Genomic DNA, 115,343 nt, shown 5'->3' on the forward strand with positions numbered 1-115,343 from the left:
TACCTATTTTAAGGGGAGCAGTATCGCAGGTAAACTGCGGGATATAGACGGCTGGTTGCGTAACCGCCTGCGCTACTGCATCTGGACGGACTGGAAGAAACCCGAACGTAAACGGAAAAACCTGATACGATTAGGGGTAGATGCCGACCACGCCTATGCATGGAGCAGGACAAGAAAAGGAGGCTGGCGCATAGCGCAGAGCCCGATTCTTAACACTACCATAACTATCAAAAGGCTAAAGCAGAAAGGCTACATTCCAATGCTTGAAATCTACACAAAACTCAACCCATCAGTTTACGAACCGCCGTATACGAGACCCGTACGTACGGTGGTGTGAGAGGCGCACTCTGTCAGGTTTCTGGCAGAGCCGTCTACTCGATTGTGTGAAGCTTTTTCACCAGACTTTCCACCATTTTTTTTTCTCGTCTGTTTCGTCGTTATTATTTTTGTTGTAAAAAATACAAATTTGGTCTGTCAAATAATCATAAACATCGTCTTCTAAATAAGGCTTTTTCGGGTTCATCATCTTTTTAATTTCATTTGTTATTTTTTTAACATCATCGCTACTTGTCTTGTTAAATGTAGTCAGCGTTTTCAAAATGAATTCTGCAAAGTCTTTGTGTGCTTTTGCATAATTCACGTTCCCGTTTCTATACGCTTCGTCTTGTAAAATGTCCAATCCACGTAGCATTTCTCCTTCTAATGTTTCAGCTTCGCCTCTTGCTGGAATTAAGTTTGTACGAATATGTTTAACAAGTTCGGGATATTTATAGTTTGTTGGAAATTCGGGTTGATTTGTATTGACTGGCTTATAAATTGGGTTTAATTTTTCACATTTTTCAGCAAGTTGTTGAACGTCCTCGCTTGTACGTTCTAACCATTTTCTTGGTGTTACTCCAAACTTGTTTGCATAGTCAATATTTGCTCCCAACATAAATATTTTTTCAAGAACGTTTAAATGAATTTGCCTTTGTTCTCCCTCACTTCTCCACGGAAAGCTTTGAATTGCCCAATAGGCAATCGTTGCCCCATTTTTGTCTGTGGAATTTACATCTCCTCCAAAGTCTAAAAAAAGGTCTAATGCTTTAATTAACTTTTCTTGCTGTACTGCAATGTGTAAAGAGTTGTATCCTGATTTGCAATTTAAGTTTGGGTCAGCCCCATTCTCCAAAAAGTAACGAAGTAATTTCAATCGTTCGTTTTCGTCCTTTATTCCAAAAGAAGTGAGAACTTCCATTAAAATCGGCGAATAGGAATAATCGTCATAAACGTTTAGGTCCATTTTATTTTGTTCAATAATAATTTTAATATTGTCAAAATCTCCTTTTGCAATTGCAGATAATAATGGTCGTTTATATTGGTCTGGGATTATTTTAATCATACTCATTCGGTCTTGATACACGGTTGGTTAAAGTTGCACACAACTTACATATATGTGCAACCCAATTGCACAAACACGACAAACGGATGCTGTATATGTGCAACTTTTATATGCATATGTTTTTCTAAAAATAGCTAAAATTTTGAATGAATACAGCTATCGAATCAATCCTATAACTTAATTAAATAACCCTACCTCAATCAAATATCCTACTCAAACCACCCAGCATACATCACATAATTGTGAGGTAATTTCTTTAACATCTCTCTTTGCTCATCAGTAAGTGGCTTTATCTTTTTAGCAGGTACGCCGGCATACAAATAGCCGCTTTCGCAGATTGTATTTTCTAAAATTACAGCTCCCGCAGCAATAATTACAAACTCTTCCACAACTGCGTGATCCATTACAATAGCGCCCATCCCAATCAAAATATGATTCTGTAAAGTACAGCCATGCACCAAAGCATTGTGTCCAACAGAAACGTAACTGCCAATTGTGGTTGCCGCCTTTAGGTAGGTGGCGTGGATCACCGTTCCGTCTTGTATGTTGGTATAATCACCAATAGTAATGCTGTTTACGTCGCCTCTAATCACGGTATTAAACCAAACCGAACAATGATGCCCCATAACCACATCGCCAACGATAGTAGCATTATCTGCAATAAAACAATCGTTGCCCCAAATGGGTAATTTATCTTTAACTGGAAGTATTAATGGCATATTAAAGTATGGTATCTTTTAATTCGGGTAAATGATCTGGATAATCGGTTGTATAATGCAGTCCACGACTTTCTTTTCTTTCGCTAGCCGACTTAATAACCACGTAAGAGACCTCAATCAAGTTCCTCAATTCGCAAAGCTTAACAGATAACTTGGTTTTTCTATAAAAATCTTCCGTTTCCTCATACAACAACCGTAATCTACGCATCGCTCGTTCCAACCTAAAATCAGAACGCACAATACCAACATAATCACTCATCATTTTCTGCATTTCACGAATGTTATGCGTAACCAAGATATCTTCGTTGGAAAGCTGGGTATCTTTATCGTTCCAGTCTGGAATTCCTTCTGGAATGTGTAAATCTTTCAATTTTTCTTTCGATGATAAATAGCTACGGTGAGCAAAAACCGCCGCTTCCAATAATGAGTTAGATGCCAAACGGTTAGCGCCATGTAAACCAGTTGATGAAACTTCGCCACAAGCATACAAACCTTCTAACGATGATTGTCCGTTTTCATCAACCATTACGCCACCGCACATATAATGACAAGCGGGTGTAACCGGGATCATATCCTTTGTCATATCCAAACCGATAGACAAACATTTAGCGTATATATTAGGAAAATGGTTTAAGATATCTGCTTTTTTACGATGCCTAATATCGAGGTAAACATAATCGACTCCCGATTTCTTCATTTCATTATCAATTGCCCTGGCTACAATATCACGCGGTGCTAAAGAACCTCTTTCATCATACTCGTACATAAACTCCTCGCCGGTAATTCTTTTTAATACACCGCCAAAACCCCGTACCGCTTCAGAAATTAAAAATGATGGATACTCTCCAGGATTGTACAACGCTGTTGGGTGGAACTGCATAAATTCCATATTTCTAATTCTGGCTTTAGCCCGATAAGCCATTGCAACACCATCACCAGTTGCAATAACCGGGTTTGTAGTAGAACTATAAATATGACCTGCACCACCAGCCGCCAATAAGGTAATCTTTGCTAAAAACTTCTCAACCTTATGTGTTTTGGTATCAAAAGCATAAGCTCCAAAACACTTGATATTCTCCGAATGACGCGTAACATACTCTCCTAAATGATGTTGCGTAATCAAATCAACAACAAAATAATGCGTTAAAATTTCAATGTTCGGGTTTTCATGAATCTCATGCAACAAAGCCCGTTCAATTTCAAAACCGGTTACATCTTTATAATGTAATACCCTATTTTCAGAATGCCCACCTTCCCTACCTAAATCATAAACACCGCCTTCATCTTTGTCAAATTTGGTTCCGTACTGGATAATTTCATTAATTCTATCCGGTCCTTCTTTAACAACAATCTCCACAATATCTTTATGGCACAGGCCGTCGCCAGCAATTAACGTATCAGAAATGTGTTTTTCAAAAGAATCTCCAACTTTATCAACAACTACGGCAACACCACCTTGGGCATACTTAGTGTTAGATTCATCTTCGTTAGACTTGGTAACTATCAGAACTTTACCATGTTTGGCTGCCTTAAGTGCAAAACTTAGTCCTGCAATACCAGATCCTATTACTAAGTAATCAACATTTTTCATCGGTGAAAACAATATATAATGAGTAATTAATATTAAATGTGAATAAACTATATAAAGGTGTTAATTTTGTGTAAACAAATAGTGAAAAGTTTTAATTAATGTGGATAACCTCCATCTTTATTAAAAATCAATAAATATTTATCCTTTTACTCTACACAAAACATCCAAATAACTAACGTTTTTATTTTATAAACGATTAACGGTAAAAAATTAAAAAATATAAATAGGTAAATTTAAAATAGCTATAAATCAACTCAATACAAGTACTTAAATGTTAACAAACTGTTAACATGTTTTTATTAATCATATATCAAAAAAAAACTGCTTCAACTTATACACCAAACTAACACACTAATAAGTAATAGCTTTCTCTTATATATAAAAATTGTTTGTTATTAGGAAAGTGGAAAAAGGCAAATTTTGATTTTATACATTTGAACATCGAAATGAATATTGCAGAGGAAATAAATTTAAAAGGTTTTATTGACGAACCTATTGACCCAAGCTTGGATCTGTTTGCCGAGATTGAAAGGTTAAAGAAAGAAAAGAACGCGGTTATATTAGCGCATTATTATCAAGAACCTGATATACAGGATGTTGCAGATTATATTGGTGATAGTTTAGGCTTATCACAAGAAGCTGCTAAAACGGATGCTAGTGTAATTGTTTTTGCTGGTGTACATTTTATGGCAGAAACTGCTAAGATATTGTCTCCAAATAAAAAGGTTTTATTGCCTGATGCCAAAGCTGGTTGTTCATTATCTGATAGCTGTCCGCCACATTTATTTAAAAAGTTTAAAGAGAAATATCCAGATCATTTGGTAATTACTTATGTAAACTGTACGGCAGAGTTAAAAGCATTGAGCGATATTGTTTGTACATCAAGTAATGCAGTGCAAATTGTAAACAGCTTACCGGCAGATCAAAAAATAATATTCGGCCCGGATAAAAATTTGGGTGCTTATGTTATCAAAAAAACTGGCCGTGATATGGTTTTGTGGAATGGCGCTTGTATGGTGCATGAGATTTTTGCGAGGGAGAAAATTACCAAATTAAAGCAACGCCATCCCGAAGCAAAATTTATAGCTCACCCAGAGTGTGAGGAAGCTGTTTTAGAAATGGCAGATTATGTAGGTTCTACCACAGGTTTGTTGAATTATACTATCAATAACCCAGCAACAACGTTTATAGTGGCTACAGAAGCAGGAATTATCCATCAGATGGAGAAATCTAATCCTGATAAAACTTTCATTCCTGCGCCACCAAATAACGCTTGTGCCTGTAATGATTGTCCGCATATGAAACGGAATACTTTGGAAAAATTATATTTATGTTTAAAAAACGAGCAACCAGAAATAGATGTTCCACGTGAAATTATAGAAAGAGCAAGATTACCTATAGAGCGAATGTTGAAGATTTCTGCGGAATTGGGTTTGTAGAAAATTGATGGCCGAACCCCGAAAAAAAATCGCGGTTCGGCTTTACACTACAATCTTTTATTTTTAATGTGATTTATAGGCTAGAAACAAAAATGATTTCCATTTAAATCCCTGATAAAGTCATTTTTATACAGTTAAAACTCATCGTATATACTAACGATGGGTTGTTTTATAGTAATTTGAAATAGTTAGGAAAGCTATAAACCTAGTTAAGAAAAATTGTAAATCACATACAGTGCAGCTCCAGAAACTAAAACCCAAAGTACCAAACCTTGCAATAAAGGCTTAAACCCCACAGATTTTAATACCGCTTTAGATAAACCTGTTCCGATTAAAAATAGGGTTAAAGTAAGTGCCAGTTTAGAGATAGCTACAATGTAAGGAGCAATCATTTTAACAGGTTCAAAAAAAGTACTGGCTAACATTGCCAATAGAAACAATCCAATAAAATAAGGAATTTTAATTTTTTTAGATGGATTTTTAAAGATGAAAGCACTAGCCAAAGCGATTGGAATGATCCATAAAGCCCGCATTAATTTTACGGTTGTGGCAACCTGTAATGCTTCTGCACCGTACTTATTCGCCGCTCCAACTACAGAACTGGTATCATGAATGGCAATGGCACACCACAAGCCAAACTGACTTTGTGATAAATTAAAGTAATGACCCACCACAGGGAAAACAAAGAGTGCCACCGCGTTTAAAATGAAAATAATTCCTAAAGCTATAGAAGTTTCTTTTTCTTTGGTTCGTAAAACTGGGGCTAATGCAGCAATGGCGCTTCCTCCACAAATAGCGGTTCCAGCTGAGATTAAAAAAGAGGTTTTCTTTTCTGTTTTCAATATTTTTCCAAATAGCAATCCTAAGAATATGGTTCCGAAAATAGATGCCACGGTATAAATAAAACCACTTTTTCCGCTTTGTATTGCCATGGTCAAGTTCATCCCGAAACCTAAACCAACAACAGCAAACTGCAACAAAAAAGCAACCGTCGTATGACTTTGTTTTTTAAAAGGATGATCAAAAAACTGAACCAGGATAATCCCTCCTAATAAAGCTACTAGCGGGCTAACCCATGGCGTTAAGCAAAGTAAGGCACAAATAATATAAATTATTTTTTCTTTGGAAAAGTAAGCTGATATGCTGTGTGTATGTTCCATCTTTCTGAATGTTTTGTGTTAAACAACAGTACAAAGATGGGGAGGATTACAGGCGTTTTTATATCGTATAAAATGATGCGCTATTACTTTAAGTTATACTTAGATGCAAACTTGATAAAAACTTCTGGGAGTTTTGCCACATCACCCTGTTTTTGGACAAAGAAAAGCGGACGTTCAATACTGAAGTTATTTACATCTACAATCCTTAATTTATGGTGTTTTAGCTCTTTTAAAACCGCATGAATAGAGATAAAAGCTAAGCAATCGCTATTTTGCAAATAAGCTTTAATGCTTTCTATATTGCCCAATTGCATTTCAATTTGTAAATCGCTTATTTTTATACCTGCTTCTTTTAAAGCATGGGCAACTACTTCTAAAGATCCAGAACCGGGTTCGCGTAGCAAAAACTGATAGGTCTTTAAGGCCTCAATACTGGTATTTCCCTTCACTTTCTGGTTTTCGTTATTGCAAACCAACACCAGTTCATCATCTAAAAAATGGGTATAGCTGATTTGCGGACTTTTTGACCGGCCTTCTATCAAACCTAAATCAATTTCTCTATTCAATAAAGCTTGTTCAATATGTTCTGTATTGCCACTAATCAGCTGAATTTTAACATCCGTAAACTGCTGATGAAATTTTGCCAGAATCTCCGGTAAAACGTATTGTGCAATGGTTGAGCTTGCGCCGATTTTTAAAACTCCTTTATGTTCGTCATTCAAGGTGTTCATATCAAATTCCAAGTCTTTGTAAAAGGCAATCAGCTTTTCAGTGTGTTTTAAAAGTAATTTTCCGGCATCTGTTAAGGCTATTTTACTCCCGTTACGGTCAAACAGTTTCAGTTTAAAATGGTTTTCTAATTCGTGGATATGCTTAGTTACCGCGGGTTGCGTGATGAAAAGCTCTGCCGCAGCTTTGGTAAAATTCAATCGCTTGGCAGTGGTATAAAAAACCTGAAGACGGAAATTGAGCATTCGCTAATTTATAAATGTTTTTACATATTAGTTGGCAGAGAATTTGGGCTAACTCATAAAATTTAAAAATTATGCAAAATTTAAAAGATAAAGTAGCGCTGATTACTGGCGCCACAAAAGGAATTGGTTACGGTGTTGCCGAAGCATTGTTAAAACTAGGCGTAAAGGTGGTTGTCACCAGCAGAAGTCAGGAAAGTGCAGATGAAGCTGCTAAGAAATTGGGAGCTGGTGCTTTAGGAATTGCTGCGGATGTAAAAGATTTTACATCGCAGCAAGCGGCGGTGGCTAAAACGATCGACAAATTCGGGAGTTTAGATTTTCTGATTGCCAACGCAGGTGTCGGTCATTTTGCTAATATTGAAGATTTAACTATTGAAGATTGGCAAGAAACCATCGACACCAATTTAACAGGCGTTTTTTACAGCGTAAAAGCTTCGCTTGATGCGATAAAGAAAGCGAAAGGTTATATCATCACCATATCCAGCTTGGCGGGTACAAACTTTTTTGAAAACGGCTCTGCTTATAATGCTAGTAAATTTGGTTTAACAGGTTTTACACAATCTATGATGTTGGATTTACGCAATCAAGACGTAAAAGTAAGTACCATTATGCCGGGTTCGGTGGCTACACACTTTGCAGAGCATACCCCAGATCAGGAGAAAGACGCATGGAAAATACAGCCGGAAGACATTGGTCAGTTAGTGGTGGATTTATTGAATATGCACCCAAGAACTTTGCCGAGTAAAATTGAGGTAAGGCCAACTAAGACGGCTAATTAAATTTCAATAAAAAAGATTGGTGCGTTTCCCGCCAGCTGGCGGGTCGGGCTATTCGTTCCAATCTTTTTTATGAAGAAGAAAAAAGGATTTCCACTACTATCCCTAACGCAGAAAAGGCATTCCTATGTTAATGTAGCTCCTCCCCGTTGAATGTTTCTAAAAGCTTTCAATTCATAATAACACGAATGTTGATCAACTGATGAAACCTTTGTGATATCAATTTTAACTAAATTTTGTACCTTTCGCTCTAATTTTAGAGGAGAATAAAATGAGTTTAAAGCAGACAGTAAGTATAGATGAATTTGACGGAAAAAGCTATCAAATCAGACTTATTGAAGGCGTGGAGGATAAAGCCGTTTTAACCCATTACTTACATAATTACAGTAATAGCATAAAAAAGCATTACGAAAAAGATGCAATCTCAACTTTAAAAAACTTTGTAGAGTACAGACAAATAGAGACTCAATTGCCTATTGTTGCTGAAGATGCTTTGCAACAACTTCTTTATGAAGTTGAAAACGTACCCTTTCCAACTCCGAAAAACCATACTTTTAAATTTATAGATCTTTTTGCTGGAATTGGTGGTTTCAGGCTGGCAATGCAAAATGTAGGAGGGAAATGTGTTTTTACAAGCGAATGGGAAACAAGTGCACAAAAAACTTATAGACAAAATTTTGGAGAAGTTCCATTTGGTGATATTACAAAACAAAGTATTAAAAACTATATTCCACAGGAATTTGAGGTTTTGTGCGCCGGCTTTCCTTGTCAAGCGTTTTCAATTGCAGGAAATAGAAAAGGTTTTGCTGACACGAGAGGTACATTGTTTTTTGATATCGAGCAGATTATAGTAAAGCACAAACCAAAAGTTGTCTTTTTAGAAAATGTAAAAAATTTAGTTTCTCATGATAGTGGAAACACCTTTAAAACAATCATTTCAGTTTTAGAAAACAAGTTAGGATACAGAGTTTTTACTAAAGTTTTGAATTCTATGACACATGCAAATATTCCACAAAATCGGGAAAGAATTTTTATAGTTGCATTTGACCCAAATCAAGTAGAAAGATACGATGAGTTTAAGTTTCCGTTGGAGATTAAATTAACGAAAACAATTCATGATATTTTAGAACAAGGTAAACAGGAAGAAAATTTTTATTATAAAAAGACCCATCAATATTATCCGGAATTGGAAAAGGCGATGACTTCAAAAAACACAGTTTACCAATGGCGTAGAGTTTACGCAAGAGAAAATAAAAGTAATGTTTGCCCAACTTTAACGGCAAATATGGGAACAGGCGGACACAATGTGCCACTTATTAAAGACGATTTTGGAATTAGAAAGTTAACTCCAAAAGAATGTTTCCTATTTCAAGGTTATCCAGAAAATTATATTTTGCCCAAATTAGCGAATAGTAAATTATATATGCAAGCGGGTAATTCTGTAACCACAACTTTAATAGAACGGATTAGTAATGAGATAATTAAAATTTTGTAAATTATGGAAACAGCACAAATTTTATCTTTAAATTTTTCATTAGAAAAAATCAAAAAAACTTGCCTGCAAACCTCTATGCTTTAAGGTTGTTAAATATAAAAACAAATGAAGTAATAGATATTGCAATTGAACACAACGGGTTTTGCCCTGCAATTTCTTCTGAAAGAGAACAGTCAAATTATAATGATTATTTATCAAATTTGGAGTACGGGCGTTATAAATGAATTTCGTAAGGCAAGAAAATCCACAGATGAGTTTTCTTGCATCAGAGAAGTTATGACAAATGAAAATCTATATCACTACTCAAAATCCACCATTTAATGAAGTCTTTCGCAGAGATTGACATAGAACAAAAAGGAACTTATCTAAAACTGCTTTCAGCTGTTTCAAAACTTTCCGGTCTTTTTAGTGATAAAGCAGTCCCTTTTATAAATTATCGCGTTGCTGAAAATATATTTTGTAGAAGTTTTGAGGCAGGAAATCTTTCTCGTTCAGACACAGCTTTTGACGCAAATTATAATTCAGTTGGTATAGGCTTAAAGACTTTTGTTTGTAACGGAAATTCAAGCTATGAAAAAGTAGCAGAATTCAATTCTTTAGCTAGAATTTTAAAAGATTTTAAAGGTAAGGAACTTGCTTTAAAACTTGGGGAATTTAGAAATGATAGAATAAATTTAGCAAATCGTATTTATGATATTGAAAATTCTCTTTATCATATAGTTGCTCGTAGGGAAAAAGAATTATTGCTTTATGAAACAGATTATAACATTATTGATGTTGCAAATATCCATTCAGTTAAAGAGAATAAAGCCGGTTTGCAATTTGAAGACGGAAATAACTTATATTCATTCAATTATTCAAAAAGTACACTTTTTAGAAAATTTATCATCCCTCAAAGTGCTTTTCACCTACCCATTGACATAATTGAGGATCCTTACTCTTTACTTCTTGAATTGTTTGAGGAGAATAAGGATTTAAAAAAGGCAAAGGATAAACTTATAAAAGGAGAAAATTATGTGGTTTTACCACTTTACAGCATTCGCAAAAAAGAGAAGTTTATTTTTGAACGTAGCGGTTTAAATCAATGGTATGCAAACGGAAGAAAAAGAGATTTTGGAGAAATTTACATTCCAATCCCTGCGGAATTGCATAGAAAATATCCGGATTTCTTTCCAAAGCGAGACCAAGATTTTAACTTACAAATTCCTACGGGAGAAATATTTAGTGCAAAAGTTTGCCAAGAGAACTCAAAAGCATTAATGACAAACCCGAATAAAGCTTTATCTGATTGGTTGTTACGTAGAGTTTTACAGCTCAAAGAAGGCGAGCTGGCAACAATAGAGAAACTTGATAAGTTAGGTTTTGATAGTGTGATAATTTTGAGAGACGGAAACGGCAACTTCAAAATTGACATCATGAAAACAGATAGTTACGCAGAATTCAATAACGAACTTGGGTAAAAGCAATAAACCCCGTTGACTAAAATGAGCTTACAATTTTAAAAAAAGCACCTATCAAAATAATAAATCAACACTAATTCTTATTTTAGTTTTTTAATCTAAACTAAAAAACATGTTAAAAAAATCACAAGCCACTAAATACCTGGCTTTGTTTGTTTTATCAGTCGCAATTTCTGGCTGTGTCGCAAAAAAACCAAATAAAAAAAGTGCGGTATCCTCCACAGTAAAACCCGCTGCGCCAGCAAAAAAAGATGGAATAAAACCATATAAAGAAGTTATTACAGGCAAGGCGAAATCCGACGAAGGCTTATTTACGGTTCATAAAGTGGACGATAAGTATTATTACGAAATCCCTGATTCTTTATTTGGCAGAGAGATGCTTGCAGTAACCCGATATGTAAGAACCCCCGCAGTTGATGGCACTTACGGTGGCGAAGAAATTAACGAGCAGGTTTGGAAATGGGAGAAACGCGATAAGCAGGTGATGATTCGCGTTCCGTCTTATATAAATATTGCGGCAGATAGTTCAGATATGCATGAATCTGTACGCAACTCTAACCTAGCTCCTATCCTTGCAACCTTTGATATCAAAGCTCTGAGTAAAGACTCTAGCGGTGTGGTGATTGATGTTACAGATTTGTTTAGCAAAGATGTTTCGGCTTTAGGTTTATCATCAGAAACCAAAACGAAGTATAAAGTTACCCGTTTGGATGAGAGCAGATCGTACATAGATACCATCAAATCTTTCCCGACGAATATTGAGGTGCGGACGATGAAGACATACATCGCCAATGCGCCACCGGTTGATAATTCATTGGGGTCTATTACTGCCGAGCTGGGTACCTCCATGGTGTTGTTGCCGAAGGTTCCAATGAAGCCGAGGTTATACGACCAAAGGGTTGGTTTCTTTTCTAAAAGACAAACAGATTATGGTTTAGATGCCCAGAAAGCAACCGTTACGCGTTATGTTGCCCGTTGGCGATTAGAACCCAAAGACAGCGCAGCTTATGCCCGTGGCGAATTGGTTGAGCCTAAAAAGCAGATTGTTTATTATATAGATCCGGCAACGCCAAAAAAATGGAGACCTTATTTAATTGAAGGGGTAAAAGATTGGAACGTAGCTTTTGAAGCAGCGGGTTTTAAAAATGCAATTACTTGTTTAGAAGCACCAACAGACGATCCGGATTGGTCGCCAGAGGATGCCCGTTACTCGGTAATCCGTTATTTTGCATCTAATATTGCAAATGCCTACGGTCCGCATATTTCTGACCCACGTTCGGGCGAGATTATGGAATCTGACATTGGTTGGTACCATAACGTGATGAACTTAGTACGTAACTGGTTCTTTGTTCAAACCGCGGCGGTAAACCCGGCTGTTAGAACGCCTAAGTTTAGCGACGATGTAATGGGTCAGTTGATCCGTTTTGTTTCCTCACACGAGGTTGGGCATACCTTAGGTTTGGCGCATAACTTCGGTTCTAGTGTTGCTTACCCGGTAGATTCGTTGCGTTCGGCTTCTTTTACCCAAAAAATGGGTGGCACTGCACCGTCTATTATGGATTACGCTCGTTTTAATTATGTTGCGCAACCGCAGGATAAAGGTGTTTTACTGTATCCCGGAATTGGACCCTACGATAAGTGGGCGCTTAAATGGGGTTATACCTATTTTAACGATAAGTCGGTAGATGAGGAATCGGATATTTTGAACAATTGGACCGTAGAAAGGGCAGGTGATCCAATTTACTTTTACGGCAGGCAAACTGGAAATCCGGTTGATCCGAGGTCACAATCTGAAGATTTAGGTGACGACGCGATGAAAGCTTCAGCCTACGGGATAGAAAACCTTAAAAAGATAGTCCCAAATATTGAAAAGTGGACTTACGAAAAAGGCAAACCTTATGAGGATTTACAGGAGCTTTACGGAGAAGTGCTTAGTCAGTTTAGCCGTTATATGGGGCATGTGAAATCTAATATTGGCGGTATTTACGAAAACTTTAAAACCTATGACCAAACGGGTGCAGTTTATACACATGTTGAGAAAGCAAAACAGCAAGAAGCTTTAAAGTTTATTGTTGATCAGGCTTTTAAAACGCCAAAATGGCTATTAACGAGCCAATCAATAGCGAAGTTCGACAATGCTTTAATGATTGCCAGAATCGGCAGAATGCAAACCGGAGCCTTAAATAGTATTTTGGAATTCTCGCGTTTGGCGAGGGTAATTGACAATAGCGCAAAGAACGGCAACAATGCTTATGCAATTGATGCGCTTTTCAGCGATTTGCAAAATGGTATTTTTACCGAGTTAGCAAGCGGAGCAAATATTGACGTGTACCGTAGAAATTTGCAAAGGGCCTATATTGAAAGACTACAATATTTATTAACCCAAGAACAAACAGGCTCTAATGAGCCAACAAAGGTTGATGTATCGCAGTCAGATATTCGCCCACTAGCTCGGATGGCTTTGTTAGATCTTCAATCGGAAATCAGAAGAGCCTTGCCACGTTATGGAAACGTAATTTTGAAAGCCCATTTAACAGATGCTTTAGCAAGAATAGAGCTGATTTTAAAACCAAAAGGTTAGATTCAATAACTTAGATAATCAGTATCAGATTAATTGCTGGTACTGATTTTTTTTTGTTTCAAGTTTTTCGGGATTTCTTAATAGCCGTCATCTCGACTTTAGGAGAGATCTCTAAGTTTTTTAGCACTAACTCAGTTCTGAACAGGTTATTCTTTTCCCCTATTCATCTAAAATAGCTTTCCTGTGTTAGCTTTTAGCTTTATGCCTTCCGCTTTAAGCATTTTTACGCAAAACACAATTCCTCAAACAAACCTGCATAAGCTGGATACTGAATTACCAAATCTGCTTTCTTTGCCATTTCAAAATCGGTAAAATCAAATCCAGGGGCAACGGTACAACTTACCAAAACAAAACCTTTTTTGTTTTTTACCTCAGAGGCAAACCAACAATTAGCAGGGATGATAGCTTGTAACACTTCCCCTTTTTCTAAATCTTTGCCCAAGTGGATTACCTCAATTTTGCCATCAACAATAACAGTAATGGCTAAAGTTTCTCCATCATGGTGAAACCAAAGTTCATCAGATTTGATACGGTGGAAATGTGATTTTTGGGTATCGCTCAATAAAAAATAAATGGCAGTGCTAATGTTCCGCTGGTTACCATCGCTGTTTTGGATTATATTTTTACTGCGATAAGTTTCGGCATAAAAGCCTCCCTCTGGGTGAGCGATTAAACTAAGCTTATTTACATAGTATTGAGCGTCCTTTTGCATCCGTAAAATTAAGCGTTTACTGTTTTGCCTCTTCTTTAGCTTTCTTTTTAAAGAAACCTCTCAACAAAAAGTTGTGCTGTAGCGCCTCCATATTGTCATCGAGTTTTTTACTACTGGTTTCCAGGTTATTCATCAAAGTTTTAACCTGTTCGGCTGTTTTTGGGTCATTTAATAAAATCCCAACCGCATTGTCGCTTTTTGTAAGCTGACCAGAGGCATGGTCAAGATTCGCGGTCATTTTTGCAGTAGAAGCAGCGGTTTTTTGTAACTCATCTACAGATGATCTTAACCTCGCAAAAACTACGGTATCTGTTAATAACTCATCAGCCAAGCCACCTTTGGTATTTAATTTAGTGCTAAAACTGTTTAATTGCATGGCCATACGATTGGTAGATGCCGTGGTAGTTTCTAAGTTTTTAACAATAGCCTTAAAATTATCTGCAACTTGTTGATCGGTTAACAAAGCACCCAATGTGCCTTTTCCTTCCACCAAATTACTGGCTAAAAGTTTGAAATCTCTCGTAATGTCGTTCAGGTTTTTGTTGTTCACCTGTAAGGTTTTCATAATATCATCCGTAGATAAAGTGGTGTTAACCGCTAGTTTATCGCCATCTTCCACAAAAGGGAACTTTGGCGAGCCACCATCTATAACTACAATTTTATTACCGATTAAACCGTCAGAGCTGATGCTTGCTTTAGCATCCTTATGGATGTATTTATGCGCTTCTTCTTCTACATTTAAAGTTACTTTTACCTGTGAAGTACCGTAAAATTCTATCTTTTTAATCAGCCCTACTTTAACGCCCGAAAACCAAACATTGTTTCCTACTTTCAACCCTTGGATATCGTCAAAAACTACGTTTAATTGAAAACTTTTCACAAAGGTTTTTCTTTGGCCACCTAGGGTAAAAACCCCGAGTAAAAAAATAGCTATTCCTATAAATAAGAATATGCCTACCGTTATTGCCTTTTTATTTTCTTTATTTGGGCTCATTTTTTATTGAATAAAATTGTAATCGTAAAAGGGTGTAACTCGCTCATCATCTGTAGCAAACACCTCATCAAAAGTTCCCACACGTTGAAAATGTCCGTCAAGCAACATGGCAATTCTATTGCCAACCGCTTTTGCACAGGTTAAGTCGTGGGTAATAATAATAGAACTTGTTTTAAAGCGCTGTTGCACTTCGTTAATCAAGTTGTTAATCTCTATACAGGTTATTGGATCTAATCCGGCCGTAGGTTCATCGTATAACATCACCTCTGGACGCAGAATAAGTGTACGGGCAATTCCAATCCTTTTTCTTTGTCCGCCAGATAATTCCGATGGCATTTGGTTAATCGTTTGTGATAAGCCTACCGCATCTAACACCGTTTCAACCGACTTGGTTATTTCGCCTTTGGTCAGTTTTTTCTTGTTTCTCACTAAAGGGAACTCCAAATTCTCCCTTACTGTCATACTGTCGTACAAAGCACTGTTTTGGAAAGAAAAACCGATTCTCAAGCGTAGCGCCATCAGCTCTTTAGAACTAAGGGTAGCAACTTTGCTCCCCAAAACTTCAACAGTGCCACTATCTTGTTGCAATAAGCCACAGATAATCTTTATTAATACAGATTTACCCGTTCCAGACCTTCCTAAAACCACCAAATTTTCCCCTTCATAAAGGTCTAAATCTGCACTTTTAAGTACCTGATAATCTCCAAAAGACTTTTCGATGCCTCTGATGGTAATTACCGCTTTTTTATTTTCTGTTTTCGCTTTCTGTAACATTAGGTTCTAAATAAGAAAGTGATTTGGGTAGCAATTACCTCTTCAATAAACACCAAAAACATGCCCACAACTACCGCCGAGTTTGCTGCTTTACCTACGCCCTCTGTCCCTTTTGACGAATTATAGCCTTGGTAGCAGCCAACCATCCCAATGGTGAAACCAAAAACAAGTGCTTTTATAGTGGATGCGATGATATCTAAGAAAGTGATAGATTCTAAAAAAGCCTGTACAAAAGCACTAAAACTAGTGCTTTCTGACATGGAAACGTTTACGTAAGCGCCTAATAGTGCAACCAGTGCCGTATAAAAAGTTAAAATTGGAATGGTTATGCTGGTGGCTAAAACGCGGGTAACTACCAAATAACTGAAAGGGTTGGTTGCGGAAACCTCCATTGCATCGATCTGTTCCGTTACTTTCATAGAGCCTAATTCGGCACCAATGCTTGAACCTACTTTTCCCGCAGAAATTAAAGATGTTAATAAGGGGGCAAGTGTGCGGAGCATGGCGATACCTACTAAAGACGGTAGCCAAGAAGTTGCGCCAAATTCGGCTAATGATGGTCTTGACTGCTTGGTAAACACAATTCCGGTGATGAAACCGGTTAAAGAAATTAAAGCGAGAGATTTATAGCCAACTTGATAGCACTGCTTTAAAATTTCTTTGCCTTCGTAAGGAGGTGAAACCGCCTCTCGAAAAAATTTCATTATAAATAAATGAACCCGGTATAATTCCAGGAACATATTATTAAACTTTAAGGATATACTCGAAACAACTTTCTTCAAAATTTTATCATTTTGTGCCGTCGGGATAGCAACAATTATTCCATTACAAATTATTTTGTAAAAATACCAAAATTTAATACCCAGAAGCGTTATCTAATTAAATAATACGTTTGTTTTAAGTCAAAAAATCAACGCAGGTCAAATCCAGCAAAATCAACATTTACGTTATAAGGACTAATAGACGTGTCTAATAAACATGCTAATTCGCGTTTATTCACTAATTTATCTTTGTTATAAGCTGCTTTAAAATTATAAAAAGCTTTCCACCTGGTTTCTACTTCTTGCTGTATGGAAACAGGGTCTCGTCCGCTTACAAAGCTTAATAAAGAGATTACGTTTTCAACAGAAAGTTCATTTATATTTTTGTTTTCAATAAACCAAATTCTAGAGCGTGGGTAAAGTTGGGCCATTACATCTTTGATATCTTTAGTCAAAACTTCATCATCTGGGTTAAATTTCCCCGTCTTAAAATCAAAACTTAAAACACCGCTTGCAATTATTTTTTGAATCGGATACCAAGCTAAATCATCTCCTTTAACATCTAAAACAGGAAATAAAAAGCTTTTATAATCAATCATTTCGTTTTGCGTAATACGGATGCTTGCTTTTTTAGGACTAACGTTAAAGAAAGGTCCGTAAGCGGCTAAGGCACCTGCCGCTTGGCCCATATTTGTCCAAAGGGCAATGTTTCTTAAATCTTCCGTTTCTAAATCTTTAAAACAGGACATGGAGACAACCAAAAGGTTATCCACTTCTTTTGGAATAAAAACACCTAACGGAATAAAATGTAACGAACTATCTTTTCCAAAACCAGCTGCGGCACTTGTTTTGTAAAGTTTTTGAACCTGCTGGTAAGGCTGTTCCCTTTGTTGTTTTGAGTAGTTTACCAAGGCTTCAAATTTCCCTAAGCTATCCAACTTTAGAATATTGTTTTTTACCAAGAGCGAGTTTTTACTGTTTGTAGTGGCGTCTACTAACACCTTACATTTAATTTTCTCTAACTTTCCATCAATAAAAACTTTCACAATCCATCCGCCATTTTTCTGTTCTATTTCTTGAATGGGCGTTCCTTTTAAAAACTGCAGTTTCTTTGTGTTTTTAACGATATGCTCTAACGCCAACTGCGGACTGGTATTTGTACTGTCTTTCGCTTTTTTATAGGCATCTCGCCAAGTTTTCCAAATGCCATGGTCAAAACTTGGGATGTTCATATCCGGTTCAGCATCTCCAATTAAATTATCACTAGGCTCAATAAGTAACGCTTTTACACCACTGGTTGCTGCTTGTATCGCCACAGCAGTTCCGGCGGCGCTTCCGCCAATAACGATAATATCTGGTTTGTACTGTGCAAAAGTTGTTAAGCTCAGCAACAGAAAAAATAAAGAGGTAATATGCTTGATCATAATTGTAAATTAACGATTTAATAAGGAGTTTAATTTTTAAGATTTTAAAATTTAACTTTTCTTAACTCAAGTATTTAAAAACTGCGACCAATAACTCATAATTGTACTAAGCAATTAACTTTGTATCGCTTAACTTTTTTAGATGATAAACGTTCAATATCCGTTCTTGGATTTAACACAGGCTTTACTTGCATTACTAAAAACCCTAAAACCAACAGATTGGGCTAAAACCACACTTTTTAAAAATTACAAAATTAACGGACTTGCAAAAGACCTTGTTCAAATCCATGTAAATATATTAACAAAACAACTTAATGCTTTTACGTTGAATATAGGGGAGATTGATACAGTTGCAGATTCAGCATCGATAAAAGAAAGCTGTGAGTCGCTAGCTCATCTATTAGAAAACAACAATATTGTTTTTGAACTTGATGAAAAGGAATATGCTTATTGTTGGCTTTTACAACAATATATCCGGCAGGCGCTAAATAATCAAGACCTTCTGGTAAAAGCATTTTACTTCCCTTTTTTAAATACAGTTATGCAAAATTTTGCAGGTCATTATCAGCGGGTTGAGGCTAATGAGGATGTAATAGTTAAAGTAGAAATTGTGGGAGAGGCTGGCGGAATTTGGTCGATTGAAAAAAGCGCCGCTGGTTGGACAAGTGTTACCGAGCATAAGCCGGCAACTGTAACCATTTATCTTGATCAGCAGATTGCTTGGTTATTATTTACTAACGCACTCCATGTAAGCGAAATAGGTCAGTTTTACCAGCTTATTGGAAATAAACAATTAGGCAGTTATTTTTTAAACATGCGGACTAATATTGCTGTTTCATAATACGTGTTATCGATAAATACTTTTCATCATCACAAGGGTTTAAAAGGTTGATGAGCAGATTTTTATTGTAAGATTTTGAATTTTAGAAGTATCAATAATTTGTTTGGCAAGGTATTGGTATTGCTTAAATCGAACAATTAAAATTTAAAAATCATGGAAAGTAAAACAAAATCAAAAGTAGCATTAGGCCTAATTTTAGGAGTTGCAGCAGGAGCCGCAGTTTACTATTTTATGACCAACGAAGACGGAAAGCAACAGTTAAGCAATGTAATTGATGCAGTAAAAGACTTTAGCGATAAAGCAAAAACCGCAGCGGTAGAACAATCAAGTAAATTAGCAGATAAAGCCTCAGATCTAGCCTCAACTTATGCAAGTAAAGCCTCAGATTTAGCTTCAGAATATATATCAAAAGCATCAGATGCAACTTCTAAATTAGCAGAAGATGCTCAAAAACAAGCACAGCGAGTAGGTTAATCCCTACTTGCTTTTTACTTTGTGCCAATAAGGTTCAAAACAACAACAGAACTATGTGTATAACCTAGCGTATTGCCGGGTTTTGTTGTTACCAGCTTGCCGAAATAAATGTCTAAAATACCTTGCAAAACTTTACGGCGGTTTTCCCTGTAATCATCAGTTGCGTTAAAGCGGTAAACATGTAGTTTTCCATTTTGATCAACAATTGCCGAGATGGTATAGGCGAAATCTTTGTATGCGGGCTTTATTTTAGCTGTATATTCGGGGTACAAATAATCGTAAGAAGCACTTTTGCCCTCTAACTTATTAACCGAAGATAGTTTTTCGATTTTAATAATATTGCTTTTTGTGGTGAACTCCACTGGATTTCGAGCTGCAAAAAATAAACTGCTATCTGCTAACGATTGGTTTGCTAAATCCGCTCGATGTTTTACAAATACCGAATCTTGTTTGCGTGGCTTTCTTAAATCTTCAACTTTTTGGTTTATCTTTTTAAGGTAAGCTTCGGAGTAGAATGTCATATAAACTTCTGATCTCACGTCTTTTGCAATCTGCTTGGCATTAACCTCCAATCGCTGCAAAAGCAAGCTGTCTTTACTCACATTTTTAACCCTAAACCATTCCCGAGCAAAATTATATACGCCATCATGACTAAAAATCAGATCGAAATCTAGCATTTTATCTTTGGTTGGGCTATATGCTTGTACTGTGGTGTCAGATAAAAAGCGGATTGCCCATTCTGGCGTTTGCTGAAAACCGAGTTCATTAAAAACCAATCCATTTGCAAAAGTCCGCCTAACCTCATAGTATTTTATCCCTTTAATAGGTTCAAACTTAAACTCACGTTGCGATGGATCATTTTTAGGCGATGACCGCTGGCAGGAACTCGTTAATATAAAAAGAAGAAATACTAAAAACAGGTAACGCATAGTTATAATGAATGCGAAAATAGCAGAAATGTTGTACCTGTTTTGAATTTAATAAAAAAACACGCAATTAATTTTAACCCTAAATAAGGTTTATCCTTATCTTTAAGCCCGAATGCAAGGATTAGTAATAAAGTCTACAGGAAGCTGGTACACCGTTGAACACGAACAAGGGAAAAGGTACGAGTGTAGAATAAAAGGTAGGTTAAGGATGAAGGGTTTGGTGAGCACAAACCCAGTTGCAGTTGGCGATATCGTAGATTTTGAGCCAGAACCAGATTTAGAAACAGCCGTGATTTCCAAAGTTCACGACCGTAAAAACTACATCATCCGTAAATCCATCAATCTTTCTAAACAGGTTCAGGTTATTGCAGCAAACTTAGATTTGGCTTGTTTGGTGGTTACTTTGGCCGCCCCACGTACCTCGCTTGGCTTTATCGATCGTTTTTTGGTTACTGCCGAAGCCTATGGCGTACCCGCTTTGCTTATTTTCAACAAACTGGATTTATTTAGTGCCGAAGGTTTAGAGATATTAGAAAATTACATCGACTTATACCAAGGAATCGGCTACGCTTGCTATTCCGTTTCTGCCACAAAAGGCTTAAACATTGGCGAACTAGAAAGTGTTTTAAAAGATAAGATTTCGTTATTCTCAGGTCATTCGGGCGTAGGGAAATCTAGTTTGATCAATCGTTTAATTCCCGGTAAAGAACTTAGAACAGGTGAAATATCAGATTGGAGCGAGATGGGAAAACATACCACCACCTTTGCCGAGCTTTTTGATTTGCCTTTCGGCGGAAAGCTGATTGACACACCCGGAATTAGAGAATTAGGAATTGCCGATATTGAAAAACACGAATTAGGGCACTTTTTTCCTGAAATGAGAGCGCTGATGCATAGCTGTAAGTTTAACAATTGTGTACATATTAACGAACCTGGTTGTGCCGTTTTAAAAGCATTGGAAGCAGGAGATATAGAACCTACCCGTTACGATAGCTACCAGAGTATTTATTTCGGAAACGATACGAGACATTGATTTTTTATGATGGCTTATAAGATATTTAACCACATAGAAACATAGGGGTGTATTATTCAAAGAGAGATTCTGGGCATTTTAACACGCTTTGCACTCATACGCCACAGGCATTATTCACAGGCCGGTATCCGCTTCAATCGTTAATGCGCTTGAAACGTGGAAATAATGTTTTTAAAAAGATTCTTGTCAACCATCAATTACCCCACACCTGTCCGGCGTGTTCAGTGTAAGCGCCACTCCGGATTGTTTAATGGAAAAGAGTTTTCAAACTCGATAACTGGAACCAAGATTAAATTTGGTTTTCAATAAAACATTTAAGTGATCTTTCAGAACAATAAACAAGGGTGGCCAATTTACCGTTGGAACGGATTTATGAAATAAAATATCTCTCCTAAGGATAATTTAAACACTATACGAATAAGATATTTTTGAAAGAGTAATCTCAATTCTAAAATGCTCATAATTTCGAATCCCTAAACCTGTGATTTGAAACCAATTCTTAGCTGCATTGTACTACTTGCCCTTGTGGGCAGCTTGTTAGTCAGCGATTATTTTTATTATCCCCTACAAACCTCATTTTTCTTCTATCTCTCTTTTGCAGCGATTATTTTTTTTATAACGGCGCTGGTTTTTGTAACAACAAAAAACCTGATAAATAGTGGCTTATCACTGCCAATTCTTGTGTTGTTAATCTGGTTTGTCTATATCATATTACAACAGCTAGCTGCCGCTGGCCTTGGATTTAACGGTTATCACGCTATTGCAAATCTCCTGCTACTAGGGTCACTTCTATTTCTATTTCGTACCGAAAAAATATCGTTTCAGTTTATCAGTGCAGGTGTTTTTATTATAGCCTTTATCCAATCATCAATATGTGTTTTACAGTGGATTGGCTTATTAAAATCTCCTAGTGATTATTTTCAAGTAACAGGAAGCTTAACCAATCCCAATGTTACTGCAATGTTTTTAGCAATGGTGTGTCCGTTAACACTCTATTTGTGGCGCTTCCCTAAGTATCGTAGTTACATTGCATTCGCATCCAGTATTATGCTTTTAAGCTTAATATTACTGAACTGCCGTACCGCTTACATTGGGCTCGGTTCTATTTTTTTATTGGCCATTCATTTCAAATTCAAGGTGTTTAGTCATCTTGGGCTTAACAAAAGAACTGGATTAATTTTTTTATTATTCAGTTTCTCTTTGGGCTTGGTTATCCCGGTTGTTTCAAAAATTTATCATGCAAAAAAAGATTCTGCAGATGGGCGCATATTGATCTACAAGCTCAGTGCTTCCATGGCAAAAAATGCTCCTTTTTTTGGAATTGGCTACGGAAATTTTGAACGAGACTACAATATTTATCAAGCAGATTATTTAAGTAAAAATCCAAAAGCCGAAGGCTTTGCCCAGGCAGGACATGTAAAGATGGCTTATAATGACTATCTCCAGAATACCATTGAAGGAGGCTTGGTTGGTCTGGTATTGTTTGCCGGCAGCATTATTTTGCTCTTAAATTCCAAGAAAAAGGAAGTTAAATCATCCGATAAAGAGTCGACTTTCGATGCTTTTGCCATCGGTAAATTAGGTGTGCTTGCTTTTGCAATAATGGCAATGGTAAATTTTACTATAGAAGCCGTACCTGTAATGTTCCTGTTCATTGTTTATGCGGCGCTTATCGTTAAACAAACCAAAAGCTTTTGCACTTTAAAAAACATCTCCGCAAATTACTTTCAAGTTTCTGCCACAATTGTAGCCATATACATTTGTTACCTCACCTTTAATTTTATTAGTGCAAACCGAAAAAATGCAATTGCAAAAGCACTCGCCCGCTCCAATCAGACTGAAAAAGCAATTGTACTGTTAAATTCTTTGAAAGAACCGCTAAGAAACCTGGAGAGCTATCACAGTAATTTCGCCTATGTTTTGTACCTCAATAACAATTCTGAGAATACCCTAAAGGAAATATTACTTACAAAAAAACACACTTCAGATCCAAAGCTTTTTCGCTTGGCGGGGCAGTGTTACCTAAAACTGGGTCAGTTGGAGTTGGCAGCTAAAGAATTTGAGACAGAAAGCAAGCTTACCCCAACTGTTTTTGCTCCCCGTTATTACCTTATGCAGACTGCATTAAAAGCACACAATATGCCTTTAGCTATAAATACGGCCCAGGGTATTGTGGATTTAAAACCGAAAATAAAATCCAACAAAGTATTCTTCTACAAAAATCAAGCTTCGATTTTGCTTAAAAACACTGGCCTCAAGCGTTCGGTAAATCTCACCAAAAAGAAATTAACAAATCCGCTTAAAAACTGGCAATCGGCAGATTTTTCCAAGACAAATGAAACCTCACAACCGCAACAGAAATGGTAAACAAGCTAACTATCCTGAATATAAAATACGTGATGATGTTTCTTTTTGGTCTTCACGCTTCCACAAATGCAGTAGCACAGGTAAAATACCCTTTAGCCGTTGAAAAGGTTTTAAAGCTTACGCCCAAGAACAGACATCAGCTGGAAAAAGTAATCGCACATTATCAAAAAACGGGAGAAACACTTAAGCTGAAAGCCACTTATTTCCTCATCAGTAATATGGATATCCATAGCTCTTACGATATCATTTGGGTAGATGCCAATCAGCAAAAAGTACCGTTTAACGAACTCGATTATCCCAATATGGAAGCGGCAACAGCCACTTTTGAAAAACTGAAGAAACAATTTAAAGGTGTGCACCCAAAGCAGATCATTTACCGCGACATTGATAGAATCACAGCTAATTATTTGATTGATAATATTGATAAAGCATTTATCGCTTGGAAAAGTCCGTACGCTAAAAATTTGAATTTCAGTGATTTCTGTGAATACCTTTTGCCTTACCGCATCAGTGTTGAACCCTTACAAAATTGGCGTGGCAGATACCAAAACGAGTTCAAAGATTTTTTAAATGGCGAAAAGGGTAAACCCTTAGAAAGCTTATTGACGGATCTGGCTATAAAAAGACCAGAGTTATTTTACAACAGCTTTGGCGATGAACAAGTGCGGCGGAAAGAGCCTCTACCTCGGTTAGGTGCGCTCAATTTATTGCTCCGTAAAAATGGTTCATGTGAAGATATGGCGGGTTTAGCCGTGTTCTCCTTAAGGGCGATGGGCGTTGCTTCCAGTATAGATTATGTTCCGTATTGGGCAACTTCTGCATACAGTCATTTTTTCAATGTGGCTTTTAAACCAAACAAAACCGTGGTGCCCTTTGAAATGGGTAACGCAAATAATCCCTTACAGGTAATCCCTTTACGTCGAGAGCCTTCAAAAGTGATCCGCACCACTTATAGTAAGCAAGCGGGTACACTAGCTTCTTTCACAGCTTTGGAAGAAATCCCTTCGGGTTTTTTGCGCTCACAAAATTATTTAGACGTAACCAGCGACTATTGGGAAACGGCCGATTTACCTGTAAGGCTACAGTCTGGAATTCCAAATGGTAAAATTGTTTATGCCTGCGTATTTAACAATGGGCAGTTTAAGGCTACTTGGTGGGCTAAAGCAAGCGCAGGCATAGCAAATTTTGAAAAAATGCCCAAAGGGGTAGTTTATTTACCTATGGTTTACCAAAACAAAAAAACTGTTGTTTGTGGTAACCCTGTGGCTTTGGGCTACCATAACAAACTAGAGCTAAATGCAGACTTAAGCAAGCCCCGAAGCATTGTTGTAAAGCAACAGGACAATTACCTGCTATTTAAGTCCGGCAAAAAGTATCGTCTTTATTATTGGAAAAATGGCTGGAAATTGAGCTCCGCCCAAACTGCAATGACCAATGAAGGGCAATTGATTTTTACCAATGTTCCAAATAATGCCCTCCTCATTTTAATACCAGAGTACTCGAAACACAAAGAACGACCATTCATCATCACCGATAAAGGAGAGCGAGTTTGGTTTTAAAGAGCTGATTTGAAATTTAAACCACATAAACTATTTAAACAAAAACCATAATAACCATGAAAAAAACAAAGACAATGATGATCACGCTTACTGTGGCACTGTTAGCTGGGTCGGTATTTGCACAGCAGAATGCCAGCCATGCGCTTAGCCCGGGCACCTCCAACAATTATCCTGCTCCTGTGATTAAGGAGTTGAAACAAGTCTTAGAAAAAATCCCTTTAAACACGCAGAAGCAAGAGGCAATGGCTAATTATCTCTTGAAGAAAGGAAACCGTTTAAAAGAAATAGCCAATCAGTCCCCAGAACAGCAAACTGCATTAAAAGACAGTTTGCAAAGGGTTTTTGTGAGCATGCTGAGTAACGAGGATCTGAAAAACTACTATACAGCGGTAGTGAATGCTAAAAATAAGACTAAAAAAGAAGCTGAAAAAATATTACTAAAATCAACAGATCAAGACACCTTAAATGCAATTGCTTTAGAGAGGGATGTACAGATAGCGATGTTGAAGGACGCTGAAAACGATGTTGAAAAGTTTAAAAAGCTAAAAAGTGGCATTGCCAGTAGTTACAAAAAAGATATTGATAAATTCCTCTTGGATAAAGGCTATAAAAAGAATGGCTACGAAGAATTTGCCGAGGGCGTTCTGCAAACCTATGTTACCAAATACCAACTCAACAATAAAGAGAAGGACGCTTTACGGCCTTTAATTGTTAAAAAATATCGGGAACTATCCACGGTAAAGTCAAAAGATATTCCTCAAAATGCCAAAGACAGCGTAGTAAACACCATCGAGGAACAGGCCAGTAAAAATTTGGATAAGTTTATCGCTTTTTATCACAAGGCTCCTAAGAGCGCTAAATTATTGCAGATCATCTCCAAAAAATCGTATTTCCAACTCACTGAACCCCAAATAGAAAGTTTTATTGATTTTTTAGCGATAACCAGAAAAAACGGAGCAGTAAAAGAGAACAATAAAGAGGGTGTTGTTGGTCCAGACGTTTTCATAGCTAAAACCTTAAATAAAGAGCAATACCTTAAGTATTTAGCTTTAGAGAACAAGGACAAAGCCTCCGAAAAAGCCAAAAGCGATTGGCAAGATGCTCAAAAACTGGGTTTAGCCAGTGGTTTGGACAGTGCCAGCACCCTAAAAGTTTTAACAAATTACTATACCAGTAAAATGGTTGCTCAGCAAAGGAAGGACCTTAAACCTGAAGAGCAGGAAGGCGAAGCCATACAGTTAAAAGGCGCAGTACCTTTATTGATTACCAAGCTAAAAACCGCCCGCAAAAAGCCCAATACCGAAATGGCATTAAAAAAAGGCTTTACATGGTAAGTGAATGATAGAAACAAAGGTTCAATTCAAATTTATTCAAACTGAAAAGAAGATGAAAAAAATAATGTTATCGTTTTGTATCCTGCTGTTTTACTGCGGGTATAGCAAAGCACAAACAAGTGTACCCATTAGCCCAGGCCGTATGGTCATGTTTAAAGCTTACCGTATGCTAATGAAAAATACCGCCCAATACGCACCAGATGAAGCTTTAAAAATTTACATGGGTATTGCCGCAAAGGGAGATGGTAAAGCCATGAATGCCATAGCTAATATATATGCCATGGGTATTGGCCGTAAGATAGACAATGCAGAAGCCTTAAAATGGTACCAACAAGCCTGCAAAGCAGGCTATGCTCCAAGCTGGTATAATTTGGCCGTAATGCATAAATATGGCTATGGCACCCCACAAGATTTTGACGCCACCTATAAAGCTTTTAAAAACGGCGCTGTTTTAAAACAAAAACAATGTTTATACGGACAAGGCTACATGCTTTATAAAGGTTATGGCGTAGCACAAGACTATGCGGCTGCGGTAGATAATTTTAAACAGGCGGTTAACTATAAAAGTTTAGGCAGCATGTACATGTTGGGTTTATGTTACAGAAATGGCTATGGCATTGCTCAAAACACAGACAGTGCCCGTTACTGGATAGGCCGGGCAGCAGATGCCGGCTATAAGTTTGCAAAAGATGAGATGCAGAATGCGCAGGCAGAACTTACAGCCACCTCTGAGACCATAAGCAATGATGCCGACACTTCCCAAAAAGCTCCAAAAGCTTATAAGAACATAAAGCAGAACGTAAAAGACAAAGCCCTTAAAGGAACTTACACCGGTTTTGCCATTAAGTATGATTGGAGCGGGAAACATATTTTGCAAAAAAGCAAAATTACCTTGACCCTTTATGGCAATAAAAAACAGCTCAGTGGTAATTGGGTAGAAGACGACAGCCTAAGTGTAAATCTATCGGCTAACATAACGGATAGCAGTATTGTTTTCAACCATATTAAATACCAGAAGAGCGACCATTATAGCCAAGGTAAAAAAATAGAACTCGAGTTTAAAGAAGCCACTTTACAGCTAAACCAAAGTAACGGGAAAACCTTTATTACGGGCAATATCCAAATGTGGAACAATACCCGGCAAGAACCCGATAAGAAACTGTACATCTCCTTGAGTGAAGTTGATGAAGAGAACGCACCAGCAGTTTTGGCCAGCAACTCCAATAAAGAGGGTATAATGTCAAATACTTTGCAAAAAGCCGAAGATTTTAAACTGATGGCCTATCCCAACCCATTTGACACCCAAATCAACCTCAGTTTTTACATGGAAAATGCCGGGCAGGTAAGCCTGACGGTAGCAGATATGCAAGGCAGGGTAGTTTACAAAAAAAGCAATCTAAGCTTTGCGAAAGGTGCACAAAACTACAGTTTTAGCAACAGTTTGGCCTCGGGCACTTATATATTGAAGTTACAGCATGGACAAATAACAGAAACCACGGTATTGATTAGAAAGTAGAAAAGATGAAAAAATTAATATTTATCATTATCCTTTTCTTTAACTTAATACCAGTGTTAAAAAAGGGAGAAATAAGATTTAGCGGACCGCAGGCTGCTTTGGCAGACAGTTTTGGGGAAGATGATGAGGATTGGGTTGACGATTGGGACTGGTTAGCTGATTATGAGGACGAAGAAACAGGTTCCAATGGTTGGGACCTTCTGTCTGATATATTAGGGTTTGAAATAACAGGTTTTTTTACTGACGCTAACGGTAACTCTGCTTTTGAATTGGCAGGGGGAGGCTATCTTTCATTTGAGGATTTAGGCATAACCGAATATGTGAACACCAATGAGCCCGAGCCCGAGCCCGAGCCCGAGCCTGAACCTGAACCCGAGCCTGAACCTGAACCTGAACCTGAACCCGAGCCCGAGCCTGAACCCGAACAATACTTAACCAATTGTTTAAACACACAGACAGACAGATGGGTAAAAGATTTAGAAAATTTAAATACTTTAAGAGATTCACGTGAATTAGATTGTTATGCTAATGCCTTAGGTTTACCATTTTTAGACCTATTAACACTTGTACCATCACTTACAGAGGCCATTTTAACCGCAAGGCAAACAGGAGGTGGGTCTCTTGCAGATATTGATTGGACAGGTGTTGAGAGTTTTGTTGTAGATTTGTCGGGTGCATTAGCTTCAGCACAGGGATGTACACAAGACGAGGAAGTTCTATTTGCGCAGTCATTTTGGGCGAAGTATGCTAGTTTTCAAGCCTCGATAGAGTTCTGTTATTCTCAATATCCTAATTAAGGAAAATAATTTCATGAAAGATAAAATGAAAAAAGTTTATTTTATAACGATGTGTGTTGTGACACTATTATCCTACTCATGTGCTAAAAAAACTGTTCACTCACTTCATATACAAGACTATAAACGACTCTCCGAAAAACAAAAAATAAATAAGAGGGAAGAGTTAATTAAAAGATTAGAAAAGGATTCGGTTTTTATGCTTTACAATGAGATTTCAAACATACAATTGGAATCTTTAATGAAAATAAATCCATCGCGAATTCCAAAAAACAAGGGTTTTGGCCAAACTATTTCTCCGACCGCAAGTGAAAAGGAAATTTATTATCGAAGTCGGGGTGTAGAAAATCCAAAAGAATTCATAAAACTTGATGTTTTGAAAACATTAACTTTAGGATTGTTGGCTAGTAAGTATCCTGATTTATTAAATATGGATATGGAAAGTCGAATAATGGTATTAAAACAGGCTAAAAAACCTTTGTCAAGTGTTGATATTTTGAGAAGAAAGAAAATACAAGCTTGGATTATCGAAAACAATAGTCATCAAATAATTAATAGTAATAAAAAATAACGTAATTTTTTCTTATGAAAAGAAACCATAAATTAATACTTTTTTTCCATTGGTACTCTTTATTATTAATGCCGATATTTTACTTCCTGGTGTTTGCAATACTCTCAGCTTTTAATTATTCTTTGACAGAAAAAGATTTGATATCGCATGCCGGCAGAATAGTCTTCGTAAATACTGTTGATGCGACTTCTAAAAAAATGGAGTTGAAATATGGTAAAGGGCATTCAGTAATTATTGGAATTAATAATAAGCCTAATCTAGTTTTTATAAGAAGTACCAAATCAGGTTCGCCCTATGAACGGTTAATTTTATCCAGAATAAAACCAATGGATTCGGTAACCATATTCACGAACCCTGTTATTTTTAAAACAAGATTGTATGTGGAAAAGCTTGTAAAAAATAAGCAAGAAGTTATACCTTATTTAGGAGAAATACAAAAAAAAACAAGTCTCAACTTGCTAATTATTTCATCATTGTTTTTCGCAGGATTATCTATGGTTTATTTTCTATTATTAAAAAGAAGGTATTTAAAACTGCAGCACTGATTCCCCACCAGTCCGGAGTGTTCAGCGCAAGCGTCACTCCGGATTGTTTAATGGAATTGAGTTTCCAAACCCCAAGCTGGTGCGAGCTTATAGTTCGTTACCAATAAATAAGTTATTATAACAATTGATAAGTTGAAGCTAAGAGCCCGTACCGGCCGTGTTTTAGAAATGAGAAATATAAAAGGAGCGAGCTATAAGCTCGCACTAGCGGGGATTGTAATTAATGAAAATATGAAACAGCTTTTAATAATAGGATTAATATATTTATTCGTAACTTCTTGTGTAAGTAAAAAAACAGGGACAAATAACACGATAATAAAAGATAAACAGATAGAAAAAGAAATTTCAAATAACCCAAAGTATATCCCTCTATCCCATTTCAATGGCGACACATTAAAATATCTAACGACTAATTTTACAAGTCATAAAGAGTTTTATCAAGGAAAAGGTTTAAATGTATTATTACAGGACTTAGAGTTGCCCGTCAAAGAATTTAAAACAGGGGTGAATGCAAGAGATATAAATATTAGTCCAGGTTTAAGTCTTAAATTTTATAATCGAGATATTGAAGAAAAGAAAATTAAGGAAAGAAAAAATCCTTTAGTTCTATATGTAATTTGGCAAATACCTCTGCCAGAAGACGATGTCACTTCAATTATCAGAACCACACATGGATACTGGAATAATCAGGCGAATAACTACTTTCGACAGTTTAAAATAAAAGAGATAGGGATGGTTGCACCCAATTATTGATTTTTAAGATCTTTAGTCTTTAACCAGCTGTTCGACATGTTCCGCAGGGCATGTCGAACTACAAAATAGGCTTGGGTGGATTGCAAATCCAAAGAGATCATTACACCCATGGCGACAATATAGAATTTGAATTTAAGGAAGCTACTTTACAGCTCAATAAAAATGGTGGGCATATCTTTATTACTGGGAATATTGAGATATGGAACGATACAAGACAAGAGCCAGAGAAAAAATTATACGTTTCATTGAGTGAAGTTGAAGAAGAACCAGCAATTGCAAGTATAGTAGCCACCAAAAAAGAATCAAAAGTTAATACTTCGCTAAAAGTTGAGTCTTTTAAATTATTGGTTTACCCCAACTCTTTTGATACCCAAATTAATGTCAATTTTTATTTAGAAAAAGCGGTAAGCATTAGCGTAACCGATATGCAAGGCAGAATAACTTACAAAAAAAATAATTTGAGTTTTAACAAAGGGACACAAACCTATAGTTTTAACAATAATTTTCATCTGGCACTTATATTCTAAAGTTGCAGTATGCTCAAAAACAAGAAACCACGGTACTAATTAAAAAACTAGAAAAGATGAAAAAACTGATATTAATAGGCATCCTTTTCTTTAACTTGATTCCGGTGTTAAAGAAAGGAACGATTGGGTTGGCAGGTCCCCAAACTGCTTTAGCAGATAGCTACGGAGAGGGCTGGGATAACTATGATGGACTATATGGTTCATTATCAGATCTGTACGATTTGGATATTGTTGGGTCACATTATAATAGTAATGGTGAATTTGTTTTTGACCTTAGTGGAGGAGATTTATATTACCCGAACTCGAGTACCCTAGATGAGGTGATAGTAACTGCTATAATAGAACCATTTCCAGATTATCAACCACCAGAGCCCATTACTGATGAAAATGCAAATGAAATATTTGATGATTTTTTAGATTGGATAAATGATAATCCACCACCAGAAACGACTCCAGATCCCTGCAATCAAGCTAATTCACTTGGCAAGAATGAGAGTTTCAAGGACAAGATGGATGACTTGAAAGGAAAGACAGGTCTAGACTATGAAGTAGGATATTTATTCAAAAATGGTGGCAGTTCATCGGCAGATTATACATCCCTAGGTGGAGTGGCTGGGCAAACTCAAATATCGATACCAATAAGCTCAATTGCAGGGACGATTGACGGCTATATACATACTCATTATGGGAGTGGAACAATCCCTGTATTCTCAATCGGTGATATTTTATCAATATATACTTTAAATAATGCTGGAAAAATAACAGATTTAAGCACTTTTACAATTGGTGTGGTAACAGACTATGGAACACAATATATTCTAAAAATTGATGATATTGCTAATTTCAATTCTTTTTATGATGTACACTTTACCACAAATGCAAATATGGATGCGCTAACTACCACTTATCTTGATAATGTTGCAAACTATATGAATGCTTCAGCTATGGATTTCAAAGCAGCAAGTGAATTAGCATTTTTAAAAATGCTTGAAGGTTCGGGGATGAAAACTTTTAAAGGAAACTCGAATTTTGATAAATGGAATCCTATAAAAAACGTAAATGATGAAGTTAAACCTAATAAATGTAATTAATATGAAAAAAATAGCGGTTATAATTTTTGTTCTTATAAATATTATTGGATGTAAGGTTAATAAATGAATAAGCAAGCTGAGCAATATTTTGAACCTGCGGAATTAAAAAAATATGAAGGAGAATGGATATATGCAGATAGCATTCAGACATTTAAAATCAACTTAAAAAAACAGGTCAGAAAAACAGCACAAGGAGCTTACTTAACAGAGTTGTATGGAAATTATTGTTATTCCAAAAACGAGAATAAAGAATCTTGTTTTATTAATGAGAAAGACACCACGATTTCTAATGCTACAACGCTGTTTTTTAATAAAAAAGACTTGTTTTTTCTTAAAGATCGCATAAAAGAAAAAAGAGGTGAAGGCTTCCTGAAATTACTGCCCAATAGTACAGAGGAGGTTGAATGGTACCTCCGTAATCCGGAAGGTATGATCGGAGACTTTGACCAATCCTTTTCTGTACCCACAAAATTAATTCTAAAAAAAGTTAAATAAACTTGGTAATTTATTCTATCTAGCGCAAGTCTTCCGAGTTTTTGTAAAGAGCTGTGGGAGACTTGTGTTTTATGAATTATAAAAATCAGATAGCCAATTTAAACTAAATGAGTAATTCTACCAAAAGCAGATAAATTATATAACCGCCTAATTTTTTTATTCGTCTTACTAATTTAGAAATATTTCAAAAAAAAATGTGCTCGAACACGCTTTTCTAATAAATAATTATTAAACTTGAATAGTATATTTTAAACTTCAATTAAATATCAACATTCTTATACGTGAATTTATATTATTTAGTATGCAATAAATTATTTTCAAAAAATTTTATCATCCATTATTTCAACTAAACCTATGGTTAATCCTGGAGACAAATTACGCCAATTGAGGCAAAAAGGAAATATTAAGCAAACTACAATCGCCCATCTTTTGGAAGTTAGCCAAGGTAAAATATCGAGCATAGAGAAAAACTCAAGCCCTCTAAACACGAAACAGCTTCTTGTTTTAGCAGAATTTTTTAAAATTTCGCCGACTTATTTTTTTGAGACCGATGATTCCCCTAAGGTTTCTGAGAATGAAGAATGCCTTAAGAGAATTCAAGCTATTCTTACTGATTTTAAACAAACTTCAGAAAATTTTAAACAGCAATTAGTGGATAAGAATACAATTATCACCCTGCAATCCCTTCATGTTGGTAAAAGTGATGAAATGGTAAAAAGTTTGGAACTGAAAGTAGGGAGGATAAAAAGTGAGATGAAAACATTGAAAGAGGAAGTCACGCTGTTAAGAAGTATAGTAAATGTCTAACCCACCATGTCCCGGTTGTTCAGCGTACGCGTTGCTCCCGATCGTTATAATGGAAAAGAGTTTTAAAACTCAATAAATAAAAATAACGCAACATCAGGAGTTGCTCCTTTAAGTTATGGGCCTTGTAATTCCGAGCTTTGGCAAACAGAGGTGGGAGACTTGTGCTTTTGATTAAATTAAAAGCGCAAGTCAGGCGCTTTCACAGGCAATCACGCTAAGACTTGCGCTAGATGGCGTAACCGATAATTTTCGCCCTTGGCGATTGCGGTAGTGATGAAGAAATAAAAGTACTGCCATTGTAGCAAGCGGCGTAGCCCGAGAGTTTTTTTTACTTTTTTGCGGAAAAAAAGTAAATGCCACTGCCCGGCATGAGGGCAAGTAAGCCTGTGTGTGAACGCAATTGGCCACTCAACTAAGAGCACCGATAAAAAAACCGGAAAACTTGATTAAAAACTCGTCTAAAAAATCTCCCATAAATTTGATAAATTGCAAGCCCAAATTAAATGGCAAATAACAGGATTTTAAAACATGTTTGATAATCTTCAGGATAAGCTCGAAGGAGCATTTAAAGTATTAAAAGGACAAGGTAGCATTACCGAAATTAACGTGGCCGAAACCATGAAAGAGATACGTAAAGCTCTTTTAGATGCCGATGTTAACTATAAAACAGCAAAAACTTTTACCGATGAGGTAAAACAGAAAGCACTGGGTCAAAACGTATTGACCGCCATTTCTCCAGGTCAATTGTTGACCAAAATCATGAACGACGAGCTTACCGAATTAATGGGTGGCAGCGTTGATGAGCTAAATATCAAAACAAATCCAACGGTTATATTGATAGCCGGTTTAAACGGAGCGGGTAAAACTACTTTTACCGGTAAACTGGCTTTATATTTAAAATCACAAAAAGGAAAAAAGCCATTATTGGTAGCTGGTGATGTTTACCGCCCAGCGGCTATTGACCAATTAGAGGTTTTAGCTGGACAGGTTGGCTCCGAAGTTTATACCAACCGAGAATCTACCGATCCAGTAGCTATTGCTTTAGAAGGTATTGCACACGGTAAAAAGAACGGTAATAACGTAATTATTATTGATACCGCCGGTCGTTTAAGTTTAGACGAGGCGCTGATGACAGAGATTGCTGAAGTTAAAAAAGCAACACAGCCTCAGGAAATTTTGTTTGTGGTAGATGCCATGACCGGGCAAGATGCCGTAAATACTGCAAAAGCATTTAACGATCGATTAGATTTTACGGGAGTTGTATTAACCAAATTAGACGGTGATACCCGTGGAGGTGCGGCTTTATCTATTAAATCGGTAGTTAACAAACCTATTAAATTTGTAGGTACCGGCGAAAAAATGGATGCGCTGGATGTGTTTTATCCAGACAGAATGGCTTCCCGTATTTTGGGAATGGGTGATGTGATTTCTTTGGTTGAAAGAGCACAGCTACAGTTTGATGAGAAAGAAGCGGCGGCTTTACAAAAGAAAATCCGTAAGAATAAATTCGATTTCAACGATTTCATCGGGCAAATCCAACAGATCAAAAAAATGGGTAACATTAAAGATCTAATGGGCATGATTCCAGGTGTTGGTAAAATGATGAAAAACGTAGATATCGATGACGATGCTTTCAAAGGAATTGAATCCATTATCCAATCTATGACGCCTTTTGAGCGTGAAAACCCAGAAACAATTAACCAGAGCCGTAGAGGAAGAATTGCAAAAGGTAGCGGAAACGATATTGCGGAAGTCAATAAATTGATGAAACAGTTTGAGGATATGCGCAAAATGATGAAGCAGTTTTCCGATCCATCAGCCATGGCAAAAATGCAAAAAATGATGAAGGGAATGCCAAACGGTGGTATGCCGAGATAGAAATTGCTATAGAATAAGATTTGAAAGGATTTTTTGACTTAGTCAGAAAATCCTTTTTTTATATAAAAGCATATCGGCAACTGAAAAAGGCACAGACTTTGTAAATATTTGGTTAAAATCAGACGAAAGTCTATTGTAAAACTAAATCAAAATATCATGGGAGGCATTCTTTACATTATTGCAGTTGTTTTAATCATCGGTTGGATATTCGGTTTTTTCGTATATTCTGTAGGTTCGTTGATACACATTTTGTTAGTGATAGCTGTTGTTGCAGTATTGCTAGCGGTTATAAGGGGTTCGGCTTAAGCCTGGTTTATTAAATGTTTTTTGGGCAGATTAAAATATATCGATTGTTTAAAATCCAATAGTCAAAGATCTTCGTAAATGCTTTTATTGAAGTATTAACATACCAAAATAAATTTTTTATATTTGCGTTCTCTTTAACAAACACATTATCATGCAAATCGGTAATTTATTATTTCTGAACTTAGGTACTCAAGAGGTCGTATTGATCATGTTTGCAGTGCTATTATTGTTCGGAGGAGAAAAACTTCCGGAGTTGGCAAGAGGTTTGGGGAAAGGAATTAGAGAATTTAAAGATGCTTCTGATGGTGTAAAAAGAGAAATACACCGCAATATAAATGAGCTTACTGCTACTGAAGAGTTAAAACGCGAAGAAGAGTTGGAGCGTTTGAACGAAAACAAAGTGGAGGAAAAGCCAGCAGAAACAATAGAAGAAAACAAAGATTTTAACACAAATTAAATAAACAAAACGATGGGTTTAGGTGCTCCAGAAATTATCTTAATTGTATTGGCTTTATTGCTTTTATTTGGTGGAAAAAAGATTCCAGAATTGATGAGAGGAATGGGAAAAGGTGTAAAGGAATTTAAAGATGCTCAAAGTGGCATTGATAAACCAGAGAAACCAGAAGAAAATCAACAACAAAATTAAAATTTCCTAAATTTATTTAGGAATCTATTAACCTTGAACGGTCGAAATTTGTAATTTCGAAAGTTCAAGGTTTTCTTTTATAAAATGATAACAGAAAAAATCAAATCCTATTCTAATTTTTCGCAACTTCAACAAGATCTTAAAGCGGGTTTAATTTCCGTAAAAGACCTGGTTAACTATTATATCGGAAGAATTAAAGCGCATCAGCATCTTAATGCTTTTCTAGAAACGTTTGAAGCAGAAGCGTTAGCAAGAGCCGAAGAAATTCAGGCAAAGATTGATAATGGTACCGGTGGAAAAATGGCCGGGATGATTATCGGCTTAAAAGACAACATTTCTTTTAAAGGGCACCAAATGACCGCATCCTCTAAAATTTTAGAAGGTTACGAAGCGGTTTATTCTGCAACGGTAGTTGAGCGTATTCTAAAGGAAGATGCAATCATCATCGGCCGTTTAAATTGCGATGAATTTGCGATGGGTGCTTCCAATGAGACCAGTTATTATGGCCCTGTAAAAAATTACGTAGACGAAACTAGGGTTTCTGGTGGTTCTTCTGGCGGTTCGGCAGTGGCTGTACAAGCAGGTTTATGTTTTGCATCTTTGGCGTCTGATACTGGTGGCTCTATTCGTCAGCCGGCAGCATTTTGTGGTGTTTTTGGTTTAAAACCAACTTATTCTAGGGTTTCCAGATACGGTGTAGTTGCGTATGCATCTTCATTTGACCAAGTTGGACCTATTGCAAAATCTGTGGAAGATATTGCTTTAATTTTAGAGGTTATTGCCGGTAAAGATTCGCATGATGCAACTTCGTCTGATGTTCCTGTGCCTAATTACTCGCAATTAATTGCTGGTGAAGTTCCAAAAAAGAAAATAGCGTATATAGAAGAAACTTTGCATGCAGAGGGTTTAGACCCAGAAATAAAAGCAAATGTTTTAGCTCAGATTGAGAAGTTAAAAGAACAGGGCCATACCGTTGAACCTGTTTCTTTCGAATATTTGGAGTATGTGGTTGCTACTTATTATATCTTAACAACCGCAGAAGCTTCGTCAAATTTGGCCAGATATGACGGCGTACATTATGGTTATAGAAGTCCCGAATCGAAAGACTTAATAAGTACTTATAAAAAGTCCAGGTCTGAAGGTTTTGGCGATGAAGTGAAGCGTAGGATTATGTTGGGTACATTTGTGTTAAGTGCCGGTTACTACGATGCTTATTATTCTAAAGCACAAAAAGCCAGAAGGTTGATCAAAGAAAAAATGGACCACATTTTAGAGGATTATAACTTTATCATTACGCCTACAACCCCTACACCAGCTTTCCCTATCGGCGAGGAAATTACCGATCCAATGGTGATGTACTTAGCAGATATTTTTACAGTAGGTGCTTCCTTGGCAGGCTTACCGGCTATTTCTTTACCATCAGGCGAGAATAAGCAAGGTTTACCTTTAGGAATCCAAATTATCGGAAGACGATTCAAAGAAGAAAATTTATTGGCTTTTTCTAAATGTATCCATAAGCTTTAGCCAGCACTAGCGTTGTAGCTAAAGAAAAAATTCAAGAATGATTAGATTATCAAAGTTTATTGCCCTTTCCTTCATATTCATCGGTTTAACAACCAGTAGCGAGGCGAGCGTAAATAGAGACAGTTTAACTTACGCATCTTTAAGTTTAAAAGAGTTTAAAGCAATAAAGAAACTGGTAAATGCAGATACCAGCTTGGTGCCTGCACAAACCAACCTACAACTTGAGGTATTAAAATATAAACCAAATTTAATTTACAAATACCGTTTAGACTCTATTAGAACAGAATTTCCTCTAGATTATAACCCTTTCGTACAAACCTACATCGATATTTTTTTAGATAAACGAAGTAATGAGATGGGGCAAATGCTGGCTTTAGGCAGGTATTACTTTCCGGTATTCGAAAAAGCTTTACAAGCTTACAATATCCCTTCAGAATTTAAATATTTGCCAATAATTGAATCGTCAATGAATCCAATGGCGATATCACGTGTGGGCGCAACGGGTATGTGGCAGTTTATGTACACCACAGCAAGAATGTACGATTTAACCATCGATAACTACGTTGACGAACGCAGAGATCCTACTGAAGCGAGTTATGCCGCCGCTAGGTACTTACGTGATGCATATAATAATTTAGGAGATTGGATGCTGGCATTGGCATCTTACAATTGTGGAGTAGGCTGTGTAAACCGGGCAATTGCGAAAGCAGGAGGCTCCAGGAATTTTTGGGATATCCAAGCTTATTTACCAAGTGAAACCCGCAATTATGTTCCAGCTTTTATTGCCACGGCTTATGTAATGAATTATTATCCCAAGCATCCGCAGGTTAAAGTGCCTGATGAGAAAACTTTGAGAACGGATTCTATATCGGTAAACAAATTTATGTCTTTTGATAAAATTGCCAAAGCTTTAAATATAGATGCTGAGGATTTAAGAGGTTTGAACCCCGTTTATAAAAAAAACATCATTAACGGAACCATAGCTGAGCCTAAAAGATTAATTATTCCCAAGTTAAGTTTTAAGGATTATGCTGGTTTTTTTGAAGCATTTAATGCAGAAGAAGATGGTAGTTTAAAAATGTTGTCTGCTAGTGAGTTAGTTAAACCCAATTTAAAAATAGCAAACACGCACATTGTTAAAAAAGGAGAAACCCTTACAGCAATAGCTGATAAATACCGAGTGGAGGTGCAAGACATTAAGGTTTGGAACAGCTTAAGCAACTATACCATTGCAGTGGGCCAACAATTGGTCATCAGAAAAGAAGCGGAACAGCTTAAGCCTAAAAAAGAAACACCAACTTATATTACCTACAAAGTTAAGGCAGGCGATAATTTAGTTAAGATTGCAGAGCGCTTTGAAAACGTAAGTGTGAGTACGCTAAAGGTTTTAAATAACTTAGAGTCCAGCGTTTTAACGATTGGTATGGTTTTAAAAATCGCTACTCATTAGGTTTTTCTGGCTTTATAACGTCCAATAAATTTTCATTGGATTTATTGCCAAAATCCAAGGTACGTACCGGGAATGGAATTATAATATTAGCCTCATCAAAAGCTTTTTTAATCGACATAATGGCGTTGTTTCTTGCGCTTAGGTATTTTTTCTGTTCTGGATCCTGCATCCAAATTCGCAGGTCGAAAGTAATGGAGCTTTCTGCAAATTCATCATAAAAAAACTCAACTTCTTTTTTAGTGTCGCGTTCGCTGAGTGTTTCCACAGCGTTCAAGGTCATCGTTCTAACCTTTTCTAAATCTTCTGTAAGGGAAACACGTCCTTTTAAATCCAAGCGTCTAATACCCGTTGAACTGTAGTTCTCTATCGGGTTTTGGAATACCTCTTTGTTTGGGATAATTATTTTTTGTCCTTCTAAACTAATCAATGCTGTGTCCCTAAGGTTTATAGCTTCAATTCTGCCTTTGTAGTTCCCCAGCTTCACTAAGTCGCCAACGTTAAACGGATGCCGGAAAGACATAAAAATCCCCGACATAAAGTTTGCCGCGATATCCTGAAAAGCAAATGCTAAAGCCAAACCTAAAATTCCTGCTCCCGCCAATGCCGTGGTTACGGCTTTGTCTAAGTTTAAAATATCTAATGCGGTAAATAGCGTAACGCCGATTACCAAAATATACATAAACGATGCAAAAAGCCTGTTGATTGTTTCTAAGTGCGAAACCTTCCTAACCATCTTTAAAGCAAAATTTCTCACAAACTTGGCAATAAATACACCGATAACCATGACCAAAGCGGCCATTGCCAAATTAGGTAATAGTCGTATAAAACTCTCGAACCAATTGGTGAGCTTACTGGAAATTAACGCATAAGCTTTTTCTAAATCCATATTTAATAAATTCCTTATTTAGACTTTATATTACACTATTCAATAATATTGCCAATCGGAATTTATAAAACAAAAAGCCCTTCGCTTGTTTTACAAACGAAGGGCTTTTTAAGAAAGCGAACGACTTAAAACTTTAGGTTAAGTGCTAAAAGGAAGTTTGTTTCTGCCTGCGGAAAGTAATAGTTTTCTGTACTTAAAGAGCCATCATAAATACCGCTAAAAGTGTAACCGTTACTCTCATAAAGCTCGTTAAATATATTATTGGCCAATAAGCCCACCTCAACAGCTTTTACACCTTTAAGTTTGAAACTGTAATTAAGCCTAAGGTTATTCACAAAAAACGCTTCTAACTTTCTAGCTTCGTTAGCCGTATTGTCCAAATACTGCTTGCTAACATATTTGCTTAAAAGGGCAATCTCAAAATTCTGTAGTGCTTTGTACGCAATGGTGCTTGAGCCCACATAATTTGGAGAAAAAGCGATATCAGTTTTACTGTAATTGTTTATTTGTTGCCCTACATAATCGTCGCCTGCATATTCATCAATATATTCCACAAAGTTTTTTACTTTATTTTGGCTGAATGCGCTGGTTAAAGTCCAGCTTAGTTTTTGCCAAATGCCAACTGTTGCATCTACTTCAATTCCGTTCCTATAGCTTTTATCTACGTTTGATCTGATGTAACCACCCACGTCATTAATTTGACCGGTTAAAACCAATTGGTCTTTGTAATTCATCAGATAAATATTGGCACCCGCATTTAACCATTGATTTTTTACACGGTAACCTGCTTCAATATCGTATAAGCGCTCTGCTTTTGGTCTACTCTGCGGTGTAGATTCGGTATAGTCTTTTCGGTTTGGCTCTTTATTACCAATAGCGTAAGAAGCGTAGAAATTACTTTGTGCATCAATATTGTAAGTAAACCCAAGTTTTGGATTAAAGAAATTGAGCGTGGCGTTTTGGGTAACGTTGTTTTTATTATAATCGAACCCAAAGAACTTATAGTAAATGCTTCTGTACTGTAAATCTGCAAATAAAGAAAGCTTATTTAGCTGATAGCTTGCTTTTCCGTAAATATTAAAGTCAGATTTAAACGCATCATCCTCATAATAGCGATCATGTATCTTTCGCTGCGAAGAGAATTTTGCCCAGATAATTTCGCCATAATGGTCACCAGAATACTCATTATAAGCACCGCCTAAGGTAAAATCTAGCTCGGTACTTGGTTGGTAACGCAGAGAATAAGTTGCGCCGTAAAATTGGTTATCTAACCAACGTCTTCTCACTAAATCTGTTTTAGCAATAGTATCTGTTCCTATAAAAAGAGAGTCTAAGCCATAAGCTGCAAACTTCTGATTTTTTTTAAATTCTTCGTAATATCCTCTTCCTTTGGTATAATGTAGGGCCGCGTTTGCAGATAATTTATCCGAAAAGCTTTTTGAATAAAGTAATTGATAATGATCCTGCTGGTAATTGTCGGTTTGGTCGTCATAGGTAAACTCATTAAAACGCCTGTCTGTTGTTAATTTACTTTCTGGAATGCCATTCCAAGCTTGGTAAGTTTTCTCTTTACCAGAGAACACGTTTAGCCTTAATAAGCTGTTTTTCCCGTAGTAAGCACCAGAAACAAAGTAAGATTTTAAATCGGAGGATGCCCTGTCAATATACCCGTCTGATACAATCCGCGATAAGCGCCCGTCAAAAGCAAACTTTCCGTTAATTAATCCAGTGCCCATGTTTAAGGAGTTTTTTAGCGTGTTGTAAGAGCCCGCCGAATTGTTGAGCTCGAAATAAGAAGAGTCTCTTAGCTTTGCGGTCTGTATGTTTAAACTACCACCAAAAGCGCCCGCACCATTTGTTGATGTTCCCACGCCTCTTTGAATCTGGATATTATCTGCAGATGTTGCAAAATCAGGTAAATTAACCCAAAAGGAACCCTGACTTTCGGAGTCGTTATAGGGAATTCCGTTGATTGTAACATTTACTCTAGCGGCATCAGAACCTCTAATCCGCATACTAGTATAACCAACTCCTGCTCCAGCATCAGAGAAAGTAACTACGCCAGGCGTTTGATCTAATAAATAGGGTAAATCTTGACCGAAGTTGTTTTTAGCAATATCTTCTTTTGATAGATTTTTAAAGGTGGTAGCCGAATTTTCTGAAGCTCGGGTTGCATTTACAATAACCTCATCTGCCAATAATAAAGCTTTTGCTAAATCAATGTTTAAAGTTGTACTCTCCGTTAGCTTTACCGCTATTGTTTTACTTTGATAGCCTATAAAACTTACTTTTAATTGGTAGTTGCCTGGTTTTAGGTTGTTAAAACTGTAATTCCCGTTTCCGATAGATTGTACGGTTAAATTACCCAATAAAATTGATGCGCCGTTAAGCACTTTGGTGGTTTCTTGGTCGGCTATCTTTCCTTTTAAAGATAATTGTGCCAACAACATTCCCGGCAGTAGAACCGCAGCAGTAAATGCAAAGATGAATTTTTTCAATGTTTTAAACTTTAATTTAACGAAACGGTATAGGGGTTATACCATCTACTAAATAAATTAAATTATACCTTTTGTCCCTACGTCGGCATTATCCGAATCAGGTGCTTTTCAAAGTTTAAAGTTGAGGGTTTAAAGTTGAAACACGCGTTTTTCAGCTTTTGACTTTTCACTTTTGACTTCAAAAATGGGTATGTTCTCAGCCTGGTTTTGCATTTGTGCAGCTTTTAAACTGTTTACACAAACAAGGCACCCCTTATTGATTGGCGCAAATATATAGATTAATATCAATTTTGCTAATTCATTGAATTATTATTCCAAATATTTGACAAAGGAAGGTCTTGTGGAGTTTTAAGATGATTTTTAATAGACAAAAAACAGGTGAAATCGAGCCATTTAATGCATAGAGGTTCATAAGAAATTATTATTTTGGGGCAAACATTAGGTGATTGGATTAAAAACAGAGGGGGATTTGCCCTATTTTGTACAAAGCTTTTGAGGTTTAAATAATTACATGCTGATATATTTAGGAAGTTGACTCCCAGAAAAAAATGAATTTAACGATAGAGAATATTTTACTTTTTGGGTCTTTATTGCTTTTTGTAAGTGTTTTTGCAGGTAAAACATCTTACAAGTTTGGTGTGCCAACCTTACTCCTATTTTTAGGTATTGGTATGTTGGCAGGGTCAGATGGTATTGGCGGTATCCATTTCGACAATCCTGCGCTCTCTCAGTTTATAGGAATTGTTTCTCTTAATTTTATACTTTTTTCTGGAGGGTTGAGCACTAACTGGAAAAGTGTAAAACCTATTATCAAACAAGGAATCGCCTTGTCTACAATTGGTGTTTTATTGACGGCCGTTTCTTTAGGTACTTTTGTTTGGCTGATTACAGATTTAACTATTTACGAAAGCTTGTTGCTCGGTTCAATTGTTTCCTCAACGGATGCAGCTGCGGTTTTCTCTATTCTGCGATCAAAAAGCTTAGCATTAAAATCTAACTTGAGACCAACACTAGAGTTAGAAAGTGGAAGTAACGATCCGATGGCTTATGTATTGACAATTGCATTTTTAACTTTGGTAGTCAATCAAGATCAAAGCTTCGTCTCTATAATTCCTTTGTTTTTAAAGCAGATGATTTTTGGAGGAATAGCGGGGTTTCTATTTGCATGGATCAGTAAGTTTATCATAAACAGGATAAAACTTGATTTTGAGGGTTTGTATCCGGTATTGGTAATTGCTTTAATGTTTATTACGTTTTCTGCAACCGATTTTGTTGGAGGAAACGGGTTTCTCGCTATTTATATCTGCGCAGTTTATTTAGGGAGCCAAGATTTTATACATAAGAAAACCATTTTGAAGATTTTCGATGGTTTAGGATGGCTGATGCAAATTGTGCTGTTTTTAACCTTGGGCTTATTGGTTTTTCCAACCGAGATTTTCCCATTCATGGGAATTGGACTATTAATTTCTTTGTTTTTGATTCTGGTAGCCAGGCCCATTGGCGTTCTTATTAGCTTATTACCATTTAATCTAACGCTTAGAAGCCGGTTTTACATATCATGGGTTGGACTAAGGGGTGCAGTTCCCATTGTATTTGCAACATACCCGCTTTTGGCTGGTATTAGCAAAGCTGATATGATTTTTAATATCGTGTTTTTCGTTTCAGTTACCTCTGTATTGATCCAGGGAACCACGCTTTCTGTTGTGGCAAAATGGTTGAAGGTAGGGTTGCCTGAAAAAGCAAAGGAGCTAAGCGCCACTGATTTACTATTAACTGAGAACCCGAAAGCGGAGATGAAAGAGATTTACATCGACTCAGATTTTATTGTTGTAGATAAGAAAATTGTAGAAATTGGCTTTCCTAAAAATGCAATAATAGCTATGATCAAGCGAGGCGATAGCTACATAACGCCAAATGGATCGACTAAGATAGAGGCATCGGACGTGTTAATTGTACTTGCAGATAGACCAGAGATTTTTGAGGAAGTATATAAAACACTCGATACCGCTAAAACGTAATGTTAAAATGCCTATTCAAACGAGTGAATTTTCTGTGGAGTAACACAGCATGTTAATTTAATATCTTGCTGATGGGTGTCTAGTATTTGTGCTGTGGGTTCAAATAAAGAAACGCCAATTTTTAAAACATCTGGTCTGCATTTTTTTAAAAACCTATCGTAAAAACCACCGCCATAACCAACCCGATGTCCTTGTTTGTCAAATGCCAATAAGGGAATAACTACCGCATCAATCAGTTTTGGGTCAACGGTTTCTCCGTATAAAGGTTCGGGAATTTGCTGTTTATTTTTAACCAATACAGTTGCTTGTGGATCAAAAAGAATGGCTTCCATTTCTTTTGTTTTAAAATCGCAACGCGGAACCAACATTTTTATATGTGGATATTTGGTTTTAAAAAAATGAATGAACTCAAAGGTGTCAATCTCTTTTTTCTCAACAATAGGAAGAAAAAGGTGGACGGTGTTTATTTTAGACCAATCAAGCTTGCTAAAAAGAACCAGTAAAGAATCGTTTAAGAGCCAGAATTGGTTTTTCGAGAGTTTCTCTCGTTCTAAAGTTACTTGTTTTCTAAGGTCTTGTTTTTCCAATTTTCAATAAATAGAGCAATGTAAAGATATAAATAAGCGGTAAAACAAAAACGGTCTCAAAAATGAGACCGCTTTATCAACCTAAACCTATATGAAAAAAATCTTAATTTCTTCAATAAACTGGAATGTAAACCCGCGTTATACATTCTCTAATTGTTATACAAAAGTAGGGTTTAATTCTATTGAAATACGGTTGTAACTACAATGTTATAATAATGTGTTTGAACACGTTATTTGTAGTCTGCTATTAATAGCTTGTGCTGACAGAAATCGTATTCGTGAATTTGGTTTGAACACACAATGACCAATCGGTTTGCAGTAAATTTTTTGATTAAGGAATGATACCAACTAATCCCTTGTTCATCAAGGTTAGATGTGGGTTCGTCAAGCAGTAATATGGAAGTTTCAGAACAAAAAGCCAGAATCAATTTAACCCGCTGTTTCATACCCGAAGAAAAATATTTAAGCTGTTTGTTTTTACTGCTTTCCATATTTAGTAGCTTAATAAGCTCGTTATTGGATAGGTTATTTAGCCTTTTCTTAAATTCAAAATGAAAATCTAAAACCTCGGTTAGGGTAAATTCTTCAATCAGTTCCAAATAAGGGCTAGCCAACGCTAAGTGTTGAAAAACCTGATCAATTTCTACTTCCTTTTCGTTGATGGTGTAGGAAAGTGTTCCTTCAGATGGGGTTAAAGCACCGGAAATAACCTGCAATAGCGTTGATTTTCCAGATCCATTTATACCTAAAATGGCATAAGATTGTCCCGTTTGAAAAGCGTAATCGATATTTCTAAAAATCCACTCTCGGTTAAATCTTCTGCCAATTTTTGATAAAATGATTTTCATTTCGAAAATCAGGAGTTTCCAAAGCTCTTCATTACCCCTCTGTTAGAGTTTCTAATAAAGTTGATAATCTCGTCTCTTTCTTCGGTTGGTTCAAAGTCTGCCTCAATAATATCCAAAGCTTTGGTTACGTTGTTGTTTTTAACAAAAAGTACCCGGTAAATCTCCTGTATTTCGTTGATTTTTTCTGGTGAAAACCCTTTTCTACGTAAGCCTACAGAGTTAATGCCTGTATAAGACAAAGGCTCTCTGGCCACTTTTACATAAGGCGGAATGTCTTTACGCACCAACGAGCCCCCAGTTACAAACGAATAAGAACCCACTTTACAGAACTGATGAATAGCAACCATACCAGCAAGTACCACATTGTCGCCAATGGTGATGTGACCGGCTAAAGTAGTGTTGTTAGAAAAAATACAATTATCACCTATCACACAATCATGTGCAACGTGGCAATAAGCCATTAGCAAGCAGTTGTTTCCAACTCTTGTTTCCCAACGGTCATTTGTACCACGGTTAATGGTTACGTATTCTCTAATGGTGGTATTATCGCCAATAACAGCGGTTGTTTGCTCACCAGCATATTTTAAATCCTGCGGAATAGCAGAAATTACAGCCCCAGGGAAAATTTTACAATTTTTACCGATTCTTGCGCCATCCATAATGGTAACGTTAGAGCCAATCCAAGTTCCTTCTCCAATTTCTACATCTTTGTGTATAACGGCAAACGGATCTATAACTACACTATTAGCAATTTTTGCTTGTGGGTGTATATATGCTAAAGGTTGTATCATTATTGGTTTTCGGTTTTTTCGTGTCTTGCAATTTGCGCCATCATTTCGGCTTCTACAACTATTTTTTCGCCTACCATACCAACGCCTTTCATTTGCGCAATACCTCTACGGATAGGTTCCATTAAATCGCATCTAAAGATAATGGTATCGCCCGGTAAAACCTGAGCTCTAAACCTAACATTATCTATTTTCAAGAAATAGGTAAGGTAGTTTTCAGGATCTGGCACTGTACTTAATACTAAAATACCACCGGTTTGCGCCATGGCCTCAAGCTGGATAACACCAGGAAAAACGGGTGCACCAGGGAAATGCCCTTTAAAAAATTCTTCGTTTATGGTTATATTTTTCACACCAACCACGTAAGTCTTCGTTAGCTCCAATATTTTGTCGATAAACAAAAAAGGCGGTCTGTGAGGCAAAATATTCATCACCTGTACCGTATCATAAAGTGGCTTTACGGTAGGGTCATAAATGTGCTGTACCTTTTTCTTTCTATCTTTTTTTATGGCTGCTTTTATTTTTTTAGCGAAAGCAACGTTCGCAGCATGCCCTGGTCTGGCAGCCATAACATGTCCTTTTATAGGCGTACCTATTAAGGCTAAATCGCCAATAATGTCTAATAGTTTATGACGAGCTGGTTCGTTTTGGAAACGTAGCTCAACATTGTTCAAAATACCTTCTCGGGCTACTTTAATATCGTCGCGGTTGAAAGCTTTTGACAATTCGGCCATTTCTGCATCGCTAATATCGTGGTCAACAATTACAATTGCATTGTTGATGTCACCACCTTTAATTAGGTTGTTTTTCAAAAGCATTTCAAGCTCATGTAAAAAAACGAAGGTTCTGCATGAGGCAATTTCGGCTTTAAAATCACCGATGGAGGTAATTGTTGCGTGTTGGCTACCTAAAACCGGCGAGTTATAATCTACCATACAGGTAAAACGATAATCGTCTAAAGGCATTACAACCATTTCTACTTTTCTATCGTCTTCTGAATAATGGATGTTATGCGGAATGTGATAATATTCTCTTTCGGCATTCTGCTCTTTAAAGCCAACACTTTCTAAAGCATCCACAAACTCTATTGCGCTTCCGTCTAAGATGGGTACTTCTATACCATCCAGCTCAATCATCACGTTGTCAACCTCGCAACCAACTAAAGCAGCCAAAACGTGTTCTGTAGTGCTTACACTCGCTCCATTTGCTGTTAAAGTGGTACTTCTTGAAGTGTCAGAAACGTTGTCTACATCGGCGTCAATTACTGGTTCGCCGGGTAAATCAACCCTTTTAAATTTATAACCATGATTTTCTGGTGCGGGCTTAAAAGTTAAAGTTACATGAGCACCGGTATGTAAACCAACACCTGTAACACTAATTTCTTGCTTTATTGTTCTTTGCCTAAGATTCATTTTTTAAAATAATATTAAGAAGATGGGTTTTGCAGTTTAGTCAATGCTTTCTGCAACTCTTCTATTTTCTTTTCCATTTCCGGTAGTCTTTGTAAAACTACGCGTGACCTCATAAAATTCTGGTAGCTTGTTGCGGGAGCTCCACCCCATTTTTTACCTTCTTCTTCGATAGATCTGTTAATTCCAGATTTTGCCTGCACTTGATTGCCTTTTGCAATGGTAATATGCCCAACAATACCTACCTGTCCACCAATTATACAGTTTTCACCTACTTTAGCACTTCCAGAAACGCCCGTTTGAGAAGCAATTACCGTATTATTTCCAATTTCTGCATTATGGGCAATTTGTATCAAGTTATCCAGCTTAACTCCTTTTTTGATAACAGTTGAACCCATTGTAGCTCGGTCTATACAGGTATTTGCACCAACCTCAACTTCATCTTCAATAATTACGTTTCCAATCTGGCTTACTTTTTTGTAAGAGCCATCTGCTTGTGGCGCAAAACCAAAACCATCGCTTCCAATCACGGCACATGAATGTATAGTGACATTATTGCCAACCACACAATCATGGTAAATTTTTACACCAGCATACAAGGTAGATTGTTCGCCAATCTGCACACCGTCACCAATATAAGACTGAGGATATATTTTTGTATTGTCTCCCACAACTGCATTTACACCTATATAAGCAAAAGCGCCAATGTAAACGTCTTTACCAATTTTTGCGCTGGGATCAATAAAGCTAGGTTGCTCTATCCCTACTTTGTGTAATTTAATACTGTTATACTTTTCTAATAGAACAGAAAAACTACTATAAGCGTTTGTTACACGAATTAACGTGGCGTTTACAGGTTTTTCTAATACGAAGTCTTCATTTACAATTACCACAGATGCGCTGGTAGTATAAAGAAAGGGTGCATACTTTGGATTTGCCAGAAAAGATAATGCTCCTTCTTGTGCTTCCTCTATTTTTGCTAACTGAAAAACTTTTACGTCTCCGTTCCCCTCAAGGCTACCGTTTAGTAATAAGCAAATCTCTTTTGCGGTAAATTGCATGTTCCAAAATTAACTGATATTATTAAATGAACAAATTGTTATTTAAATAACAACCTATCTTACCCAAATTTAGTGTAACACAAAATGTTTTTAGTTACCGTTTTTGATAGTGCTTCTAAGTTTGCATTGTCAGAGGCGGTGGCAATATCTTGTAAGGTTCCATCTTTCATTAAGATGTTTATACTGCCACTACCCGTTTTGTAGGCCATATTATTAATGCTTCCCTTAAAAACGAAGTAGTTGATATGTTTTTTATTGATGTTTAAACTTTCTAGCGCTTTTTCTTTTAACTGGTTAAATTTATCTTGATCTATTTTAGCACTTGTTATCTCTACTTTGTACAAGTTTCTGCTAATTAGATTAGCGCACAAGGTCTTTAAGATAAAATCATGATGCTGTTGCCATACTTTTACAGACGACATAACATCATGGTCATCTAATAATGCGAAGAAACGAAGATTTTCCTTATCGTTTAAAAAGGTTTTTTCATTAATCTCGTTATAAAGAAAATGTTTTAAAGCCGGAGTTGCAAATAGAATTTCTCCATTTTTTGCCAGCTCCCTTGCTCTTTCTAATATTTTAACCAATAATTGCTCGGCGGATACCACCGTTTTATGTAGGTAAACCTGCCAGTACATCAATCTGCGGGCAATCAGAAACTTTTCTATGGAGTAAATCCCTTTTTCTTCTATAACAAGATTTCCATCCTTAATATTTAATAATTTGATGATACGATCGGAGCTTACCATGCCTTCTGTTACGCCACTAAAGAAGCTATCGCGATTTAGATAGTCAAGCCGGTCTAAATCTAGCTGTCCCGAAATTAACTGATGTAGAAATGGTTTATCGTATTGATTGTTAAATATTTTTAAAGCCAAATCAAGCTGACCATTAAATTCCTCGTTCAACTTGGTCATCAGCAATTTACTGATGGTTTCATGAGAAATTCCTTTGACCAAAGTATGCTCTAACGCATGAGAAAACGGACCATGTCCAATATCATGCAATAAAATAGCGATACAGCTGGCTTCCTGTTCTGCTGGGCTAACCTCGTGTCCCTTACTTTGCAAATGCTCGATGGCCAATTGCATAAGGTGCATGGCGCCGAGTGCGTGATGAAAACGGGTATGTAATGCGCCAGGATACACCAAATGGGCCATCCCCAGTTGTTTGATGTATCTTAATCTTTGAAAATAAGGGTGTTGTATTAAATCAAAAATTAATGGGCTCTTAATACTGATGAAACCATAAACAGGATCGTTAATTATTTTGTTCTTATTCAAGCGAAATCAATTATAAGGCACAAAAATTGTTAATTTTAGAGGCCGGAGTAAATTCTCTGCAAATATTGAGATTTTCTCAAGATAATCATTTAAATAGATTTAAAATATATGCAATTAGCAAATATATTGTGGGCCGATGATGAGATTGACCTTTTGAAACCTCATATTCTTTTCTTAAACGAAAAAGGTTACCAGATAGATACCGCAACCAACGGTCGCGATGCCTTAGATATTTTTAAAACAAAAGATTTCGATATTGTTTTTTTAGATGAAAATATGCCCGGTTTAACAGGGTTAGAAACTTTAACAGAAATTAAAACGATAAACCCGGATGTGCCGGTGGTCATGATCACCAAAAGTGAGGAAGAACACCTGATGGAAGATGCTATCGGTTTTAAAATCGATGATTATTTGATTAAGCCGGTAAACCCGAAGCAGATTTTGTTAACCATAAAAAAGCTAACGGATAATAAGCGTTTGGTGAGTGAAAAGACTTCTACTGCTTACCAACAGGATTTTAGAAACTTAGGGATGTTGCTTAATGATAATTTAAGCTACCAAGAATGGGTAGACGTTTATAAGAAACTGGTTTTTTGGGAACTTGAGTTAGAAAAATTGGATGATGCCGGAATGCATGAGATTTTAACCATGCAAAAAGCAGAAGCAAATGCGCAGTTTTCTAAGTTTATCGAGAAGAATTACATAGACTGGATTAAAAACCAAGATAAGGCGCCTATGTTTTCGCATCAGCTTTTAAAGAAAAAAGTGTTCCCGAATTTGAGTGAACAAGTGCCTACTTTTTTCATTCTGATTGATAATTTACGTTACGATCAGTGGAAAATTATTAATCCGATTATCACTGAATATTTTAGGTTAGAGGAAGAGGATACTTATTACAGTATTTTACCAACTGCCACTCAGTACGCTCGAAACGCTATTTTTTCTGGCTTAATGCCTTCGGATATGGAAAAACGTTTTCCGGATTTATGGCAGAATGATGAGGATGAAGGAGGTAAAAACCTTTCTGAAGACAAATTTTTGTTTGATAATGTTAAGCGCTCGGTACGTAAAGATGCTAAAGTTTCATACCATAAAATCTTGAACCAAGATCAAGGAAAAGATTTAAACGAGAGCTTACATAGTTTAATGGGAAATGATTTGAATGCCATCGTCTACAATTTTGTGGATATGCTTTCGCATGCTCGTACAGATATGCAGATGATCAAAGAACTGGCAAATGATGATGCGGCTTACCGTTCCATCACTTTAGCTTGGTTTGAGCATTCTCCGCTTTTAGAATTGATCAAGCGTTTATCGCAAAAGAAATGTAGGTTAATCATTACTACTGACCACGGAACCATTAGGGTTAAACGCCCGAGTAAAGTTATTGGCGATAGAAACACAAATTCAAACCTTCGTTACAAACAAGGGAAAAATTTAGATTACAATCCTAAAGAAGTTTTTTTGGTTAAAAACCCAGCCGATGTAATGTTGCCTAAACTGCATGTGAGTTCTTGCTATATTTTTGCAAAAGAGGATAGCTACTTTGTTTACCAAAACAATTACAACCAGTTTGTTAATTATTTCAACGAAACTTTCCAGCATGGAGGCATTTCTATGGAAGAGATTATAATTCCATTTGTAACCTACAAAAACAAATTTTAGCTTTAAGCAATGAAAATTGAAGTTAAGGGTGTTGACGAGTTAGCGCATGTTAGTCAACAGATTTTGGATTTTGCCACGGATGAAAAGATATTTATGTTTTACGGACAAATGGGAGCTGGTAAAACAACGCTAATCAATAGTCTTTGTGCTGTTTTAGGAACCGAGGATAAAACATCGAGCCCTACATTTTCAATTGTTAATGAATATAGTTTAGCTAAAGGAAGTATATTCCATTTTGATTTTTACCGATTAAAAAACCAAACAGAAGCGCTAGATTTTGGCTATGAGGATTATTTTTACTCGGGTAATTACTGTTTTATAGAATGGCCAGAAAAAATCCCTGACTTATGGCCAGATAGTTTTATAGAGATTAAAATTGAGGTTTTGGAGGATGATAAACGGGTGATTGAAGTGGCGAGGATTGCTTAGTGGTTTAAACATGGAGTATGCGCATATTTTTTCATTTGTCATGTTGAGCGATAGCGAAACATCTCACATTTAGGTAACAGGTTTAGTGTGTTTTTAACCGCAGATAACACAAAGCTAGATGTTGAAAAATGCAATTAAAGTTTAGACAATGACATTGGGAAAGCAACCCGCAACTAACGTCTTGCGCAGTATGAGAGGAAAGCCTGCTCGAACGCCCAAAAAAGAAAAACGATGGTACAATGAAAAAAACGATGGCTAGTTGTTTATCTGAAGTTGCACAACAAGCAATGATGCAACCTCAGGAATCTTTAGAAGGAGTAAAACAGAAGAGAAATAACCTATATATAGGTATTCCTAAAGAAACTTCGTACCAAGAAAACCGCATTGCTTTAACACCACTTTCTGTTGCACTTTTGGTCAATAATGGTCACGAGGTGGTTATTGAGGCTGGTGCAGGTTTGGCATCCAATTTTGCCGATATTAAGTATAGCGAACAGGGCGCCAAAATAGTCCACGATACAAAGGAGGTTTACCAAGCAGATATTATCATCAAAATTGCGCCGCCCAGTGTGGAAGAAATTGGCATGATGAAGCATAACCAGATTGTGTTTTCTGCTTTACAAACGGGTACGCTGAAAAAAGAACATCTAACCGCACTGATGAATAAAAAAATCACCGCTTTAGCTTTTGAGTATTTACGCGACGAAGGGAATATTTTAAGCGTGGTGCGGGCAATGAGTGAAATTGTGGGCTCAACATCGGTTTTAATTGCCGCTGAATATGTGAGTAACGCTTTTGGCGGAAAAGGCCTAATGTTGGGCGGTGTAACTGGGGTACCGCCAACAGAAATTGTGATTTTGGGTGCTGGTACCGTGGGAGAATATGCAGCCCGTACGGCCATAGCTTTAGGTGCGGAAGTGAAAGTTTTTGACTCCTCATTATATCGGTTGCGCCGTTTACAGAATAACATTGGTTCAAGGGTTTTTACTTCGGTAATGCAACCCTTAGTTTTAGAAAAAGCAGTTACTACCTGCGATGTTGTTATTGGTGCAATAAGAGCACAACACGGACGTAGTCCATGTGTGGTTAGCGAAGAAACAGTGGCCAACATGAAGCCCGATTCGGTGGTTATTGATGTAAGTATTGATCAAGGTGGCTGTTTTGAAACTTCGGAAGTTACCAATCACAAAAACCCTGTTTTTAGAAAACACGGCGTAATCCATTATTGTGTACCCAATATTGCATCTCGCGTAAGCAGAACAGCAACCTATGCACTTACCAATATTTTTACGCCAATTTTGATAGATATTGGCGAAATGGGAGGAATCATGAATCTGATTTGGGACAAAGCTGGCATAAGAAATGCAGTTTACATTTACCAAGGCGCTATGACCAACAAAGATTTAGCGCAACGTTTTGGTTTTCCGCACAAAGACTTAAACCTGTTGGTAGTTAGTAAACATCAGTAAATTATGGCAAAAGTTACCTTCAAAGATTATCCCAGTATTTTAAAAGAAACCTTTAATGCCTTTATGGATGATAAAGGCTTAAAATTAAGTGCCTCCTTAGCGTATTATACCATTTTTTCTTTAGCTCCTATGCTTATTGTGCTGCTTTCTATAGGCGGTATTTTTTACGGTCAGGATGCTTTGCAAGGAAAGGTTTTTGCGCAATTGAATGATTTTATTGGGGTTGATGCTGCGGCTCAAATCCAAACCACTTTACAAAAACTACAGCTTTCTGGAAAAAGTACGGTTGCGGCAGTTACAGGTGTAATTACCTTAATTATTGGCGCATCGGGGATATTTATAGAAATCCAGGATTCGATAAATCAAATTTGGCGGGTTAAAGCGGTGCCTAAAAAAGGCTGGCTCAAACTAATTATCAATAGGGTTCTGTCGCTATCTATGATTGCCAGTTTGGGTTTTATTTTAATTGTTTCTTTGCTTATCAACAGTTTGGTACTGGTTTTTAGTGACGTGTTAACACGTTTTTTGCCAGAATTTACGCTAGTTTTTATTGATGTGCTAAATCTGGGAATTACGTTTGTAGTGCTCATGAGTTTATTTGCAATTATTTACAAGGTATTACCCGATGTAAATATCAGTTGGAAACAGGTTAAAGCAGGGGCTTTTTTTACAGCGGTACTTTTTATGTTGGGTAAATATTTAATTGGCTTGTACATTCAGTTTGCGGCAGTTGGCGATATTTACGGCGCAGCAGGAACGCTGGTTGTTGTAGCGGTTTGGGTTTATTATTCAGCGGCTATCCTGTTTTTTGGAGCCGAATTCACTTTTGCATACGCCAAAGTGAGGTGCGATATCATAAGACCTTCTAAACATGCTGTAGCGATAAAACAGGTAGAGGTTGAGCAACATGAAAACAAAGTAGATTTAACTTAATTTTAGTAATTTTGACCTTTCTTAAAAAAGGTAAAATGCGTAATTATTTCCTCCTCCTAATTCTTTTATTCTCGGTTTCCAGCGCTTTCAGTCAAAATATCCCAAGGTTTAATCCAGATACGTTATTAACCTTTAAAATGGATAAAGACGCAGTGGTAAAAGTAGGAAAAGCCGGTTTGGATATCGAGGATTTCATCAACGAAATTATTAGTGATACCAGCTTTTACGAAGCATTTAGAAAAATGTCTAACTATCATTTCAGTGCGCAAAACAACCTCTATACCTATAGTAAAAAAGACAAAATTACCGGTAGCATTTTTAGAAAATTAATCCATTCGCCAACTGGCAATCATCTTAAAATAGTGGAAGAAAAAACCGATGGCGATTTGTACAAACGTAACGGTAAATATAAAACCACAACGGTTGAGATGTTCGATTACTTGTTTATGAATACCTACAAATCGGGATATTCTGATTTAGACAAAGAGAGCGCAGACGGGAGTAAAAATAGTTGGTATAAAGAAAAGTTAAAGACTCTGGTTTTTTCTCCCGGCAGGCCAGTAAAAGGCGTTCCGTTAATCTCTAGCAAAACAGAAATATTTACACCCAATATGCGACAGTATTATAACTACGCGTTTGCCAAAGGAATGTATTTAGATTCTATTCCGGTTTATAGGTTTAAAGTTACGGTTAAACCAGATTTAGGCAGCTGGACAGAAGACGGTATTATGATTAAAGAACTTACTACTATTTTCGACCAGCGTAATTTTCAAATTTTAGGGCGTTACATAGATATGAAGTTGGATAATTTGGCTTTCGACTTTAATGTTCAAATGAATATTGAGATGAGCTACTTTGAAGATGTTTTATTGCCAACAAAAGTCAGTTATCAGGGAAATTGGAATATCCCTTTTAAAAAGGATGAACGAGCTAGTTTTTTGGTATTGCATAAAGGCTATAAATTATAGCGGTTTTATATTACAGCGTTCAAATTAACCTCATAAAAATTTAGTTGAGAATATTTTGTAACTTTTTTGAGTTGGCGTCGTCTTAATTATAAGTCTTTGAAAAAAGATGATCAACCTATCAATCTGCTGCGATTGGATAAAGTTTTTTAGTGTGTTAATGCAGTAAAACGCCCCAGAAATGGGGCGTTTTTTTATGAAAAGCTTTTAATCTGTAATTGAATAGTTGGGATTAAAATTTAACTCTTATTTTTACTTCAAATTTTTGAACATGAACTTTCCTGCAGAATTAAAGTACACTAAAGATCACGAATGGATTAAGGTGGAAGGCTATGAAGCCTACGTTGGTATTACCGCTTTTGCACAACGCGAGCTAGGCGATATCGTGTATATCGATATTAATACCGTTGGCACAGAAGTAAATGAAGGCGACGTATTTGGAACAGTGGAGGCCGTAAAAACAGTATCTGACTTGTTTATGCCTTTGACTGGTACAGTACTAGCGATAAATGATAAACTGGATGCCAATCCTGAGCTTGTAAACCAAGATCCTTACGGTGATGGCTGGATGGTTAAAGTAAAGTTTAATGGCGCTATTGATGCGCTATTATCTGCCGATGACTATAAGACACTAATAGGAGAATAAGAAATGTTAAGAACATTAAAGTTTCAGTGGCCGGCAATTGCATGGGCATTGTTGGTACTGATTCTTTGTGATATTCCTATGAGCGATGTTCCCGGGAACTCACATTTTTTCGAAGGTTTTGATAAAATGGTGCACTTAGGTTTTTTCTTTGTGCTAACCGTTTTTCTTTTTTACGGAAAAATTAAACAACAAAACAGTTTCGAGTATCGTTTTTTAACCATCGTAAAGATTGTAACTATCAATGTTTTGTTGGGCGGCGGTATTGAATTGTTGCAGTGGAAAGTTTTCACCTATCGCTCTGCCGAGTGGTGGGATTTCTTTGCAGACATGTTAGGACTAGGAATGGGTGTATTTAGTTACTTGTTGTTACACAGAAAAGCCCGTCGGTTAAAAGTTAAAGTATGACACGTTTTAGAATTGGCTTTTTAGCCGTAGTTTTTATTTTCTGTTTAAGTTCTTGCAGTGTTTTTAAACGAGGCTGTCACTGCCCTAAGTTTTCTAAAAACAGGTAAATCACAAAGATTTGTCCAGATTTACAGATGCTTTCGCTAAATTAGGTAACCCTCTCAATTAAATTCAGCGCTTTGTTTTGGTAGAGGGAACTGTATTTGTAAAATGACTGTTTTAGAGTTCTCATTATAAAAAGTCAGTAGATTTTCTTTTTCTAGAAAGTTAAATGAAGCGCTTAACCTCAGGTTTTAAATATCCAGTTCCTTCGCATCAATCAGCTCAACCATCGTTTTCATTTTCTTTTGGATTACGTTAAAATGATGTTGGTCATCTGGTATAACCAAAGCAATAGCTTCTCCAGGGTTTTCTGAACGCCCAGTTCTGCCGATCCGATGGATGTAATCTTTGGGTGATCGTGGTAGCTCATAGTTAATAACGTAGGGCAAAAACTTAATGTCAATCCCTCTGGAAAGAATATCAGTAGAAACCAGCACTCGTAATTTACCATCTTTGAAATTATCTAGTGCCGTTGTTCTGGCAAACTGGCTTTTTTTACTGTGGATGGCTCTCGCTTGAATATTATTGTGATTAAGCTTGGTGGCAACAGCGTCTGCCTGAAAAGCGGAAGATGTAAATATGAGCACCTGTTGCATGTTTTTCGAAACGATGAGATGTCTTAACAATGGACCTTTTTTTTCCGGAGAAACCGCATAGGCTGTTTGGTTAATAAGTTCAACGCTGTTTTCATCGGATGCAATATGAATAATTAACGGATTATTTAAGGCTATCCTTTGTATACTTTCGATATTGGGATTTAGCGTGGCTGAAAAAAGTAGGGTTTGTTTCTTAGTCGGCAACAGCGCTATGATTTCGTCCAACTCCTTTTTAAATCCAAGATTAAGCATCTTGTCTGCTTCATCAATCACAAATGTTTTCACTTCGTCAAGATGCACTGCATTTGATGAGATTAGGTCTAACAATCTACCTGGAGTAGCAATGAGGACGCTAACGTTGCTCATCGTTTTCATCTGCACATTTACAGATGTACCACCGTAAACTGCCATGGTTTTGCAAGTAAAGGGGAGGTTTTTGCTAAAAACATCAACCACATCATTCACCTGTAAAGCCAGCTCTCTGGTTGGAACCAATATCAGCACAGCAATATGCCGGTCTTTCAATTTTGGTTGGTTTTCCAGATTGGCAAGAATGGGCAACACAAAACTCGCCGTTTTTCCCGAACCAGTTTTGGCAATCCCTAATACATCTTTTTTATTCAGTATCGCTGGAATAGCCTGCTCTTGGATAGGGTATGGGTTGTTTAGATTATTTTTATCAAGAGCTTGTACAAGATACTTTGGTAAACCGAGAGCAGAGAATGACATATGTTTTTTATTGAATGGTAAATTTAAGCTTTGTTTTTGGGTTGTTTTGTGCTATTATTTTTTTTGGATGGGTATTTTGGGTTTTACGCTTAATAAACAAAAAGACCCTTCTGCTTAACAGAAAGGTCTTCTTATTGTTTATTAATCTTTTACCTTATTTAACATACTTCACGCCCATATTCTGGAACATAAAAGCCCATTTATCAGCCTGTTCTTCGATTACTTTAGCAGTTGATTTGCCCTGTCCGTGGCCAGCGTTGGTTTCAATACGGATTAAAACCGGCGCATTACCTTTATGGTATTCCTGCAAACGGGCAGCAAACTTAAAAGAATGGGCTGGCACCACACGGTCGTCATGATCTGCGGTAGTAACCATCGTTGCTGGGTAGTTTGTGCCTTCTGTTAAAGCACTGTACGGAGAATAATTATATAAATATTCAAACATCTCTTTTGAATCTTCGGCTGTACCGTAGTCATAAGACCAGCCAGCGCCAGCAGTGAATTTATTATAGCGCAACATGTCTAAAACACCAACTGCTGGGAAAGCAACTTTAAACAGTTCTGGGCGTTGAGTCATCACAGCGCCAACCAGTAAACCACCGTTTGATCCTCCAGAAATTGCCAGATAGTCTTTAGAAGTATATTTTTCTTTAATCAAAAACTCACCCGCAGCAATAAAATCATCAAATACATTCTGCTTCTGCATTTTTGTACCTGCATCATGCCATTTATCGCCATACTCGCCACCACCACGTAAATTAGCTACTGCATAAACGCCACCTTGTTCTAACAATAAAATATTTGAAGTGCTAAAAGCCGGTGTCAAGCTGATGTTAAATCCGCCGTAAGCGTATAAAAGCGTTGGATTATTGCCATCAAGGCTAATTCCTTTTTTATAGGTAATGATCATTGGGATTTTAGTCCCATCTTTTGAAGGATAAAAAACCTGCTTCGATTCGTATTTTGTAGGATCAAAGTTAACACCCGATTTTTTATAAATCTCTGACTGGCCACTTCCAATGTTGTATTTGAACACGGTAGCCGGAAATACGTAGGAAGTAAATGTGAAATACAATTCTTTATCGGTCTTTTTACCAGAAAACCCAGATGCAGTTCCAATTCCAGGCAATGCAATTTCTCTTTCTTTTTTGCCATCCATATCAAACTGTAGCACCAAAGAAGTCGCATCTTTTAAATAACTGGCAAATAGTTTATCGCCAGCAGTAGAAATCTGCATTACATTTTCCGTTTCCGGAATTACATTTTTCCAATTTGCTTTCGCCGGATTTTTAGCGTCCACAGCTACCAAACGGTAATTTGGTGCCTGATCATTGGTGTAAATGTAAAGTTTGCTCCCTTTGCAGGCAATTACGTTTTGCTCGGTATCAAAACCGCCCACTAATTTTACAATTGCGCTATTGGGTTGGGTTAAATCTTTGATATAAAGTTCGTTTCCCGTTGTTGCGTTTGCTGCAGTTATTACCAAGTAATGCTGGTCTTCGGTAACGGTAGCGCCAATGTAACGACGCTTAGTTTGGTTGCCTCCAAAAACTAATTTATCTTTTTCTTGTGGAGTGCCCAATTGGTGATAATACAGTTTATGGTATTGGGTTAAACCCGATAGTTGCGAGCCTTCCGTAGGTTTATCATAACTGCTATAGTAGAAACCATCGTTGCCATGCCACGCTAAGCCAGAGAATTTAACATCTTTCAAGGTATCACCCACAGAGCTAATACTTTGTGATTTAATCACCATTACTTTACGCCAATCTGAACCACCTTCTGAAAGCTGGTATGCCGCTAAACTTCCATCTTTTGAAAATTCAATTTCGGCTAAAAAGGTAGTTCCATCTTTTGAAAATTCATTGGGATTCAAGAACACTTCTGCTTCTGACTCTCCTTTTTGGCGATACAGTACAGATTGATTTTGCAATCCATCATTTTTATAGAAATAGGTGTAAGCGCCTTCTTTGAAGGGTGCAGAGAACTTCTCGTAGTTCCAGAGCTCAGAAAGCCGGTCTTTCATCGCTTGACGATAAGGAATTTGCTCTAAATAGTTTTGCGTTACTTTATTCTCTGCAATTACCCAAGCTTTGGTTTCTGCGGAAGTATCGTTTTCTAACCATCGGTAGGGGTCTTCCACTTTAGTTCCGAAATAATCGTCGCTAACTGTCCCTTTGGTAGATTTTGGGTAAACTAAATTCTTGATAGAGTCAGCCGGAGCTATAATATTATCTGACATTTTTTGTATGTTATTGCAACCCATAAGCGTTGCAAGGATTAAAGGCAGGCATAAAACGTTCTTCATATCCATGAGGTTTTTCTTTTGAGGGTTCGTTTTTTTGATAACGACTTTAAATTTAACAAACCAAGTTCAATTTGTGTGTGTATTTATGTAATAATTATATTTAGTGGCCTGAGTTTCGGCCTCGAAATTGTGATGAGCAGCAACGCAGGGTCCTCGAAAAGAGAGACCCTACTTGGACAGGATGCTATTATTTAAGAGATTTTTCTCTGTTTTCCGTCCATTCCGAACGAGGTACGAGGAGGAATCTACAGGCGATAAAAAACGGAGCTCTTTTTAAAGCATTGCCAGTAAAAAGTCTTTTCTAAAAGTTCAGACAGTGCAAAGGAACTCAGAGACCTCTCCTTTCCTCGAGGTGATCAGGGTCTGTAGCAGACGACCCTGATTTCTTTAATTTATTTTCTGTTTTCATTGCGGGGTACGAGAAACGAAGTTCATCGAAAATAAATCTCACAAGCAAAGTCTTCATATTAAAATGTAACACCTATTTGTAAGCTATTTCAAATCGTTCAACACGAACGTTTAACTTAATAGCATTGGAGAGACCCCGCTTGTACTGGATTACGAATCAACAAAAAAGCCCTACAAAACAAATTGCAGGGCTTAAATATGATTGACTGAGTTTTACTTTTTTGTAGTATCAGTACTGTTCTGTTGAGGCATTGTAGGCAAAGAAGATGGGGCTGCTGTTTTATCTATCTGCTCTTGGATTTTAGAATCGGTTTTAATTGCACCGCCTGTTTTTGGGCTAGTTACATTTACCATGATAGAAATTACCATAATTGCAATTGCTAATCCCCAAGTTCCGTTTTCCAGAAAATCTCCTGTACGTTTTACACCTATAATATTGTTTGATGATGAAAAACCAGAGCTTAAACCACCGCCTTTTGGATTTTGGATAAGGATGATTAAAACCAATAGGATACATAACGAAATACCCAATATTACTAAAAACGTTATCATAATATATTTTCTAATTAACTTTTAATTCCAAATATTTTATTTGGCTGGCAAAGTAAGTGCTTTTTTCTGGATATTTCAAACTTAATTTTTTGTAAACATCTAAGGCTTTGTGGTAAAGCATTTGTTCTACGTAAATTTTAGCTAAAGTTTCCGAAACTACTTGATTAGCATCCTCCGAGCTTTTCTTTGCTTTATTTTCTGTATCAATTTTGTTTGCGGCCGGGGGTTTAATCTGTGGCTCTTCTTTGATGAACTTCTCTACAATGTAAAACTCCTTTTTTCTAAAATCAAAAGGAACCGTTTGGTTTTGTGCGTTGTTGGTACTTATTTCATCAACTCCGCGTAAATGAAAAATATTTTCCGCAATCTGATGGTTTAAGCTTGGTTCTGATTGTCCTGCGATTTTCGTTTGAGGCTGAGTAGCTACTTTTACATAAGGTTGGTTGTTGTTTGCATGTTCTTTTCTGGTTTTATTTAACCACCATAAAAAAGTATAAGGCAAACGTTCATCGTTATACTGCGCAATGTCTTCTTTTGGTTTTTCCTGTGCTATAACTTTTTGTGGCTCTGCGATTGGTTGTGCAGGCGAAGCTGGTTTTTCTGCTTTTGCAAAGGCGAAAAAATCGCTTGCTACGGGGCTGTCGAAGATTAATTCATCTTTTTCAGTAAGTTTTGTTGCACTTGGTTCTGGTATAGACTCTTCTTCCTTGTTGTAATCTGCGATCGCTATTTCTTCACCGTTCTCGTTCTCTTCTGAAACAGTCTCTTCAACGCTTTCAGTTTCTTTAATTGGTTCTTCTGTAGGAGTTTCTTCTTCTGCGACCGCTATTTCTTCAGTGTTCTCTTCCGAAACAACTTCTTCAACGCTTTCAGTTTCTTGAATTGATTCTTCTGTAGGAGTTTCTTCCTGTTCAACGGCTATTTCTTCAGCGTTCTCTTCTGAAACAATCTCTTCAATGCTTTCAGTTTCTATAACTGGTTCTTCTGTAGCAATTTCTTCTTCTGCGGCCGCTATTTCTTCAGTGTTCTCTTCCGAAACAACTTCTTCAACGCTTTCAGTTTCTTGAATTGATTCTTCTGTAGGAGTTTCTTCCTGTTCAACGGCTATTTCTTCAGCGTTCTCTTCTGAAACAATCTCTTCAATGCTTTCAGTTTCTAGAACTGGTTCTTCTGTAGCAATTTCTTCTTCTGCGACCGCTATTTCTTCAGTGTTCTCTTCTGAAACAGTCTCTTCAACGCTTTCAGTTTCTAGAACTGGTTCTTCTGTAGGAGTTTCCTCTTCTGCGACCGCTATTTCTTCACCGTTCTCGTTCTCTTCTGAAACAACTTCTTCAACGCTTTCAGTTTCTTGAATTGATTCTTCTGTAGGAGTTTCTTCTTCTGCGACCGCTATTTCTTCAGTGTTCTCTTCCGAAACAATCTCTTCAACGCTTTCAGTTTCTTGAATTGGTTCTTCTGTGGGAGTTTCTTCCTGTTCAACGGCTATTTCTTCAGCGTTCTCTTCTGAAACAGTTTCTTCAACACTTTCAGTTTCTAGAACTGATTCTTCTGTAGGAGTTTCTTGTTCCGTAGTTACAGGAGAATTGCTTTCATTAACTTTATAATAGTTTAAATCACTACCAAACGCTTGCCCCATATCGTTACGGGGTTCCACAGTTTCTAAAACTTCGTTCTGGTTATTTAAATTTTCATCTAAAACTACAGGATCACTGTTAAAAGTTTCAACATGGTTAACAAACTGAAACAATACTTCGCGGTTTGATGCGAAAGTGGCGGCTTTAATCAAATTATCTCCAGCTTCTACACTTTGTTTTGTAGCCTGGGCAACTAAAAATTTTAAACTTTGGCTGTAAGGATATTCCGAAATCCAGTCATTAATCAGACTTAAATCCTTGCTGGTCACATCTTGAGGGTGTGCATGCAGATTTATAAATTGATTAGCTTCTGATATATTGATATCCACTGGTAATGTTTGCTTAGCGTTATAAGAGTGTGAAGTTAATAAAAGCCTACCAATTGGCAAAAGCTCGGTTATAAATATCCTCGGTTAGCTGCTGATTAATATCTTTTACCAAAGCCGCTTCCTGTCCGCTGAACGGACTGCCTTGCGTAGAGAAATCTTTAAAACGGGTAAATGATTGCTCAAAACTTTTATCAGCTTCTAGCTTATTGGTGTATTTTACGTTTACCGTGATGCTTAACCGTGTTAAACCCGCAGTTACTTGTTCGTTTGCTTGTATGGCAACTGGTTGCAGATTGTAATCTGTTATTCGTCCACTAAAATCTGCATCGCCATCTACACGTACAAAGCTTAAACTAGTTTGTGTTCTAATACGGTCTTTAAGTGATTCGGTAAAAGACTGACTTAAATTTGGGTTTACCAAAGCTGCGGTGTTTTCAAAAACCAAAACCGAAACCGTTTTCATCCCCGCAGAGATTGAACCTCCGGTAAAAGAATAAATACCACAACCAGCAAGAAAAACTAGGGGGAAAGCAATCAGCAGAAAAGCTTTTTTTATCATAGGTTTAGTTCTTTAATTTTTCGGTACAAAGTTCGTTCAGAGATTCCTAATTCTTCTGATGCTGCTTTTCTTTTTCCTTTATGCTTTTTTAAAGCTTTTTTGATCATATCCGCTTCTTTATCAACCAAAGATAAAGACTCTTCTACTTCTTCCGCATCATGTGTAATATGGTAATTATCTGATCGAGAAATACTAACAGGTTGCTGAATAGTTAATGTAGAATCGCCTTGAGGCATATCCAAGTCCTCGTATAAAGCATTAACTACGTGAGGATTATCTGCTGCATAATTAGAAACGCCATCGCCATGATTGATGATATCCACCACTAACTTTTTAAGCTCTACCATGTCCTTTTTCATATCAAAAAGAACCTTGTAAAGGATATCACGTTCAGAAAAGTCGTCTTTACTGCCATTTTGGTTTAAGCGCATCGGCAAGCTAGAAGGGTTATCTGTAGGGATATATGACAGTAAAGTTTGTCCGCTAATGTGCCTTTCCTTTTCTAAAACAGCAATCTGCTCGGCAATATTGCGGAGTTGTCTTACGTTTCCGGGCCAACTGTAGCTCATTAAAACCTGCACCGCATTATCATCAAGCGTTACATTTGGCGAACGGTATTTATCAGAAAAATCAGCAACAAATTTTCTAAAAATCAAGTGAATGTCTTCTTTACGATCTCTTAATGGGGGTATCTTCAGCGGAACGGTATTTAGGCGGTAATACAGATCCTCACGGAATTTACCAGCTTTTACAGCTTCAAACATATCTACGTTTGTGGCCGCAACCACCCGCACATCCGTTTTCTGAACTTTTGACGAACCTACTCTAATGTACTCGCCCGATTCTAAAACGCGTAACAGCCTGGCTTGCGTACCAATTGGTAGTTCGCCTACTTCATCTAAAAAGATGGTTCCGCCGTTTACTACTTCAAAATAGCCTTTTCGGGCTTCATGTGCACCCGTAAAACTTCCTTTTTCGTGACCGAAAAGCTCTGAGTCTATGGTTCCTTCTGGTATTGCGCCACAGTTAACAGCGATAAAAGGACCATGCTTACGGGTGCTCAAATTGTGGATAATATGCGAAAAAACTTCTTTCCCAGATCCACTTTCTCCCGTAATTAAAACGGTAATATCTGTGGGCGCAACCTGTCTGGCAATATCTATAGCCCGATTAATCAAAGGTGAACCTCCAATTATCCCGAAACGTTGTTTAATGTCTTGTACGTCCATTTTAAATTAGATTTTAGAGTTAAGATTCAAGAAGCAAGAGACTTGCGTTGTCTTTAATCTCAATAGAAAATATCAGCTGTTTAGAATTTTCTCCCTAAATGAAAATATCATTTTTTGTAATTCGGTAATTAATTCTAAGCAAGATTGTAATTTTTCTTTATCTCCGTAATTTCTTCTCTCACAAATTAATAATTGGGTTTCAGCTTCATAAGACGATGTTAAGGCGGTAGTCAAAAACTCTGCAAAATGAACTGCTGTTCTTTTTCCAGAACCTTCCGCAATATTTGACGGAATTGAACATGAACATCGATTAATTTGATCAATCAAGTTAAATCTCTCAGAAGATGGCAAACCTGCACAATAATAAAAGGTAAGGTCGGTTAAATCCATAGCTTTCTGCCAAATTTTAAGACTTTTAAAATTGTGTTTAACCATTTCGCTCTTGTTTCTTGCTTCTAAAAATCTTGCCTCTAAACCACCCTTCCTATCAAAGTTGCTGTTGTTGTTTTCTCAATTAATACATTCACATAATCCCCAGGTTTTACGCCTTCCGTTACCGGAAAAATAACCATGTGGTTATGGTCGCTACGGCCACAGTAATCTGTTTTTGATTTTTTAGATAAGCCTTCTACTAAAACCTGCTCAACTTTACCTAGCCTATCTTGCGCTCTAAGGCGACTGTTTTTTTGCTGTAATTCGATGATTTCCTCTAATCTGCGTTGTTTAACGTCTTCCGGCACATCATCTGCAAACTTTTTAGCGGCTGGCGTTCCTGGTCTTTCAGAGTAGGAATACATATAAGCGAATTCAAACTTCACCAATTCCATTAAACTTAAAGTTTCTTGATGTTCTTCTTCAGTTTCGCTACAGAAACCAGTAATGATATCACTGGAAATGGTGCAAGTCGGGATAATCTCGCGAATAGCTTTGATCCTATCTAAATACCATTCTCGGGTATAGGTACGGTTCATTAATTCCAATACTCTTGAACTCCCGGATTGAACTGGCAAATGAATATAATTACAAATATTATGATGCTTTGCGATGGTTTCTAAAACCTCATTGGTAATATCTTTCGGGTGCGAAGTAGAAAAACGCACCCGCATATCTGGACTAACCGCAGCCACCATTTCTAGGAGATTTGCAAAATTCAAAGAAGCCTCACCCCGGCCCTCTCCGAAGGAGAGGGAGGCATTGTGGGCACTCTTTTTATCAGAATTATTTTCTTTTTCTGCTTCTCCTTCTAAAACTACATGGGCGCTCTTGTTTTCACTTTCTCCTAGTTCTCCTGCGCTTCCTTCTCCTTCGGAGAAGGACTGAGGATGAGGCACCCACTTATACGAGTCCACATTTTGCCCCAACAAAGTCACTTCTTTATATCCAGCATCTCTTAGTTCTTCAGCTTCCCGGATGATAGAAAATGGATCTCGACTACGCTCTCTTCCTCTCGTGAAAGGCACTACACAAAAAGAGCACATATTATCGCAACCACGCATAATAGATATGTAAGCCGAAATTCCGTTTGAGTTTAAACGGATCGGACTTAAATCTGCGTAAGTTTCTTCTCTGGAAAGCAAAACGTTGATGGCTTTATGACCATCGTTGACCTGTGCAATTAAATTTGGTAAATCGCGGTAAGCATCTGGTCCAACCACAACATCTACCAGTTTTTCTTCTTCTAAAAACTTAGCTTTTAATCGCTCGGCCATGCAGCCCAGAACGCCAATTACTAGATTTTTGTTTTCACGTTTTATGGCTCTAAACTGCTTCAAGCGATTTCTAACCCTGGTTTCCGCATTCTCGCGGATAGAGCAGGTATTGATAAAAATCACATCAGCTTCCTCATAAGAATCTGTTGTAGAAAAGCCCTGCTCGCTTAAAATAGAAGCAACAATCTCGCTGTCGGAAAAGTTCATGGCACAACCGTAACTTTCTATATAAAGCTTTCGCTGATTGGGTAAGGTGCTTTTATTTTCTAAAATTAAAGCTTCTCCCTGTCTGGACTCATCGTGTTGTTTGGAAGCTAAATCTATCTCTAACATGCTTTTTGATTTGGACTGCAAAATTATGAATTTAAAATGAAATGACACTTTGTCAGCAAAGAATTTACAGATGATGATTCTTAGATGATTTTATTTAACATGAAAACGATCAAAATTTAAACTTTTCGACAAAATGACTAAGCTCTAATGCGATTTGCTATTTTTGCAAAAATGTCCAACACGCAAAAAAGTATTTACACTCTTCCATTTCTTTTAGTCTGCACCAGTTCTTTTCTGTTTTCGGCAAGTTTTAACATGCTGATACCAGATTTACCGGCTTATTTAACTGGCTTAGGCGGTGCAGAATATAAGGGGTTGATTATTGGCTTATTTGCATTAACCGCTGGTTTCTCTCGCCCGTTTAGCGGAAAACTGACTGATAAAATAGGTCGTGTGCCGGTAATGGCGGTTGGTTCTCTGGTCTGTTTTGTTTGCGGTTTTCTATATCCGATATTAACGAGTGTTGCGGGTTTTCTTTTTCTTCGATTGATTCACGGTTTTTCAACCGGTTTTAAACCAACCGCAACGGCTGCTTATGTTGCAGATATTGTTCCTTCGGGAAAATGGGGCGAAGCCATGGGTGTACACGGTTTGTTTTTTAGTACGGGAATGGCCATTGGTCCCGCAATAGGTAGCGCAATTACCCAATGGTATTCTATCAATGTGTTGTTTTACTGCTCCTCTGTTTTTGCTTTGGCTTCAATGCTCATCATATTTAATATGAAGGAGACATTAAAGGATAAGCAAACTTTTAAGCCCGTTTTGTTAAAAATTGAGAAACACGAGTGGATCAACAAACAGGCGCTTCCGGCATTTTGGGTTACTATTTTTAGTTATGTGAGTTACGGTGCTATTATTACGGTTATTCCGGATTGGACAGCGCATATCGGTATCGCCAACAAAGGCGTATTTTTTATGGTTTTTACCATTTCGTCTTTATTAATCAGGTTCATAGCCGGAAAAACATCCGATAGGTATGGAAGAAAACCTATTTTGAAAGTATCTATAACCCTGCTTTGCATTGCTTTGATATGGATTGGTGCTTTCCAAACCATCAATGGCTTTCTGATTGGCGCTGTTTTGTATGGCTTCGCAACGGGAATGCTTTCGCCAGCAATTTCTGCATGGACCATAGATTTAAGCGATGCTGATAAACGAGGACTTTCTGTAGCAACCATGTACATTGCTTTAGAAGCTGGAATTGGTTTGGGAGCTTTCTTTTCGGGGTGGTTTGTGAGTGATAAAATCGGGAAAACACCTTTCGTTTTTTACGGTGTGGCCTTTGTAAACCTTATGGGATTAATCTATCTGTTTTTCCATCAAAATCCAACAAATAAAAAACCCCTTATCCAAAAAGGATAAAGGGTTGATTTGATAATTTATTCTGGTTCTTAAAAATGCAAAGCTAAACCAGCTTGCCACACCTGATTTTTAAATGCAGGAGTTTCATTTGTTCCATCTTCATTGTTTTTTTGGAAGTCTAAAGCATATCTGGCATTTAAACTTAAGTTTTTACTGATATCAAATCCAGCACCTAAAACACCGCCAACAATACTCTTCTTAAATTTATCAGCATCGTCTTCATAAGTAGTTTGTTGTGCATTGGTAAAAGTACCTTCGTACTTTGTATTGGTTTTAGTTAGAAATGAAACTTGCGGACCAATTACAATATTAAATCCAGCTACGGGACTAATTTTCGCTAAAATCGGCACTTCAATCCAGTTGGTAGTTTGGGTAAGTGTACCATCTCCCAAAATCCCAGTTCGTTCAGATTTGTAACCTTTTTGAGAAAACATTAGCTCTGGCTGAAAAGATAAACGATCCACAATTGGAATACTTACATATAAACCTGCGTTAAAGCCGGTGTTATAATCTGTTTTAAAATCCGAGTCGTCGGTCTTTATAATATTACTAAAGTTAACTCCACCTTTAATTCCAAAATTTAAACCTTTTGAGTCTTGTGCGCTAACTTTTCCTGCAACTAGCAAGGCAAAAGCTACTATAAATAATTTTTTCATATTCTTTTTAGTTTTAATTAAGTTGCATTAGGAAATAAGTATGCCAAACTAACTTTTGAAAATATTAAAAATCAGTAACAATGTGGCTTACAGGTATTTAGTTTGACTTTCAAAAAAGTAGGAGTTGCTAGTACAGCTTATATCCCAAATCGTAAAATTGTATATTTTGACCTACGCTCGCTATTTCCGCTAGTCAGATTTTTGCGTGTTTCGCTCAAATTGTGTGTTGTATCATAATCTAATAAAAGTTATACTTGCTCATATTAAACTCGTTTAACCAAAAAAATTACGAAATACTATCCATTTAATGAAAAAGCCAATATTCACATTGTTAGGCGGTTTACTAGTTAGCCTTACGGCAATTGCGCAAAGCCCTGTTCCTTTTGTAAAAACCTTAAACAATCCAAACCGTTGGGTAGATTCGGTATTTAAAAAAATGAGCCGTCAGGAAAAAATAGGACAGCTTTTTATGATAAGGGCACATACTGATTTGGGTCAAAAATACGCCGACTCTGTAGGTCTTGTAATTAAAAAGGAACACTTAGGAGGCGTGGTTTTCTTTAAAGGCGGGCCAGTTAGGCAAGCAAATTTGAGCAATCACTATCAAAGTTTAGCTAAAATACCATTAATGGTTGCCATGGATGGTGAGTGGGGTTTGGGAATGCGTTTAGATAGCACCACCTCGTTCCCTTATCAAATGACTTTGGGCGCTATACAAAACGAAACCTTAATTTATAAAATGGGGCAACAGGTTGCAAAAGATTTCAAGCGTTTAGGCATGCAGATCAATTTTGCACCCGTAATGGATATCAACAACAACCCACGTAACCCTGTTATCGGCTTCCGCTCTTTTGGGGACAACAAATATAACGTAGCAAAAAAATCAATTGCCTATATGAATGGGATGCAGGACGGTGGTTTGCTGACTACTGCAAAGCACTTTCCTGGGCATGGTGATACCGACGTTGATTCGCATTATGATTTACCGCAACTTCCTTTTTCAACGGGGAGGTTAGATTCTTTAGAGATGTACCCTTTTAAACAAGCTATTGCCGAAAATTTAAGCGGTGTAATGGTGGCGCACATGAATATTCCAGCTTTAGACAATACACCTAACTTACCGTCTACCCTTTCAAAACCAATAGTAACGGGTATTTTAAAAGAGAAATTAGGTTTTAAAGGTTTGATTTTTTCTGATGCTATGGGTATGAAAGGCGTGGTGAAATTTTTCCCTAACGGCGAAGCAGACGTTAGAGGGTTGATTGCTGGCAATGATGTGTTGGAATTATCAGAAAACTCTGGCAGGGCAATTAAGTTAATCCGTAAATCTATCAGACAAAAAAGATTAAGCTGGGCTGATATTGATGCGAAAGTGAAAAAAATATTAGCAGGTAAATATTGGATGGGTTTGGCACAACTTAAACCTGTGGAAACCGCAGGTTTAATTGCCGATTTAAATTCGCCAGCCGCACAACAGTTAAACCAAGAACTAACAGATGCTTCAATCACTCTGTTAAAAGGTGAGCAATTGATTCCCTTACGGAACGATTTTGTACGAAAAACGGCAATCATCACGGTAGGTGTTAAACAGCCCAGCGCTTTTGCTAATGCAATAAAAAAGGAAATGCCCAACGCAACAATTTTCATCATTCCAAAAGATGTTTCTGTTAAAGAAATGGAAGCTGTAAAAGCGGAGCTAAAGAAGTTTGATTTAAACCTATTAGCCATTTACGATACCCGTTCCAGGCCAGCTGCCACACTAGATTACAGTGCCGATTTAAACCTTTTTATCGCAACTTTAACCAATAAGAACACCATTACAACTGTATTTGCAAACCCATATACGGTTGCAGGGTTGCCTGGAATTGAAGCAAGTAAGGGTTTAATTATCACTTACCAAAACAGTGAAGGAACAGAAGCATCGGCGGCTAAACTTTTATTAGGTAAAATAAAAGCCAAAGGAAAATTGCCGGTTACCATCAATGGTTTTTTTAAATATGGCGATGGGATTGTGGTAGATTAAGATAAAACGGCCAAAGAAATTACGAGGAGGGAGCTTGTAATCTTGTTTGGTCAAAAAATCAATTTTAAAATAAACTTAAATATGAAATTTTTTTCAAAAAGAATTGGATTAGAAATTGGGCTAGTTTTTTGCACCTTATTTCTTTTAAACATCACATCCGTTAGCGCAACCAAGCTTATTCCCTCATCCGCAAAACAGATAAAAACAGACAGTACGGTAAGGATATTAGCCATTGGAAACAGCTTTTCTCAGGATGCCCTAGAGAATTATTTATACGGTTTGGCAAAAGCTGGTGGCCATAAAATCATTATTGGGAATCTCTATATCGGCGGTGCGGAATTAGCGCTCCATTGGACTAATGCGAGCGAAGATAAAAATGCCTACAGCTACAGAAGAATCGGGCTTAACGGAGAGAAGGTTACGCGTCCGGAAACCTCAATAGCTTTCGCTTTGGCAGCTGAAAACTGGGATTACGTCAGCTTTCAGCAAGCAAGCCCACTTTCTGGACTTTACGATACCTATACCGTTCCATTGCCAGCTTTGATCAATTATGTGAAAGAAAGGGTGAAAAATCCTAAAACAAAATACGTTCTTCACCAAACTTGGGCCTATGCACAAACTACAAAACATAAAGGCTTTGCCAATTACGAAAGTAACCAAAACAAGATGTACAAAGCCATATCAAAAGCTACAGAAAAAGTTAGTAAAGAAAACAAAATGGATCTGTTGGTTCCAAGTGGCACCGCAGTTCAAAACGCCAGAACATCTTTTGTTGGCGACAGTTTAAATGTTGCAGACGGGTATCACCTTGCACTTATGGGGAGGTACGCTGCCTCTTGCACCTGGTACGAGAAACTTTTTAAAGAAAGCGTTATTGGTAACACTTTCTCTCCAAAGGGATTGTCGGCGTATAAAACCGAAATGTTGCAAAATGCAGCTCATTCGGCAGTATTAAAGCCTTTCAAAGTAACGGTACTAAAAAAATTCAAGCAAGCTCCTTAACCAAGAAGGCTTGACTGGTTTGCAGAGCCGATATTCTCATTTTTTAAGCCTTTCACTTTAAAATAGCTATGGTAATATTAGCTGTTTTTTCTTTCATGCAATTTTAAAGAATTGTATTTTTACCATTATACCTTTCTAAATTAAACCTAAGATGAGTAAAACGCGAAGAAAGCAAGATGCCTTAGACTATCATGCTCATGGTCGTCCCGGTAAAATCGAAGTAATCCCTACAAAGCCAACAGCTTCACAAGGCGATTTAACGCTAGCCTACTCGCCAGGCGTGGCCGAGCCTTGCTTAAAAATAGCCGAAAACGTTGATGATGTTTATAAATACACAGCTAAAGGCAATCTGGTAGCCGTAATTAGCAACGGGACTGCGGTTTTGGGCTTAGGGAACATTGGCCCGGAAGCTAGTAAACCGGTAATGGAGGGCAAAGGGTTGCTCTTTAAGATTTTTGCAGATATTGATGTTTTTGATTTAGAGTTAGATGTTACCAGCGTTGACGACTTTGTAAATACGGTAAAGGCCTTAGAGCCCACGTTTGGTGGCGTAAACTTAGAAGATATTAAAGCACCAGAATGCTTTGAAATTGAGCGTAGGCTAAAGGCAGAAATGAAAATCCCCGTGATGCATGATGATCAGCATGGCACTGCCATTATTTCTTCTGCGGCGTTAATCAACGCTTGTGAACTTCAGGATAAAAAAATAGGAAATGTAAAAATTGTTATTAGCGGAGCGGGGGCGGCAGCAATTTCATGTACCCGTTTATATGTTGCTTTAGGTGCCAAAAAAGATAACATTGTGATGTTGGACAGGACAGGAGTGATTAGGGCCGACCGAGAAAATTTAGAAGGAACCAAAGCGGAGTTTGCAACAAAAAGAGATTTGCATACTCTGGAAGATGCTGTTAACCATGCGGATGTGTTTATTGGACTGTCTTCCGCAGATGTTTTAACTGCTGCAGCTTTAAAAACCATGACAAAAAACCCGATTGTTTTCGCAATGGCGAACCCAAATCCAGAAATTGCTTATGACCTTGCGATAAAAACCCGCGAAGATATCATCATGGCAACAGGACGGTCTGATTATCCAAACCAAGTAAATAATGTTTTAGGTTTTCCTTATATTTTTAGAGGCGCTTTGGATGTTAGGGCAACCGCAATAAATGAGGAAATGAAACTGGCTGCAGTAAAAGCCATCGCCGATTTAGCCAAAGAAAATGTACCCGAAGCAATTAATGTAGCTTATAACGCCAAAAACTTAAAGTACGGCAAAGAATACATCATCCCGAAACCAATGGATATCCGTTTAATTACTACGGTATCACCAGCGGTTGCGAAAGCAGCAATGGATTCGGGAGTGGCAAGGCACCCAATTACCAATTGGGAAAAATACAAAGACGAGCTTAAAAAACGTTTAGGTATGGACGATGCTTTGATGCGTGGCATTGCCGCTAAAGCTGTTTCGGCACCAAAAAGAGTTGTTTTTGCTGAAGCTGATAACTATAAAATATTAAAGGCAGCACAAATTGTTAAAGACGATTGTATTGCGATACCACTATTGTTGGGTAACAAAAAAGCAATCAATAAGATTATTGCTGAAAACGAGCTGGATTTAGAAGGTGTTGTTATTTTAGATCCGCTAGAAGAGGAGTTGATGCTAGAAAACTACGCACAAAACCTTTATAAAAAACGCCAGCGCAGAGGAATCAGCTTGTACGAAGCTCGGAAAGCCATGCGAGATCGTAATTATTTTGGAGCATCAATGGTTGAATTTGGCGATGCTGATGCGTTGATATCTGGCTTGACCAAAAACTACGCAAGCACCGTAAAACCAGCTTTGCAAATTATTGGAACGGAAGAAGGTGTAAATAGGGTTGCCGGAATGTACTTAATGCTCACCAAAAAAGGGCCTATCTTTTTTGCCGATACCACCATTAACGTAAACCCAAGCACAGATGAACTGGTAGATATCACCATTTTAGTCAATGAATCCGTAAAGCGTTTCAATATTAAACCACGTATTGCACTTTTATCGTACTCAAATTTTGGATCTAACGAAGGGAAAATACCTTTCAAAATCCGCGAAGCGGTAAGGGTTTTACACGAAAAACATCCTAAAATTAAGGTGGATGGAGAGATGCAGGCGAATTTTGCCTTGAACCATTGTTTACTGAATGATAACTTCCCCTTTTCTAAATTAAAATCTGCACCTGCTAATACCTTAGTTTTTCCTACCTTAGAGGCCGGAAATATTGCCTATAAATTATTGCAGGAATTAGGTGGTGCAGAAGCAGTTGGCCCTATTCTTTTAGGGATGAATAAATCAGTGCATGTGTTGCAACTGGGTAGTTCTGTAAGAGAAATTGTGAACATGGTTACCATTGCTGTAGTTGATGCGCAGGCGAAAGAGAGTAATAAGGTTTAACACAGCCTTTAAACACCAGTAAAAAAGAAATAAAATGTACGAATATATAGATGGTAAACTGGCGTTTAAATGCCCGGCTTACGTAGTGATAGAGACTGGTGGAATTGGTTACCACATACACATTTCATTAAACACCTACAGCGCATTAAAAGACCAAGAACGTTGTAAACTATACACTTGGTTGTCTGTGAAAGAAGATTCGCACACGCTTTATGGTTTTGCTGATGAAGGCGAACGACGTTTGTTTTTACATTTGATTTCTGTAAACGGCATAGGTCCTAATACAGGACGTATGATGCTTTCATCGATTACACCTGCCGAAATTGAACAAGCAATTGTACAAGGCGATGTAAACCAGATTAAGCGAATTAAAGGCATTGGACCAAAATCTGCGCAACGTTTGATTATTGAACTGCAGGATAAACTTAAAAAAGATGGTCCGGGTACTTTAATTTCGATGCCACTAAATAATACTTCTAAAGATGAAGCGTTAAGTGCATTGGTGATGTTGGGTTTTGTTAAAAACACAGCCGAAAAAGCAGTAGATGCCGCAGTAAAATCGTCGCCAGAACCATTAAGTGTCGAAACCATCATCAAACTCGCACTAAAAACCTTATAATAACCAACGTAAAATCGCAATCGCTTGAAAATTAATTTTACTAGGCTGTTCTTCTTGATTAGTGTTATTGGCTTATGCGCAAGTAATTATGCGCTGGCACAAAATGCTGGAACAGATTCTTTAAGGCTTAAATACCCTGTTAAAGACACTTACGTTACTCCATTTTTTGGTAAAAGCGGTATGTTTCTAGAGCACCCGCAAGCGGTAAAAAAAACAGTTTCTTATGACCCAGCAACAAAAAAGTACGTGGTTAAAGAAATGCTTGGGAACAAGTTGATAAAAGCACCACAATATTTAACGTTTAAAGAATACCAAGAACTCGAAGAGAAAAACATCATCAATGCTTATTGGAAAACCTTGGTGAGCACTGGTAAAAACCCAGTAGAAAAGGAAGGTTTTATCCCGGAGGTGAAAGTGCAAAGTAAAGCCTTTGAGCGAATTTTTGGAGGCAATACTATTAACATCCAGCCCAGAGGTTCGGCAGATTTAACGTTTTCTGGTAGAATAAACCGCAACGAGAATCCACTATTTAACGAACGCCAGCGCAAGCAGGCAAATTTCGATTTCGACCAGCGAATTCAGATGAACTTGGTGGGTAATATTGGAAACAAATTAAAAATCAGTACCAACTACAACACCGAAGCACAGTTTGATTTTGAAAACCAGGTTAAGTTAGAATATACTGGAGATAAGGATGAAATCATCAAAAAAATTGAAGCGGGTATTGTAAACTTTCCGTTAAATACCACCTTAATTAGCGGTAGCCAAGCTTTGTTTGGTATAAAAACCCAGTTGCAATTTGGGCGTTTAGGCGTTACTACCATGTTTTCGCAACAGAAATCGCAATCCAAAGAAATTAACATCACCAACGGTGCGCAACAGAATGAGTTTAGCTTAAGCACCGATAATTACGAGGCGAACAAGCATTACTTTTTAGCGCAGTACTTTCGGAACAATTACAACAGGGCTTTAGCCAACTTACCAATTATTTCTTCAAACATCAACGTCACCAATATTGAAGTTTGGGTAACCAACAAAAGTAACAGCACCACCGATTCTAGAGACGTTTTGGCCTTTATGGATTTGGGAGAAAATAACCCATACAATACTACGCTTTTTCAAGGAGGCGCAAGTTATTCTGGTTTGCCTGCCGCCTTTAACGGACCGGGTTTTACGCAACAGTCTAACAATTTATTGCAACAAATCCCAGCATCGGCCCGCCAAACAAATGCAAATGACATTGATAACTATTTCCAAAGTTCTGGCGCTTTAGACAACTATAACAAACTTACATACGCTCGTAAATTAACCGATAGAGAGTACACCATTAACCGCCAACTGGGTTATATATCTTTAAATAACGCCCTCAATTCCGATGAGATTTTATCTGTTGCTTATCGCTACAGCGTTAACGGTGTAGAATATCAGGTCGGCGAGTTTTCTACAGATATACAGGTTACGCCAGAAAATCCACAGGTTTTATATACCAAATTATTAAAGAACGAAACCACTAAAACCAATTTGCCTATTTGGGATTTGATGATGAAAAACATCTACTCCATTGGTGCGTATCAGATTAGTCCTTCAGATTTTAAATTGAACATTTTTAGGTTGGATGATAAAGCGGGTATCGAAAAACCTTTAATTACCGAAGGCCAAAATTTGAATGGAAAGTTATGGCTACAAGTCGCCAATTTAGACCGTTTAAACCAGCAAGGTGCAAAACAACCTGATGGTTACTTTGACTTTTTAGAGGGATTAACGATTGACTCCCAAAACGGGCGGGTAATTTTTCCAACGATAGAGCCTTTTGGGAAGGATTTGGCATCGCAGTTTGTGCCCGGCGCCGAGCAGGCTTTAATTGATAAATACGTTTACCAACCGTTATACGATTCTACAAAAACAGTAGCACAACAACTTTTTCCGGGACTAAATAGGTATCTTATTAAAGGAACTTACCAGTCGCAAGTGAGCTCCGAGTTTCAGTTAAATGCCATTAATGTACCCGAAGGTTCCGTTGTGGTTACCGCTGGTACGCTTAAATTAACAGAGGGAGCAGATTATACAGTAGATTACAATATTGGCCGGGTTAAAATTTTGAATGATGCCTTGCTAAATTCTGGGCAACCCATTAAAATTAAGTTAGAAAGCAACGAGCTTTTTGGTATTCAACAAAAATCTTTGTTCGGGACAAGGTTAGATTATCGGGTAAACGACGATTTCAATTTAGGAGCTACCTTTTTAAGTTTAAAAGAAACACCGCTCACCCAAAAAATTAATTTTGGCGAGGAATCAATCTCCAATAATATTTACGGTTTTGATTTAAATTACAGCACCAATTCTAGGTTTTTAACCCGGATGATTGATAAGCTTCCATTTTTATCAACCAAAGAAACCTCATCCATCACGTTCAACGGAGAATTTGCCAAGTTCAATCCGGGCCATCCAAAAGCGTTAGACTTTGCTGGCAACAGTGGCGGAACAAGTTACCTGGATGATTTTGAGGGTGCAAGATCTGTGATAGATTTAAAAAGCTCCTCGGTATGGCAAATTTCTGGTACACCGCAGTTATTTCCCGAATCACAATATTCAAACGATTTATCTTACGGCTTTAACAGGGCAAAACTTGCTTTCTTTAACATCGATCCGATTTTTTACAGCAAGAGTAGCAGGTTTACACCATCTAACATCAAAAACAACAAAACAGAACTCTCCAACCATTACGTAAGGGAAGTTTTAGAAACGGAGGTTTTCCCCTTTAAGCAAACCGCAACTGGTACTTTATTGAGTTTATCAACCCTAAACTTGGCGTATTACCCCATGTTGCGTGGTCCATATAATTTTACCACTACCGGTTTAAATAACGATGGTACACTGCAAAACCCAAGAAGTCGCTGGGGCGGGATGTTCCGGAAAATTGAAACCAACGATTTCGAGGCTTTAAACATTGAGTTTATTGAGCTTTGGGTATTGGATCCGTTTATCGGTAAAGAGAATTCGCAAGGCGGAGATTTATATTTCAACATTGGTAATATCTCCGAAGACATTTTAAAAGATGGGCGTAAAAGTTTGGAGAACGGTTTACCGGCAGATGGCGACATTAGTAAAACAGATGAAACCGTTTGGGGACGTGTTGGTAAACTGCAGCCTGTTATCCAGGCATTTGATAACGACCCAAATGCCCGTAAAATGCAGGATGTGGGTTTGGATGGTTTAAATAACGAGGATGAACAGACAAAGTACCAAACTATTGTAAACCAAGTAACCTCCGCTTTGGATCCAATGGCCGCAAATCAGTTCCGTAATGACCCATCATCTGATGATTATATTTACTACCGTGGCAATCAGCTCGACCAACAAAATGCAGGTATTTTAAAACGTTACGAAAACTTTAACGGTACAGAAGGAAACTCGAAAACTACACAACAGTCTTTAGATGCCACAGGGATTGAAAACTCAGCATCTACTTCTTACCCTGATGGTGAAGATATCAACAGAGATAATAACTCGTCAAAATCTGATGAATATTTCCAATATAAAGTTAAAATTACCCCTACAGATTTAGCAGTTGGGTCTGGTTTTGTAACCGATAAGGTAACTTCTTCTGTTAATTTAGCCAATGGCGAAAAGAAAATGGTAAGCTGGTACCAGATAAAAATCCCTATTGCGCAGTTCAACAGTAAAGTAGGAAACATTCAAGATTTTAAATCCATTCGCTTTATGCGGATGTTTATGACAAATTTTGCCGATACCACAGTTTTAAGATTTGCCCGACTACAATTGGTGCGTGGCGAGTGGAGAAGGTTTAACGCAGAAAACACACCCGCAAAAGTCTTGGCAGATCCAGCTTTAAATAATCCAGGTTTAGATGGTTCAACCTTAGATGTAACAACTGTAAACCTTGATGAAAATGGATCTCGTACACCTATTCCTTATGTTATCCCGCCGGGCATTCCTACAGAAAAAGATATTTCGAATTTTAGAGGAGATACCCGTCAAAACGAGCAGTCTTTATCGGTAGTTGTTAAAAACTTACAAGACGGTTATGCTAGGGCTGCCTTTAAAACAACGTTAAATGATGTACGTTCTTACAAGCGTTTGCAAATGTACATCCACGCAGAGGCAGGTGATCCGGCTAAATCCCTTAAAGACGGCGATGTTAATGCATTTATTAGAATTGGTACAGATTATCAGGATAACTATTACGAATATCAAATTCCAACAAAAGTTACCAACCAAGGTTCACGCGATCCCGAATTAATTTGGCCTATAGAAAACAGAATCAACGTAGAGTTCCGATTGTTCCAGTTGGCTAAAACTGCGAGAAACAATGATGTATCTACGGGTCAGCCTTGGCCGGTAAACGTTCCTTATACTTATTCCGACGGTGTAAACACCATTACGGTTAAAGGTCAGCCAGATTTAAGTAAACTTAGGGTAATGATGTTGGGTGTTAGAAACCCGTTAAAGACCAACGCTTCTGTAGGCGATGATGGTTTGGATAAAACTGCCGAAATTTGGTTTAACGAACTGCGCCTGACGGATTTTGACGAACGCGGAGGTTGGGCCGCAACCGCCAGAATAAATGCTAAATTGGCCGATTTTGGTGATGTAACACTTTCGGCAAACAAAAGCACCATCGGTTTCGGCTCACTAGAACAACGGGTGAGCGAGATCAATCGTTCTGATGACCGTTTCTTTGATGTTTCCTCTAGTTTGGAGTTGGGCAAATTTTTCCCGCAAAGGTCTGGGCTAAAAATACCAATGTTCATCAATTACTCCAGTCAGCTAAGTACACCACAATACGATCCCCGCAACCCGGATATCGAACTTAAAAATGTATTAAACAGCGTATCTAACCAAACCAGAGATTCGATATTAAATTATGCACAAGATTATACGCAACGCCGTAGCATCAACTTTACCAATGTGCGTAAAATCAAAACCGACCCGAACGCTAAAAACCATCTTTGGGATGTAGAAAACTGGAGTTTAACCTACGCTTATACCGAATATGGTCATCGTGATTTTATCAATCAGAATACCGAACAAAAAACTTATCGTGGTGCTTTAGCCTATGATTTTAACAATCCGGCTAAGTTTTATTCGCCATTTAGTAAAGCTGTAAAATCTAAATATCTAAATCTGTTAAAAGATTTCAACTTTAGTTTATTGCCTTCTATGCTTAATTTTAGGATAGAACTGAACAGGTTATATTCTGAGAATACTTTGCGAGATAACGATCCAAATAATTTTATTCCAATTAGAACAACGTTTAACAAAAACTTCCAGATCAACAGACTTTACGGGATAAGCTGGGATTTAACAAAATCGTTAAAACTAGATTTCAACGCTACCAACTTATCTGTTGTGGATGAGCCGGAAGGACGTATTACCGGTTTAAAACGTGATACCATGTGGAATAATTTAAAGCGCCTGGGACGTACCACAAACTACAACCATACCGTTAGCCTTTCTTACACGGTACCATTGAATAAAATACCTGGTCTTGATTTTATAAGTGTACTTACCCGTTACCAAACGCAGTTTACTTGGGTAACTGAACCATTATTAACGCTTAACGATCCTACTATTGATTTTGGTAATAACATCCAAAACTCAAGAACTATCCAAATTAACCCAACGCTGAACATGAATTTGCTTTACAACAAGTTCGGTGCATTTAGGCGTATAAATAACAGTGCAGATAGCACCGCCGGCGTAGGTAAAATTTTGATCAACGCATTAGCCAGTATTAAAAACTTAAGCGGTTCGTACATCCGTAACGATGGTACCTTTTTACCGGGTTATTTACCGCAAACCGATGCTTTTGGGTATGATTTTAACGCCAACGCACCGGGTGTAGGCTTCCTTTTAGGTGCTCAAGGCGATATTAGAGCTAAGGCTTTAGCCAATGGCTGGTTAACGCAGGATACCTTACAAAATCAGCTCTATATCAATAACCTCAACGAAAAATTAAACTTACGTGGAACTATTGAGCCTTTTAAAGATTTTAGAATAGAACTAACCGCATTTAAAAATAGTAGTAAAAACTTTACCACTAATTTTAGGTACAACAATTCTGCACAAGGTTTTGAAAGCTTAAATCCAATAACCACTGGTGATTATAGCATTAGCATGATTGCTTTGGGTAGTGCATTTAAAGACAAGAATTCGGCTAAAACATCGGCTGTTTTCCAACAGTTTTTAGCTAACCGTACCGTTATTTCGCAAAGATTAGGCGGGGAAAACCCAAACAGTGTAGGCACAAACACAGACGGTTTCGCCGATGGTTATGGTAGAACTTCCCAAGAGGTGGTAATTCCTGCTTTTTTGGCGGCTTACAGAAATAAAGATGCTGGAGCAGCGAGTTTAACTAAGCTGCCAAAAATTCCAATCCCAAACTGGCGCTTAACTTACAACGGTTTGGTAAAAGTAGAGGCCATCAATAAGATTTTCTCGGCTTTTGACTTATCGCATGGGTATAGCTCAACGTATAACGTAAACGGTTATACTTCCTTGATCAGGTACGGAGAAGCAAACGGAGCGGTGAACGTGAGAGACAACCAAGGAGATTTCTTACCGTTCTACCAATTTTCTCAGGTTACTTTATTTGAGCAATTTGTGCCACTTTTAGGTATCGATATGCGACTGAAGAACAACATGACCGCCAATGTAGAATACCGTAAATCACGTTCTATGAGTTTGAGTTTGGCGAACAGTCAATTGGCATCACAAAAAGACCAAGCTTTTGTAATTGGTTTTGGTTACCGAACTTCTGATTTTAGGTTCCCGTTTGGTTTGTTCAAAAGCGTAAACCTTAAAAATGATTTAAACTTTAAATTGGATGTTGCCATCCGTGATAACAAAACAGTAATTTATAGAGCTGATGTGGATGATCCTGAGATTTCTGGAGGATCTAAAAACATCACCTTTAGGCCAAGTATTGATTATGTGTTGAACCAACGCTTTAACTTAAGGTTGTTTTACGATTCTAACGTCACTAAGCCTTATACCTCACAAACATTTGTTACGGCGTTTACCAACTTTGGAATTAATTTAAGGTTTACGATACAGTAATAAAGGTTTAAGCATCTAACAACTGCTTACAGTTCAGATAGAAATCATTTTAAGTTTCAAAAAATATCCAATAAAAAAAGCCACTCCCAAACTGGAGAGTGGCTTTTTCATACGAGCAAAAAATCTTTATTCTTTGCACCAAGCTCATCGGGATTTGCAATCCCGATGTTATAAATAAAGGATTTTTGATCCGGCCTCTTAAACTTAATTTAGATTGTAATCTAATATTATAAAGATCGGAATTGCAAATCGCGACCAAGATTTTTAAGGATATAACCTCCCAAAAACATTCACAAGCAAAAAAACCGGTCCCAAAAATGAGAACGGTTTTAAATCTTGATACTCGATACTTATTACTCGATACTCAAAAAACTACTTTCTGTTCTTGAAAAATTTAAAGTCTTTTCCAATAAACTTAGCTCTAGAGCCCAATTCTTCTTCAATACGTAATAACTGATTGTATTTTGCAATCCGATCAGAACGTGAAGCAGAACCTGTTTTAATTTGACCACAGTTTAAAGCAACTGCTAAATCAGCAATAGTTACATCTTCAGTTTCGCCAGAACGGTGAGACATTACAGAAGTATAATTTGCATGCTGAGCCATTGTAACTGCATTGATGGTTTCAGTTAAAGTACCAATTTGGTTAACTTTTACTAAAATTGAGTTTGCAGTATCGTTATCAATACCTTGTTTCAGTTTTTTAACATTGGTTACAAATAAATCATCACCAACCAACTGAACTTTATCGCCCAATTTTTCAGTTAATAATTTCCAGCCATCCCAATCGTTTTCGTCCATACCATCTTCGATAGAAATAATTGGATACTTAGCTGCTAGTGAAGCTAAATATTCAACTTGTTCTGCGCTAGTACGGATAGCACCTTTTTCGCCTTCAAATTTAGTGTAATCGTATTTTCCGTTTACGTAGAATTCAGAAGCAGCACAATCAAAAGCTAAACAGATGTCAATACCTGGTTTGTAACCTGCTTTTTCAATCGCTTTCATAATGGTTTCAACGCCATCTTCAGTACCTTCAAAAGTTGGCGCAAAACCACCTTCGTCTCCTACTGCTGTTGATAAACCTCTATCATGCAAAATTGCTTTTAAGCTATGGAAAACTTCTGTTCCCCAACGTAAAGCTTCAGAGAAAGAAGATGCACCAACTGGCATAATCATAAATTCCTGGAAAGCGATAGGCGCATCAGAGTGCGAACCACCGTTTACAATATTCATCATCGGGATTGGAAGTGTATTTGCATTTACACCACCAACGTAACGGTATAAAGGCTGACGGCTTTCTTGCGCTGCTGCTTTAGCAACTGCTAAAGACACACCCAAAATAGCGTTTGCACCTAAATTTCCTTTATTTTCTGTTCCGTCTAAATCAATCATTAACTGGTCAATTGCATTTTGTTCAAATACATCAACACCTTTTAATGCTTCAGCAATTTTTTCGTTAACGTTAGCAATGGCTTTTAAAACACCTTTACCTAAATATACAGATTTGTCATTGTCGCGTAGTTCTACGGCTTCGTGTTGCCCGGTTGAAGCACCAGAAGGCACTGCTGCTCTTCCCAAAATGCCGTTTTCGGTGATTACATCTACTTCAATAGTAGGGTTTCCTCTAGAATCAAGGATCTGTCTTGCGTGTACATCAAGAATTAAGCTCATCTTATTTTGAATTTATTTTTGTCTATTTTACACTTAGTGTTAAAACTACACTAAAGTAAGTAATTTTGTTCAACTCGCAAATATAGCAATTGTTTTTTGGGCGTGTAGTTCTTCGACCTCATCATTAAAAAACAATTTTTTCTAATAAAACCGTTTGTTAAGCTTTTCTCAAAGACGAGTATTTGCATAAGAAAACCATTTTCAATAAATCCTACACTGATCATAAAATATGCTTTCATCGCTGTTTTTTAACATTACTTATCCTTAATCATCAAAAAAACATTTCCATGACAATAATTAATCAATCGATTAATTAATTTTGTCGTCGTTATGACAGATGATAAATTAGACACCAAAGCAAAGATCCTTGCAATAGCCGAGGATCTTTTTGCCGAGTTAGGTTTCGATGCGGCGTCTACCAGGTTAATTGCTAAAAAAGCTGATGTAAATATCGCGATGCTTAACTATTACTTTGGTGGCAAAGAAGGCTTGTATATGGCAATTATAGAAAGACATATCCTAGCCAATCGTATAAAGTTGCAGAATATTAACAGCGATAATATTTCCTCGTTTGAAAAACTATATCGGTTTATTGATGGTTACGTTGATAATATGCGGAGAAATTTGGCGGTGCAAAAGCTGATGTACATAGAGATGAGCTTAACCTTGCGTAGCCAACTTAACGAGCAGATTGTGGAGCTACTTTCTAAAAACTTGGTGCAAGTAAAGCGAATTATAGACGACGGTGTTAGCAACGGCAGTTTTGCCAAAGTTGATTCGGATATGCTGATTGCGTCTATGTTCGGTACTAAAATCTACTTAATTAACGCATCGCCGATGGCTTCCATCCTATTTAATGGCCATGCAAACTCAAAAGACTTATTAGATGATGAAATGGTTGTCCGTCTAAAAAATCATTTAAAAACCATGTTCAAATTGTACTTAACAAAATCATGAATATCAAATACAATTATCAAAAAAAATTAAGCAAGTGGCTTGCCTGCTCTTTACTCGTTTTACCTTTTTTGTCTGTTGCACAGGATGTAAAAACACTCAGTTTAAAGGATGCAATTGCGCTTGGATTAGCAAACAGCAAGACCATTGCTTTAAGTCAAAACAAAGTAGCAGAAGCCCAGGCCGCTTATCAGCAGGTTTTAGACAAAAGCTTGCCATCAGCCAATGCAAGTGCGATTTACAACCATGCTGAAATACCAAATAATGTACTGCAGTTAGGTCCTGGTGACCCGATAAAATTACCTAAAAGTGCAGATGCTTACATTGGCACTTTGTCTGTACAAGAATTGATTTTTGCTGGCAATAAACTAAAATATGCTAAAGAGAGCGCACAGCTTGTTAAAAAAATCGCCGTTTTAGACGTGGTGAAAGACGAAGATGAAATCGCCATCAACATCATCAACGCTTATTTAAACTTGTATAAGCTGGATGCTAGCAAATCCGTTATCGCTCAAAACATCAAAGCCTTAGAAACGCAGCTAAAGCAAACGCAACGCTTTTTTGATCAAGGCATTGTTACCAAAAACGAGGTGCTACGCATTCAATTACAGCAATCAAATATCGAATTAACGGATTTAGACCTTGACAAAAACAGAAATGTGGTCAACTACAATTTAGATATTCTGTTAGGCCTACCAGAGCAAACACTTATCCAAACTGCCACTTTACCTACAGATTTTGAATCGGAAAACGGCTTAAGCACTTATTTAGACAGTGCGATTGTTAACCGTGTGGAACTTAAACAGATTGACTATCAATCCCAGGTGCTGGGTAAGAACATAGCATCCATTAAAGCTGATCAGCTACCAAGTTTAGGTGCGGGTTTAGGAGCTTATTACCTTAACCCTAGCGGTAAGTTTATCCCCGGAACCAATGAGTTTGTTACGCCGTTAACCCTGGGTTTAACATTATCATGGAATATCGGTAGCCTTTGGACCACCAAAAACAAAGTTGCAGAAGCCCATATTAAACAGCAAGGAACGCTAATCAATAAGTCATTAATTGCAGATCAGATTAAATCAGAAGTAAACAGAAACTATCAAGATTATCTACAATCAATCAAAAAAATCAGTCTGCTTAAAACAGCAATTAATCAGGCCACCGAGAACGATAATATTGTACAGTCTAAGTATAAAAATAGTATTTCTCCGTTAACGGACAGACTTGATGCAAACACACAGCTTTTTCAGGCCAAAATCAATTTAGAGCTGGCCAAAGCAGATGCGCAGATTGCTTATTACAACTTATTAAAATCTACAGGTAAAAAAATTATTTTATAAACAGAATGGAAACACAAAAACCCAAATCAAAATCAGCAAAAGTAATTCCCTTTATATTAGGTGTACTGATACTTATAGGCGCTATTTTCGGCATCAAAGAATACATTTATTTTAGTAAACACGTTGATACGGATGACGCCCAGATTGATGGCGACATTAGCCCCGTTGTGGCAAGAGTTGGTGGCTACGTGGACTCTATTTATTTTGAAGAAAACCAACATGTTAACGCAAACCAGCTATTGGTAAAATTGGATGACAGAGAATTTAAGGTAAAACTAGCTCAGGCACAATCTGGCAAGCAATCTGCTTTAGCAAATGTAAACGTTAGTGAAGCTGTAGTAAGCTCAACAGCGGCAGGAATCGGTACGGCTAAAGCAAACGTGGAAATCGCAGAAGCGAAGGCAAATCAAGCCAATAAAGATTTTGCCCGTTACCAAAACCTAGTAAAGGACGGCTCTGTTACCCAACAACAGTTTGACCAGGCTAAAGCGCAAAAAGACGCAGCCGATGCGAGTTTAAGAGCATCAAAAACACAATTTGAAGCGGTTAAAAAACAGGTAAACACCAGCGAGTCGCAGGTTTCTGTAGCAAACTCAAACATCAGTTCGCGTATGGCCGATATTGATTTTGCAAAACTTATTTTATCCTACACAAAAATTGCAGCGCCAACTTCTGGCATTGTATCTAACAAAAACATTCAGATAGGGCAGCTTATCCAGCCAGGACAATCGTTGTTTGCCATTGTAAACGACAATAGCTTGTTTGTGAAGGCAAATTTCAAGGAAACGCAGTTAGAGAAATTAAAAGAAGGGCAAGTAGTTGATATAGAAATTGATGCTTTCCCAGATGTTGCATTGAAGGGCCACATCTATAATTTTTCTCCCGCTACCGGCGCAAAATTTTCGCTTCTTCCGCCAGATAATGCTACCGGAAATTATGTAAAGGTGATTCAACGCGTTCCGGTAAAAATAAAGTTAGAAAAAAATGAAATTCTATCGAAGCTACGTCCTGGAATGAGCGTTAAAGTTTCGGTGCATACAGCAGATTAAAATGGCAGAAAAAGGTCTAAAGAAGTGGGTAATTACCATTACGGTGATTGTTGCCGCACTTTTAGAATTAATAGATACCACAATTGTTAACGTTTCTTTACCCCAAATGCAGGGTAATTTAGGCGCAACATTAGAGGATATTGCGTGGATAACAACTGGCTATGCGGTGGCAAACGTAATTATTTTGCCCATGTCGGGCTGGTTAGGAGAAACTTTCGGACGTAAAAACTACTTTTTAACATCCATCATCATTTTCACCATTGCCTCATTTCTATGCGGAAATGCCACCAGTTTGAATGAACTGATTATGTTCAGGATTTTGCAAGGTTTGGCCGGTGGTGGATTGATCTCTACGGGACAGGCTATTTTATTAGAAACCTGGCCACCAGAAGAAGTAGGAACAGCAACAGCGATGTTTGGTTTAGGTGCCGTTGTAGGTCCAACCTTAGGCCCAACTATTGGCGGTTATATTACTGAGCATTTCTCTTGGCCATGGATATTTTATGTTAATATTCCTGTGGGGATTTTAGCGGCCTTTGCAACCTATATGGTAATCAAAGAAACACCAAAAACGGCAAAAGGACGACCAGTTGATTGGTGGGGAATTGCATTGCTCGCTTTAACAGTAGGTAGCTTACAAACCGTACTAGAAAAAGGCGAAAGCGAAGATTGGTTTGCAACTCCCTACATTTTAGCACTGTCCATCGTTTCTATTCTGGGTTTTTTCTTATTCATTTGGCGAGAGAAAACCACGGAATATCCGATTGTCAACCTGGACATATTAAAGAAGCGGAGTTTCTCCGTGGGGATGTTTTTTAGCTTTATTTTAGGATTCGGCTTATATGGTTCTGTCTTCATCTTCCCGATTTTTTGCCAGAACCTGCTCGGCTTTTCCCCCTTACAAACCGGAGAAATATTACTCCCGGGCGGTATTGCAACCATTATTTTGATGCCTTTTATTGGTATTATGCTAAAAAAGGGTGTGCCAGCACAACTGATGGCAGGTTTTGGGATGTTCCTGTTCTTTGTTTTCTCGCTCATGTTGAGTAAGTCAACGCTATCATCTGGTACCGGAGATTTCTTTTGGCCCTTAATTATTAGGGGAGTTGGAATGGCATTTTTGTTTGTGCCCTTAACTACTTTGGCTATTCAAGATTTACGCGGAAAAGAAATTGGACAGGGAACGGGTTTAAATAATATGGGCAGGCAGTTGGGTGGATCTTTCGGAATTGCAGCTTTAACAACGCTTTTACACCTTAGAAGCGGAGTACACCGCAGCAGTTTGTTAAGTAATATCAACGAATATAACACTGCCTTTACCGATAAAATGCATGCAATTACCCAAAATTTTGTAACCAAGGGCTATAGCTTCTTAGATGCACAACATGCTGCAACTAAAGCTATCGAAGGCATGGTGACTAGGCAAGCTACTTTATTAACTTATACCGATGCTTATTGGTTAGTGGGTTATGTAATGTTGTTTTCAATACCCTTATTGCTGTTGCAAAAGTTTAAGAAGAACGTTGAGATTCCTACAGATGTGCATTAACAAACAAAGCCACTTTATTAATAAAGTGGCTTTGTAATTAACAATTAAAACCTGTAAAAACCTAAAAGCAAATTAGTGATCATACTTTTAGGTGTGATTAACCTTAGTACTAATTTAGTAAATTTTAAGGATGAAAAGCAAATTTTCTGTAAAATAACTTGTTAATTATGTTATTAGTTGCAACTATTAACTAATTCAGGCAGTCGGTTTATTGCCGAAAGCAATTTTTGTCAGCTTTGTGTTAATAAACTATTTTTCCTGTAGCAGTAACGATAGATGCTATCCTAACGGCATCAAAAATTCTTTCCTCTTTGCTACCTAATTTAATTAACGAATCTTCGTGAGCGTTTACACACATTTCGCAACCATTCACTGCAGAGATTGCTAGACTCAACAATTCAAAAAATTCTTTTGAAGTTGGTTTCATCATTAATTGCATTCTAATACGAGCTGGAATCTGCGTGTATTTTTCTTTCTGCGTAAAGTGACGGAACCTGTAGAACACGTTGTTTGATGCTAATAAAGAAGCGCATGAAACAGCTTCGGCCAATTCATCTTCCGTGGCCTCAAACTTTAACGCGTAATTTTTGTAAAACGTTATCAATATTGCATTCTGGTTGTTGGCTGCAATACTTAAACCTAGCAAAGCACATTCTTTTTCCGATAAAAACTCAGAAGTAAGCGTACTGTTGAAATTCAATTTTAAATCACGCAGGTATTTATAATCTGTAGCGTTTAAAAGTTCTAATGCTTTGTTGTTGATGGTGCTCTCACCAAAAATGGCTAAAACCTCTTGTGTAGTTTCTGAAATATTCATAATATTGATTATCAAGTGTTTATAAAAATATCAATCCAGTAAAAAGCCCCTTGCTTAATAAACAAGGGGCTTTTATTTATTAAGCTTCTAAAGCTGCAGTTAAAGTTTCTTCTCCTTTTTCCCAGTTACATGGACAAAGCTCATCTGTTTGTAAACCATCTAGTACACGTAAAACTTCTTTCACGTTTCTACCTACGTTAAGGTCGTTTACACAAACCCAACGTATAACACCTTGTGGATCGATGATGAAAGTTGCTCTGTAAGCTACTTTTTCTTCAGCTACCAAAATACCTAAATCTTCTGCTAATGATTTAGAAGTATCAGCTAACATTGGGAATTTTAAGCCTCTTAAATCATCGTGGTTATTTCTCCAAGCCAAATGCACAAATTCCGAATCTGTAGAAGCGCCGATTAAAGTAGTATCTCTGTCTCTAAACTCGCTATAGTTGTTGTTAAATTCTGCGATCTCTGTTGGACAAACAAAGGTAAAATCCTTAGGCCACCAAAACATAACTGTCCAACGGTTGTCCTCGTTGATAAAAGAATCAGATGAAATGCTTTCGAACTCTTTACCTTTTTCTAAACTTACCACAGCTGTTTTATTAAACTCTGGGAATTTTTCTCCTATACCTATCATAATCTTATATTTTAATGTTTTGCTTGAATATTGTGATACAAATATACAGGTTAAAGTAATGCCTTTGCATTGTATGTTTTGATAAGCTCATAGTCAAAAGCTATAATCTTTTTTATTTTCATAAGATAGTGTAATTGCTATAAATGAATACCAAAAAAGGCTTTCAGGTTGGTCTTGGTACAATTTTTATAAGTAGGCTCATCTATTAATCGTATTTTTGTTATTATAGTTCAGATCATAAAAGCAACAAAACGTAATTTAAAAGCAATGGAGAATAAAATTAAAGTAGGCTTAATGGCATACGGAATGTCAGGAAAAATTTTCCACACTCCATTTTTTGAACTACATCAAGGTTTTGAGCTGGTTGCGGTTGTAGAGCGCAGTAAAAATAAAGCGGTAGCCGATTATCCAAACATCATCACTTACCGAAGTGTAGATGCATTATTGGCAAACGAACAGTTGGAGCTCATCGTGGTAAACACACCCAATTATACCCATTACGAATATGCAAAAGCTGCATTGAATGCCGGAAAAAATGTATTGATAGAAAAACCTTTTTCTGTAACCAAAGAAGAAGCGGAGGAACTTTTTTCCTTAGCTTTTAGAAAAGGATTAAAGGTGTTGGCTTATCAGAACCGCAGGTTCGACAGTGATTTTTTAGCCGTACAGAAAGTTCTAAAATCTGGAAAACTTGGAAAAATAACCGAAGCACACTTACGTTTCGACAGGTATCGGAACGAAATCAGCGAAAAAACCTTTAAAGAAGAACCAATACCCGGTGCTGGTATCTTCTACGATTTGGGTGCACACATGATTGACCAAGCCATTGCACTTTTTGGTATCCCATCAGAATTTTATAAAAGCTACGGAAAGCACAGAGCCAATACCGAAGTTGACGACGTTGCACACGCACATCTTAAATACAATAACGGTTTAAATGTTTTTATAACCACAAATATGTTGGTGGTAAAACAGCAACCCGCTTATGTTTTTTATGGGATTGATGGAACGCTTACAAAAAGCCGTACGGATGTGCAGGAAGCGCAACTTTTAGCGGGTATAAAACCTAACGATGAACGTTACGGTAGGGAAATTGCCGGCGGAGAAGGAAAACTTTACACTTTTAATAGTGAAGGCGAAGTGGTTGAAGAGGATGTTCCCTTAGAAAACGGTAACTACATGTTATTGTTTGATGAGGTTTACAATGCCATAAGAAACGATAGCGAATATTTTATTAGACAGAACGATATTTTAGGTCAGCTGTCTATACTACAGAAGTAATGGCTCAAATATGTTTTAGGATGCTGCTTTAAAACATCGTAAATTTATCAGATGAAATACCAATTAGGAGAGTTTGTGCGCTTTGTTGATGAGCGAAGAGAAGGTTATATCACCAAAATAATTAACGATGAAATGGTGGGTGTTACCGGTGATGATGATTTTGAGATTCCGGTAATGGTTACAAATATCACCAGGGTACACGGACATTCATCAAACCCTGAAACCAAACAAGCTTCTCCGGAAGAAAAAGCAAACATAGAGAACTTTGTGGAGAAGGGCATTTTTTTGGTGGCTATTCCAGATGCGAACAAAGGCTCTGTGGTGCATTTTTCGGTGGTCAATGAAACATCTTATCAATTGATGGTAGGGCTAAAAACTTTAACCAAAGATGTTTATAAAGGAGCATTTTTTGGTGAGCTTGCCAGCGAAAAATCGGTAAAAGTATTTAGTGCTGCTTTGCCAGAACTGGATTTATGGCCCACATTAAATTTTCAAATACTTTATTATACCGCCACAAACAAGGCTCCCGTTAAGCCTTTGGAGTTTAGCGTTAAATTTAAATCTAAAGATTTTGCCGGCAGTAAACAGCAAGTTGCTTTGATGAAAGCAAACGGGTGGTTGTTTAGAATGGACGAGCCGGTATTGGTTTTAGACGCTCAAAAAATAAAAGAAAGTTTTTTTAAGCCTTCAGAAGAAAAAGTAGTTCTACAGAAACCTGCCAAAGAAGTTGATCTTCATATTGAGAAGCTACGAGATGATCATGATTTTTTAAGTAAAAGAGAAATTATGGACATTCAGCTAGATCATTTTCAAAAGAGTTTAGAAGCGGCCATTGTTCACAAATATGAAAGTATTGTATTTATACATGGCGCCGGAAACGGAACTTTACAGCATGAAATTCACAAAGCGATAAGTAAAAACACACAGGTGAAAACGTTTATGGATGCGCAAAAAGAGAAGTTTGGATACGGTGCCACCAAAATAATTTTAAAATAACTTTAAGTTCCATCCGTTTTTCTATTTTTAGAAAATTTTTTAGCACCTATGGAATGGCTTACTAACCCAGAAATTTGGGTTTCACTTTTAACCTTAACAGTTTTAGAAATTGTTTTAGGTATTGATAATATCGTTTTTATCTCTATTCTGTCTGGTAAATTACCGGCAGAGCAACAGAATAAAGCCCGGAAGTTAGGTTTGGCTTTGGCCATGATCACCAGGGTTTTGCTTTTGCTTTCATTGAGCTGGATAATGACCCTTACTGCGCCTTTATTCAACGCAAGTAGTTGGTTTGGAATAAGCAGTGGCGAATGGTTTGAGAAACTAGCCATCAGTGGTAGAGATTTGATCCTGATTATTGGAGGACTGTTTTTAATTTATAAAAGCACCCACGAAATCCACGATAAGTTAGAAGGAGAAGAGGAAGACACTACGGTAAAGAAAGTTCATTCTTTTTCGGGCGTAATCTTTCAGATCTTATTGTTAGATGTTGTTTTTTCTTTAGACTCTGTAATAACCGCAGTGGGTATGGCAAAAGAGTTATGGGTTATGGTTGCCGCCGTAATTATCTCGGTAATTGTGATGATGTTTTCTGCAAAATCAATTTCCGATTTCGTAAACGATCACCCTACAGTTAAAATGCTGGCCTTGTCGTTCTTATTGCTTATCGGCGTTTCATTATTAGCAGAGGGTTTTGAACAACATATCCCGAAAGGATATATTTATTTTGCGATGGCTTTCTCTGTTTTGGTAGAGTTTTTAAACTTAAGAATAAAGTCAAAAGCAAAACCAGTTACATTAAGAAGAACCCCTCACGAACCAAAATAGCTTTACATCGCTTTCGCAATTTTCTCATTTTCCAAAATTTTCAAAAGCAGCCTTTCTTCATTAGTCAGGCTGTTTTTGTTGTTATCCTTCACTTTATATTTGTGTATGGTGCCACTTTCATGCGCACTAATTATTGATGGATGTACGTAGTACTTTTTACACACCGTTCTGGTGTTGCCTAATTTTGTAGCTACGTGGTCTATTACGTTAACAACCTGTTGTTTAAGTTGTGTTTTATTTTCCGCAGTTTCCAATTCTTTAAAAGCACATAAGGCATTTACACTGCCCGCCCAAGTTCTAAAATCCTTTGCTGTATAATCCTCTCCAGTAATTTCTTTCAAATAATTGTTAACGTCTCCACTGCCTATACTGTAATGTTTTCCGTCTGTATCGTAATACTGAAAAAGCTCTTTTCCTGGTATGTCTCTACATTTTTTAACCAAATTAGCGAGTTTTTTACTTTGTAATTCTATATCGTGATAAACACCTTTTTTTCCCTTGAACGCAAATCTAACTTTTGTTCCTTCAAACTTTACATGCCTATCTTTAAGCGTACTTAAACCAAAGGAACCATAAAGTTTGCTGTAATTCTCATTGCCAATTCTAATATGGGTAAGCTCTATTAATTTTACCGCTAAAGCCACCACCTTTGTAAAAGGTAAGCCCTTCTTTTGAAGATCTTTTTCAACCTGTTGTCTGATTTTTGGAAGGCATTTTGCAAAATTACGGAGACGGTAAAATTTTGCCTGATTACGGATGTTGTTCCAGTCTGCATGGTAACGGTATTGTTTCCGTTCCTTTACGTCGTATCCGGTAAATTGTAGGTGATTATTTGGGTAAGGAGCTATCCAAACATTTTCGTAAGCCGGTGGAATCACCAACTTTTTAAACCGCTCTAAAAGTTCTTTGTCTTTTACAGGCCTTCCTTCGTAATCTTCATAGCTAAAGCCTTTGCCTGCTTTTTTACGATAATAGCCTTTGTTACGGTCTTCGGTGTAGCGTAAACCCGCAGTTTTCGCTGTTAGCTTGGCATCGCTACCAATTTTCTGCAACTTGTTCTCTAATCTGGTCATAACGATTCAAAAAAATACATGAATCTAAAACCAGACCAGTTTAAAGCCGAAAGCTACGCAAACTATTTCGCCAACAGAAACCTGATGATAGAAGCCTCACCAGTTTTAACTAGTTTTTGAGTGGCACTTGTTGTAGTTGTAGTTAGTTCGCTATCTGTTGGTGCATCATTTGATTTAAAGCTCAACGAAAGCAGTACCGCAAAAAGTACTGGAACAATTAACATTAAGAAAGGAGAAACGGACGTGGTTAACTTTTTCATTAGTATATAATTTGAATTTTAGCGGTTATGAAGCGATCATGAGCGTATTCTTCCTATTTGTAAGCGGTATGCTCATGATGGTTTCATTTTGTTTTTGGTTTGATGATCAAATATTCGAATAACTTAAACGCTACAAAAATCTATTATACCAACGGTTTAAATCTCAAGATAAACGTCCTTTATTATCGATAATTAAGGTTTACGGTGTTGGTAGATAAAAATTGGGCGTTGGTCTAAAGTTTCTCGATTTTGTATTTCTTTATCTACTTTTATTTTATGAGCAGGTTACAGAAGTTTATGCTTCATATTATGGTGTGGTTGTTTTTAATCACACTTTTTACGTTTGTGGCAACCGCAGGTTTTGAAAGTACAAAAGGGGTTTACATTCTCTTTATCGGAATTTCGCTTTTAAACTTGGCTATTTTTTACCTCAACCTGTATGTTTTAATTCCGCTTACGCTTGATAAAAGAAAGTTTTTTTTATGGATGCTGGGCTGTTTAGCTATTGTTATCGCTTTTTTAGCCATTAAATACGGCTTCACTTTTTACCTTTATGAAATAAGTGGTTTAAAAATGATGGCTGGCCAAAAACAGATGGTATTTTCTGAACCAGAAAAACAGCTCATCAGTACTTTTGTAACCAATGGTTTTTTTGTTTTTTTAAGTACGGTTTATAAATTTACAGTCGATTGGTTTTTTAATGAGCGAGAAAAAACAGAGTTGGAGAAGCAAAGACTAACGTCTGAATTAGCATTTTTAAAATCGCAGATTAACCCACACTTCTTATTTAATTCGCTCAATAACATCTATTCACTAGCGTATCAAAAGTCTGATGCAACGCCGAACGCAATTTTAAAGCTTTCGGAAATTATGCGCTATATGCTTTACGAGAGTAATGACAGTAGCGTAGCTCTAGAAAAAGAAATAACTTACTTAAACAGTTTTATTGAGCTCCAAAAATTACGATTTAAGGAAGAGGCTTATGTGGTTTTAGAAGTAGAAGGGCAAATTACCGATCAAAAAATTGTGCCTTTATTGTTGATTTCGTTTGTCGAAAATGCCTTTAAACACGGTATTGCCACTGATAAGGATAATCCAATACACATCAATATCTCCGTACTCGAAGAAAATCTACTCTTTACTGTTAAAAACAAAAAAAACTTACAAAACAAAGATCAAACCGGGGGAATTGGGATGGCAAACGTGGTTAGGCGGTTGGATTTAACTTATCCGGAAAAATATAAATTGGCTGTAGAAAATAGAGAACACGATTATTTTTCTGAATTATATCTAAATTTATAGCATGATCAAATGTTTGATAGTGGATGATGAGCCTTTGGCATTAGATATCATTGAAGATTATATTTCAAAAATTCCGTTTTTAACACTCCATAAGCGTTTGCATAATCCTATTGAGGCGCTCACTTTGGTACAGGAAGAGAAAATAGATCTTGTTTTTTTAGATGTGCAGATGCCGGAACTAACAGGAATTCAGTTTCTAAAAATTGCCAATGATAAATGCAAGGTTATTTTAACCACTGCCTATCCAGAATATGCTTTAGATGGTTATGAACATAACGTGGTTGACTACCTACTAAAACCTATTGCGTTTGACCGATTTTACAAAGCTGCCCAAAAAGCACAAAGCATCCTCTGCAATTTACCCACACCGCCATCGCCGGTAATAGAAGCTAGCCCCGTAAGCAATACTTTTACCCATGATTTTATTTTTGTTAAAACCGAATATAAAATCCAAAAGATTTATTTAGATGACATCCTTTTTATTGAAGGCCTGAAAGATTATATCTCTATTTATACCAAAACCGAGCGAATTATTACGTTACAAAGTATGAAAAAGATAGATGAAGCTTTGCCAAACCATTTGTTTGTAAGGGTCCATAAATCTTACATTGTTGCTTTAGGTAAAATAGAAAGTATTGAACGGAGCCGGATTACTATCGGTGATAAAATAATTCCTATCGGCGATACGCATAGAGAGTATTTTTTTAAAATGATTGAGGATAAAAACGTGTAGAAGCTATTATAAAAATTTTGCTTTTAACTCGGGCGTGGGCACCATACATTGTTCTTTTTTTCCGAACCATTGGTAGCGGTATTGCGCCACCCAATTATAAAGACCGTTTCTTAAAAATGCGGGTAACACGTAGCCTATTTGAACCAGTTTCCAAAGCCCGTTTAAATGACCTGCAATTTTTAACACTGCATTGGATTTAGTAAATATTTTACCGTTTTCTAGGTAAACAATACTTTTTAGATCTTGTAAATGGGGGTATGTACTCAGCAAGTTTTTACCGATTTCAGACTGTAAAGAAGCAAACCGAAAAAAGTCTTTTTGATCAGCCACAATAATGCGCTGTACAAAGCCATCGCATAAATTGCAAACACCATCAAATAAAACGATACCGTGTTTCTCCATAATCAAATGTAAATTAATTTTAAAGGCCAAACCCGATTTTGAGCCTGTTATCGGGGTACTTTAAACATAATTCCAAGCGCCAAATTCTGGCTATACTGCACTTTCCCGCTAAAATCATCATCGTAAAGAGCAGTAGCGCCAACAGTAACATTTACCAACCTGTTCACTTTTGCTGTTAAAGTTACATCTAAACGTTGATCAATATTGTTGATGTTTTCGTAAGCCGCAAAAAGTAAATAACGGGCTTTTAAATTAAGATTTGTAGCAATATCCTTATCAAAATTTGCAACACCTTGAAAAGCCAACTCATTTTTAAAACGTTTACCAACCTCAACACCAAAGTTTTTCGGATTATTTTTGTAAAGCGTTGTATCTAACAAAAACGTTTGACGGGCAGTACCCGTACCTAATCGTAAACTAAAATACTTTTCGGGCTTGTATTCAAAACCGATAGACTCTGTTAGATAGCCAGGCGCCATAAATTTAGAAATGATTTTACGTGTTTCGTTACCATCAGCATCCTTTCCGTAAGTAAAACCACTATCAAACTGCGATTCAAAACTTACAGACCCAAAAAAGCTCCAATTTTTGGAGATTTGCAAAGCAGCCTTGTTATCAAAAAACATACGATCATTCGTTTTCCGCTCTAGTTGACCCTCGTTTTTTAGTTTTCCATATTGTAATAAAACCTCCGATGTAAAGTTTTTTCCATCCTTGTTGTATTCAGCTTTATAGTTAAGTAAGCTACCTAATGCTATAGAATTTACACCGCCACCGCTCCAGTTATCGCTAAAAGCAGCTTGGTTAAGGTTAACACCAAAGTTGAGTTTGGTTTTCCAATAATTAACTTTTATGTGAACAAAACTTTGGTGTAGACGTTGTTTATAAATAAAAAAAACTGGTTGGCGTACCGGAAAAAGATTTTTTTTAGCCTCGATTTCTTTAACGATGATTGGCTCAATTTTATCATTGCTCTGTGCTACCGCATTGGTGATATTAAATAAAAGTAAAGCAAGCACCAGTTTAGGACCGTAGTTTTTGAAGCAATTCATTCCGCAAAAGTGACAATTTATACGGTTTTAAAAAAATCAAATGTGGTTTGTGATTTTTAGCGGATAAATAGCTTTGTTTTTTTTACCTAAAGAATCGTTGTAGAAGGCACCATCCCATAAAGCCCTAATCGTTAAAGTAATAAGTCTATTACGAAACGTGTTAAACTGGGGAAATACCATCCATGTTTTGTAAATTCATACCATTCTATGAAAAAATAAAAAACAAGTAAAGTATGAACATCTATAAAAAACCATTAGCTATTGTAATTGCAGGGATTGTTTTGGCAAGTTGCAATAACTCACAGAAAAACGAGAGTAACTCCGATAATCCGTTTTTTAAAGCAAGCAGTTTAGCGTACCAAGCACCAGATTTTGGTAAAATAAAAACTGGCGACTTTATGCCTGCTTTTGAAGAAGGGATGAAACAGCAGTTACAGGAGATTGACTCTATTGTTAACAATGCTCAAGCACCAAACTTTGAAAATACCTTTGTTCCGTTAGAAAAAAGCGGGCAGCTTTTGGCAAGGGTAAACAATGTTTTTGATTTATTAACAGCGGCTAACACCGATCCGGAACTACAGAAAATAGAAGAAGATATTTCTCCGAAACTAGCTGCACACCACGATGCTATTTATTTAAACCAAAAACTTTTTAACCGTATTTCTGCGGTATATGAAAGTGTAGAGAACGGTAAGCTTGATGCCGAATCTAAAAAGCTGGTTGATGTTTATTATGAGAATTTTATTTTAGCAGGCGCTAAATTATCTGATAAAGATAAGGTAGAGATGAAAAAGCTAAACGAGGAAAAAGCGAGTTTAGGCACAAAATTTACCAATCTATTACTGGCAGCTACAAAAGTTGCAACTTTAAAAGTTGACTCGGCAACAGCGTTAAACGGTCTTTCTGAAGCAGAATTGAAAGCTGCTGAGGATTCGAAAACGGGCAGTAAATATGCAATTGTGTTACAAAACACCACACAACAGCCCTACTTAAGCCAGTTAACAAATCGCGATACACGTAAAAGCTTGTTTGACGCCAGCTATAACCGCACAGAAAGAGGAGATGCCAACGATACCCGAAGTACACTTATTCGGTTAGCAGAAATTAGGGCTCAACAAGCTAAGCTTTTAGGCTTTAAAAATTACGCCGCTTGGAACTTGAAGAACCAGATGGCGCAAACGCCTGAAGCTGTTGACAGTTTTTTAAAAGGGATTGTACCTGCTGCAACCGCTAAGGCAAAAGCCGAGGGTGCAGAAATTCAAAGTTTAATTGACCAACAAAAAGGTGGGTTTAAGCTAGAAGCTTGGGACTGGAACTTTTATGCAGAACAAGTTAGAAAAGCAAAATATGATTTAAATGATAATGAGATTAAGCCTTATTTTGAGTTAAATAAAGTATTGCAGAACGGTGTTTTTTATGCTGCTACGCAACTTTACGGCATTACATTTAAGGAGCGTAGAGATCTTCCTGTTTACCAAAAAGATGTGAAAGTGTATGAGGTTTTTGAGAAAAATGGTACGCCTATCGGTTTGTTTTACGCAGATTATTTTAAACGTGATAATAAATCGGGTGGTGCTTGGATGTCTAACCTTGTTGGGCAATCCACATTGTTAGGTACAAACCCGATTATTTATAATGTTTGCAACTTTACCAAACCTGCCGCTGGCGAACCTGCCTTAGTTAGCTTTGATGATGTAACTACCATGTTCCACGAGTTTGGCCATGCCTTACATGGTTTTTTTGCAAGTCAGAAATACCCTACACTTTCGGGTACTGATGTTGCCCGTGATTTTGTGGAATTCCCTTCTCAGTTTAACGAGCATTGGGCTATGGAACCTACTGTTTTTAAAAATTATGCAGTACACTATAAAACTGGCGAGCCAATGCCGGCTACACTGGTAGAAAAAATTAAAAAATCGGCTACATTTAATCAAGGTTATATGCTTACCGAATTGTTGGCTGCCGCTTCTTTAGATATGCAGTGGCACAGCATCAGCAGTGATATAAAAATTACCGACGCCAATAAATTTGAAAACGATGCATTGCAAAGAACTGGTTTATTGCTAAGTGAAGTGCCTCCACGTTACCGTTCAAGTTATTTTAAGCACATTTGGGGAGGTGGTTACGCAGCCGGTTATTATGCTTATTTGTGGACAGAAATGTTAGATCACGATGCTTACTCTTGGTTTGAAGAGAATGGTGGCATGAGCGCCAAAAACGGTCAACGGTTTAGAGACATGATTTTATCAAGAGGTAATACCTTAGATTACAACAAAATGTTTTTGGACTTTAGAGGGCATAAGCCAGATATCAGACCGATGTTAAGAAACAGGGGATTAATCAAATAACCGAAAGGGGCGAAGAAATTTGCCCCATTTTTGTTTACAGAAGGCGGTAAAATTTTAATTTACTATTTTGCCAGTATGAAAAAGTTAGCATTGCTATTACTAATTAGTTCTTCTGTACTTAACATCGTTACGGCGCAAAATTTGGCTTCAAAGCTCGAAGTTGCGTACGCCAGATTTTCAGCAAACCAACAGCTAAAATATGCCACTGTTTCTTTCTCTGTAATCGATAATAAATCGGGGAAAGTACTTTTTAGCAAAAACGGAAATACGGGACTTGCGCCTGCATCAACATTAAAAGTAATTACCGCGGCCACCGCATTAGATTTACTTGGGGAAGATTTCACCTTTAAAACCAATGTTTTTTACCGTGGAGAAATTAGAAACGGCACACTAAACGGCGATTTAATTATAAAAGGCAGCGGCGACCCAACTTTAGGGAGCGATCGTTGGGATAAAACTAAAAAAAGCCAGATCCTCAATAAAATTCTGTTCAACCTACAACAAAAAGGAATTAACAGAATAACTGGCTACGTTATTGGCGATGCTTCTGCTTGGGATACACAAACATTACCTATTGGCTGGATTTGGCAGGATATGGGGAACTATTACGGTGCTGGAACGTCTGCGCTGTGCTGGGGCGAAAACTATTTTGAATTGGGGTTTTCACCAGGAAAAACTGCTGGTGCTCCAGTTAAAACGAACACAAAAAATTATCCATTCTTAGAAATCACCAATGAATTAACGACTGGAGCCAGTGGTTCTGGAGACCAGGTTTACGCTTACTCGGCACCATATAGCAGTGATGTGTTTTTACGCGGAACCTATGGGATAGATTTAAAAAAGCAGATTGGTGTAGCTTTGCCTAATCCTCCATTGGCAATGGCTTTTGATGTTGCCCAGTTCTTGCAGACTAACGGTTATGGTTCTGAAGAGTTTAAAGCGCAGATTTTGCCTGCTGACGCTAAGGACCATCAATTGCTTTTTAGCATTAGTTCGCCACCATTGAGCGAAATTATTTATTGGTTTAACCAGAAAAGCATCAATTTGTATGGAGAGCAGTTGGTAAGGGTAATTGGTGAAAAATCAGGGAAAAATCCGTCGACGATAGAAGGGATTAAAGTAATAAACGATTATTGGGAGAAGAAAGGCATTGATCCAGACGCTTTACGCATATTGGATGGCAGTGGCTTGTCCCCTTCAGATCGGGTTACCACTTTAGCAATGGCAAAAGTATTATCATTTAGCCGAAGCAAACCTTGGTTTAATAGCTATTTAAAAAGTATTCCGCTTTACAACAACCAGAAAATGAAAAGTGGTACCATTGCCAATGTATTGGCTTATAGCGGTTTTTCGGGAAATGGAAATGAAATTAGCTTTTCGCTGATGGTCAACAACTATAGCGAAAGTACCGGCCAGATGAGACAAAAAATGTATGAGTTTTTAAACGCTTTAAAATAGGGTTATAAAATAATTTTAAAGCTTGCGCCTTTACCATCACCCTCACTAAAACCTGTTAGTTTTCCACCAATTTGCTCAATAATTTTTTTGCTAAGATGTAAGCCCAAGCCTATAGAAGGTTCATTTTTAGTGCCTTTACGGCCTGTGTTTCTTGCATCTTTAAAAAGGTTTTTTTGATAGTTTTCTGAGAAACCCAAACCTTCATCGGCTACCTCAATCTCCATTTTTCCATTGATGTTTCTAGTGTAAATACTAATTTTTCCATCAGTGTAGGAGAATTTAATAGCATTGGATAACAGATTCTGGAACACCAAGGAAAGGTTACTCCGATTTTTATTGATAAGCAATTCTTCTTCAGCTAAATTTAAGGAAATCGATAAGCTTTTTGTTTCTAAGCTATCTATAACGGTTTGTAGCTCCTCATTAATAAAACCATTTAAATTATAGGGAACATCGGGCAAAGCAATAATTTGTGTACCCGTTTCCATCATTTGTGTTAATAAATCGGTTAAGTTTTGTAACTGCAATCTGGTTACCGATTCAATTTTATCGACATACTCGTTCAAATTAAGGTCGTCGACCTTAATAAGTTCGCAAAGGCTAATAATTTGGCTCAAGGGTGTTCTTAAGTTATGAGAAACTAAGGTTGTAATCTCCTGCTTCTCGTTCGCCAGCTTATCTAAATGTTTAATCGTATCCTGTATCAAAACCATTAATTTGCCGGCTTCGTCTTCATAGTGGGTAGGCAAATCTGGTATAGTTCCGTTACTGATGTAATCTTTTAAGGCCTTATCACTCATCAATAATGGCGCTAAAAGCTTCTTTAAAACAAACAGAGTAACACCGGTTGATAAAAGCGTAAATATCAGGGTAACGATAATAATTGCCGTACCCGAAAAAAGACTCTGAGAACTATTTAGTGCATAAACAGCAAGGCCAATTAGGGGAATATGGATTCCGATGAAAGCAACAAATAAAAATTTTAAGCTATAATTGTACTTAATAATTGGAACTCGTGATAACCTACTATAAACTGTATCCATTAGCCTTATTACGATTGCTTTCCAATAATGTTTTAACGAATTTAATTTAATGGCAAAAACTATAGTTGTAGGAGCTGGCTTAGCCGGGATTGCCAGTGCAATTAGGTTTGCATGCAAGGGTTTTGCCGTAGAAGTGTTTGAAAGTAATGCATATCCCGGCGGAAAACTCTCGGAATTTGAGCAAGGAACTTATCGTTTTGATGCCGGACCCAGTCTTTTTACGATGCCCCAATATGTAAATGAGCTTTTTACTTTAGCCGGAAAAAAAGCAAGCGACTATTTCGAATACCAAAAACTAGACGAGATTTGTAATTACTTTTGGGATGACGGAACGCGATTGACCGCTTTCGCTGATGTGAAAAAATTTAGTGAAGAGGTTGAGAAAAATACCAACGCTACTGCAAAAGAACTCCAAATCTATTTGGATAAAAGTGCCACCATCTATGATATCACACATCAGGTTTTTCTGGAGAAATCTTTGCATTTATTGTCGACTTACACCAACACAAATACCGCTAAATCTTTTTTGAGATTCGGACAGATTGATGCCTTCCGTACAATGGCAAAGGCTAACCAATCTTTTTTTAGCGATACAAAAATGGAGCAGTACGCGAACCGCTTTGCTACTTATAACGGATCAAACCCTTACCAAGCACCTGCAACCCTAAATATTATTCCACATTTAGAACAGAATTTGGGCGCTTATTTTCCTAAAGGCGGTATGTACAGCATCACCAAAAGCTTGGTAAAGTTAGCGCAAGATTTGGGTGTGAAATTTCGTTACAACAAGCGAGTGGATGAAATTGTGGTTACTGGTGGAAAAGTGAGAGGGATCAACGTGGGGCAACAGTTTTACGAAAGTGACCTGGTGGTTTCTAATATGGATGTTTATTTCACTTATAAGCATCTTTTAAAAGACCAAAAGCAACCTCAGAAAATATTGAAGCAGGAACGCTCAAGCTCTGCGCTCATATTTTATTGGGGTGTTAAAAAGCAGTTTAAAGAACTTGGTTTACACAATATCTTTTTTAGTAGAGATTACCGGGCAGAGTTTAATGCCATGTTTAAGTCGCAAAGTATCCACTACGACCCTACAGTTTATGTGAATATTAGCTCCAAAATGCAACCCAATGATGCGCCTGCTGGTTGCGAGAACTGGTTTACCATGATTAACGTACCGAATAATACTGGGCAAAATTGGGACAGCTTAATTGGGGAGGCTCGTAAAAACATCATCAATAAACTCAATAAAAACTTAAGAGTTGATCTTGAAAAGCTGATTGAAAACGAAAGTATTTTGGATCCAAGGACAATAGAAAGTAGAACATCATCTTTCCGTGGTTCACTTTATGGCACCAGCTCAAACAATCAATTTGCCGCATTTTTGCGTCATGCAAACTTTAGTAAAAGCATAGAAAACCTGTATTTCGTTGGCGGAAGCGTACACCCAGGTGGCGGAATTCCGTTGGCTTTATTATCTGCAAAAATTGTGGCTGACATGGTTAAATCCTCATCCCTTTCACTTTAACTAAAACCAAATGATTAGATTTGTGTTTTGTATCAACGATGATCAAACCTAAATCTAATAAAGTCATTTATGCTTTCTTCTCTTGGTACATAGAGCGGATTATAAAAAAAGATTTTTCGGGGTTTGAGTACAACAAAATAGCCGTTGATCCGCATAAGGCGATACTTTTATTATCCAACCACTTCAGCTGGTGGGACGGTTTCTTGGTATTTCATCTGAACAAAATCTACTTTAAAAAGAAATTTCATGTGATGGTTTTAGAAGAAACCGCAAAAAAAGTGAGTTTTCTAAAATATTTAGGTGCTTTTGGTATTCAAAAGAACGCAAAAAGCTTGGTAGAATCTTTAACCTATGCCGGCGAATTATTAGATAATCCAGATAATTTATTGTTGATTTTTCCTCAGGGAAAACTACATTCCTTACATAGCAAGTCTATAGATTTTGAAAAAGGTGTTTCGCGAATTATCGACGCCTCTAAAAAAAACTTCAATTATGTTTTTGCAGCCATTATAACAGATTATTTTGACCAGCGGAAGCCTAACTTGAAAATAGCCTTACAAAATTGGGAAGCCCCAGAATTTGTAGGCTTACAGCTTTTAAAAAGTGCCTACAACAAACATTACGAAGCTACTTTAACCCAACAATCAGAAATAACAGTATAAAATGATTTACTTTTTTTACATAGTGTTCTTTTTCCTGATTTTACGTTTTACCGTAACACTGTTCAACTTTATATCAAACCCTAAATTAACCAACTCCCCCAAAAAGTTTAACGATTTGGTTTCTATCTTAATCCCGGCCAGAAACGAGAAAGAGAATATCTTGCAGCTTTTGAAATCCATCCACCAACAAGATTATCAAAATATAGAAGTTATTGTTTTAGATGATGATTCGGAAGATAATACCTATCAATTGGTTGATAATTTTTGCGGAAACCACCCAAAATTTAAAATTGTAAAAGGCAAAAGCTTAGCAAAAGGTTGGTTAGGGAAAAACTTTGCCTGCCACCAACTAAGCCAGAAAGCAAAAGGAGATTGGCTGTTGTTTTTAGATGCCGATGAAGAAGTGAAAGACCACTTGATCAATAATACACTTTACCGAATGTACGTAGGTAAATTAAGCCTGCTCAGCTTATTCACTAACCAAATCACAATCAGCCTTGGCGAAAAAACCGTAGTACCTTTAATGCATTTCCTGCTATTAAACTTGCTGCCCTTACGTTTAGTAAAATTATCTAAATTGCCATCTTTTGCGGCGGCTAGCGGGCAGTTTATGCTGTTTAAGGCTTCGGATTATAAGCAGTTCGAATGGCATCAAGCAGTAAAAAACAAAGTGGTGGAGGATATTGAGATTATGAAAAAAGTAAAGCAAGATGGTTTGCTTGGCGAAGCTTTATTGGCAAACGGATTTGTTTTTTGCCGGATGTACAAGAATTATAACGAGTGTTTAAGCGGATTTAGTAAAAACATATTGGCAGGCTTTAACAACAGCATTATTGCATTAATCATCTACATTATATTTGTCGTTTTTGGTCCCGTTTTTATCTTACTCTTCGGGAATTTCCAGCTATTCTACTTCGCTTTGACACTTATCATTTTTAGCCGCATAATGATTTCTTATCTTTCGGGCCAAAATGTGTTTATCAATATTTTATATCATCCCATTCAAATGCTAAACTTACTTATCTTGGCTTTTTTGTCTATCAAACAATCGTTAGGCAGTAAAATAAGTTGGAAAGGCAGAACCATCAACACATGAAGTATTTAGAAAAAACAGGTTTATCAAAAATCTTTATCATCGTTTTTCACGCTGTAGGCTTTGTAGGTTTTACCTTACCTCACTTACACGATTTTTTTATCTCATTTGTACCTTTCCATCTATTGTTGATGGCAAGTATCCTACTCATCAACCAAAAAGATTATAAAAAAGAATTTTGGCTGGGCTTAGGCTTTGTTTATTTGAGTGGCTATTTGGTAGAAGTAGTGGGCGTTTCTAGCGGTGCAATTTTTGGAACCTACGCTTACGGCGAAACATTAGGCATTAAGGTAGCGCAAGTTCCGCTGTTAATTGGCGTTAACTGGGTTATTTTGGTTTTCTGTGTGGGTGCAGTTTTAAAGAAGTATTTTAAACATCTCCGTAGTCTTAAATCGTTAATCGGTGCTGCTATTCTGGTTTTTGTCGATTTTTTAATAGAACCCGTAGCCGTACGTTTTGATTACTGGAGCTGGGCAGATAGTACCATTCCACTTCAGAATTACATCGCTTGGTTTTTTGTCTGCTTTATTTTACTGAGGGTTTATTACGAGCTAGATTTCCGTAAATCAAACCCGGTAGCTTTAACTTTATTAATTAGCCAAGTGCTGTTTTTTATTGGCTTAAATGTTACGGCACTCTGACTTAACTTTTTATATTTTTGTAGAAAATGATATCAAATGGAATATAACTTACAAGTTTCTATTGACAACGATTCGGGCTTTTGTTTCGGCGTAGTTTATGCCATTGATATGGCCGAGGAAATTTTGGCAGAAGACGGCTATTTATATTGCTTAGGAGACATTGTCCATAACGATGAAGAAGTAATTAGACTCAAAGCAAAAGGTTTAAGAATTATCGATAACGAAGAGCTTAAATCTTTACATAACGAAAAAGTATTAATTAGAGCCCATGGCGAAGCACCAGAAACATATAAGGTTGCTTTAGCGAATAATATTATCTTAATTGACGCTTCATGCCCGGTAGTTTTAAAATTGCAGAACCGTATAAAAACTACGCATGATGCAAAAGAGAAGGTGCTTATTTTTGGAAAGCATGGCCATGCCGAAGTAATTGGTTTACAAGGTCAAACAAATAACGAAGCACTAGTTTTTCAGGATTTGGCAGAGCTTGACGGCGTAGATTTACCAAAGTCATTTACACTTTACAGCCAGACTACCAAATCAACCCATAAATTTTACGACATCAAAAACGAACTGATTGCTCGTGGTCACGATGTTAAAGCTAACGACACCATTTGCCGTCAGGTATCTAACAGAGATAAAGAGCTTCCAAATTTTGTAAAGAAATTTGATAAAATTGTTTTTGTATCTGGTAAAAAATCATCAAACGGAAAAGTGCTTTACGAAGTTTGCAAAAAGCACAATCCAGCTACTTATTTTATCAGCAAACCCAATGATTTAGAAACGGCAATGTTTAATAAAGGAGATAAAATTGGTATTTGTGGTGCAACGTCGACACCAATGTGGCTAATGGAGCAGGTTAAACAGGTTTTAGAAACGTATTAATTATTTGGGCGCTTTTCCGCTAACTGCGGAACCGGGCTTTCCGCTCATACGGTTTTGCCAAAACACAAGCCAACCACACGGCCTTATTCAAAGGCCGGTATCCGCTTCTATCCCTAACGCAAATTATCATTATTATAAATATTATAGCTTGAAAAACAATAACGGAATATATATGGCTATGCTAATCATCTTTTTATGGATGCTTAGTATTACTATGTTGATGCGTTTCGATTTCAGCTTTTCAAATCCTTTGATTTACATTTTTGTGTTGATACAAATGCATTTATATACCGGGCTTTTTATCACCGCACATGATGCAATGCATGGCACTGTAGCGCCGGCAAACAAAAAGCTAAATAATTTTATTGGTCAGCTTTGTACTTTGTTTTACGCGGTTTTTCCTTTTCAAAAATTAAATAGAGAACACCATAAGCACCATAAATTTGTGCATACCGCAGAAGATCCGGATTATTATGAAGGCAACTTTTTCAAATGGTATTTTCAGTTTATCAAACAATACCTCAGCTGGTGGCAAGTGGTAGCAATGGCTATTATTTACAACATTTTAAAAATTTACATTCCAGAAAAAAATCTTTTGATGTTCTGGGTTATACCATCCTTGTTAAGTACGCTGCAGCTATTTTATTTTGGCACTTATTTGCCACACAAAGGCGAACATCAAAATATTCATCATTCAAAAACACAGTCAAAAAATCATATATGGGCTTTCTTTACCTGCTACTTTTTTGGGTATCATTATGAGCACCACGATTCCCCAGGTACGCCTTGGTGGAAACTTTGGCAGGTAAAAGAAAATATTACAGATACAGATAATGGGTAAAAAAGGAATTCTATTGGTAAATCTGGGTACACCAGATAGTCCTTCAACGGCAGATGTAAGAAAATACCTCGGTCAGTTTTTAATGGACGAACGCGTAATTGATATCAACGCTGTTAGTCGTACAATGTTGGTAAAAGGGATTATCGTTCCATTCCGTGGACCAAAGTCTGCCAAAATCTATAAAGAAATCTGGACAGAAGAGGGTTCTCCTTTATTGATTTATGGCAACAGCGTTCGTGATGCCGTTGCCGAAAAATTGGGTGGTGATTATCACGTTGAATTGGCAATGCGTTACCAATCTCCATCAATCCCAGATGCGTTAGAAAGGTTAAAGCAAGCAAAGGTAGATAGCATTAAAGTGGTTCCTTTGTTTCCACAATATGCTTCAGCATCAACCGGATCGGTACATCAATTGGTTATGGAAATTGTGAGTAAATGGCAGGCAATTCCAGCCTTAAGCTTTATAAACAGCTATTATGATCATCCGGGGATGATTAAGATTTTTGCAGACAATACCCGGAAATATCTTGATCAAAAGTGGGATCATATTTTATTCAGTTTCCACGGAATCCCACAACGGCAAATGCGTAAAGCCGACGTTTCTGGCGAGCATTGCTTAAAGGTAGAAAACTGTTGTGCTACACTTACCGAAAACAATAAATTCTGCTACTCGGCACAGTGCCATAATACGGCACAATTAATTGCCAAAGAATTAAACTTAACCAATCAAGATTATACGCTTTGCTATCAATCTCGTTTAGGAAACGATCCTTGGATGCAACCTTACACCAGTGTTGTACTTAAAGATTTAGCCGAAAAAGGTGTTAAACGTTTGTTGGTTTTATGTCCGGCTTTTGTTGCCGATTGTTTGGAAACGCTTTACGAGATTTCGGTAGAGTACCAAGAAGAATTTGTTGAACTGGGTGGCGAGAAAGTTCAATTGGTGGAAAGCTTAAATGATAATCCAGCTTGGATTGAGGTTTTAGAAGATATCATCTTGAATAAATAAAGAAATATTTCTTTGTTATCGAGAAATATTTCTTAAATTAGATTTATAAAAGGTATCATGAAAAAGCCAATCAAAAAGATGAAGATATATGCAGAAACGGCACATGCACCGCTAAGCTTGGTTGCAGAAACTATTGCTGCTTACGGCAATATGTACGCTAGTCCAATCAGTATTTTATCTAATGCTAAACAAGGCTTAAAAGCAAATGCTGCTTTAGATTTTATTTCCGTCTCTGGCTTTACCTATGATGAGTTTCAGGAAACTTTTAAAACTACGGTAAAAACGATTCAAAACTATGTAGTTAAAGATCTAAAGCTTGATGCTGTATTAAGCGAGAAACTTCTAAAATCGTTTTCATTATATAATTTGGGTATTGAAGTATTTGGTAGCGCACCAGCTTTTCATCAATGGTTAAATGTGCCCGCTTATGGTTTAGGTGAACAAATACCCTTTAATTTAATGGATACAATTACGGGCATCACCTTAATAGAAGATGAACTCAACCGCATTGCTTACGGAGATTTAGCTTAAGTATGCAGGTTTACAGAATTACGCTTGCAAAGTTTGCTGATTCTTTGCAAGCATCTGGGCGGTCGGCGAGATGGAACGGCAATCAGGTACGGGTTATTTACGCTGCTTCATCGCAATCGCTATCCTGTTTAGAGAACGTTGTTCATAGAACTTCTTTGGGCCTAAATCAAAACTTTCGCTTATTAAGCATCAACATCCCGGATAACTTAAAGATTTCCACCATAAAACTATCTGATTTAAAACCCGATTGGCTAGCTTATGAAGAGCTTCCTTATACCCAAAACATCGGCAACAATTGGATACAGAAAAACGAAACGGCTGTGCTACGGGTTCCCTCAGCCATCATCGCTCAAGAGTATAATTATCTATTAAATCCCAATCACCCCGATTTTTCAGAAGTTAAACTGTTAGGAAATGAGTCCTTTATTTTTGATAGTAGGATAAAATCCTAAGTGAGAAATACCTTTTATTTTTAAAATCAATCAGACTCTCATTAGCTGTTAAAGGGCATATTTACCACTTTTAAGCGTTCAAACATTCTTTTACTGGCATGGTTTTAACAGTGTTGTTTTAGATATTCTGTTTTACAGGATAATAAAATTAGAAATATGAAAAAGACCTTAATTATGTTATTTGCTGTAAGTCTAGGATTTGGAGCAAGTGTAAATGCCCAAGAAGCTAAAACCGATAAAATAAAATTTGGTATTAAAGCCGGCGCAAATTTAACCACATTAGGAAAAATTGGAAGTGGTGCAAATGAATATAAATACGATTACCAACCAGGATTTACAGCTGGAATTTTTACTGAAATACCTTTAGGTGGTCAGTTCAAATTTGTTCCTGAAGTGAACTATTCTCAGAAAGGCGCCAAAGTCGAAGGTACCGTAAGTGGAGTAACCGGAAAATTAGAGACTAAAATTGATTACTTAGATGTGCCAATTGCGTTTAGTTATGAGGCAGCACCAAGATTTAATGTTTTTGCTGGTCCACAGGTTTCTTTTTTGTTAAGCCAAAAAACAGAATTCTATTCTAACGGCGAAAAATTAAACGAGACTACAGACACAAAAGATTTTGCAAAGACTATAGCAGGCGGTGTTGTTGGTTTAGGGTATGATTTTACACAAAACTTAAACGTAACAGGACGGTACATGAGAGATTTTCAAAAAGGAACCACTAACGATGATGAGAATTTTGGAAAAGCAAAGAACAGTGGTTTTGCGCTTACACTAGGTTATAAGTTTTAAACGAGCTAATCATTGATACAAACAGCCGTGAGTAAATCCACGGCTGTTTTTTTATACTCTGGTTTTTATCATCTGCAAATGTTCTTTTTACAAAACCATTACATCTAACCAGTTCAAAACCCAATGCATTCAGAGAATTAAATGATAACTTTCCATCTAAATTTTTTGTTATGAAATTAGGTTTTAAAATCCTTAGCGTAAGTTTTTTGCTTACAATTTTTGCTGCATCTGTGTATGCGCAAGCTTTAATGCCCCAACCAAGTTCTGGGCAAACCATTGTCCAAGATTTTGGATTAGGAAAAGTTACGGTTAATTACAGTCGCCCGGTGGCTAATGGTAGAGTGATTTTTGGCGGATTAGTGCCATACAACGAAATTTGGCGAACAGGTGCAAATAGTGCTACCACCATTGTTTTCACAGACGAGGTTAATTTTGGTGGACAAAAAATTGCAGCTGGTGAGTATGCCTTGTTTACCATTCCTGGCGAAAGCGAATGGACTGTGGTTTTAAATAAAGCTGCTAAACAATGGGGTGCTTATACCCATAAAGATGCAGATGATGTTGCAAAAATAAAAGTGAAAGCAGTAAAAACGGCTACTAAAACAGAAACTTTTACCATTCAATTTGATAACGTAACTCCAGGCACATTAGACTTAACTATCGCTTGGGACCATACGCAAGTAAATGTTCCTTTAACTGTAGATTACGATGCAAAGGTAATGGCTAACATAGCGCAAGCGATGAAGGGCGAAAAGAAACCTTATTTTGCGGCTGCTCAATATTACTTTACGAATGATAAAGATTTAAAGCAAGCTTTAGCTTGGGTTAAAGAAGCAGAAAAAGCTGACACAAAAGCACCGTGGATTAAACTTTGGAAAGCTAGAATACAGTCTAAAATGGGAGATAAAAAAGGTGCTAAAATCTCTGCAACCGAGGGATTGGCAATTGCTAAAGAAATCAATAATTCAGAGTACGTTAAGTTAAATCAAGCGTTTATAAACGATTTGAAATAACACCGTAATTTAAAAAAAGCTTCCCTTCAAAAAAGATGGGAAGCTTTTTTATGCCCAAAAAGTATCAATTACTTATCGCTTATTTTATAAGCAACAACAGAGTTTTTCAAAAACGTAGGTACATATAGTATATTTTTTTTGGCGTTCAAACCAATGTCTGCAGTGTTGATTTTTTCTGCCCTGCTATCCAATAACATGTCAAAAGTACCATCTGCTTTAATATGATAAATTAAGCCCACCCAGCAAGTTGCTATAAACTCATCTTTTTTGTAGGGCTCCAAACCGTCGCCACCTGCAGCCAAACCACTTGATATAATTTGTTGGTTTTGATTTTTTCCAATTTTCACCAAATTAGGCCCACTTAATACATACAGCTGGTCATTAATAAACTTAAGTCCGTTAGCGTTTTTAACATCGGCTAAAAACAGCTCGGCTTTGTTATTTACAATTCGGTAAATTTTACCTAAACGGGTATCAGAAACAAAAACTTCTCCTTTACTATTTATAGCAATATCATTTAAAAAAATAGCTTCGTTAATCGGAATTTTGGCTTCTACATTGGCAGATTTAATATCAATTTTAACTACCTCGTTAAGGTCGGCAACATAAATTTTACCTTTAAAATAACCTAAACCTTTTGGTGCGTTTAAACCGGTTATCCATTCTTTATTTAACACGGTTCCATCTTCCTTTAATATTGCAATCCCGCCTACGCCATCTGCTTTAGCGCCGTCGCCATCAATTAAAGAAACGTACAATAAATCGCCCAAAGGCAAAACAGATTCTGGTGTTGCCAAATCTTTAGTTTCCCAAATTTTAGTAAGTTTCAGTTGTGCATTTACTTGTGAAAAAGACAAAGCGAACAGTAAAAAAAGAATGTTTCTCATGATAATTTGATTACGAATTTAATTTTGACCTGCTAATTTACACATAAACCACAGGTTTTGGATTAATAATTGTTTAACTTAAGGTCTATAGATTTTTTATGAAAATAACTTTCCACGGCGCTGCACAAACTGTAACAGGCAGTAAACATTTGGTAACTCTTAATAACGGAACGCAGATTTTATTAGACTGTGGTCTTTTTCAAGGGCATGGTTCTGATACGGATGAAATGAATCGAGATTTTGGTTTCGATCCAAGAGCAGTGGATTATTTGATACTTTCTCATGCGCATATTGATCATTCTGGTTTAATCCCTAGATTGGTGGCTCAGGGGTTTAAAGGAGATATCATTTGTACGCCTGCCACTTATGCACTCTGTAAAATCTTGCTACAGGATTCTGCCAAAATTCAAGAAAACGATATCCGTTACGCTAATAAAAGGCGGTCAAAACATGGACAAAAACTTTTTGAACCATTATATACCATGAAAGATGCACTCGTTGCGTTAACACATTTCAAAAAAGTAAAATATAGTACGGTTTACCAAATTAGGGATGGAGTAAGGGTAAGTTTTGAAGACGCAGGTCATATTATAGGGAGTGCATCTGTGCATTTAGATATTAAAGAGGATGAGAAACTTACCCGCATTTCTTTTAGTGGCGATGTAGGTAGGTATAAAGATTTAATACTGAAAGCGCCAAGCCAGTTTAGACAGGCAGATTATATTTTGCTCGAGTCTACTTATGGCGATAGTTTACACGAAGATGCTAACCCGGCTGCAGAAAAACTGTTGCAGATTATTGAAGAAACTTGCGTAAAAAGAAAAGGAAAGCTCATTATTCCGGCATTTAGTGTAGGGAGAACACAAGAACTTTTATATTCTTTAAACAGTTTGGAGTTGGCAGGAAAACTGCCCGATGTTAAATATTATGTAGATAGTCCACTGTCTGAAAAAGCCACCATGGTTGTAAAATCATACCCTTGGA

Annotated in this window: 101 protein-coding genes (1 of these 101 running past the window's edge); 64 read left to right on the forward strand and 37 right to left on the reverse strand. The window is 37.1% G+C overall.

Annotated features, from left to right (window positions below; translation table 11 throughout):
• On the forward strand, window positions 1-337 hold a 337-nt coding region (locus B176_RS21360; protein WP_394330186.1), incomplete at its 5' end, for a group II intron maturase-specific domain-containing protein.
• Window positions 338-394: 57 nt separating this feature from the next.
• On the opposite strand, the gene B176_RS0106010 is transcribed toward B176_RS21360, so the two are convergent.
• The 3 genes from B176_RS0106010 to nadB form a co-directional block, all read right to left on the reverse strand.
• Window positions 395-1,381 (reverse strand): ankyrin repeat domain-containing protein, encoded by a 987-nt coding sequence (locus B176_RS0106010; protein ID WP_026063180.1) that lies wholly within the window; start codon window positions 1,379-1,381, stop codon window positions 395-397.
• A gap of 209 nt (window positions 1,382-1,590) precedes the next feature.
• Window positions 1,591-2,100 carry a gamma carbonic anhydrase family protein gene (locus B176_RS0106015; RefSeq protein WP_017257883.1) on the reverse strand — a complete coding sequence of 170 codons (510 nt, stop codon included), beginning with the start codon at window positions 2,098-2,100 and terminating at the stop codon, window positions 1,591-1,593.
• A 1-nt stretch (window position 2,101) separates the two neighbouring features.
• Window positions 2,102-3,691 (reverse strand): L-aspartate oxidase, encoded by a 1,590-nt coding sequence (gene nadB / locus B176_RS0106020; protein ID WP_017257884.1) that lies wholly within the window; start codon window positions 3,689-3,691, stop codon window positions 2,102-2,104.
• A gap of 446 nt (window positions 3,692-4,137) precedes the next feature.
• Here nadB and nadA point away from each other — a divergent pair, with 446 nt between their 5' ends.
• Window positions 4,138-5,130, forward strand: coding sequence for a quinolinate synthase NadA (gene nadA, locus B176_RS0106025; protein WP_026063181.1), 993 nt, complete (start codon window positions 4,138-4,140; stop codon window positions 5,128-5,130).
• Window positions 5,131-5,339: 209 nt separating this feature from the next.
• Here the strand turns inward: nadA and B176_RS0106030 are convergent, their stop codons facing one another.
• Window positions 5,340-6,290: a YeiH family protein gene (locus B176_RS0106030; RefSeq protein ID WP_017257886.1), complete on the reverse strand. Its 951-nt coding sequence runs from the start codon at window positions 6,288-6,290 to the stop codon at window positions 5,340-5,342.
• 83 nt (window positions 6,291-6,373) lie between these two features.
• Window positions 6,374-7,264, reverse strand: a complete 891-nt coding sequence (locus tag B176_RS0106035) for a LysR family transcriptional regulator (protein WP_017257887.1) — start codon at window positions 7,262-7,264, stop codon at window positions 6,374-6,376.
• Between the two features lie 71 nt (window positions 7,265-7,335).
• Between B176_RS0106035 and B176_RS0106040 the strand changes: the two genes are divergently transcribed.
• From B176_RS0106040 to B176_RS0106060, 4 genes are all read left to right on the forward strand, one after another.
• Entirely contained in the window at window positions 7,336-8,043 is a 708-nt protein-coding gene (locus B176_RS0106040) for an SDR family oxidoreductase (protein WP_017257888.1), read from the forward strand.
• Window positions 8,044-8,311: 268 nt separating this feature from the next.
• Complete coding sequence (gene dcm / locus B176_RS0106045; protein WP_017257889.1) at window positions 8,312-9,535, forward strand: DNA cytosine methyltransferase; 1,224 nt, start codon at window positions 8,312-8,314, stop codon at window positions 9,533-9,535.
• 320 nt (window positions 9,536-9,855) lie between these two features.
• Entirely contained in the window at window positions 9,856-10,995 is a 1,140-nt protein-coding gene (locus tag B176_RS0106055) for a phospholipase D-like domain-containing protein (protein ID WP_017257891.1), read from the forward strand.
• A 112-nt stretch (window positions 10,996-11,107) separates the two neighbouring features.
• The gene (locus B176_RS0106060; RefSeq protein WP_017257892.1) at window positions 11,108-13,576 is read left to right on the forward strand and encodes a zinc-dependent metalloprotease; all 2,469 of its coding nucleotides are present in this window, start codon (window positions 11,108-11,110) and stop codon (window positions 13,574-13,576) included.
• Window positions 13,577-13,799: 223 nt separating this feature from the next.
• Here the strand turns inward: B176_RS0106060 and B176_RS0106065 are convergent, their stop codons facing one another.
• The 5 genes from B176_RS0106065 to B176_RS0106085 form a co-directional block, all read right to left on the reverse strand.
• A complete protein-coding gene (locus B176_RS0106065) occupies window positions 13,800-14,288 on the reverse strand; it encodes a cupin domain-containing protein (RefSeq protein ID WP_017257893.1) in 489 nt (162 codons plus the stop codon).
• Window positions 14,289-14,304: 16 nt separating this feature from the next.
• Window positions 14,305-15,282 carry an MlaD family protein gene (locus B176_RS0106070; RefSeq protein WP_017257894.1) on the reverse strand — a complete coding sequence of 326 codons (978 nt, stop codon included), beginning with the start codon at window positions 15,280-15,282 and terminating at the stop codon, window positions 14,305-14,307.
• A 3-nt stretch (window positions 15,283-15,285) separates the two neighbouring features.
• A complete protein-coding gene (locus B176_RS0106075) occupies window positions 15,286-16,056 on the reverse strand; it encodes an ABC transporter ATP-binding protein (RefSeq protein WP_017257895.1) in 771 nt (256 codons plus the stop codon).
• Complete coding sequence (locus tag B176_RS0106080) at window positions 16,056-16,760, reverse strand: MlaE family ABC transporter permease (RefSeq protein ID WP_017257896.1); 705 nt, start codon at window positions 16,758-16,760, stop codon at window positions 16,056-16,058. Before B176_RS0106080 ends, B176_RS0106075 begins: the two co-directional genes overlap by 1 nt.
• 206 nt (window positions 16,761-16,966) lie before the next feature.
• Entirely contained in the window at window positions 16,967-18,241 is a 1,275-nt protein-coding gene (locus B176_RS0106085; protein ID WP_017257897.1) for an FAD-dependent oxidoreductase, read from the reverse strand.
• 142 nt (window positions 18,242-18,383) lie between these two features.
• Here B176_RS0106085 and B176_RS0106090 point away from each other — a divergent pair, with 142 nt between their 5' ends.
• Both B176_RS0106090 and B176_RS0106095 read left to right on the forward strand, forming a co-directional pair.
• On the forward strand, window positions 18,384-19,082 hold the full coding sequence (locus B176_RS0106090) for a hypothetical protein (protein ID WP_017257898.1): 699 nt from the start codon (window positions 18,384-18,386) through the stop codon (window positions 19,080-19,082).
• A 153-nt stretch (window positions 19,083-19,235) separates the two neighbouring features.
• A complete protein-coding gene (locus B176_RS0106095) occupies window positions 19,236-19,556 on the forward strand; it encodes a YtxH domain-containing protein (RefSeq protein WP_017257899.1) in 321 nt (106 codons plus the stop codon).
• A gap of 14 nt (window positions 19,557-19,570) precedes the next feature.
• Here B176_RS0106095 and B176_RS0106100 read toward each other — a convergent pair whose 3' ends face one another.
• Complete coding sequence (locus B176_RS0106100; RefSeq protein WP_017257900.1) at window positions 19,571-20,485, reverse strand: hypothetical protein; 915 nt, start codon at window positions 20,483-20,485, stop codon at window positions 19,571-19,573.
• Window positions 20,486-20,597: 112 nt separating this feature from the next.
• Between B176_RS0106100 and rsgA the strand changes: the two genes are divergently transcribed.
• From rsgA to B176_RS0106195, 19 genes are all read left to right on the forward strand, one after another.
• Window positions 20,598-21,518 carry a ribosome small subunit-dependent GTPase A gene (gene rsgA / locus B176_RS0106105; protein WP_017257901.1) on the forward strand — a complete coding sequence of 307 codons (921 nt, stop codon included), beginning with the start codon at window positions 20,598-20,600 and terminating at the stop codon, window positions 21,516-21,518.
• 681 nt (window positions 21,519-22,199) lie between these two features.
• Window positions 22,200-23,885, forward strand: a complete 1,686-nt coding sequence (locus tag B176_RS0106110; RefSeq protein WP_154647893.1) for an O-antigen ligase family protein — start codon at window positions 22,200-22,202, stop codon at window positions 23,883-23,885.
• On the forward strand, window positions 23,879-25,444 hold the full coding sequence (locus B176_RS0106115) for a hypothetical protein (RefSeq protein WP_017257903.1): 1,566 nt from the start codon (window positions 23,879-23,881) through the stop codon (window positions 25,442-25,444). Before B176_RS0106110 ends, B176_RS0106115 begins: the two co-directional genes overlap by 7 nt.
• A gap of 56 nt (window positions 25,445-25,500) precedes the next feature.
• Window positions 25,501-26,778, forward strand: a complete 1,278-nt coding sequence (locus B176_RS0106120; protein WP_017257904.1) for a hypothetical protein — start codon at window positions 25,501-25,503, stop codon at window positions 26,776-26,778.
• 52 nt (window positions 26,779-26,830) lie between these two features.
• Window positions 26,831-28,294, forward strand: a complete 1,464-nt coding sequence (locus B176_RS20175; protein WP_161603012.1) for a T9SS type A sorting domain-containing protein — start codon at window positions 26,831-26,833, stop codon at window positions 28,292-28,294.
• 5 nt (window positions 28,295-28,299) lie between these two features.
• Window positions 28,300-29,091 carry a hypothetical protein gene (locus tag B176_RS21175; protein WP_017257906.1) on the forward strand — a complete coding sequence of 264 codons (792 nt, stop codon included), beginning with the start codon at window positions 28,300-28,302 and terminating at the stop codon, window positions 29,089-29,091.
• A gap of 13 nt (window positions 29,092-29,104) precedes the next feature.
• Entirely contained in the window at window positions 29,105-29,659 is a 555-nt protein-coding gene (locus B176_RS0106135) for a hypothetical protein (RefSeq protein WP_017257907.1), read from the forward strand.
• A gap of 14 nt (window positions 29,660-29,673) precedes the next feature.
• Entirely contained in the window at window positions 29,674-30,204 is a 531-nt protein-coding gene (locus B176_RS0106140) for a hypothetical protein (RefSeq protein ID WP_017257908.1), read from the forward strand.
• A gap of 168 nt (window positions 30,205-30,372) precedes the next feature.
• Entirely contained in the window at window positions 30,373-30,957 is a 585-nt protein-coding gene (locus B176_RS0106145) for a hypothetical protein (protein WP_017257909.1), read from the forward strand.
• A gap of 50 nt (window positions 30,958-31,007) precedes the next feature.
• Window positions 31,008-31,484 carry a hypothetical protein gene (locus tag B176_RS0106150; RefSeq protein WP_017257910.1) on the forward strand — a complete coding sequence of 159 codons (477 nt, stop codon included), beginning with the start codon at window positions 31,008-31,010 and terminating at the stop codon, window positions 31,482-31,484.
• Between the two features lie 56 nt (window positions 31,485-31,540).
• Window positions 31,541-32,575 (forward strand): hypothetical protein, encoded by a 1,035-nt coding sequence (locus B176_RS0106155; RefSeq protein WP_154647895.1) that lies wholly within the window; start codon window positions 31,541-31,543, stop codon window positions 32,573-32,575.
• A gap of 63 nt (window positions 32,576-32,638) precedes the next feature.
• Window positions 32,639-33,070, forward strand: coding sequence for a DUF6705 family protein (locus B176_RS0106160; RefSeq protein ID WP_017257912.1), 432 nt, complete (start codon window positions 32,639-32,641; stop codon window positions 33,068-33,070).
• A gap of 354 nt (window positions 33,071-33,424) precedes the next feature.
• Window positions 33,425-33,877 carry a helix-turn-helix domain-containing protein gene (locus B176_RS0106165; RefSeq protein WP_017257913.1) on the forward strand — a complete coding sequence of 151 codons (453 nt, stop codon included), beginning with the start codon at window positions 33,425-33,427 and terminating at the stop codon, window positions 33,875-33,877.
• 528 nt (window positions 33,878-34,405) lie between these two features.
• Window positions 34,406-35,755, forward strand: coding sequence for a signal recognition particle protein (ffh, locus tag B176_RS0106170; RefSeq protein WP_017257914.1), 1,350 nt, complete (start codon window positions 34,406-34,408; stop codon window positions 35,753-35,755).
• A gap of 156 nt (window positions 35,756-35,911) precedes the next feature.
• Window positions 35,912-36,061 carry a lmo0937 family membrane protein gene (locus B176_RS19095; protein ID WP_154647896.1) on the forward strand — a complete coding sequence of 50 codons (150 nt, stop codon included), beginning with the start codon at window positions 35,912-35,914 and terminating at the stop codon, window positions 36,059-36,061.
• A 151-nt stretch (window positions 36,062-36,212) separates the two neighbouring features.
• Window positions 36,213-36,518, forward strand: coding sequence for a Sec-independent protein translocase subunit TatA/TatB (locus B176_RS21535; protein WP_017257916.1), 306 nt, complete (start codon window positions 36,213-36,215; stop codon window positions 36,516-36,518).
• Window positions 36,519-36,530: 12 nt separating this feature from the next.
• Complete coding sequence (locus tag B176_RS0106185; protein ID WP_017257917.1) at window positions 36,531-36,707, forward strand: Sec-independent protein translocase subunit TatA/TatB; 177 nt, start codon at window positions 36,531-36,533, stop codon at window positions 36,705-36,707.
• An 84-nt stretch (window positions 36,708-36,791) separates the two neighbouring features.
• Window positions 36,792-38,231: an Asp-tRNA(Asn)/Glu-tRNA(Gln) amidotransferase subunit GatA gene (gatA, locus tag B176_RS0106190; RefSeq protein ID WP_017257918.1), complete on the forward strand. Its 1,440-nt coding sequence runs from the start codon at window positions 36,792-36,794 to the stop codon at window positions 38,229-38,231.
• A 37-nt stretch (window positions 38,232-38,268) separates the two neighbouring features.
• A complete protein-coding gene (locus B176_RS0106195) occupies window positions 38,269-39,681 on the forward strand; it encodes a LysM peptidoglycan-binding domain-containing protein (protein ID WP_017257919.1) in 1,413 nt (470 codons plus the stop codon).
• On the opposite strand, the gene B176_RS0106200 is transcribed toward B176_RS0106195, so the two are convergent.
• Both B176_RS0106200 and B176_RS0106205 read right to left on the reverse strand, forming a co-directional pair.
• Entirely contained in the window at window positions 39,671-40,567 is an 897-nt protein-coding gene (locus B176_RS0106200) for a mechanosensitive ion channel family protein (RefSeq protein ID WP_017257920.1), read from the reverse strand. The two genes, B176_RS0106195 and B176_RS0106200, sit on opposite strands and share 11 nt — an antisense overlap.
• A gap of 125 nt (window positions 40,568-40,692) precedes the next feature.
• Window positions 40,693-43,017, reverse strand: a complete 2,325-nt coding sequence (locus B176_RS0106205; RefSeq protein WP_017257921.1) for a TonB-dependent receptor — start codon at window positions 43,015-43,017, stop codon at window positions 40,693-40,695.
• 596 nt (window positions 43,018-43,613) lie between these two features.
• On the opposite strand from B176_RS0106205, the gene B176_RS0106210 reads away from it, so the two are divergent.
• On the forward strand, window positions 43,614-45,083 hold the full coding sequence (locus B176_RS0106210) for a potassium/proton antiporter (protein WP_017257922.1): 1,470 nt from the start codon (window positions 43,614-43,616) through the stop codon (window positions 45,081-45,083).
• Window positions 45,084-45,094: 11 nt separating this feature from the next.
• On the opposite strand, the gene B176_RS0106215 is transcribed toward B176_RS0106210, so the two are convergent.
• The 6 genes from B176_RS0106215 to B176_RS0106240 form a co-directional block, all read right to left on the reverse strand.
• A complete protein-coding gene (locus tag B176_RS0106215) occupies window positions 45,095-45,670 on the reverse strand; it encodes a 5-formyltetrahydrofolate cyclo-ligase (RefSeq protein WP_017257923.1) in 576 nt (191 codons plus the stop codon).
• A gap of 230 nt (window positions 45,671-45,900) precedes the next feature.
• Window positions 45,901-46,518, reverse strand: a complete 618-nt coding sequence (locus B176_RS0106220) for an ABC transporter ATP-binding protein (RefSeq protein WP_017257924.1) — start codon at window positions 46,516-46,518, stop codon at window positions 45,901-45,903.
• Window positions 46,519-46,526: 8 nt separating this feature from the next.
• The gene (gene lpxA, locus B176_RS0106225) at window positions 46,527-47,309 is read right to left on the reverse strand and encodes an acyl-ACP--UDP-N-acetylglucosamine O-acyltransferase (protein WP_017257925.1); all 783 of its coding nucleotides are present in this window, start codon (window positions 47,307-47,309) and stop codon (window positions 46,527-46,529) included.
• Window positions 47,309-48,718, reverse strand: a complete 1,410-nt coding sequence (locus tag B176_RS0106230; protein WP_017257926.1) for a bifunctional UDP-3-O-[3-hydroxymyristoyl] N-acetylglucosamine deacetylase/3-hydroxyacyl-ACP dehydratase — start codon at window positions 48,716-48,718, stop codon at window positions 47,309-47,311. The genes lpxA and B176_RS0106230 overlap by 1 nt, the downstream gene beginning before the upstream one ends.
• Before the next feature lie 14 nt (window positions 48,719-48,732).
• Complete coding sequence (gene lpxD, locus B176_RS0106235) at window positions 48,733-49,776, reverse strand: UDP-3-O-(3-hydroxymyristoyl)glucosamine N-acyltransferase (RefSeq protein WP_017257927.1); 1,044 nt, start codon at window positions 49,774-49,776, stop codon at window positions 48,733-48,735.
• A gap of 59 nt (window positions 49,777-49,835) precedes the next feature.
• Window positions 49,836-51,059: an HD domain-containing protein gene (locus tag B176_RS0106240; RefSeq protein ID WP_017257928.1), complete on the reverse strand. Its 1,224-nt coding sequence runs from the start codon at window positions 51,057-51,059 to the stop codon at window positions 49,836-49,838.
• A gap of 108 nt (window positions 51,060-51,167) precedes the next feature.
• On the opposite strand from B176_RS0106240, the gene porX reads away from it, so the two are divergent.
• From porX to B176_RS0106275, 7 genes are all read left to right on the forward strand, one after another.
• Entirely contained in the window at window positions 51,168-52,724 is a 1,557-nt protein-coding gene (gene porX / locus B176_RS0106245; protein ID WP_017257929.1) for a T9SS response regulator signal transducer PorX, read from the forward strand.
• A 9-nt stretch (window positions 52,725-52,733) separates the two neighbouring features.
• Window positions 52,734-53,153, forward strand: coding sequence for a tRNA (adenosine(37)-N6)-threonylcarbamoyltransferase complex ATPase subunit type 1 TsaE (tsaE, locus tag B176_RS0106250; protein WP_017257930.1), 420 nt, complete (start codon window positions 52,734-52,736; stop codon window positions 53,151-53,153).
• 251 nt (window positions 53,154-53,404) lie between these two features.
• Entirely contained in the window at window positions 53,405-54,622 is a 1,218-nt protein-coding gene (locus B176_RS0106255) for an alanine dehydrogenase (protein ID WP_154647897.1), read from the forward strand.
• Window positions 54,623-54,625: 3 nt separating this feature from the next.
• A complete protein-coding gene (locus B176_RS0106260; protein ID WP_017257932.1) occupies window positions 54,626-55,555 on the forward strand; it encodes a YihY/virulence factor BrkB family protein in 930 nt (309 codons plus the stop codon).
• Window positions 55,556-55,692: 137 nt separating this feature from the next.
• The gene (locus B176_RS0106265) at window positions 55,693-56,523 is read left to right on the forward strand and encodes a hypothetical protein (RefSeq protein WP_316928461.1); all 831 of its coding nucleotides are present in this window, start codon (window positions 55,693-55,695) and stop codon (window positions 56,521-56,523) included.
• A gap of 268 nt (window positions 56,524-56,791) precedes the next feature.
• The gene (gcvH, locus tag B176_RS0106270; RefSeq protein WP_017257934.1) at window positions 56,792-57,166 is read left to right on the forward strand and encodes a glycine cleavage system protein GcvH; all 375 of its coding nucleotides are present in this window, start codon (window positions 56,792-56,794) and stop codon (window positions 57,164-57,166) included.
• Window positions 57,167-57,169: 3 nt separating this feature from the next.
• On the forward strand, window positions 57,170-57,571 hold the full coding sequence (locus tag B176_RS0106275; protein WP_026063188.1) for a VanZ family protein: 402 nt from the start codon (window positions 57,170-57,172) through the stop codon (window positions 57,569-57,571).
• A 293-nt stretch (window positions 57,572-57,864) separates the two neighbouring features.
• Here the strand turns inward: B176_RS0106275 and B176_RS0106280 are convergent, their stop codons facing one another.
• From B176_RS0106280 to B176_RS0106325, 8 genes are all read right to left on the reverse strand, one after another.
• Window positions 57,865-58,998, reverse strand: a complete 1,134-nt coding sequence (locus B176_RS0106280; RefSeq protein ID WP_017257936.1) for a DEAD/DEAH box helicase — start codon at window positions 58,996-58,998, stop codon at window positions 57,865-57,867.
• Between the two features lie 154 nt (window positions 58,999-59,152).
• Window positions 59,153-61,240 (reverse strand): prolyl oligopeptidase family serine peptidase, encoded by a 2,088-nt coding sequence (locus tag B176_RS0106290; protein ID WP_017257938.1) that lies wholly within the window; start codon window positions 61,238-61,240, stop codon window positions 59,153-59,155.
• A gap of 687 nt (window positions 61,241-61,927) precedes the next feature.
• Entirely contained in the window at window positions 61,928-62,266 is a 339-nt protein-coding gene (gene secG / locus B176_RS0106300; protein WP_017257940.1) for a preprotein translocase subunit SecG, read from the reverse strand.
• 10 nt (window positions 62,267-62,276) lie between these two features.
• Window positions 62,277-64,229, reverse strand: coding sequence for a hypothetical protein (locus tag B176_RS20180; protein WP_154647898.1), 1,953 nt, complete (start codon window positions 64,227-64,229; stop codon window positions 62,277-62,279).
• A 46-nt stretch (window positions 64,230-64,275) separates the two neighbouring features.
• Window positions 64,276-64,788 carry an LptE family protein gene (locus B176_RS0106310; RefSeq protein ID WP_017257942.1) on the reverse strand — a complete coding sequence of 171 codons (513 nt, stop codon included), beginning with the start codon at window positions 64,786-64,788 and terminating at the stop codon, window positions 64,276-64,278.
• Entirely contained in the window at window positions 64,785-66,017 is a 1,233-nt protein-coding gene (locus B176_RS0106315; protein WP_017257943.1) for a sigma-54 interaction domain-containing protein, read from the reverse strand. The genes B176_RS0106310 and B176_RS0106315 overlap by 4 nt, the downstream gene beginning before the upstream one ends.
• Window positions 66,018-66,089: 72 nt before the next feature.
• Complete coding sequence (locus B176_RS0106320) at window positions 66,090-66,452, reverse strand: four helix bundle protein (protein WP_017257944.1); 363 nt, start codon at window positions 66,450-66,452, stop codon at window positions 66,090-66,092.
• A gap of 35 nt (window positions 66,453-66,487) precedes the next feature.
• A complete protein-coding gene (locus tag B176_RS0106325) occupies window positions 66,488-68,059 on the reverse strand; it encodes a MiaB/RimO family radical SAM methylthiotransferase (protein WP_017257945.1) in 1,572 nt (523 codons plus the stop codon).
• Window positions 68,060-68,230: 171 nt separating this feature from the next.
• Between B176_RS0106325 and B176_RS0106330 the strand changes: the two genes are divergently transcribed.
• Window positions 68,231-69,421 (forward strand): MFS transporter, encoded by a 1,191-nt coding sequence (locus B176_RS0106330; protein ID WP_040540108.1) that lies wholly within the window; start codon window positions 68,231-68,233, stop codon window positions 69,419-69,421.
• 29 nt (window positions 69,422-69,450) lie between these two features.
• On the opposite strand, the gene B176_RS0106335 is transcribed toward B176_RS0106330, so the two are convergent.
• Complete coding sequence (locus B176_RS0106335; RefSeq protein ID WP_017257947.1) at window positions 69,451-70,077, reverse strand: porin family protein; 627 nt, start codon at window positions 70,075-70,077, stop codon at window positions 69,451-69,453.
• 307 nt (window positions 70,078-70,384) lie between these two features.
• Between B176_RS0106335 and B176_RS0106340 the strand changes: the two genes are divergently transcribed.
• The 5 genes from B176_RS0106340 to sov all read left to right on the forward strand — a co-directional run bounded on the left by B176_RS0106340 (window position 70,385) and on the right by sov (window position 83,229).
• Window positions 70,385-72,100, forward strand: a complete 1,716-nt coding sequence (locus B176_RS0106340) for a glycoside hydrolase family 3 protein (protein WP_017257948.1) — start codon at window positions 70,385-70,387, stop codon at window positions 72,098-72,100.
• Window positions 72,101-72,181: 81 nt separating this feature from the next.
• The gene (locus tag B176_RS0106345) at window positions 72,182-73,102 is read left to right on the forward strand and encodes a DUF4886 domain-containing protein (protein WP_017257949.1); all 921 of its coding nucleotides are present in this window, start codon (window positions 72,182-72,184) and stop codon (window positions 73,100-73,102) included.
• Window positions 73,103-73,253: 151 nt separating this feature from the next.
• A complete protein-coding gene (locus B176_RS0106350; RefSeq protein ID WP_017257950.1) occupies window positions 73,254-75,530 on the forward strand; it encodes an NADP-dependent malic enzyme in 2,277 nt (758 codons plus the stop codon).
• 34 nt (window positions 75,531-75,564) lie between these two features.
• The gene (gene ruvA, locus B176_RS0106355) at window positions 75,565-76,149 is read left to right on the forward strand and encodes a Holliday junction branch migration protein RuvA (protein WP_017257951.1); all 585 of its coding nucleotides are present in this window, start codon (window positions 75,565-75,567) and stop codon (window positions 76,147-76,149) included.
• A 24-nt stretch (window positions 76,150-76,173) separates the two neighbouring features.
• Window positions 76,174-83,229 (forward strand): T9SS outer membrane translocon Sov/SprA, encoded by a 7,056-nt coding sequence (sov, locus tag B176_RS0106360; protein WP_026063191.1) that lies wholly within the window; start codon window positions 76,174-76,176, stop codon window positions 83,227-83,229.
• Between the two features lie 372 nt (window positions 83,230-83,601).
• Here sov and eno read toward each other — a convergent pair whose 3' ends face one another.
• A complete protein-coding gene (gene eno, locus B176_RS0106365) occupies window positions 83,602-84,903 on the reverse strand; it encodes a phosphopyruvate hydratase (protein WP_017257953.1) in 1,302 nt (433 codons plus the stop codon).
• Between the two features lie 330 nt (window positions 84,904-85,233).
• Here eno and B176_RS19110 point away from each other — a divergent pair, with 330 nt between their 5' ends.
• From B176_RS19110 to B176_RS0106390, 4 genes are read left to right on the forward strand one after another with little or no spacing between them, the layout of a single operon-like run.
• Window positions 85,234-85,860 carry a TetR/AcrR family transcriptional regulator gene (locus B176_RS19110; RefSeq protein ID WP_017257955.1) on the forward strand — a complete coding sequence of 209 codons (627 nt, stop codon included), beginning with the start codon at window positions 85,234-85,236 and terminating at the stop codon, window positions 85,858-85,860.
• Entirely contained in the window at window positions 85,857-87,197 is a 1,341-nt protein-coding gene (locus tag B176_RS0106380) for a TolC family protein (protein ID WP_017257956.1), read from the forward strand. The genes B176_RS19110 and B176_RS0106380 overlap by 4 nt, the downstream gene beginning before the upstream one ends.
• Before the next feature lie 5 nt (window positions 87,198-87,202).
• Window positions 87,203-88,246, forward strand: a complete 1,044-nt coding sequence (locus tag B176_RS0106385) for an HlyD family secretion protein (RefSeq protein WP_017257957.1) — start codon at window positions 87,203-87,205, stop codon at window positions 88,244-88,246.
• 1 nt (window position 88,247) lies between these two features.
• Entirely contained in the window at window positions 88,248-89,795 is a 1,548-nt protein-coding gene (locus tag B176_RS0106390) for a DHA2 family efflux MFS transporter permease subunit (protein ID WP_017257958.1), read from the forward strand.
• 241 nt (window positions 89,796-90,036) lie between these two features.
• Here B176_RS0106390 and B176_RS0106395 read toward each other — a convergent pair whose 3' ends face one another.
• Together B176_RS0106395 and B176_RS0106400 are read right to left on the reverse strand one after the other, a co-directional pair.
• On the reverse strand, window positions 90,037-90,612 hold the full coding sequence (locus tag B176_RS0106395; RefSeq protein ID WP_017257959.1) for a carboxymuconolactone decarboxylase family protein: 576 nt from the start codon (window positions 90,610-90,612) through the stop codon (window positions 90,037-90,039).
• Window positions 90,613-90,691: 79 nt separating this feature from the next.
• Window positions 90,692-91,249, reverse strand: a complete 558-nt coding sequence (locus B176_RS0106400) for a peroxiredoxin (RefSeq protein WP_017257960.1) — start codon at window positions 91,247-91,249, stop codon at window positions 90,692-90,694.
• A 267-nt stretch (window positions 91,250-91,516) separates the two neighbouring features.
• Between B176_RS0106400 and B176_RS0106405 the strand changes: the two genes are divergently transcribed.
• Genes B176_RS0106405 through B176_RS0106415 form a run of 3 tightly spaced genes read left to right on the forward strand, consistent with a single transcriptional unit; the run spans window position 91,517 to window position 94,354 of the window.
• Entirely contained in the window at window positions 91,517-92,530 is a 1,014-nt protein-coding gene (locus tag B176_RS0106405; RefSeq protein WP_017257961.1) for a Gfo/Idh/MocA family oxidoreductase, read from the forward strand.
• Window positions 92,531-92,581: 51 nt separating this feature from the next.
• Entirely contained in the window at window positions 92,582-93,526 is a 945-nt protein-coding gene (locus B176_RS0106410; RefSeq protein ID WP_017257962.1) for a Smr/MutS family protein, read from the forward strand.
• Between the two features lie 48 nt (window positions 93,527-93,574).
• The gene (locus B176_RS0106415; protein ID WP_017257963.1) at window positions 93,575-94,354 is read left to right on the forward strand and encodes a TerC family protein; all 780 of its coding nucleotides are present in this window, start codon (window positions 93,575-93,577) and stop codon (window positions 94,352-94,354) included.
• A 2-nt stretch (window positions 94,355-94,356) separates the two neighbouring features.
• On the opposite strand, the gene B176_RS0106420 is transcribed toward B176_RS0106415, so the two are convergent.
• Both B176_RS0106420 and B176_RS20900 read right to left on the reverse strand, forming a co-directional pair.
• Entirely contained in the window at window positions 94,357-95,427 is a 1,071-nt protein-coding gene (locus B176_RS0106420; RefSeq protein ID WP_017257964.1) for a DNA topoisomerase IB, read from the reverse strand.
• Window positions 95,428-95,489: 62 nt separating this feature from the next.
• Complete coding sequence (locus B176_RS20900) at window positions 95,490-95,687, reverse strand: hypothetical protein (protein WP_154647899.1); 198 nt, start codon at window positions 95,685-95,687, stop codon at window positions 95,490-95,492.
• A 276-nt stretch (window positions 95,688-95,963) separates the two neighbouring features.
• Between B176_RS20900 and B176_RS0106435 the strand changes: the two genes are divergently transcribed.
• Window positions 95,964-96,989 carry a sensor histidine kinase gene (locus B176_RS0106435; RefSeq protein WP_017257967.1) on the forward strand — a complete coding sequence of 342 codons (1,026 nt, stop codon included), beginning with the start codon at window positions 95,964-95,966 and terminating at the stop codon, window positions 96,987-96,989.
• Window position 96,990: 1 nt separating this feature from the next.
• Window positions 96,991-97,722 carry a LytR/AlgR family response regulator transcription factor gene (locus B176_RS0106440; RefSeq protein ID WP_017257968.1) on the forward strand — a complete coding sequence of 244 codons (732 nt, stop codon included), beginning with the start codon at window positions 96,991-96,993 and terminating at the stop codon, window positions 97,720-97,722.
• A 6-nt stretch (window positions 97,723-97,728) separates the two neighbouring features.
• Here the strand turns inward: B176_RS0106440 and B176_RS0106445 are convergent, their stop codons facing one another.
• Both B176_RS0106445 and B176_RS0106450 read right to left on the reverse strand, forming a co-directional pair.
• Complete coding sequence (locus tag B176_RS0106445) at window positions 97,729-98,124, reverse strand: thiol-disulfide oxidoreductase DCC family protein (protein WP_017257969.1); 396 nt, start codon at window positions 98,122-98,124, stop codon at window positions 97,729-97,731.
• A gap of 47 nt (window positions 98,125-98,171) precedes the next feature.
• On the reverse strand, window positions 98,172-99,176 hold the full coding sequence (locus B176_RS0106450) for a DUF3078 domain-containing protein (RefSeq protein WP_017257970.1): 1,005 nt from the start codon (window positions 99,174-99,176) through the stop codon (window positions 98,172-98,174).
• Window positions 99,177-99,409: 233 nt separating this feature from the next.
• On the opposite strand from B176_RS0106450, the gene dcp reads away from it, so the two are divergent.
• A complete protein-coding gene (gene dcp / locus B176_RS0106460; RefSeq protein ID WP_017257972.1) occupies window positions 99,410-101,524 on the forward strand; it encodes a peptidyl-dipeptidase Dcp in 2,115 nt (704 codons plus the stop codon).
• A gap of 75 nt (window positions 101,525-101,599) precedes the next feature.
• Entirely contained in the window at window positions 101,600-102,982 is a 1,383-nt protein-coding gene (gene dacB, locus B176_RS0106465) for a D-alanyl-D-alanine carboxypeptidase/D-alanyl-D-alanine endopeptidase (protein WP_026063192.1), read from the forward strand.
• 2 nt (window positions 102,983-102,984) lie between these two features.
• Here dacB and B176_RS0106470 read toward each other — a convergent pair whose 3' ends face one another.
• Complete coding sequence (locus B176_RS0106470) at window positions 102,985-104,025, reverse strand: sensor histidine kinase (RefSeq protein ID WP_017257974.1); 1,041 nt, start codon at window positions 104,023-104,025, stop codon at window positions 102,985-102,987.
• A 49-nt stretch (window positions 104,026-104,074) separates the two neighbouring features.
• Here B176_RS0106470 and crtD point away from each other — a divergent pair, with 49 nt between their 5' ends.
• The 11 genes from crtD to B176_RS0106525 all read left to right on the forward strand — a co-directional run bounded on the left by crtD (window position 104,075) and on the right by B176_RS0106525 (window position 113,472).
• Window positions 104,075-105,553: a 1-hydroxycarotenoid 3,4-desaturase CrtD gene (gene crtD, locus B176_RS0106475; protein ID WP_017257975.1), complete on the forward strand. Its 1,479-nt coding sequence runs from the start codon at window positions 104,075-104,077 to the stop codon at window positions 105,551-105,553.
• A 38-nt stretch (window positions 105,554-105,591) separates the two neighbouring features.
• Complete coding sequence (locus B176_RS0106480; protein WP_017257976.1) at window positions 105,592-106,215, forward strand: 1-acyl-sn-glycerol-3-phosphate acyltransferase; 624 nt, start codon at window positions 105,592-105,594, stop codon at window positions 106,213-106,215.
• 1 nt (window position 106,216) lies between these two features.
• The gene (locus B176_RS0106485; RefSeq protein ID WP_017257977.1) at window positions 106,217-107,311 is read left to right on the forward strand and encodes a glycosyltransferase; all 1,095 of its coding nucleotides are present in this window, start codon (window positions 106,217-106,219) and stop codon (window positions 107,309-107,311) included.
• Window positions 107,308-107,949, forward strand: a complete 642-nt coding sequence (locus B176_RS0106490; protein ID WP_017257978.1) for a carotenoid biosynthesis protein — start codon at window positions 107,308-107,310, stop codon at window positions 107,947-107,949. The genes B176_RS0106485 and B176_RS0106490 overlap by 4 nt, the downstream gene beginning before the upstream one ends.
• 36 nt (window positions 107,950-107,985) lie before the next feature.
• Window positions 107,986-108,834: a 4-hydroxy-3-methylbut-2-enyl diphosphate reductase gene (locus B176_RS0106495; RefSeq protein WP_017257979.1), complete on the forward strand. Its 849-nt coding sequence runs from the start codon at window positions 107,986-107,988 to the stop codon at window positions 108,832-108,834.
• Between the two features lie 148 nt (window positions 108,835-108,982).
• Window positions 108,983-109,675 (forward strand): fatty acid desaturase, encoded by a 693-nt coding sequence (locus tag B176_RS0106500; protein ID WP_026063194.1) that lies wholly within the window; start codon window positions 108,983-108,985, stop codon window positions 109,673-109,675.
• Window positions 109,668-110,684, forward strand: a complete 1,017-nt coding sequence (gene hemH, locus B176_RS0106505; RefSeq protein WP_017257981.1) for a ferrochelatase — start codon at window positions 109,668-109,670, stop codon at window positions 110,682-110,684. The genes B176_RS0106500 and hemH overlap by 8 nt, the downstream gene beginning before the upstream one ends.
• A 57-nt stretch (window positions 110,685-110,741) precedes the next feature.
• Entirely contained in the window at window positions 110,742-111,215 is a 474-nt protein-coding gene (gene parS, locus B176_RS0106510; RefSeq protein ID WP_017257982.1) for a type II RES/Xre toxin-antitoxin system antitoxin, read from the forward strand.
• Window positions 111,216-111,217: 2 nt separating this feature from the next.
• The gene (locus B176_RS0106515) at window positions 111,218-111,667 is read left to right on the forward strand and encodes an RES family NAD+ phosphorylase (protein WP_017257983.1); all 450 of its coding nucleotides are present in this window, start codon (window positions 111,218-111,220) and stop codon (window positions 111,665-111,667) included.
• A 156-nt stretch (window positions 111,668-111,823) separates the two neighbouring features.
• On the forward strand, window positions 111,824-112,459 hold the full coding sequence (locus B176_RS0106520; protein WP_017257984.1) for a porin family protein: 636 nt from the start codon (window positions 111,824-111,826) through the stop codon (window positions 112,457-112,459).
• Window positions 112,460-112,629: 170 nt separating this feature from the next.
• On the forward strand, window positions 112,630-113,472 hold the full coding sequence (locus B176_RS0106525) for a DUF2911 domain-containing protein (RefSeq protein ID WP_026063195.1): 843 nt from the start codon (window positions 112,630-112,632) through the stop codon (window positions 113,470-113,472).
• Between the two features lie 68 nt (window positions 113,473-113,540).
• Here the strand turns inward: B176_RS0106525 and B176_RS0106530 are convergent, their stop codons facing one another.
• A complete protein-coding gene (locus B176_RS0106530; RefSeq protein WP_017257987.1) occupies window positions 113,541-114,359 on the reverse strand; it encodes an SMP-30/gluconolactonase/LRE family protein in 819 nt (272 codons plus the stop codon).
• A 98-nt stretch (window positions 114,360-114,457) separates the two neighbouring features.
• Here B176_RS0106530 and B176_RS0106535 point away from each other — a divergent pair, with 98 nt between their 5' ends.
• A protein-coding gene (locus tag B176_RS0106535; RefSeq protein ID WP_017257988.1) for an MBL fold metallo-hydrolase RNA specificity domain-containing protein crosses the window boundary here: on the forward strand, window positions 114,458-115,343 show its 5' portion. It continues 515 nt past the right edge of the window; only the first 886 of its 1,401 coding nucleotides appear in the window; the start codon lies at window positions 114,458-114,460; its stop codon lies off the right edge, out of view.

The organism is Pedobacter arcticus A12, assembly GCF_000302595.1.
Lineage (GTDB): Bacteria > Bacteroidota > Bacteroidia > Sphingobacteriales > Sphingobacteriaceae > Pseudopedobacter > Pseudopedobacter arcticus.

Excerpts from the sequence above, each read along its gene's own strand:
- B176_RS0106010 (WP_026063180.1), bottom strand. The coding sequence starts at position 1,381 with ATGATTAAAATAATCCCAGACCAATATAAACGACCATTATTATCTGCA.
- B176_RS0106015 (WP_017257883.1), bottom strand. The coding sequence starts at position 2,100 with ATGCCATTAATACTTCCAGTTAAAGATAAATTACCCATTTGGGGCAAC.
- nadB (WP_017257884.1), bottom strand. The coding sequence starts at position 3,691 with ATGAAAAATGTTGATTACTTAGTAATAGGATCTGGTATTGCAGGACTA.
- nadA (WP_026063181.1), top strand. The coding sequence starts at position 4,138 with ATGAATATTGCAGAGGAAATAAATTTAAAAGGTTTTATTGACGAACCT.
- B176_RS0106030 (WP_017257886.1), bottom strand. The coding sequence starts at position 6,290 with ATGGAACATACACACAGCATATCAGCTTACTTTTCCAAAGAAAAAATA.
- B176_RS0106035 (WP_017257887.1), bottom strand. The coding sequence starts at position 7,264 with ATGCTCAATTTCCGTCTTCAGGTTTTTTATACCACTGCCAAGCGATTG.
- B176_RS0106040 (WP_017257888.1), top strand. The coding sequence starts at position 7,336 with ATGCAAAATTTAAAAGATAAAGTAGCGCTGATTACTGGCGCCACAAAA.
- dcm (WP_017257889.1), top strand. The coding sequence starts at position 8,312 with ATGAGTTTAAAGCAGACAGTAAGTATAGATGAATTTGACGGAAAAAGC.
- B176_RS0106055 (WP_017257891.1), top strand. The coding sequence starts at position 9,856 with ATGAAGTCTTTCGCAGAGATTGACATAGAACAAAAAGGAACTTATCTA.
- B176_RS0106060 (WP_017257892.1), top strand. The coding sequence starts at position 11,108 with ATGTTAAAAAAATCACAAGCCACTAAATACCTGGCTTTGTTTGTTTTA.
- B176_RS0106065 (WP_017257893.1), bottom strand. The coding sequence starts at position 14,288 with ATGCAAAAGGACGCTCAATACTATGTAAATAAGCTTAGTTTAATCGCT.
- B176_RS0106070 (WP_017257894.1), bottom strand. The coding sequence starts at position 15,282 with ATGAGCCCAAATAAAGAAAATAAAAAGGCAATAACGGTAGGCATATTC.
- B176_RS0106075 (WP_017257895.1), bottom strand. The coding sequence starts at position 16,056 with ATGTTACAGAAAGCGAAAACAGAAAATAAAAAAGCGGTAATTACCATC.
- B176_RS0106080 (WP_017257896.1), bottom strand. The coding sequence starts at position 16,760 with ATGAAATTTTTTCGAGAGGCGGTTTCACCTCCTTACGAAGGCAAAGAA.
- B176_RS0106085 (WP_017257897.1), bottom strand. The coding sequence starts at position 18,241 with ATGATCAAGCATATTACCTCTTTATTTTTTCTGTTGCTGAGCTTAACA.
- B176_RS0106090 (WP_017257898.1), top strand. The coding sequence starts at position 18,384 with ATGATAAACGTTCAATATCCGTTCTTGGATTTAACACAGGCTTTACTT.
- B176_RS0106095 (WP_017257899.1), top strand. The coding sequence starts at position 19,236 with ATGGAAAGTAAAACAAAATCAAAAGTAGCATTAGGCCTAATTTTAGGA.
- B176_RS0106100 (WP_017257900.1), bottom strand. The coding sequence starts at position 20,485 with ATGCGTTACCTGTTTTTAGTATTTCTTCTTTTTATATTAACGAGTTCC.
- rsgA (WP_017257901.1), top strand. The coding sequence starts at position 20,598 with ATGCAAGGATTAGTAATAAAGTCTACAGGAAGCTGGTACACCGTTGAA.
- B176_RS0106115 (WP_017257903.1), top strand. The coding sequence starts at position 23,879 with ATGGTAAACAAGCTAACTATCCTGAATATAAAATACGTGATGATGTTT.
- B176_RS0106120 (WP_017257904.1), top strand. The coding sequence starts at position 25,501 with ATGAAAAAAACAAAGACAATGATGATCACGCTTACTGTGGCACTGTTA.
- B176_RS20175 (WP_161603012.1), top strand. The coding sequence starts at position 26,831 with ATGAAAAAAATAATGTTATCGTTTTGTATCCTGCTGTTTTACTGCGGG.
- B176_RS21175 (WP_017257906.1), top strand. The coding sequence starts at position 28,300 with ATGAAAAAATTAATATTTATCATTATCCTTTTCTTTAACTTAATACCA.
- B176_RS0106135 (WP_017257907.1), top strand. The coding sequence starts at position 29,105 with ATGAAAGATAAAATGAAAAAAGTTTATTTTATAACGATGTGTGTTGTG.
- B176_RS0106140 (WP_017257908.1), top strand. The coding sequence starts at position 29,674 with ATGAAAAGAAACCATAAATTAATACTTTTTTTCCATTGGTACTCTTTA.
- B176_RS0106145 (WP_017257909.1), top strand. The coding sequence starts at position 30,373 with ATGAGAAATATAAAAGGAGCGAGCTATAAGCTCGCACTAGCGGGGATT.
- B176_RS0106150 (WP_017257910.1), top strand. The coding sequence starts at position 31,008 with ATGTCGAACTACAAAATAGGCTTGGGTGGATTGCAAATCCAAAGAGAT.
- B176_RS0106155 (WP_154647895.1), top strand. The coding sequence starts at position 31,541 with ATGAAAAAACTGATATTAATAGGCATCCTTTTCTTTAACTTGATTCCG.
- B176_RS0106160 (WP_017257912.1), top strand. The coding sequence starts at position 32,639 with ATGAATAAGCAAGCTGAGCAATATTTTGAACCTGCGGAATTAAAAAAA.
- B176_RS0106165 (WP_017257913.1), top strand. The coding sequence starts at position 33,425 with ATGGTTAATCCTGGAGACAAATTACGCCAATTGAGGCAAAAAGGAAAT.
- ffh (WP_017257914.1), top strand. The coding sequence starts at position 34,406 with ATGTTTGATAATCTTCAGGATAAGCTCGAAGGAGCATTTAAAGTATTA.
- B176_RS19095 (WP_154647896.1), top strand. The coding sequence starts at position 35,912 with ATGGGAGGCATTCTTTACATTATTGCAGTTGTTTTAATCATCGGTTGG.
- B176_RS21535 (WP_017257916.1), top strand. The coding sequence starts at position 36,213 with ATGCAAATCGGTAATTTATTATTTCTGAACTTAGGTACTCAAGAGGTC.
- B176_RS0106185 (WP_017257917.1), top strand. The coding sequence starts at position 36,531 with ATGGGTTTAGGTGCTCCAGAAATTATCTTAATTGTATTGGCTTTATTG.
- gatA (WP_017257918.1), top strand. The coding sequence starts at position 36,792 with ATGATAACAGAAAAAATCAAATCCTATTCTAATTTTTCGCAACTTCAA.
- B176_RS0106195 (WP_017257919.1), top strand. The coding sequence starts at position 38,269 with ATGATTAGATTATCAAAGTTTATTGCCCTTTCCTTCATATTCATCGGT.
- B176_RS0106200 (WP_017257920.1), bottom strand. The coding sequence starts at position 40,567 with ATGGATTTAGAAAAAGCTTATGCGTTAATTTCCAGTAAGCTCACCAAT.
- B176_RS0106205 (WP_017257921.1), bottom strand. The coding sequence starts at position 43,017 with ATGTTGTTGGCACAATTATCTTTAAAAGGAAAGATAGCCGACCAAGAA.
- B176_RS0106210 (WP_017257922.1), top strand. The coding sequence starts at position 43,614 with ATGAATTTAACGATAGAGAATATTTTACTTTTTGGGTCTTTATTGCTT.
- B176_RS0106220 (WP_017257924.1), bottom strand. The coding sequence starts at position 46,518 with ATGAAAATCATTTTATCAAAAATTGGCAGAAGATTTAACCGAGAGTGG.
- lpxA (WP_017257925.1), bottom strand. The coding sequence starts at position 47,309 with ATGATACAACCTTTAGCATATATACACCCACAAGCAAAAATTGCTAAT.
- B176_RS0106230 (WP_017257926.1), bottom strand. The coding sequence starts at position 48,718 with ATGAATCTTAGGCAAAGAACAATAAAGCAAGAAATTAGTGTTACAGGT.
- lpxD (WP_017257927.1), bottom strand. The coding sequence starts at position 49,776 with ATGCAATTTACCGCAAAAGAGATTTGCTTATTACTAAACGGTAGCCTT.
- porX (WP_017257929.1), top strand. The coding sequence starts at position 51,168 with ATGCAATTAGCAAATATATTGTGGGCCGATGATGAGATTGACCTTTTG.
- tsaE (WP_017257930.1), top strand. The coding sequence starts at position 52,734 with ATGAAAATTGAAGTTAAGGGTGTTGACGAGTTAGCGCATGTTAGTCAA.
- B176_RS0106255 (WP_154647897.1), top strand. The coding sequence starts at position 53,405 with ATGGCTAGTTGTTTATCTGAAGTTGCACAACAAGCAATGATGCAACCT.
- B176_RS0106260 (WP_017257932.1), top strand. The coding sequence starts at position 54,626 with ATGGCAAAAGTTACCTTCAAAGATTATCCCAGTATTTTAAAAGAAACC.
- B176_RS0106265 (WP_316928461.1), top strand. The coding sequence starts at position 55,693 with ATGGATAAAGACGCAGTGGTAAAAGTAGGAAAAGCCGGTTTGGATATC.
- gcvH (WP_017257934.1), top strand. The coding sequence starts at position 56,792 with ATGAACTTTCCTGCAGAATTAAAGTACACTAAAGATCACGAATGGATT.
- B176_RS0106275 (WP_026063188.1), top strand. The coding sequence starts at position 57,170 with ATGTTAAGAACATTAAAGTTTCAGTGGCCGGCAATTGCATGGGCATTG.
- B176_RS0106280 (WP_017257936.1), bottom strand. The coding sequence starts at position 58,998 with ATGTCATTCTCTGCTCTCGGTTTACCAAAGTATCTTGTACAAGCTCTT.
- B176_RS0106290 (WP_017257938.1), bottom strand. The coding sequence starts at position 61,240 with ATGTCAGATAATATTATAGCTCCGGCTGACTCTATCAAGAATTTAGTT.
- secG (WP_017257940.1), bottom strand. The coding sequence starts at position 62,266 with ATGATAACGTTTTTAGTAATATTGGGTATTTCGTTATGTATCCTATTG.
- B176_RS0106310 (WP_017257942.1), bottom strand. The coding sequence starts at position 64,788 with ATGATAAAAAAAGCTTTTCTGCTGATTGCTTTCCCCCTAGTTTTTCTT.
- B176_RS0106315 (WP_017257943.1), bottom strand. The coding sequence starts at position 66,017 with ATGGACGTACAAGACATTAAACAACGTTTCGGGATAATTGGAGGTTCA.
- B176_RS0106320 (WP_017257944.1), bottom strand. The coding sequence starts at position 66,452 with ATGGTTAAACACAATTTTAAAAGTCTTAAAATTTGGCAGAAAGCTATG.
- B176_RS0106325 (WP_017257945.1), bottom strand. The coding sequence starts at position 68,059 with ATGTTAGAGATAGATTTAGCTTCCAAACAACACGATGAGTCCAGACAG.
- B176_RS0106330 (WP_040540108.1), top strand. The coding sequence starts at position 68,231 with ATGTCCAACACGCAAAAAAGTATTTACACTCTTCCATTTCTTTTAGTC.
- B176_RS0106335 (WP_017257947.1), bottom strand. The coding sequence starts at position 70,077 with ATGAAAAAATTATTTATAGTAGCTTTTGCCTTGCTAGTTGCAGGAAAA.
- B176_RS0106340 (WP_017257948.1), top strand. The coding sequence starts at position 70,385 with ATGAAAAAGCCAATATTCACATTGTTAGGCGGTTTACTAGTTAGCCTT.
- B176_RS0106345 (WP_017257949.1), top strand. The coding sequence starts at position 72,182 with ATGAAATTTTTTTCAAAAAGAATTGGATTAGAAATTGGGCTAGTTTTT.
- B176_RS0106350 (WP_017257950.1), top strand. The coding sequence starts at position 73,254 with ATGAGTAAAACGCGAAGAAAGCAAGATGCCTTAGACTATCATGCTCAT.
- ruvA (WP_017257951.1), top strand. The coding sequence starts at position 75,565 with ATGTACGAATATATAGATGGTAAACTGGCGTTTAAATGCCCGGCTTAC.
- eno (WP_017257953.1), bottom strand. The coding sequence starts at position 84,903 with ATGAGCTTAATTCTTGATGTACACGCAAGACAGATCCTTGATTCTAGA.
- B176_RS19110 (WP_017257955.1), top strand. The coding sequence starts at position 85,234 with ATGACAGATGATAAATTAGACACCAAAGCAAAGATCCTTGCAATAGCC.
- B176_RS0106380 (WP_017257956.1), top strand. The coding sequence starts at position 85,857 with ATGAATATCAAATACAATTATCAAAAAAAATTAAGCAAGTGGCTTGCC.
- B176_RS0106385 (WP_017257957.1), top strand. The coding sequence starts at position 87,203 with ATGGAAACACAAAAACCCAAATCAAAATCAGCAAAAGTAATTCCCTTT.
- B176_RS0106390 (WP_017257958.1), top strand. The coding sequence starts at position 88,248 with ATGGCAGAAAAAGGTCTAAAGAAGTGGGTAATTACCATTACGGTGATT.
- B176_RS0106395 (WP_017257959.1), bottom strand. The coding sequence starts at position 90,612 with ATGAATATTTCAGAAACTACACAAGAGGTTTTAGCCATTTTTGGTGAG.
- B176_RS0106400 (WP_017257960.1), bottom strand. The coding sequence starts at position 91,249 with ATGATAGGTATAGGAGAAAAATTCCCAGAGTTTAATAAAACAGCTGTG.
- B176_RS0106405 (WP_017257961.1), top strand. The coding sequence starts at position 91,517 with ATGGAGAATAAAATTAAAGTAGGCTTAATGGCATACGGAATGTCAGGA.
- B176_RS0106410 (WP_017257962.1), top strand. The coding sequence starts at position 92,582 with ATGAAATACCAATTAGGAGAGTTTGTGCGCTTTGTTGATGAGCGAAGA.
- B176_RS0106415 (WP_017257963.1), top strand. The coding sequence starts at position 93,575 with ATGGAATGGCTTACTAACCCAGAAATTTGGGTTTCACTTTTAACCTTA.
- B176_RS0106420 (WP_017257964.1), bottom strand. The coding sequence starts at position 95,427 with ATGACCAGATTAGAGAACAAGTTGCAGAAAATTGGTAGCGATGCCAAG.
- B176_RS20900 (WP_154647899.1), bottom strand. The coding sequence starts at position 95,687 with ATGAAAAAGTTAACCACGTCCGTTTCTCCTTTCTTAATGTTAATTGTT.
- B176_RS0106435 (WP_017257967.1), top strand. The coding sequence starts at position 95,964 with ATGAGCAGGTTACAGAAGTTTATGCTTCATATTATGGTGTGGTTGTTT.
- B176_RS0106440 (WP_017257968.1), top strand. The coding sequence starts at position 96,991 with ATGATCAAATGTTTGATAGTGGATGATGAGCCTTTGGCATTAGATATC.
- B176_RS0106445 (WP_017257969.1), bottom strand. The coding sequence starts at position 98,124 with ATGGAGAAACACGGTATCGTTTTATTTGATGGTGTTTGCAATTTATGC.
- B176_RS0106450 (WP_017257970.1), bottom strand. The coding sequence starts at position 99,176 with ATGAATTGCTTCAAAAACTACGGTCCTAAACTGGTGCTTGCTTTACTT.
- dcp (WP_017257972.1), top strand. The coding sequence starts at position 99,410 with ATGAACATCTATAAAAAACCATTAGCTATTGTAATTGCAGGGATTGTT.
- dacB (WP_026063192.1), top strand. The coding sequence starts at position 101,600 with ATGAAAAAGTTAGCATTGCTATTACTAATTAGTTCTTCTGTACTTAAC.
- B176_RS0106470 (WP_017257974.1), bottom strand. The coding sequence starts at position 104,025 with ATGGATACAGTTTATAGTAGGTTATCACGAGTTCCAATTATTAAGTAC.
- crtD (WP_017257975.1), top strand. The coding sequence starts at position 104,075 with ATGGCAAAAACTATAGTTGTAGGAGCTGGCTTAGCCGGGATTGCCAGT.
- B176_RS0106480 (WP_017257976.1), top strand. The coding sequence starts at position 105,592 with ATGATCAAACCTAAATCTAATAAAGTCATTTATGCTTTCTTCTCTTGG.
- B176_RS0106485 (WP_017257977.1), top strand. The coding sequence starts at position 106,217 with ATGATTTACTTTTTTTACATAGTGTTCTTTTTCCTGATTTTACGTTTT.
- B176_RS0106490 (WP_017257978.1), top strand. The coding sequence starts at position 107,308 with ATGAAGTATTTAGAAAAAACAGGTTTATCAAAAATCTTTATCATCGTT.
- B176_RS0106495 (WP_017257979.1), top strand. The coding sequence starts at position 107,986 with ATGGAATATAACTTACAAGTTTCTATTGACAACGATTCGGGCTTTTGT.
- hemH (WP_017257981.1), top strand. The coding sequence starts at position 109,668 with ATGGGTAAAAAAGGAATTCTATTGGTAAATCTGGGTACACCAGATAGT.
- parS (WP_017257982.1), top strand. The coding sequence starts at position 110,742 with ATGAAAAAGCCAATCAAAAAGATGAAGATATATGCAGAAACGGCACAT.
- B176_RS0106515 (WP_017257983.1), top strand. The coding sequence starts at position 111,218 with ATGCAGGTTTACAGAATTACGCTTGCAAAGTTTGCTGATTCTTTGCAA.
- B176_RS0106520 (WP_017257984.1), top strand. The coding sequence starts at position 111,824 with ATGAAAAAGACCTTAATTATGTTATTTGCTGTAAGTCTAGGATTTGGA.
- B176_RS0106525 (WP_026063195.1), top strand. The coding sequence starts at position 112,630 with ATGAAATTAGGTTTTAAAATCCTTAGCGTAAGTTTTTTGCTTACAATT.
- B176_RS0106530 (WP_017257987.1), bottom strand. The coding sequence starts at position 114,359 with ATGAGAAACATTCTTTTTTTACTGTTCGCTTTGTCTTTTTCACAAGTA.